The organism is Streptomyces kryoterrae (genome assembly GCF_054072135.1).
Genome location: NZ_CM133358.1, coordinates 8,790,493 through 8,905,835, shown reverse-complemented (window position 1 = coordinate 8,905,835; position 115,343 = coordinate 8,790,493). Strand labels below are relative to the sequence as shown.

Genomic DNA, 115,343 nt, shown 5'->3' with positions numbered 1-115,343 from the left:
TCACCGACGGCGCCGCCGAATGGCTCCCGGCGAGCGCACTGGCGGAGATTGAAGCACTTGTCGAAATCAGCTTCCCGAACTCCTACGCGAAGCCGGGGGTACCCGGAGTGGAGCGGTGGGCGGGAGTACGGGACCACGCCGGCCGACTGGCAGCTGTGGGCGCGTTCGCCTGGTGTGCACCGACCGTTGGCTTCTTGTCCGGCGTCGCCGTACATCCGAGGGCCCGCAAGCGCGGATTCGGGCGGCAGGTCTGCGACTTGCTCGTCACTGAGGCGCTGATGGTGCACGGGACAGTGGCACTGATGGTGAACGACTGGAACCGCGCCGCCATTCGCCTCTACGAAGGCATGGGCCTGCAATACAGCCCCCTGAGCGCCGCGGCGGTCCGCACGCGATAGAGATCACGTTTAGTCACAGTCTTTGTGTGCGCTGTGAGTGTCTTGTTGGCCGAAAAGAGCACTACAGCTGATCGCGCATCCCGCATAAGTTTCCAGCTCGATGCATGACGCAAGAGAGTCGGCCGGCGGCCGAGGGGCTGAGTCATCAGCTTGATGGTTCCGCCGTGTCAAGGAAGCGGGGGACATGCTTGAGATCTGGTGTGGGTTGCCACGGGAGCCTGACGGGTCGCGCGTAGCGGACCGTCCATGACCGAGGGGTTGAAACGACGCGTCCGGTCAGGACTGAATCTCACGGTGCAGTACGCGCCTGGCGAATCTGCGTCCGCTGCACTGACCGATCACTTGCGCATCGTCGAGGCGGTACGGGACGCCGGCTGGGATTCCGTCTTCGTCGCTCAGCACTATCTGGGTGAGGAGATGGCTCATCTACAGCCCCTTCCCCTCCTGGGGCTCCTGTCCTCTGTCGCAGGGGACATGAGGCTGGGCGCGGGCATCTGCCTGCTGGCGCTGCAGAATCCTGTGGATGTGGCCGAGACATACGCCACGGCGGACGTCATCAGCGGAGGACGGTTGGTCTTCGGCGCGGGACTTGGCTACCGAGAGGTGGAGTACGAGGCGTTCGGCGTGGCCGCCGGCAGTCGGGTCGAGCGGTTCGTCCGCAATCTGGATCTTGTCACGCGGCTGTGGGCAGGCGAGGTGGTCGACGCGGATCTGTCCTGGTGCCAGTTGGACAATGCCCGGTTGTCCACGTTGCCCATGCAGCGGCCCCGCCCGCCGATCTGGCTGGCGGCCAACAACGACAGCGCGGTCCGCAGGGCCGCACGCCTCGGTGACGCCTGGATGATCAACCCGCACGCGGCGATGACCACGGTGGAACGGCAGATGGAGCTCTTCCGGACCACTCGTGCCGAGGCGGGAATGTCTCCTCCGGTCGACGTGCCCCTCATGAGGGAGATCATCTGTGCGACCGACCGGCGTACCGCCACGGCTCGTGCGCATCGTCATCTCGCTGACAAGTACGCCGTTTACCGGAGTTGGGGACAGGACGCCGTGCTCCCCCCGGGCGACCGCTTCGACGCCGGGCTCACCGAGCTGTCCCGCGATCGTTTCGTCATCGGGGATCCGAATGACTGTCTCCTCACCTTGCGTGAGTGGATCAAACGCGTCGGTGCTTCGGAGATCATCCTCCGCGTGCACTGGGCGGGAGCACCAGTCGAGGAAGCCCTGGAATCGGTCGAACTGCTCAGCACCGAAGTGCTGCCGTACCTGTGAGCGGCAGCGGAGGAGATACGCACCATGTCACACACCCCTCGAGTCCTGGTGATACGTCCCGCGAAGGAGCGTGAGTCGGCGCTGCGCACGCTGGCCCGCACCGGGGCCGAGATCGTCGTAGCCGATCATCCCGACAACGATCTCTCCGGTTTCGCCGATGTCCAACTTCCGCTGCCGAGCCTGCCGGGCGCCTTCCGGTCAGGCCGGGTGACGGAGTTGGAGGCGCGCATCTGTGATTTCCACGCCAGATTCCCGCTGACAGCGGTGATGGCGGACTTCGACTACCTATTGCCTCTCGTCGGTCGGCTCAACGAGCGGCTGGAACTGCGTGGCCATACCGAGCGGTCCGGTCTGCTGTGCTCCAACAAGCGGCTTCAACGGGCCGCGCTGGAGGAGGCGGGCGTACCTCAGCCTCGGTGGGCACCTTGCCCGGACACGACGACGGCCCAGGACTTCGCCAAGTCGGTCGGCTGGCCGGTCGTCGTCAAACCCGCGGATCGCTCGGCCAGTTGCGCGGTGTTCGTGGTGCGGGGGAAGGACGAGCTGAACTCGGCGGTGGACGAGGCACTCGCCGAGTCCTGGGGCGCGGACGTGGTTATCGAGGAGTACCTCGACGGCCCCGAGTTCAGCGTGGAAGCCGTCGTCGCGGAGGGCGAAGTGACCACGGTGGCGGTCACCGGCAAGGGAATCGGCGGTCGTACCGGAGTCCTGAAACTGGACGCGGAGATTCCCGCGCGTCTGGAAAGCGGTGACCGGACGGCGGTGGAACGGGTCGCGGCCGAGGCGGTGCTCGCCTGCGGGCTGCTGAACGGCCCGGCGCACACGGAGATCCGCCTGACGACCGCGGGCCCGCGCGTCGTGGAGGTCAACGGGCGTATCGGGGGCGTCTTCATTAGCCATATGGTCCGGGCGGTCACCGGAGTGGACCTGTACCGAGCCTGGTACGACGTACTGCACGGCATATACCCGGAACTCTGCGTGGAGCAGCGGGGATTCGCGGTCCGCCGCTGCCTGTCCGAGGCGGAAGGTCTGGTTGAATCCGTGGACGTCGGCACGCCGTCGCCCGAGGTGATGGAGCGGCATCTCCTCACCCGCTGCTTCGTGCACCCGGGTGACCGGCTGACCGCGATCACCAACGGCAACGAGATGCGGGCTGCGGTCGTCGCCTTCGCCGAGGAGCGGGAGGACGCGGTGGCAGCCGCCGATGTCCTCGCCGCCCAACTGACCATCCACACCAGCCCGTTGACGGAGGCGACCGCGCGATGAGCCGAGTGCTGATCCTCAACCGCTACCGCCTGCAGTCCGCCGCATTCCACCACTGGATGGCCGCCGAGCACGAGCTGTTCCTGCTCAACTGCGCCACCCGTGCCGTCGACCGGCATCCCGAGGCCGACGCGATCCGCTCCCGCTACCGCGACATCGCGGAGTTCGACGACTACACCACCAACCCGGCGGTCGTGGAAACCGCCAGGGACTGGATCCGCTCGTACGGCATCGACACCGTCATCGCCTTCTCCGAGTACGACGTCTTGCGCGCGGCCCTGCTGCGTGACGAGTTCGGCATCGAAGGCCAAGGAGTCGCCAGCGCCGAGGCCTACCGCGACAAGCTGGTCATGAAGAGGCTGCTGGACAAGGCCGGGCTGCCGATCGTCCCGTATCGCCCGCTCGAACGTCCCGGCGATCTGGGGCGATTCGCCGCCGACGTGGGCTATCCCGTGCTGGTCAAGCCTCGCGCGGGGACCGGGTCCCGGGGCATCCGACGGATCGAGGACGAGCAGGAAGCCGCCGCCTTCGACGCGGAGCAGGGGACGAGCCTTGCCGACCACCTCGCCGAGACCTTCACTCCGCACGAACTCCTGCACTGCGACGGCGTGTTCGTCGAGGGACGGGTCGTGTTCAGTGAGGTCTGGTCCTGGTCCACGACGTTTCTCGACATAGTGGAGGGCCCGGTGCCCACCATGGCCATCACCCTGGACCGGGACGACCCGCGTCGGGAGACCGTGGTGCGCTTCGCCGAGGAGACGCTGCGCGGACTTCCCACTCCCGCGGTCACCGCCTTCCACATCGAGTTCTTCGACACCGGGAAGGGGATCGTCGTCAACGAGGCGGCCAGTCGCATCGGCGGAGGACGCATCCAGCCGACGCTGCGACGACTGCACGGCATCGATCTCGTGGAGCTGGCAGCCCGCCACCAGACCGGCTCTTCCCCCGAGTCCCTGGTGCCCCAGGCCGCCGCACCCACCGGCGGCTTCCTGATCGCCTACGACCACGGCGACATACGCGGCACGGCCCCCGAAGTCTGTCCGCTGCCCGGCATCAGTCACTACGAGACCGCTCTGCCCCGCTCCTCGGGCGGCACGGCCGACCTCGCCTCCTCCTCGTATCTGATCAGCGGGGTGGCCCTCGGCGACGACCGCAGGCGGACCGCGGAGCGGCTGCTGGCCATGCACCAGTGGTTCCTCGACAGCGTCACCAGCACCCACTGACCTCACCCCCACCCGCACAGCCTGTTGCCTGCGAAGGGATCTGTTGCCATGCCCGGATACGACCCGAACACCTACCGAATGGGCATCGAGTTCGAGTACCAGCTCGTCACCGCCGACGGCCGGCCCCAGCACTGGAAGGAACTCTCCTTCCCCCTGCTGAAGGACGTCATCGCCAAGTCCAACGCGCCCTCCAACGACTACATGGCGGTCAAGTACCCCGGCTCCGACCAGCGCAGCTTCTACCTCGAGGGCTATGACCTCGCCGACGACGCCGGCGAGGTCCTGGACCTGCACGTCAAGGGCATAGAGATCAGCACCCCGATCGCCGCCGACGTGTACGAGCAGCAGGAGTACCTCGTACAGCACTACGAGGAGATGCAGGGCCTGCTCGCCGAGGCTGGACTGCGCGGCAGCGCCTACGGGGCGCACCAGAGCCAGGAGGAGTACGAGGGCCCGCGCGGGGGCCGCGGGGTCGAGGGCTGGGCCGCCGCCGAGACGGCGATGATGACCTGGGGCATCCACATCAACGTGAGCTTTCCCGACGCCGTCGAAGCCCGGCTCGACCGGGACTACCTGCACGCGAAGTTCGACTGGTTCGGCCCGGCTCTCATCCTGCTGAGCGCCAATACTCCGGTGCGGGGCGAGGGCCCCTGGACGGTGGACGGAGTGGTCGGCAAGTCCGAGCGTTCCTACCGACGCAGCTTCACCCGGCGGCCGATGTACTTCCGCGACGACCAGCATCACCGCAAGGAGGTCACCTGCTTCGACATCACCAACCGGCTCGACCTGATCCGGGGCTACTCCGCTCTGGTCGCCGGCCTGATGCTGGAAGAAGGCGAGATCGAGTACGTGGCAAGTCCGTTCGCCGACCACAACATGCGGCTGACCAGTCTGCACGGCTACCAGGCGCCGCTGCTGAACCGGCACTTCCAACCGGTCGACACCGGCGCATTGGTCGACGACGCCCTGGACCGGGCCGCCAAGGGCCTTGCCAGTCAGGGGCTGGACGGCGTCGCGCTCGACGCCCTGAGGCACCTTGCCGCGAAGCGGCGCTGCCCCGCCGACGACACCCTCGACACCTGGTATGCCGAGCCGGATTGGGCCGCCTTCCTCGCCCGGTACAGCGAACTCACCGGCCACTGACCTTCGGACAGGACGGATCCCCCGCCCATGTGCCGTGTATTCGGCCTGCTCGACTCCCGTCTGAGCCACGAGGAACTGCACCATCACGGTCACGAACTGGCCGGGATGCTGCACCACGGCGGTCCGGACGGGCATGCACACCGAGTCTTCGACGGAGTCCTTGTCGGCGGCACCAGGCTGGCGATCTCCGATCCGGAGCAGGGGTGGCAGCCGTTCACCGCCGAAGGCCTCACGGTCTTCTACAACGGCGAGATCTACAACGCACCCGAACTGCGCCGCTCCCTCGCCGCGGACGGTGCGCGCTTTCGCACCCGCTGCGACGGAGAGGTCCTGGCACCGCTTCTGGCCCGGCACGGAGTCGCCGCCGGCCACCTGTTGGACGGCATGTTCACGATCGTCGCGTACGAGCATCGCACCCGACGGATTACCCTGCTCCGGGACCGGTCGGGGATCAAACCGCTCTATTTCTTCCATGAGGGCGGCCGGTTCGGTTTCGCCTCCGAGATTCCGGCGCTGCTGGCGCTGCGCGGCGGGCAGGTCCGGCCCGACCTGGACGGGCTGGACCGCTATCTGCGTCTCAAGGCGGTCTACGGCGCCGTGCCCGAGCCGGGAGCACTGGGCGACCCCACCCTCGTCGAAGGCGTGCGCTCTCTCCCACCGGGCCACGCGCTCGAGATCTCGCCCGAGACGCCACCCACGGTGACCGCTCTGGCCGAGGCGCCCGCACAACGCCGGGACACCGACCCGGCGGAGGACCTCGCCGAGCGATTCCCGCAGCTGATCGCGGAGATGCTTCCGGCGGACGTGCCGTACTGCGCCGTGCTCTCCGGAGGACTCGACTCCTCGGTGGTCACCACACTGGCCGCACGGGCGGGCGGGCCGCTGACAGCCTTTACCGTCGTCCCTCGCCACCCGTCGGCCTACGACGAACTGCCCTTCGCCCAGCAGGTTGCCAAGGCCACCGGGTCCCGGTTGGAGCAGGTCGTCGTGGGCGGATCCGATCTGCCGGAGCTGCTGCCCGACGTCGTGCGCGCCCTCGGCCAGCCCAACTCCGATCCGATCATCGTCAGTACCTACCGGCTGTTCCAGGCCGTGCGGGCGGCCGGCTACCCGGTGGCGCTCACCGGTGACGCCAGCGACGAGATCTTCGGCGGGTACGACCGGTTCCGATCACTGGCACGCACCGGCGATCTGAACGCCTACCGCCGAGCCCTGTCCGGCATTCCCGCCGAATGGCGCCGACGTCTCTACACGGAGGACGCCCTGCACACTCTGCGCGAGCGCCGACGGCCCGACGACGCGCCATGGGCCCTTCCGTCGTCCGATCCCGACGTCACCGAGTCGGTGACCGCCTTCGAGATCAGACATCGGCTGCCGGTCTACCACTTGCAGCGGGTGGACCACCTCAGCGCCGCTCACTCCGTCGAAGCACGCGTCCCCTTCTGCCGCGACGATGTCACAGCTCTGAGCCGTTCGCTGCGTACGGCCGACAAGTTGGGACCGGGCGGAGCCGTGAAGGTACCCCTGGCCACCGCAGCCATCCGCCACGGCTGGGCACCGGAGTCCGTCGTGAACCGGCCCAAGCAGCCCTTCACCTTCCGGCTGTCCGAACACCTGCTGGAGGACGGGGGCGCGGCCCTGGAGTGGGCACGCCAGGTGCTCACGGATCCCGGCGCCCAGCGCGGCCTGTTCGACCAGAAGCAGGTGGAGAAGGCGCTCGCGGAGCTCGAGGAACGACGCAGTGAGCCACTGGCACACACCGTATGGTCCCTGCTCGTCCTGGAGCTGTGGCTGCGGCAGACCACCGGAGGCCGTCGATGACGACGCTGACCCACGAGTCGGTCCGGGCGATCGGTGTCGACATCGGTCTGTGGAGCGTCGCCGGAGCCGCCGCGCCCACGCTGGTCGTCGCCAGCGCCCGCCGCCTGGGCGACCCGCTTCCCGTTCTGGAGACCGCTGTCGCGACGATCGGCCGGCAGGTGAGCAAGGTCGCCCTGGCTCACCCGGCAGCCGACGATCCTTCGGTGGATGCCGAGTACGTCTTCGCACAGGTCGTGGAACGGGCCAGCGGCCAGGTGCTCGATCTCACCCCGGAGTGCGGGCACTCCATGCTTGCCACCGCCACTCACCTGTGGGCCTGCAACCGTGTCCGGCCCGAGGGCGGACCGCTGAGGCTGCTCACCCACCGTTCGGGATCGCCGCGGGTCGTGGAGTGCCGGATCGCACCGCTCGACGGGCGCGGCGGCGTCTACACGGCGGGGCTCGCCTTCCCGCTCAACGCCACCGTGGCAGACGACGGAGCCGGTCCGGCCGACGAGGACTTTCCGCTGGGTCGGACGCCACTGTCGCTGCATGTCACGGGCCGGTGCGTGCCGGTGCCTGTCACGGTGGTGCAGAGCGGCAACCCATATGCCTTCGTGGAGGCGTCGGCCCTCGGAATCACCAGCCGGGACGCGCTCATGGCAGCAGGGGAGGGCGTCCGCCAGGTCCTGCGCGACGTCCGGGCCCAGTTGGCGCCCCGGCTCGGCGTCGGGGAGTCTGAGGTGCTGCCGAAGCCGGCTCTGCTGGTCCGTACCGAGCAGGGTGCGATGCATGCCCGCGCGCTGTCCACCGACCACTGGCATCCGGGACTCGCGCTCACCGGCCTGGTCGCACTGGCGACGTTGACGGCCGATACGACGATGGACGATACCGACCTCGTGATCGGGCATCCCGGAGGTACCTCGGCGATCGCTCTGCGCACCCGGCCGGACGGCCGCCGCGTGGTGGTGGTCGCAGACCGTCAGGTGACCCGGCTCACTCAACTGCCCCTGAAAGCATAACTATGCGTCTCATACCCGAGGATCGAACACAGCGTTGGCTGGCGCTCGGCAATCTCGTCAACATGGTGGGTACGGGAGCCACTCTTTCGGCCCTCGTGATCTTCCTCGCTCAGGTCAGACACCTGTCCCTGGCGCAAGCGGCCTCACTGCTCACCATCACCGGCCTGGTCGGCATCCTGGGAGCCGTACCGCTGGGTCAGCTCAGCGACCGGTGCGGGCCCCGGGCTGTGGCCATCGGAGCGGAACTGGTCTGCGCGGCCGCCACCTGCGCCCTGCTCTTGGCCGGGAACGTATGGATGTGTGCCCTGGCGCTTGCCGTCAAACAGCTGGCGACCAGTGGAAACACGGCCGCCCGCGCGACGTTGATGGGCAAGCTGGTGCCCCCCGAACGGCGCGCGGCTCTGCGTGCCTACCAGCGCAGCGTCACCAATGTCGGCTTCGCTGTCGGCGCGCTGGCATCCGGGCTGGCCCTGGCCTCGGACAGCACCGCGGCGATCTACGCACTGCTCGGCGTGGACGCGACGACCTTCTGCTTCAGCGCCTTCGCCACGGCCAGGCTGCCGAAAGTAGACCGCGGTGCACGAGGACGTGGAATCGCCGCCGACGCTCTGAGCGACCCCGGCTATCTGTCGGTGGCGGCGCTCAACGCGGTGCACACACTGAACCGGGCCGTGGTGTCCGTGGGCATCCCGCTGTGGGTGGTCTACGGCTCCTCGCTCCCGCGCTGGGCGGTGTCCGCCGCCATGATTCTCAATACGACCGCCATCGTCGTGCTCCAGGTCCCGCTCAGTAAACAGGCCAAGGACGTCCACCGGTCGCGCCGCGCTCTGCTCGCCGCGGGCCTCTGCACCGCGGTCGGCTGCGCCGTGCTTGCCATCGGCAGAGCCTCGCCGACAGCCGTCGTCTGGTTGCTGTTCGTCGTGGCATGCCTGGCACTCGCTCTCGGCGAGATCCTCGGTGCCGCCGCGGGCTGGACGCTCTCGTACGACCTGGCTCCCGATGAGCTGCTGGGGCAGTACCAAGGACTGTGGCAACTCGTCGCGGACGGCTCGTCGAAGGGGGCAGGCCCTGCCGTCATCGGCTGGGCGATCGCGGTCGGCTCTCTCGGCTGGATCGCGCTGGCAGGAGGATTTGCATTGCTGGCCGTATCCAGCCCCGCAATCGTTGGCTGGGCACCGACGCGGACACGCAGACATCGCGCAGCTCAACAGCTGGGTCCCGCTGCCATCACCAACAGTTCCACCACTGGAACGCCACCCCGCTAAACATGCTGGCAGGGCACCGCTCTGGCCTCAGAACCGTACCGCGATCACGTCCGCCGAGGTGGTGTGGTGACGGCCACTCGGCGACCTCCTTCTGAGGCCATGCGGTGAGTTCGGGGGTGTGCTTGCCGGAAACCTCATCCATGCAGGTGAGGGTCTGTCTGGGGGGCAGGGTACTCGCGCGGCTGGTGGTCGCCCCGGCATGATGGCCGGTCGTGCTGCTTCGACCTGCCTGTCTGGGTGTGGCGAACGTGTTCGCCCTGCTGGGCTGCTGCCGGTGAGCAACCAGGACAAGGACGCGGAGATCCTCGCGCTGCGTCATCAGATCACGATGCTGGAACGCCAACTCGGCCGGGATCGGGTGCGGTTCGCCCCGAGTGACCGGGTGTTCCTGGCCGCGCTGCTGCACCGGCTCCCGCGCGGTGTGCTGCGCCGGGCACGGCTGCTGGCGCGCCCGGACACTGTGCTGCGCCTTGCTGCGCCGGCACCGTGACCTGGTCTCGCGCCGCCACGCGGCCCGTTCCCGGCCGGGGCATGCGGGTCGGGCGCGTAACGTGCGCACGATCCGCGTTCTCGTGCTGCGTCTGGCGCGGGAGAATCCCGGCTGGGGCTACCGGCGCATCCACGGCGAGCTGCTGGTTGTGGGCGTGCAGGTGGCCGCCTCCACGGTCTGGGAGATCCTGAAGGAGGCGGGGATCGCACCGGCACCGGAGCGGGGTTCCAGCACCTGGACGGACTTCCTGCGCTCCCAGGGCGATGCCCTGCTGGCATGTGACTTCTTCGAAGCGGTCACCCTGTCCGGGGCGCGGCTGTACGTGTTCACGATGATCGGGCACGCCGGCCGGCGCATCCGCATCCCGGGCGCGACGGCGCCTGGGTGGCACAGGCCGCCAGGAACCTCGTCATGGATCTCCAGGATGCCGGCTGCCGGGCCCGGTTCATGATCCGCGACCGCGACGGGAAGTACCCCACCCTGTTCGACACCGTCCTTGAGGATGCGGGGATCGAGGTCGTACTCAGCGGGATCCGGATGCCGCGGATGAACGCGCTCATGGAACGCTGGATGCAGACCTGCCGACGCGAACTGCTGGACCGCACCCTGGTCCGGAACCAGCGCCACCTGCTCCACGCCCTGCGCGAGTTCGAACAGCACGACAACTCCCACCGGCCCCACCAAGGCATCACAGACGCCCGCCCGCTGCACCCCTGGCACCGCCGATCACCGACCCGGACGCCATCGCCCACCTCGACATACGACGACGCGACCGCCTCGGCGGCACCCTCCACGAGTACCGGCATGCGGCCTGACCTGCACGGACGAGCTTCTCGACAGAGACAGGGCCGGTCGGGCTCAGACCCTCCGGCGGCGTTCAGACACTCGCGCGCCGACTGACTCGCCCTCTGCGACCGGCTATGTTCCGCGCCGCGTCAGAACGGGTAACTTGGGTGCACTGGGGGGGCGCATGCGGTGGATCGTGATCGTGCGGGCGGGGCACTGCTGGTCGGCATCGCCGCGATTGTCTAAGCGGTCGTGGCGTCGGTGGCGCCGTACCGGGACACCATGGCGTTCCGCCCCGCGCACCTGTGCTCCGGAGGCGTACCGACCCCTGTCTCCGCCACCCATGGCTGCATCGCACGCGAGATCGGCAGCGTGACGGGCCGGGACACCCATGTGGAGACGACCACCGATGAGTCCGGGACCACCAAGCAGACCCACGACGACGTGACGTACCGGCGCGCGTCCGGCACGCAGGAGACCAAAGAGGTTGTCTCCTCCGTCTACGATGCCGCCAAGTCCGGGGAGCGGGCGGACCTGGAGACGTGGCGGGGCGAGGTGGTCTGGATCACCGTGGCGGGCCAGAGCGACGGATTCGACCCGTCCACCGAGGGCGCGCTGACAAGCACTGCGGTGCTGGCCTGGGTCGGGCTGGGCCTGCTTCTATGGTTCCTGCTGGGGGACGGCACGCTCCGCCACCTCCTCGGAAACTTCGGCTTCCGGCCCATCGGGTGGGTCCGTTTCGGGTTCTGGACCGTCAGCATGATCCATGACGCCCTGACCTACCAAATGGGCACATCGGACTATGTGTTCCTGGGGGTGCTCTGGTCCTTGTCCCTGGCGCTCTGTGGATACGGAGTGTTCGGCGGCCTTGGGGAGTACCACGGGGAGGACTCCCTGGTGCAGGTGCTGCGCAGGCGCGGGATCCGCGGCAAAGTGCTGCGGAGGGAGGACACGTGACGACCGGCATCGGGAGTATCGGCCTGGCGTCCTTGAACGTCTGCTGCGGGTTGTCCAATCCTCTGCCGCCGGTGAAGGAGCGAGCGGCCGAGTTCTGCCGCCGTCTTGAGCGGGCGGACGTGGACATCGTGAACTTTCAGGAGGTCTGGACATCGGGACTGCGCGGGTTCCTGCGCCGGCACCTGCCGTCCTTCCCGTTTGTCGCCCGCAGGACCGGAGCGCTCGGCCAGCCGGCCGGAGGCCTGGTCTCCTTTTCCAGGACGCCCCTGCGGGCGGTTGGATACGTCTCGTTCCGCGGCACGAAGCCGCAGGCCGGCGGCCCGTTGTTCCGCGCTTCACTGGCGCTGAGCAGCCGCTTGCAGGGGGTGCTGACCTTCGAGGTGTCCGGTCGCCGAACGGTGGTGGGCAATGTGCATCTGACCGCGAACAGGGATGGGGACTGGTCGGCGGGAAATCGGCATGAAGCCCTGCAGGCTGCGCAGTTGAGGAGGGTGCAGCAGGTGTTGCGGGAGGCGCGGGGCGGCGACACGGAACTGGTGATCGTCAGCGGCGACTTCAATCTCTCCAGCGGTTCTGCTCTGTACCAGGAGGTGCTGGACACGGGCACATGGCGGGACCCGTTCGCTGCGGCGGACCTGCCCACCTTCCACGCCGAGTTGCTGCCCGCCGGTGCATCGGCGTACCGGGTCGACTACCTGCTGGTCCAGGGCGACCCCGATCGCTACCCGGTCATCGGAACCGACCGGCTGTTCACGGAGCCGGTCGCGCTGCGGTCGGGCGGCACGACGTTCCTCTCGGACCACGTGGCGCAGGTCGCCAGGGTCGCAGTCCCCCGAGGCTGACAGTTCTGCTCGCTCAGGTCGGGGTTGCTGGGGCTGGGGTGACGAAGAGGGTTTGGGCGGCGCTGCCGATCATGGACTTCTCGTCCATCAGCAGGGTGCCGGTCAGGCCGATGCGGAGTGGTCGAGGTTGGTGCGGGGCCAGGGGGACTCTGCTGCGCAATTGCAGAGCGTCACCGGCGTGTGCCTGGCCTGGCTCGTCGGCTGGGTGGGCAGCACCGCGCGCAGCGGGCATATCGGCAGCGCCGGATGCCCGCTGCGACCGACCCGGGAATTGCGCAGCAGAGTCCAGGGGTGTTTCAAAGTCGGGTTGATCATGTGGGTGGGCTGGTCACGGCGGTGTGACGATGTGCTGGTGGGGCGCTACGAACGCAACGAAGCTCCCGTCGAGAGGGGTGACCTTGCCAAGTCGCCCTGTTCAACCGGAGATGCTCCTATCTCTTGTCAAGCGGCCTGCGCGAGGTCGATTGTTGTGACGTTCGCGCAGGTCAGTGCCCTGAAGACCTCGCGGGCTATGTACCGTTTGAGGCAGCGGACGATGTCCTTCTTCTGGAGCCCCCGCGCGGTGCGGCGGGCGACGTAATCGGGTGCGGCGGTCGTGCTGCATCCGGACCACAGCGATGCGGGAGAGAGCGGCTTTGGCGGATCGGGTTCCGCCGTGGTTGAGCCGGTGACGGTCGCGGCGCCCGGAGGAGGCGGGGATCGGAGCGGCGCCGCACAGGCGGGCGAAGGCGGCTTCGGAGCGCAGTCGTTCGGGGTTGTCACCAACAGCGGCGAGGATGCGGGCGGCGGTTTCGGGCCCAACGCCGTTCACGGCCAGGAGGTCCGGGGCCGCCTCGGGGGTCGGGCTGACGGTGTCCCGGACCGGGCCGCGACCGCCACGGGGCCGGGCGCGACGGCCGTCAGCGGCAGCATGACAGTGGTGCAGCAGCGCCGTGGACCGCAGGAGCCGGCGGCTGCCTGGCCGCACCAGATCGGCGTCATCCCGCCCTCGGCGGACCCCTTCCAGCACCGTGCCGAGGCGGAGAAGCTTCGGACGGCGATCGACGGTGGCGGGATCGCCGTGCTGCACCAAGTCCAGGCGGGCGGGGGCGTGCCGGGCCAGGTCCTGACCGGTATGGGCGGGGTGGGCAAGACCCAGCTTGCCGTCGACTACGCCCGCGCCGCCTGGGTGGACGGCACTCTGGACGTCCTGGTCTGGATTACTGCCAGTACCCGCTTGGCGGTCGTGACCGGATACGCGCAGGCCGGCATCGAGCTGTGCCGGGCTGACCCCGAAGGCCGCAGCGCAGCCGTGCCGGTGGCTGATCGTTTTGGACGACGTAGCCGACCCCGACGACCTGCGCGGCCTGTGGCCGCCCGCCAGCGAACACGGCCGGACCCTGGTCACCACACGACGCCGGGATGCCACCCTGACCGGAGATGGCCGCCGCGCCCTGGTCGAGGTCGGCCTGTTCACGAAGGATGAGACCCTCGCCTACCTCACCGCTTCCCTGGCCGCGCACGGCCGCACCGAGCCCGAAGCCCAGCTCGCCGCGCTCGCCGCCGACCTCGGTCACCTGCCCTTGGCCCTGGCCCAGGCCGCCGCCTACCTGGTTGACCCCGGCGACGACGTGGCCGCCTACCGCGCCCTGCTGACCGACCGCACCACCACCCTCGCCGATGCCGCCCCCGACGCGCTACCCGACGAACAGGCCCTGCCGCTGGCCGCCGCCTGGTCCCTGTCCATCGGCCGCGCCGACACCCTCCGCCCCGCCGGCCTGGCCCGTCCCCTGCTCCACCTGGCCGCCCTGCTCGATGCCAACGGCATCCCCCAGGATGTGCTGACCAGTACCCCCGCTCACCCACCTCACCGCACACCGCACCCGGACCACCCCCACACCCTGGCCGTTCGACACGTACTCGCTCGATGACGGGAGAAGTTCTGGCCAGGGACGACGGCCAGAGCGCCGAGTAGCGATCGTTCGTGAGACGCGGAGATCTACACGGCGTTCCCGCCTGCCTCGATTCTCCTCGTGCCCACACCCCGGGACACGGAATTCCCCGCAGACCCCCAGAGGGGCGACGCAGTAAGAGCTCCCTACGTTGTTCTGCGACAGCCCTGCCCGTCACCTTGCCGGTGGCCCACCGCATCTTCAGTGCGCATCTACACTCATCAGCCCACGCCGCGAGGGCTCAGCTGCGAAATTGCTGGCGGGCAAGTTCGCACAGTAGGGGGTCAGGTGCCGCGCCAGTTGAACGAGCGTCAACTGCAGGTGCTGCGGCGGGTCGGGCAAGGCTGCCCTGAGGGTATATGGCAGGGAGAGGCGCACAAGCTCAGCTGCCAGGCCCTACAGAGCCGAGGACTGGTCAAAGTCTCCAGAGGGAAAGGGTCATGGTCCGCGACGCTCACGACCGCCGGCCAGCATTTCCTCGACCACGGCAGCCGTCCCCACGACAAATCTCGTGCCACCGGTACCGCTCCCGTGCGGAAAACTGCAGCGCAGCCGACAGTCGCCTCCGGCAGGCAGAAAGCCGGCAACCCGAACAGCACGGCCGCCACGAGGCCGACGGCCATCATCACCCAGCCCGGGTCAGGCCCGCGTCGCCCTGAGCGTCGTAATCCTCCGCGCCTCGAAGGGCACGGTGTTTCATTGCCCGCTCGTCTCTCCGGTCGTCGTATGACGGAGCGCTCGGGGACACCTGTGTTCCGTAGGCGATCGGCCGATCGGACCGGGAGTGTGGCCGATCGGCCGATGCCGTGGTGGGCGGGGTGCGCCTAGCGTCGTATCGAGCAGGACACCGCACTTCGAGGGGAACGTTCGATGGACCAGCGAGGGATGATCGCAGCACACGCCGACGCCACGGCCGTGGTCGGAGCGACCACGGAGTTCGAGCCGGACGTCATGGACCTGCTCGTGGAGACACTGCGTCGTGCCGTCAGGTTCGCGTTGCCGGCCGCGGGGACGGACACTTTGCTCGGCGCGCTCGTGATGGGGGACACGGACGCCGGTGCGGCGATCGCCCCGGGGATGCGGAGAGCTGGTTCGCTCAGCGGCGTGATCTCCGGCCGGGCGGGCGGTGGTTGGGTGAGCGACGACGAGGCGTACGGTGCGCCGGTCGCGGCCGGTGCGGAAACCGATGGAGCCGAGGTCGACGCCGCGTGGGGTGAGGCACAGTGGCGCTTCGGCCTCGGTTCGCGTGGATCCGCTTCGGAGAGCGGCCAGGTGCTGCCCGGGATGACCGGGGCGATGCGCGCGTGCCTGCTGCTCGCGCTCAGGTCGGCCCGCGCCGAGGGGACGATCTCGGTGCGCTGCCGCCATGTGGCCCGAGCCCTGCTGGATCTGCCGGACAGCCGGGCACGGGAAGCCCTGCTGCTGCAGAGGTTGGATCCGGCCGCCGCGGCGACCACGCTCGACGGACTGGACGCGAGCGCCCCGGCGGAGACCGAGGGACCGGAATCCCGCGGCGTCACCCTTCTTCGGCGGGCCGGAACGCTGGGCAAGGACGGCAACCGCCTGACCCGCGCGCTGACTTCGTGGACCTCCGGGACCGCCGTGAACGGCTCACCGGTGCTGTTCGCGGTGTCCGTCGAGGCCGTCCGGCAAGCGGTACGGTGCGGGCGCTCGGCGGCGGAGCCGGTGGATCTTCTGCTGGGGGTACTGGCCCTGGACCGGGCGCTGTTCGTTGCCGGGCGCGCGCTTCCCGGGAGTCTGAGGACCGCCAACGCCGCCGCGGCCCTGATGCGTCGGCACGGCATACGGCAGGATTTCCTGGTCTTCTCGGCTTCGGCGGTCCCGTCCCCCGCTCCCGACAGCGACGGGAACGGGGACGGTGGCAGCGTGCGGCTGTCCGCCGCCGCGGACCGGATCATGGCGGTCGCACGACTGTCCGCCGCCGAGCATGGTTCGCCCACGGTCGGTACGGTCCACCTGTTGTCCGCGTTGCTCGACGCGTCGGCGACGGGTGTGGACGCCGGGGGCGGTGGTGCGGTCGTACGGTTGCTGACCGCCGGTCAGGTGGACGTGGCCGCGTTGCGGGCAGAGTTGAGCCTCCGGCTGGGCGCATGACACCCGAGGCCCGCCGTGCGTTGACCGCCGCCGCCACAGCTACCGTTCCTCCCGGGAGATACGAGGGCGGAACAGGGGTGATCATGAGTCAGGTGGCCGAAGACGCAGTGCCGCCGCGCCCGTTCGTACGGCTGGGGCGCACGCTTGCCGGTGTACCTCGGTGGGTGGGCCGCGAGACGTCCGAGGGCTGGGCCGGGGTACGTGCCGCCGAGCGCCGTACGGTCGTCGTCGAAGTGCTGGTCTGTGCCCTGGTGGCAGCCTTCTGTCTGTTGCCGCTGCTGTTTGCGCCCCCGGAACGGCCGGTGTCCGCGGTGCTGGAGGGGGTGTGGGCGGCGCTGGTCGTCCCCGCTCGGCGCGGTCGGCCGGTCGCCGCCGTGGTGTGCGCCTCCTTTCTGGTCGTGGGCGCCAACATATGGACGCTGGCGGTGGTGCCGCTGATCGTGCTGTCCGCCACCCGCCGCATCGCACCGCCACGGCGTGTGTGGCAGGTCGCCGGGGTGGCCTGCGCCGCCGTCGGTGTCCTGACCGTCGCCTCCGCCCTGGTCCACTCCGATGCCCTGCTGTGGGAACTGGCCGGCAACGCGGTCTCGGCGATGCTGCTCGTGCTGCTCCCCGCCCTGGCAGGGAGCCTGCTGGGACGGCGGCGCCCCCTGGTCAGCCTGCTGCGTGAACGCAACGCCTATCTGGAACAGACCCGTACGCTGACCGCCGAGGCCGCCCGAGCGGAGGAACGGACCAGGATCGCGGGAGAGATGCACGATCTCCTGGGCCACCGGCTGAGCCTGATCTCCGTACACGCCGGGGCACTTGAACTCGCCACCGCGCGACAGGCACCCACCTTGGTCGGACAGGCCGAGCTGCTGCGTACGACCGCGGGTACGGCCATGGGAGAACTGCGCGAGATCCTCGGTGTCCTGCGGCACGTGGACGTCTTGGACTCGACGGAGAGAACAGGGGACGAGCGGGGAACGCGGGGGGACATCACCGCTCTGGTGACGGAGTCCCGCCGGACAGGTAGCACCGTCGAACTGGACTGGTCCGTTCCGGACACGGCCGAAGTGGGCCTCGCCACGCGTCAGGCGATCCACCGCGTGGTGCGCGAAGGGCTCACGAACGTCCTGAAGCACGCGTCCGGCGCACCCACCAAAGTGGAGGTCAAAGGCACGGACAGGGGGATCGAGGTGTCCGTCACCAACGAGGCACCACGCGCGGCGGGCCGCTCCCAAGGAGGAAGCCACAGCGGACTGGCCGGGTGCCATGAACGGATCTCGTTGCTCGGCGGCACGTTCGCAGCGGGCGCCTTGGCGAACGGCGGTTTCCGCATGACGACCTGGCTGCCCACCCATGGGAACGGACCCCGTGAATTCGCCGCGCCCGAGAGGGCCTTGGCCGAAACCGCTCCGGACACGGCCCGCCTTCCCTCCGGCGGCATCGGGCAGGAAGGGTCCCGTGCCCCGTTGTCGGACGAGATCCTGACCTGGCCTCGGGTCCTGGGATCGGGCTGTGTGGCGCTGCTGGTGATCCTGCCGACCGTGGGCTTCCTCGTCGTACTGCTGACGACGGCGGTCCTAAGATGAGCTGATGATCCGAGTCCTGATCGCCGACGACGAGGCACTGATGCGTGCGGGAATCCGGATGATTCTGGAGAACGCCGAGGACATCGAGGTGGTCGCCGAGGCGGGCGACGGCCGGGAAGCCGCGGCGGCCTGCCGCGCCCAGGACGTCGACGTCGCCCTCCTGGACATCCAGATGCCTGACCGGGACGGAATCGCGGCCGCCGAGGACATCGCCAGGCTCTCGCCCCGCACCTGTGTCGTGATGCTGACGGCGTTCGGCGAGGAAGCGAGCGTGACACGCGCCCTGCGGGCCGGGGCGAGCGGATTCCTCCTCAAGGACACCGGTCCGGTCGAACTGATCCGCGCCGTGCAACTCGCCGCGAGAGGTGAACCGGTCCTGGCACCCAGGATCACCCGACAGCTACTGGAACGGCACGTACGGTCCGGCCGGGACACCGAGGCCGCTCTGCGCAGGACCGAAGAACTGACCCCGGCCGAACGGGATGTCCTGCGACTGCTCGGCACGGGCCTGTCCAACGCGGAGATCGCCGAACAGCTGTATCTGAGCGCCGGCACGGTCAAGGCGCACATCAGCCGGATCCTCATCCGCACGGGCTGCGCCAACCGCGTGCAGGCCGCCGTCCTCGCCCACGACGCCGGGCTGCTCACCGATCGTTGAGCCGGCCCTCCGTCTCCCCGCACGAGCGTGCGGGGCGGCAGTGCCGCGGGACATCGGCGGGCGCCGAGTCGTCACCGGACGGGCAGGCAGACAGCCCGGAGAGGGCCGGTCGGCGGGTGTCCGCACCACGCGTTGCCCGACCGTCGTCGAACCGGAACCTCACAGCCCGGCGGACACCGCGATCACGTGCTTGCCCACGCTGCCGCCGCGCTCGAAAGCCTGGTGCGCGGCGGTGATGTCCGCGAGCGGGTGGATCCCGTCGACCACCGCGCGCAGTGCACCCGACGTGACATGGTCGGCCAGATCGCGCAGCATGGCGGTATCGGGATTGGCGCTGAAGGTACGGATGCGGCGGGCGCCGTAGACGCTGGATGCCGCGATCGCGGCCAGGGCGGGGGCCGACAGGCCGACGGTGACCATCCGGCCTCCCTTCGCCAACCGTCCTCGGTAGCAATGCAGTTCCGAACCCACGGTGTCGACAATGACGTCGAACGGCCCGATCCGGTCCGAGGTGGTGGAGCCGTAGTCGAGGACCTCGTCGGCACCCAGACCGGTGAGGACCTGGGCGTGGCGGTCGCGGGCCAGCGCGGTCACATGGCAGCCCAACGCGTGGGCCAGTTGTACGGCGGCCGTGCCGACTCCGCCCGCCGCGCCGCGTATCAGGACCCGTTCCCCGCTCGCCAGGTGCACGCTGTCGCGCAGCGCCGTCAGCGCGGTCGTGCCCGCGACCACGAGTGAGGCCGCGTCGACCGATGAGAGGCCGTCCGGAACGGGCGCGACGCGGTCCACGGGAACCACGACGTACTCGGCCGCCCCACCGACGGTGTGCCGCTGCCTCGGGTGCACCGTGCCCCACACACGTTCACCGACCCGGACCCCCTCCGCACCGACGCCGGTCGCGGCGACGGTGCCCGCGAAGTCCAGACCCACCCCGATCGGGAAGCGGCGCCCCGACATGAACTTCAACTCCCCGGCGCGGACGATCACATCGTGCCCGTTCACACTGGACGCCTCGACCGACACCAGGACCTCACCCGCACCCGGAGTCGGGCGGTCCACATCGTTGACCCGCAGAACGTCCGGGGCACCGTAACTCGTGATCTGGGCGGCCTTCATGTCGCTGTTCCTCTCGTGGACGGCTGTCGTAGGTCCGATCATGGACCCCGTCGGCGGTTTCACGGTCGTTCGCCTTTTCCTGGGACTGCCAGACCCACCCTCGCAAGGCGCGCCCCGGGCATACTGCTGCCGTGACCGACGACCTCCTCGCACTGACCGAACACCCCGACCCCCGACGTGAACTCGCCGAGTTCCTACGGACCCGCCGTACCCGGCTGCGGCCGCAGGACGTCGGCCTGGAACCCGGCCCGAGACGGCGCGTCGCCGGGCTGCGGCGTGAGGAACTGGCCCTGCTGGCCGGGGTGAGCGCGGACTACTACCAGCGCATGGAGCAGGGACGCGACGTACGGCCTTCCGAGCAGGTCCTGGACGCCCTCGCGCGCGCCCTCAACTTCTCCGCGGAGGAGTCCCGGCACCTGCACAGCCTCGCCGCCGCCGCACGCACCCCCGCTCGCCGGCCTCGCCACCACGTGCCGGAAGAGGTACCGCCCACGACGTTGCGACTGTTGCGCACCATGACCTCGCCCGCCGTGGTCATCGGCCGTTTCCTGGATGTGCTGGCCTGGAACCCGCTGGCCGGTGCCCTGTTGGGCGAGTTCACCCAGCGGCCTCGAACCGAGCGGAACCTGCTGGCCCTGCTGCTGCACCCCGAGGCCGACCAGGCCTGCCCGGAACGGGCGGCCACCGTCGGCGAGTTGACCGCGATGCTGCGCGCGCAGGTCGCCGCCGACCCGGGGCACCCGCGCGCCGTGCAGCTGGTCGGTGAACTCGCGGTGCACAGCGCCGAGTTCGCCACGATATGGGCTCGCCACGACGTGGCGGACACCACGCGCGGCCGGATGCGCGTCAACCATCCGCTGGTCGGGGAACTGAATCTGGACTGGGACGCCTACCCGATGCCCGGCGCGCCCGGCCCCGTGGTGATCGTCTATACCGCCGAGGAGGGCGGACCCGACGACGAGCGCCTCCAGCTGCTCGCCGGCCTGCTCAACAGCACTGACCCGTCCTCGACCTCCGCCTCGCGGCGCACGGAATCCGGACCGATGTGATCAGCGCAGCACCCCGGCTTCCCCACACGAGCTTCCTACCGGGCGGGTTCAGGGCCGTGGAATGTTGCGCAGGTTGGCCCTGGCCAGGTCGAGCATCTTGCCGACACCTCCGTTGAGTACCGTCCTGCCTGCACCAGACACGGCCCGTCGTACGCCAGCGCCTCCCGCAGGCCTTCGCGGACCTGGTCGGGCTTCTCGATGCGGATCGAGTCGATTCCGACCCCCGCGGGCGATGGCGGCGTAGTCCACCGGCTCGTGGTCGGTCGCGTAGTCGGGCATGCCGTCGACCATCATCTGCAGCTTGACCATGCCGAGGGAGGAGTTGTTGAAGACAATCGTCTTCACCGGCCGGTTGTGCAGTTTGACGGTGAGCAGCTCACCCATGAGCATGCCGAGGCCGCCGTCGCCCGACATCGAGATCACCTGTCGGCCGGGGTGGGCGAACTGGGCGCCGATGGCGTGCGGGAGAGCGTTGGCCATGGTGCCGTGCCGGAACGAACCGATCACCCGGCGGCGGCCGTTGGGTGTGAGGTAGCGGGCCGCCCACACGTTGCACATACCCGTGTCGATGGTGAACACCGCGTCGTCGTCGCCGAGTTCGTCGAGGACCGACGCAGGGTACTCGGGGTGGATCGGCACCTGGTGCTCGACGTCACGGGTGTAGGCGGAGACCACGCTCTCCAGGGACTTGGCATGGTGGCGCGGGGTCCGGTCCAGGTATGAGAGGTCGCGCTTCACCTCGACCAGCGGCAGCACGGCGCGCAGCGTCTCCCCCACGTCGCCGCGCACGCCGGTTCCAGTGTGGTCCGGCGCCCGATCCGCCCCGCGTCGTGGTCGATCTGCACGGTGTTGGCCTGCGGCAGGAAGTCGTCGTACTCCAGTCGCCGCCGGCCAGTCGGAGCGCCTGGGGCGCGCTCTCGCGGAGCACCCCGAGGTCCACTTCGCCGCGGTCGCCACCGGCCACGCCAACCTCGTCGCGTCCGTCGGCGGCCCCAGCACGGGTCACCCGCACTCGCCTACGAACCGACGCCCTGACCAGCGGAGCCCCAGGGCACCGGAGTGCCGGAGCAGCGCGTCAAGTGTTGGCAATGGTTTTCATATGGATCGGGATCAGCGATGTTTTTGACATTCATTTCCATCTACTGTGACGCACGCACCCTTGCTGACCCCCTGTCGTGGAGGATCCATGTCCCCGTCCCCGTCCCGGCGCCTCGCCCTGATCACCGGCGCCTCGCTGGCCCTCCTGACGGGGTGCGGCAGTTCGTCGGACTCCGGCGGTGACGGGAGCGGTGCGCAGGATCCGGTCGCCTCGTCCCAGGTCGCCGTGGTCGCGTCCACCAACGTCTACGGTGACATCGTCGAGCAGATAGGTGGCGCGAAGGTCGACGTCACGTCGGTCATCAGCGACCCCGACCAGGACCCGCACTCCTACGAAGCCAACACCCAGAACCAGCTGGCGCTCTCGAAGGCGAAGGTCGTCGTCGAGAACGGCGGCGGCTACGACGACTTCGTCGACCGGATGCTGAAGAGCGGCGGCTCCTCGGCCGAGGTCATCAACGCCGTCAAGGTCTCCGGGAAGACCGCCCCGAAGGGCGGCGAGCTCAATGAGCACGTCTGGTACGACTTCCCGACCGTCGCGAAGATCGCCGACCGTATCGCCGCCGCCCTGGGCAAGGCCGACGCCGCCGACTCCGCCCTCTTCACCAAGAACGCCGAGGCCTTCAAGGCGAAGCTCACGGTGCTGGAGGCGAAGGAAGCGCAGATCAAGAAGGAGCACGCCGGCGAGGGCATCGCCATCACCGAACCCGTGCCGCTCTACCTGACCACCGCGAGCGGGCTGGTGAACAAGACGCCCGAGCAGTTCAGCGAGGCCATCGAGGAGGGCGACGACGTCTCCCCCCGGGTCCTGCAGGCCACACTGGCGGTGTTCGGCGACAAGCAGGTCGAGGCGCTGGTCTACAACGAGCAGACCTCCGGCCCGCAGACCGAGAAGTCCAAGGCCGCGGCCAAGGCGGCCGGTATCCCCGTCGTACCGGTGACGGAGACCCTGCCGGCCGGCAAGAACTACCTCGGCTGGATGACCTCCAACGTGGACGCGCTCGCGAGCGCGCTCGCCAAGTGAGGCAGCCGGCCCCGGCCGTCGTACCCCGCGCCCGCCGGGGTGAGGGGCGGGCCGGGGGCAGCGACTCGGGTGCGGTGGTCAGCCTGCGCGGCGCCGAACTGTCGTACGGCGCACGGGTGGTGTGGCAGGGCCTCGACCTGGATGTGCGGCCGGGCGAGTTCCTGGCCGTGCTCGGGCCGAACGGTTCGGGCAAGACCAGTTTCGTCCGGGCCCTGCTGGGCCGGCAGCCCCTGTCCGCCGGCACCCTGACCGTCCTCGGCGGGCCCCCGCGCGAGGCCGGCCGGCACCTCGGGTACGTCCCTCAGCAGGCGGAACTGTCCGCGCAGGCGATGCTGCGCGCCCGCGATCTCGTACGATTCGGCATCGACGGGCACCGCTTCGGACCCCGGCTGCGTACGGGCGCCGTCCGCCGCCGGGTCGACGAGGTCCTCGCCTCCGTCGGCGCCTCGGCGTACGCCGATGTCCCCCTCGGCATGCTGTCCGGCGGCGAACGGCAGCGCGTCCGTATCGGGCAGGCCCTGGCGACCGACCCGCGCATCCTGCTCTGCGACGAGCCCCTGCTCTCCCTCGACCTGAACCACCAGCGGGCCGTCACCGAACTCGTGGACGCCCGCCGCCGGTCCCACGGCACGTCCGTGGTCTTCGTGACCCATGAGATCAACCCGGTGCTCGGCCTGGTCGACCGCGTGCTGTACCTCGCGCCGGGCGGTCACCGGATCGGGACACCGGAGGAGGTGCTGACCTCTCGGTCCCTGTCGCAGCTGTACGGCACACAGGTCGACGTCCTCCGTGTCCAGGGGCGGGTCGTGGTCGTCGGCGCCCCCGACGGACCGGCCGCACCCCCGCATCACGCCCATGACACCTCCCACGACACATCCCACGAGGCCGCCCGTCAGGCTGTCCTTCAGACCGAGGAAGTACGCCGATGACGCTCGCCGAGGGGGTCTGGCACCAGATCTTCAGCTTCGAGAACTACGGCGAGCTCCTGGCGCTGGTCCGCAACTCCCTCATCGCGGGTGCGGCGCTCGGCCTCGTCGGCGGTCTGGCCGGGGTCTTCGTCACCATGCGCGACCTGCCCTTCGCGGTGCACGGCATCAGCGAGCTGTCCTTCGCGGGCGCGTCGGCGGCGCTGCTGCTGGGGGCGAACATCGTGGCGGGCTCGATCGTGGGGTCGCTCCTGGCGGCCGGCGCGATCGGCCTTCTGGGCGCGCGGGCCCGTGACCGCAACTCGGCCATCGGGATCCTCATGCCGTTCGGTCTCGGGCTCGGCGTGCTCTTCCTCGCCCTCTACAAGGGCCGGGCAGCCAACAAGTTCGGTCTGCTCACCGGGCAGATCGTCGCCGTCGACACCCCGCAGATGACCTGGCTCCTGGGCACCTCCGCGCTGGTCCTGGTCGCCCTGGCCGTCATCTGGCGGCCGTTGACCTTCGCCAGCGCCGACCCGGACGTCGCCGCCGCCCGTGGCGTGCCGGTACGCGCACTGTCCTTCGCCTTCATGATCGTGCTCGGCCTCACCGTCGCCCTGTCGGTCCAGGTCGTCGGGGCTCTGCTGGTCCTGACCCTCGTCGTCACGCCCGCCGCGGCTGCCGCCCGCGTCACCGCGTCCCCGGTGCTGCTGCCGCTGCTCAGCGTGGTCTTCGCCGTGCTCTCCATCGAGGGCGGCATCCTGCTGGCCCTGGGCAGCTCCATCCCCATCAGCCCGTACGTCACGACGATCTCGTTCACGATCTACGCGCTGTGCCGCCTGGCCGGCACCTACCGCACCCGGCGGTGGGGAGGCAGGAGGACAGCCCCGCAGCCCGCCTGACACAGGCCCCTCTCACATCGGGCGGTCCCGCACCACCCCTTGTCACCCACGGACGAACTCCGGTCCCGTGGGACTCACCTCGCGCACACAGAACGGTGATTGCCCCGGTCTCCTCCTTTGGCGCTGCCATATTCGAAAGCCACTTCGGAGGTGGCTGTGACGCTAGAGGCGACAACATCCTGGGCCACACGCCTGCCCGACCGCACCGCCGACCGCATCACCGTTCTGGAGAGCCGTCGGTCGCGGGCGCTGGCGGAGAGCGGGCCGAGAAGACGCGGGGAGTTCGGCGCCCGGGAGCGGATCGACCTGCTGCTGGACGAGGGCTCGTTCACCGAGACCGGGATGTTCGTCCGGGCGCGGCCCACCGGCGACGGCGCCCGCCGCCCGTACGGGGACGGGGTGGTGACCGGGCACGGCATGGTCGACGGTCGTCCCGTCTGTGTGTTCGCCCAGGATTCGACGGTCTTCGGCGGGAGCATGGGCGAGGCCTTCGGGGAGAAGACGATCGCCCTGATGGACCTGGCGATGAAGACCGGCTGTCCGGTGATCGGGCTCAACGACGGTGGCGGCGCCCGGATCCAGGAGGGTGTCGCCTCGCTCGCCCTCTACGCCGAGCTGGTGCGCCGCAACGTGCAGGCGTCCGGGGTGATCCCCCAGCTCTCGGTCGTGCTCGGGCCGTGTGCGGGCGGGGCCGCGTACTCGCCGGCCATCACCGACTTCACCGTGATGGTGGACGGTGCCTCGCACATGTTCGTCACCGGGCCCGACGTCATCGAGGCGGTCACCGGGGAGCGGACCAGCGCCGAGGATCTGGGCGGTGCCCGCACCAGCAACTCCGTCAACGGCAACGCCCATTTCCTCGCCGCCGACGAGGTGGAGGCCCTCGACACCGTACGGGACCTGCTGTCGTATCTGCCCGCCAACAACCTGGAGCGGCCCCCGCAGTACGCGCCCACGGCGCCCCCCGACGACGTGTGTCTCGACGAGGTCGTGCCGGACCGGCTCGGGCAGGCCTACGACATGCGGGACATCCTGCGCGCGGTCGTCGACGGCGGTGAACTGCTGGAGATCCAGGAGCTGTTCGCGCCGAACATCATCTGCGCGCTGGCCCTCGTCGAGGGCACCTCCGTCGGTGTCGTCGCCAACCAGCCGTTGCACAGTGCCGGAGTGCTCGACATCGACGCCTCCGAGAAGGCCGCGCGCTTCGTGCGGTTCTGCGACGCGTTCGGCATCCCGCTGCTGACCTTCACCGACGTCCCCGGCTATCTGTCCGGCGTCCGCCAGGAGCAGGCCGGGATCATCCGGCGCGGCGCCAAACTGCTGTACGCGTACGCCGAGGCGACCGTCCCGAAGGTCACGGTGGTGGTGCGCAAGGCGTACGGCGGCGGGTACGCGGTGATGGGCTCCAAGCATCTGGGCGCCGACATCAACCTCGCCTGGCCCACCGCGCGTATCGCCGTCATGGGCGCCGAGGGTGCCGTGGGCGTCCTGCACCGGCGTGAACTGGCCGCCGCCGCCGACCCGGAGGCGCTGCGGGCCGGTCTGATCGCCGCATACGAGAGCACGCACGGGACGCCCTACCTGGCCGCCGAACGCGGGTACGTCGACGCCGTCATCGCCCCGCGCGACACCCGCGGCCACATCTGCCGTGCCCTGCGCGCACTGCGCGGCAAGCGTGCCCCGATGCCGACGCGCAGGCACGGCAACATCCCCCTCTGAGCCCCGAGTCCCTGAGCCGCCCGAGCCGCCTGAGTTCCTGCGTTCCCGCCGTTCCCGCGCTGTGAGGAGCCATGCCCGATGGACAGCCGCCGCCCCCCGCTCGCCCCCGCCCACCGGAGTCTGCCGGAGTACGTACGGCACTGGGCCGAAACGATTCCCGACCGCCGGGCGTTCACCTTCGTCGACCATCCCGCCCCGCACTCGCGCGGCGTCCACCGCACTCTGACCTGGCGCCGACTGGACCTGCGGGTACGGGCGTTGGCGGGCCGCCTCGCCGAAGAGGCCGAGCCCGGCACCCGGGTCGCGCTGCTGTGCCCGCAGGGTACGGAGTACGTCACCGCCTTTCTGGCCGCGCTCACTGCCGGGCTGGTCGCCGTACCGCTGTATCCGCCCAGTCTGCCCGGGCACGGCGACCGCCTCGCGGCCGTGCTGGACGACGCGTGTCCGGGGGTCGTTCTGACGACCAGTCATATCTACGAACAGGTGCGGGACTTCTGCGCCCGTCTGCCGGTCCGGATCGTCGCCGTGGACCAAGTGCCCGACACGGTGGGGGACTTGCCGCCGGTCATGCCTGACCCCGATTCGGTCGCGTACCTCCAGTACACATCCGGTTCGACCCGTTCCCCGGCGGGCGTGGAGATCAGTCACGGCAATGTCGTCGCCAACGCCCGTCAGGCGCTGGCCGCCTACGGTGTGGACGAGCGGCCGGTGACCTGTGTGGGCTGGCTGCCGCTGTACCACGACATGGGGCTCGTCCTGAGTGTCGCGGCTCCGGTCGAACGGGGGCTGCTGTCGGTGCTCATGGATCCCGCCGCGTTCCTGCACGAACCGGTGCGCTGGCTGCGGCTGCTCGCCGCGCATCCGCGCGCGCTCAGTGCCGCGCCCAACTTCGCCTACGACTACTGTGCTTCGGCCGTCACCGATGCCCAGAAGAGGGACCTGCGGCTGGACCGCGTCGTCGCGCTGCTCAACGGCAGCGAACCGGTCCGCCCCGCCACCGCCGACCGCTTCCACGCCACCTTCGCCGCCCAGGGGCTGGCGCCGGACACCCACTGTCCGTCGTACGGGCTCGCCGAGGCCACCGTCTTCGTCAGCGCCACCCGGCCCGGGGAGCCGCTCAGCCGGTTCGCGCTCGACCGCGACGCCCTCGCCACCGGGAAGGCCCTGTCCGCGCGGGCCGACGATCCCACAGCCGTGACGCTGGCCGGCTGTGGGACTCCGGCGGGCCAGCGGGTGCGTATCGCCGATCCTGTGTCCCGCGCCCGGTTGTCCGAGGGGGAGGTCGGCGAGATCTGGGTGCAGGGTCCCAACGTGGGCCGCGGCTACCGGAATCGGGCCGAGCAGACGCGGCGGGTGTTCGGCGCCACGTTCTCCGACGACACGGCCGGTACCGGTCACTGGTTGCGCACCGGTGACCTGGGGACGTTCCTGGACGGGCAGTTGATCGTCACCGGGCGGCTGAAGGACCTCATCGTCGTCGACGGCCGCAACCACTACCCGCAGGACGTGGAGGCCTCGGTCCAGGACGCGGACCGCGCCGTCCGGCCCGACCGGCTCGCCGCGTTCGGTGTGCCGGGTGACGCCGGCGAGCACGTGGTCGTCGTGGCCGAGCACGTGCGGAGCACCAGCCTCGCGGAGGTCGACCTACCGGGACTGGTCCGTGCCGTGCGCGCGGCCGTCTCGGCACGGCACGGACTGCGGCTCGCCGATGTCGTCCTCGTGCCGCCGGGCACCGTGCCCCGTACCTCCAGCGGCAAGGTGGCCCGGGCGCTGACCCGGCAACGCTATCTGGCGGGTGCCTATACGCCGGAGTCGGCGACATCGGCGGAACCCGCGGAGGCGGGCGAATGAGGGGCGTCGGCGAGGGTCCGATACGGCGGCTGGTCGCCGAGCGGGTGGCTGCCTGGAGCGGTTCGCCTGCCGCGGACGTGCCCATGGACCGCCCGCTGGCGGACCTCGGTATGTCCTCGCGGGACGCGGTCGTGCTGGCCGGGGAGCTCTCGCGGGCTACGGGTCGTGAGCTGTCGGCGACCCTGCTGTGGGAAGCGCCCACCGGGGACGCCCTGGTGGCGTATCTGTGCCGCGCGGAAACGGCGACGGGGACCGGGAACGGTGCCGGGACCCGGGCCGATCCGGTGGACAGGCCGGCCCCTCCCCCGGCTGCCTCCGACGAGCCCGTCGCGGTCATCGGGGTCGGATGTCGGCTGCCCGGGGGCGTGCACGGGCCGGACGACTACTGGCGGCTGCTGACCGGCGGCGTCGACGCCGTCCGCCGGGTGCCCGAGGACCGGTGGCGCGACTTCGGCCCGTTCCCGCCCAACGACGCCCCCCTGTACGGCGGTTACCTGGACGACATCGCGGGGTTCGACGCGGACTTCTTCCGCGTCACACCGCGCGAGGCCGCGGTGATGGACCCGCAGCAGCGGATTCTGCTGGAGGTCGTCCACGAGGCCCTCGACCATGCCGCCGTCCCTGCCGCCTCCCTCGCCGGCAGCGCCACCGGTGTCTTCGTCGGTGTCTCCGCCGCGGAGTACGGCTCGCTCACCGGCGCCGACCCGGCGGCCGTCGATCCCTGGGCGCCTGCCGGCGGGGCGTTGAGCGTGACCGCCGGGCGGCTGGCGTACGTACTGGACACCCGGGGGCCGAGCATGGCCGTCGACACCGCCTGTTCGTCCTCGCTGGTCGCCGTGCATCACGCCTGTGTCAGTCTGCGCACCGGCGAGAGTGACACAGCGATCGCCGCCGGGGTGAACCTGCTGCTCTCGCCCACCGTCAGTGTGGCGTTCCGGCGGGCCGGGGCCCTCGCACCGGACGGGCGGTGCAAGCCGTTCTCGGCGGCGGCCGACGGCATCGGACGCGGCGAGGGATGCGTGGCCGTGCTGTTGAAGCGGCTGTCCGACGCCGAGCGGGACGGCGACCGCGTCCTCGCCGTCATCCGCGCCACGGCCGTCAACTCCGACGGCCGCTCCAACGGCCTTCTGGCGCCCAACCCCGTTGCCCAGAAAGCCCTGTTGGCCACTGCCTACGCTCGCGCCGGGCTCACCCCGGCACACATCGACCACGTCGAGGCGCACGGCACCGGTACCCCGCTCGGCGACCCGATCGAGGCGGGCGCGCTCGGGGCGGTACTCGGTGCGGGCCGCGATCCCGACCAGCCGCTGCTGCTCGGCTCGGTCAAGGGCAACCTCGCCCATCTGGAGTCCGCCGCGGGCATCGCCGGGCTGGTGAAGACGGTCCTCGCACTGCACCACGACGCCATTCCGCCGTCCCTGCACTGTACGGACGGAAGCGCCCTGGACGACGAACGGCTGCGGGTGGTCACCGAGTGCGAACCATGGCCGCGCTACGGCGGTACGGCCACCGCCGGGGTGTCCGGATTCGGCTTCGGCGGCACCAACGCCCATGCGGTACTGGAGGAATGGCGGCCCGACGCCCTCCCCACGCCCCGGGAGGAGGACCCGGCCACCCGCCTCCACCTTCTCTCCGACATCGACCCCGTCCGCCTCCGGGACACCGCGACCCGGCTCGCCGACTGGCTCGGTACACCCGAGGGCGGCGCCGCCCACCCCGCCGACGTGGCGCGCACGCTGGCCGGGCGCGTCGGACGGGGTACCGTGCGTGCCGCGGTCGTCGCCCACGACGGTGCCGAACTGGCTGACGGACTGCGGGCGTTGGGGCAGGGCGACCCTCACGCGCGGGTCGTGACCGGCGAGCGGGACCTCGTCGGGCGCGGGCCGGTGTGGGTGTTCTCCGGGTACGGCAGCCAGTGGGTCGGGATGGGGCGCCGGCTGCTGGCCGAGGAACCCGCCTTCGCCGCCGCCGTGGAGAAGCTCGACGCGCAGATCGCCCCGGAGTGCAGGCTGTCCCTGTACGAGCACCTGGCGGGCGGCGGTGACCTCGACCGACTGGAGGTCGCCCAACCCGTGCTGTTCGGGCTCCAGTTGGCTCTCGCCGAGCTGTGGCGCTCGTACGGTGTCGAGCCCGCCGCCGTCATCGGCCACTCCGTGGGCGAGGTGGCCGCGGCGGTGTGCGCGGGCGCGCTGGACGTGTCGGAGGCCGCCCGGGTGGTCGCCGTACGGGCCCGGCTGCTCAGCGGACTGCGCGGCGGCGCCATGGCTGTCGTCGACCTCGACGACGGTGAACTCGGCGCGCTGGAAAGGGACTTCCCCGGTGTCTGCGTCGCCGTGCACTCATCGCCCGGACAGAAGATCGTCGCCGGGGAGGAGTTGGCGGTGACCCGGCTCGTGCGGCGGCTGGAGCAGCAGGGTCGGACCGCTCGCGCCCTGCACGTCGTCGGAGCCGGGCACTCTCCCCAGGTCGAGCCCCTGCTACCGGAGTTGGCCGTCTCCCTGGCCGACATCAGCGGCGGGCAGCCCCTCGTCCCCGTCTACTCCACCGTCCTGGACGACCCGCGCGACGACTCCCTCTTCGACGCCGCCCACTGGGCGGCGAACCTGCGGCGGCCCGTGCGTCTGGACCGGGCCGTCGCGGCGGCCTTCGCCGACGGTCACACCGCCTTCGTCGAGATCTCGCCGCACCCGGTCCTGACCCGGGCCGTCCTCGACACCGCGCCCGGCGCCCTCGCCATCGGCACCCTGCGCCGCGACGCCGACAGCTCGGCCGGGTTCCTGACCCAGGTGGGCGCCCTGTACTGCGGGGGCGGGCGCCTGCCGTCGCCCCGGGGTCATGTGATCGACCTGCCCGCGCCGCGCTGGCGGCACGTCCGGCACTGGTGGACGGACGGGCGTGCGACGGCCACGACGGCAGCGGCACCCGAAGTGGCCGGCGTACCGGACATGTCGGTCTCCGGCCGGCTGTGTCAGCACATCGCCGCCGTCACCGGCCACCCGGTGACCCGCATCACGCCCTCCACCGCTCTGGCCGACCTCGGCCTGGACTCCCTGATGGCCGTCCGCATCCGCACCGCCCTGCAGGGCGAGTTCGGGGTCGAGCTGCCCCTGCGTGAGCTGCTCGGTGCCACCAGCGTCCAGTCGGTGGCCGACCACCTCCAACAGGCGCTTCCGGCCGGCAAGCCTGCCTACCCCCTGCGTACCCTGCACGCCACCGGTTCCCGGGCCCCGCTCTTCCTCGTCCACGCCGCCGGCGGCACGACGGACGTCTACCGGGCGCTCGTCGAACGGCTCGGAGACGAGCGGCCGGTGTACGGACTGGAACGGCTCCCGGACGCCCGTACGGTGACCGAGAAGGCGCGCCGCTACGCCGATGCCGTCGCATCCGCCCACCCCAACGGGCCCTGTCTGCTGGGTGGTTGGTCCTTCGGTGGCTTCGTCGCGCAGGAGACGGCGCGCCAACTCATCGCGGCCGGGCGGGACGTGGAGCTCGTGGTGCTCATCGACTCCGTACGGCCACTCCCCCGGCCCGGCGAGAGCCCGGCCGACCGGATCCGCGCCCACTTCGAGGGCTTCGCCGGTCACGTCGCCGACGCGTACGGGGGCCGGCTGGATCTTCCGTACGACGAGTTGCTCGCGATGGACGACGACGGCGAGCGCATCGACACCGTGCTGCGGGCCCTGCGCGAGGTCGCCGACGTACCGCCCACCGCCCTGGAGCACCAGCGCTCCTCCTACCTGGACCTGAGGATCGGCGAGGCCCACCAACCCGGGCCCTACGACGGGCGGGTGGTCCTGTACCGGGCCACCGAGCCCGCTCCGCACACCGTGCGCGACCCGGCGTACGAACGGGACGACGAGGCGCTCGGCTGGGACGAGGTGTGCCCCCGGCTGACGGTCGTACCGGTCGCGGGCCACCATCTGTCGCTGCTCGACCCGCCCTACGTCGACGAGATCGCCGCCCAGCTGCGGCGCGCACTCGACGAGCAGAGCCGCTGAACCGGACGACGAGGAGCAAGTCATGGCCCAGCACAGCACCGGAGTGTCCCGACGCACCGTCACCAAAGCCGCGACGGCCATCGGCCTGACCGCGCTGTTCGGCGGCAGAGCCGCCACCGCCGAAGCCGTGACCCGGCTCTCCGCCCGCACCCTGGACGTCTCCGTGTCGTCCCCCGCCCTGGGCCGCAGCGCACCGGTACGGCTGATCCTGCCGTCGAGTTTCGGCACGCAGACCGGGCGGACCTACCCCGTGCTGTATCTGCTGCACGGCGCCCACGACGACTACACGTCCTGGACCCGGGAGACGGACATCGAGGCCTTCACCGAGGGCCGGGACCTGATCGTGGCGATGCCGGACGCGGGGCCCACCGGCATTCCCACCGCCTGGCGCGGCGGCCCCGACTACGAGACCTTCCAGCTCACGGAGGTCCCCGCGCTGCTCGCCCGCGCGTACCGGGCCTCCGGTGTCCGGGCCGTCGCCGGGGTCTCCACCGGCGGCTACGGAGCGATGGCGCACGCGGCACGCCATCCGGGCGTGTTCGCGGCGGCGGCCTCGTACAGCGGCATCCTCGACACCATGGCACCCGGTGTGCCCCCACTCGTGGACGCCATCGTGGCCCGCGAGAACCTGGCGCCCCGCTCTCTGTGGGGCAGCCCTCTCCTGAACCTCCTCACCTGGCACGACTTCAACCCGCGGTCCCGCGCCGAGGGGCTGCGCGGCACCCCCCTGTACGTCTCCAGTGGCAGCGGGGTCGTCGGCGGCACCGGTGACTGGCTGCCCGAGGCGCTGGAGAGCGCCCTGTGGCTCTCCGCGCACGCTTTCACCGACACGCTCGCACTGCTCCGTGTCCCGGTCACGACCCACTACTACACGGGAGGAGGACACGGCTGGGCCTACTGGAAGGGGGAGTTCAGCGCGTCGTGGCCGATGCTCGCCAGGGGGCTGGGGGTGCCGGAGTGAGGCCGGTACCGTCGGGGCACGGAACGGAGCGCAGGGGACATCCGTCCAACCCAGGACTCGTCCCTCACCCCGCGGGCACCAGCCCCCGGGTGAGCCGCTTCCGGGTGAAAGGAGGGCCCTTCGTGGCGACCCCCGCCCCGCGCGACGCACCGGACGGCCCCGGAGCCGCCCCTGTACCACCCGAACTGGTCAAACTGCTGCGCGACCAGTTGGCGGCCGTCGCCGACGAGGTGGAGGAGGAGGTGTACAGACAGGTCCCGGAGTACGCCGCCCGGTCGGCCGACGGAACGAACCGCGCACACCTCAGATCGGGGGTGGTGCAGGCGCTCACCCTGTTCGTCGACCACATCGCCGACCCGCGCGCCCGGGGAGACTCGATCACCGCGATCTACCACCAGCTGGGGCGCGGCGAGGCACTGGAGGGCCACAGCCTCGAGACCCTGCAGTCAGCGCTGCGGGTCGGGGGGCTGCACGCCTGGCGGCTGCTGGGCCGTACGACGGAGGAACTCGGCCTGGACTCCTCGGTCATGGCGAGGCTGGGCGAGCTCGCGTTCCGGACCGTGCACGAGGTCGCCGAGGCCGCGGCGGCGGGCTACGCGGAGGGGCAGCTGCGCGACACGCACGAGCTGGAGCGCCGCCGGGGCCGGCTGCTCGCCCTGTTGCTGGGCGAGCAGCCGACCCCGGAGGCGGTGCGGGACCTGGCGCACGGTGCCCGGTGGTCCGTACCGCCGTACGTCGCGGTCGTCGTCCTGGCGGCCTCATCGGACCAGCGGGACGAGGAGCGGCCGTTGGCGGCTGCCGGGGCGCTCGTGGACATGGAGTCCCGGCCGCCGCGGATGCTGGTGCCCGACCCGGACGGCTCGGGTGGCTTCGGCGGCCGGGCGTTCACGCTCGCGCTGCGGGGGCGGCCGGCGGCGATCGGGCCGACGGTGCCGCTCACCGAGGCCGCCAGGTCGCTGCGCTGGGCCACCCGGGCCCTCGGGCTGATGGGGCGCGGGATACTCCCCCGGCAGGGGGTGGTGCGCTGCGCCGACCACCTGTCGACCCTGCTGCTGCACAGCGACGAACCCATGCTCGACCTGCTGCAAGGACGCGCTCTCGCTCCTCTCGACGCGGTCTCGGAGCAGCAGCGCGGGAGGCTCGCGGAGACACTGCTCGCCTGGCTGCTCAGTGGCAGCAACGTGCCCGATGTCGCCGCCCGGCTGCACATCCACCCGCAGACGGTCCGCTATCGCCTGCGTCAGCTGGAGAAAGTCTTCGGCGAGGCCCTGCACGACCCCGACAGCCGTCTTGATCTGATCCTGGCACTCACTTCGGCACAAAAAAACGAGGAATTCCTGAATTCCCGTCCATAACCCTCAGTGCGTCAACGCGAATACGTTCGGGATGTCCTTTCTCATAGGCGCTTGACCGCGCCACACCCGCAAAGGATCCCCCCATGCGTATTCGCTTCTGTCTCGCCGCGTTCGCACTCGTCGGCGGAGCCGGACTCACCACCCTCTCGGCGCCCGCCGCCACCGCCGCCGCACCCGCCGCCGCCTGCACCGACATCGACGTCGTCGCAGCTCGCGGCACGTTCGAGCCGGGCACCCTCGGCGCGATCGTCGGCGACCCGGTGTATTCCGCCCTCCAGCGGAAACTGACGGGCAAAAACCTGTCCAGCTACAAGGTGAACTACCCCGCGGACCTTTCCCTCACGTCGGCCGCACAGGGCAACTCGGATCTGGTGAACCACGTCAGGAGCCAGGCGTCCGCGTGCCCGAACCAGCGTTTCATTCTGGTCGGCTATTCGCAGGGCGCGAACGTCGTCGACAACTCCATCGGGATCAGCAGCGCCGGCGCGGTGGTCGGCAGTCCGATCGTGGCCACCATTCCCGCCTCGCTGGAAGGGAAGGTCGCCGCGGTGCTGCTGTTCGGCAATCCGATCCGGGCCCTCGGCAAGAGCGTCACCGGCACCTACCAGAGCCGCACCATCGACTTCTGCGCCAAGGGCGACCCCATCTGTGAGAACGGCGGGGGTGACGTGCTGGCTCACCTCGGCTACACGGCGAACGCCGGCGCGGCGGCCGACTTCGCGGCGGGCAAGGTCTGAGCAGTCTGAACCCGCAGCCGTACGGAAAGTCGTACGGGAGGCCGTACGGGAAAGGGCCCGGGAGGAATTTCCTCCCGGGCCCTTCTTCCATGGGAGCAAGCCGAGGGAGCTACTGGGGGTCGCGGGCGAACTCCGTGAGGCTCGTGGAGACGGGCTCGGGACGGCCGTTGTTCTGCGTGGGCGCGGCGGTCAGCACGTCGAGGTGCTGGTAGCCGTCGGCGACCACGGGATCGAGGTCGGCGGGGACCCGGCCCGCCAGCAGTCCGTCGCCCGCGAGGACGGTGAGCGTCGGGTTGGCCGTGAGCCCGTCGGGATGCACGATGAGCCGCTTCACCTGCGGGGAGGTGGCCAGTTCGAGGTCGGTGACCAGTTTGGTCGGGAAGTACTGCTCGGTGAAGTCGAGCGGCTGCCCGGCGAGGCTGCGGGCCAGTTCCTGGATGTCGGTGACCTCCTTGCCCGCGCCGGTGAACGGCGTCCCGTCCGCCGACCGGTACCCGGGGTCGTCCGGATCGCCGACGCGGTCGTAGTTCCGCCAGGTGTAGAGCGGCCCGTGCGGCCGGTCCGGGATGGCCTTGTACGCGGTGCCGAACAGCCCCGGCTGCTCGTCACCGCCGTTGGCGACGGGGAAGCTCTTGTCCACGATCGGGCCGCCGTCGAAGAACCCCACGCTGCTCTGCAGGAACGCCAGTGGTACGGAGTTGTCGTCCAGCAGTGCGCCGAGCACCGTCTCGTTGGTGAGCCGGAAGTCCTTCACCGCCGGTGAGCCCGTGAGGAAGGTGCCGGCGTCCTTGGAGAACAGGAAGCGGTTCGTCGCCTCGATGTTGACGTTGGCGGGCAGATAGGACGGCAGGTCGGCCTCACCTCCCGGGTTCCGTGTCGCGCCGAGTCCGGCGATGGCCAGCAGGGTCATCGTCTCGGCGTTGAGCAGGACCGGCGCGGACAGTGAGCGCGGCAGCAGTCCGCTGTCGAGCCCGGCCTGCACGACGCCGTATCCGAGGCCGATGTCGGGCAGGTTGGTGTCGTCCGGGATGCTGCCGCTCAGGTCGGCGAGCGAGGTGGAGACGGTGGTGTCGAGGGCGAAGTACCCCGCGCACTGGCGGTGTCCGGCGTCGGCGGTGGTGGCGGGGTTGCCGTCGAAGTCGGCGACCGAGAAGTACCCGGTGATCACACCGCCCAGGGAGTGCCCGCCGCACAGCACCTTCCGCTCGCGCACCCCCTGGTCGGGCAACTCGGCGGTGAGCAGCGTGTATTGGTCGCGGACGGTCTGCTCGATGCCGAGCTTCGCCATCCACCCGAGCTGGTCGTTGCCGACGAACCCGGCGAACGTACGGCCCGCGACCTGCTTGCCCCGGTAGTAGTAGTCGACGGCCGCGTGCTGGTCGCCGGAGTCGATACCGGTGTGGTCCTCCACGCAGTTGGAGCGCCGGTCCAGGGCCCAGAACTCGATGTGCAGGCCCCGTTCGGCAGCGCGCGCCACGGTGTTGCGGGCGACGCTGTCGAAGGCCCCGGCGCCCTCCAGGATGCCCGGCTGGGCGACGAGGATCCGGTCGGCGTCGGCCGATTCCGCGGGCCCGCCGGAGGAGCGGTAGCGCAGGTACGACAGCCAGTCGCACGCCGCCGGCCGGGTCCCGAAGGACGCCGGCAGGGGTGCCTTCACCCGGACCACCGTCTCGGTCACCCCGGCGACCGCCGTGCTCGACGACGCCACGGGCGCCTCGGTGCGCGTGCTTTCGCCGTGCGCCTCCGGGGCCACCGCGGTGAGCGTCCCGGTGGTGAGCAGCACCGCCAGCGCGGTGCCGCGCAGCCCCTTCAGGGGCGTCCCTCTGCTGCGACTCGTATGCATAGCCGGACCGTAGGACCGCGTGGACCACCCGATCAGGCGGTGCTCACAAGAACGCAGCTCCCGGTGGCGCCTTTGTCATCAGGCACCAACCCAACCGTTCTCGCCGACTGCCTGCAGTCCGTCGCTCACCATGGCGGCGACGATCGGGAGCCGAGGAGTGCATACGAGCCGCTTTGGCTCGACCCGTGGTCGGCCAGGTCGCGCAGGGCAGTGTCCGACAGCGACCTCCGGCCGCGGGGGCCTCCCGGGCTCGGACCACGCACGATGCGTGTCACCGCCCCGGGTCGAGAACGCCGGCGACCGGTACGCCCAAGACCGTGGACGAGTGTCCAGATGAAGGTGGCCGCCGCGCCAAAGGACATCGCACACCATCTTGACGTGTTCATTTTTGTCATCAAGCATGCCGTCAGCGCGATTCCTTCTGTTCGGTTCTGTTCGTCTCCTTGTCGTGGAAGGGAGTGCCGTGTCCCCTCGGCACAGCCATCGCACCGTCCGGGCTCTGGCCCCGGCGATCCCCCTGGTACTCGGCGCGGGTCTGCTGGTCCCACAGCCCGCGGCGAGCGCGGAAGCGGTGGCGCAGAACACGGTCACCGTGCGGATCGATCCGTCGTACCAGCAGCAGGAGTTCGAGGGCTGGGGAACGAGCCTCGTCTGGTTCGCCAACGCGACGGGCGGTTATCCAGAGCCCATCCGAAGACGTCTCGTGGACATGCTGTTCGGCGAGGACGGGCTCGATCTCAACATCGCGCGCTACAACATCGGCGGCGGAAACGCCCCGGACGTCCGCACGAACTACATGAAGGCCGGCGCCACCATGGAGGGCTTCTGGAAGGCCCCCGAGGGCACCACCCAGAAGGACATGGACTGGTGGGACCCGAACAACCCGGACGACTGGAACTGGGACGCCGACGCGAACCAGCGCTGGTGGGTGGACCAGATCAAGGACAAGGTGACCACCTGGGAGGCGTTCAGCAACTCGCCGCCCTGGTTCCAGACGGTCAGCGGGTACGTCTCCGGGGGCTTCGACTCGAACACGGACCAGATCCGCGCGGACCGTGTCGACGCGTTCGCCGCCTATCTGGTGCGGGTGACCGAGGAGATGGAGAAGCGGCACGGCATCAGGTTCGACACCATCGATCCGCTGAACGAACCCAACACCAACTACTGGGGTACCCAGTTGGGCGCAGACGGTCAGCCCTCCGGCGGCCGTCAGGAAGGCGCGCACGCCGGGCCGGCGCTCCAGCAGAAGGTCGTCCTGGCTCTCGACAAGGCACTCGCCGGGGCGAGGACCGACGCCACCGTCTCCGCGATGGACGAGACCAACCCGACCACCTTCACCCAGAACTGGAACGCCTACGGCACCGACGCCCGGGCCGCCGTCGACCAGCTCAACGTGCACACCTACGGCACCGGAATGCGCACCAGCGCCCGGGACATCGCCAAGGGCGCCGACAAGAAGCTGTGGATGAGCGAGGTCGAGGGCACCTGGGGTACCGGGTCCGACTTCACGAGCATGGAACCGGGGCTCGGCATCGCCACCCGGATGGTCGACGACATGCGTGAACTGGAGCCCTCCGCCTGGGTGTTCTGGCAGCCGATCGAGGACTCGATCCCACAGGCGGCGGCCGGCAAGAACTGGGGCAGCATCCACGTCCCGTTCGACTGCACGGCGACGGACACCCTGGAGACGTGCCCGATCAAGGCCAACTCCAAGTTCCACACCATCCGGAACTTCACCCACTTCATCCGCCCCGGCGACCACTTCGTGAAGACCGACGACGCGTCCACCGTCGCCGCCGTGAAGGCGTCCGGTCGTGCGGCGACGGCGGTGCACGTGAACAGCGGCACGACCGCGCGCTCCGTGACCCTCGATCTCTCGCGCTTCGGCAGGATCGCGCGGAAGGCCTCCGTCACGCCCGTGGTGACGAGCGCCGACGGCGCGCTGGTACGGGGTGCACCGGTCCGGGTGACCGACCGGTCGGCAACGCTCACCGTCCCCGCGAAGTCGGTGACGACCTTCCTGGTCGAGGGCGTCAGCGGAGTGGCGAAGGACGCCGCCCTCGTACAGCCCGGGCACGTCTACCGGCTCCAGGGCGCCCAGAGCGGCAAGTCGCTGGCCTCCTCGGACGACGGCACCGGTGTCGTCATCCGCACGACCGACGCCGCCAACCCCCAACAGCTCTGGTTCGTACGGCAGTTGACGACCGGCACCGAGAACCGCGAACGCTATGCCCTCATCAGCGCCACCACCGGGGGACAGCTCGCCGTGCGCGACAACGTGGCCGTCCTGGAAAACCCGGACCCGGCGGCCGGTGAACCCGACAGCGGCGCCCAGTGGATCCTGTCGACCACCGGCGACGGCACCTGGACGTTCGTCAACGCCGCCACCGGCCGTCTGCTCGACGTCACCGGGCAGTCCACGACGGACGGCGCCAAGGTGTCGACGTACACACCCACCTCGGCGGCGAACCAGCGCTGGGCCGTGCTCGACGAGACGGTGCTGCGCACCGAGCCCACGACGACGTTCACCGTCCCCGGTCTGCGGCCCGAGCTGCCGAAGACGGTGACGCCGGTGTTCCGGGACGGCGCCCGGGGCACGCTGCCCGTGGTGTGGGACCTGCCGTCGGACCGGGCCTGGCGCAAGGCCGGGACCGTGCGGGTCAGGGGTGAGGCGACCGACGCTCTCGGTCGCACGATCCCCGCGAAGGCGGTCGTCACCGTCGACACGATCGCCTCGACCCTGCCCGGCCGTGCCAAGACCTACGTCGGCGGGCAGCCGGAGTTGCCCGCCACGGTCGCCGGTGTCGGCGCGCACGGAGGCCGGACCGGCCTTCCGGTCACCTGGGACCCGGCGACCGAGGGGGCGTTCGGCACGACCGGGACCGTCACCCTGCACGGCGTCGCCCGGATCGTCGGCGGCGGTACGGCCGACGCGACCGTACGCGTCCAGGTCACCGAACCGGTGGCGACGAACATCGCGCCGGACTCGGACGTCTCCGTCGCCGCCACGTTCACCGAGAACGGGTACTCCGCCGAGAAGCTGCGCAACGGCGACCTGACAGAGAAGGCGTGGTCCAACTGGAAGTCGGGGAACACCAAGAACGCCTCCGACACCATCACGTACACACTGCCGAAGGCCCGTGACCTGAGCAGGGTCGTCGCGCACTTCTACCGGGACGGGTCCAACGCGTCCTTCCCGGAGAGCCTCAAGGTGCAGGTGCGGGCGGCCGGCGGCGACACATGGACCGACGCGAGCGGCACCGTCCCGGTCGGGACCGAGGGCGCGCAGGTGATCGACGTACCGCTGACGGCGGGGCCCGCTGCCGGGGTGCGGGTGGTCATGACGGCCCGTCAGGGCGGTTACCTCACCATGAGCGAGCTCGAGGTGTACGCCAAGTCGCCTGGTGTCGCCTCGGATTCGGCCGCCGCGTCGATCGAGGTGGCGGGCGTTCCGGTCGCGTCGTTCGACCCGGGGACGACCGACTACCGGGTCGCGACCGGCGATCCGGCACGGGCCGAGGTCACGGCGACGGCTCGCGACCCCTATGCGAACATCACGGTCGACAAGGTCCTCGAGCACGGCCGGACGCGGGCCGTCGTCACGGTGACCGGTGAGGACGGGACGCGGACGACGACGTACCGGATCACACTCGTACGACGCTGAGTGCACGCTCGGAGGGAGGGGAACCGCTCGGTTCCCCTCCCTCCGGCCGTCAGCGCGTCAGGTTCGCCCGGACGGCAGCGGCGACGACCGCGTCCCGCTCGGTCCGGCTGAACAGGCTCTGGGACAGCCAGGTGTCGGCGAGGGCCCGGACCGCGTCCAGGAAGGCCCCCTGGGAGGCGAAGGGAGCCCGCGCCCAGAGCACGTCGAGGAAGGTCAGACCGTCCGTGCGGGCGCGGTTCGGCACCCCGGAGGTGGCCGTGCCGAACACGACGACGGGCTCGGAGCGCCTGAAGTAGGCGTGGTAGCGGGCGGTGTCCGCGATGTGGAACGGGGCCAGGGTCAGGCCGTGCGTGGTGAAGTGCAGCGGGCGGCCCTCGGGTCTGACCGAGGCGGCGAGGTCGCCCTGCAGCGTGAAGTCCTTGTAGAAGGAGAAGGTGCGGAAGGTCGTGGCCTGGCTCCGGGCGACCAGCAGGACCGGGCCGTAGAACAGCGACTGGACCGTGGGGTCGTCCAGGGCCCGTTCGACGCGCAGCCGGTACGGGGCGGCGACGGTGATCCGGTCGCCGCGCTGCCAGTTCCGGCTCAGGTTGAGGTAGCTGCCGGGAACGGCCCCGGCCTGCTGCGGAACCCCGTTGACCGTGACGGTGAAGCCTCCGGTGGCCCAGGACGGCACCCGGAGCTTCAGATCGAGGTTGCCGCCGCCCTCGCGGAACGTCAGGGTGCGCACACCCTCGGCCGGGTAGTCACTCGTCTGGTCGATGACGAGGCCCCGCTCCGGCCAGCGCAGGGTGGAGGCGAGGTAGAGGTTGACGTACAGCGCGTTGCCGTCGGCGGAGCGGAAGTACACCGAGTCCTGGTACTTGGTGTGGTTCTCCATACCCGTACCGCCGCAGCAGGTACCGGTGTTGTCGTACTCGCGCACGACTCCCGGGCCCATGCCGACGAAATAGGTGACTTCCGGACTGGTGGTACTGCGGGCGTCCCGGCGGGAGGCGAGGATGTGGTTGGTCAGGCCCCGCTCGTAGTAGTCCATGTAGGCGGGGTCGGGCGTGTGGAAGAACAGCTGCCGGCTCAGCTTCAGCATGTTGTACGTCGCACACGTCTCGGCGTTGTTGTCGGCGAGGGTCGCGGCTATCGCGTTCCGCGCCCGGAAGATCTCCCCCTGGCCGGTGCCGCCCAGGCTGTACGTCCGGGGGCCCGCGACCATGCCCCAGAAGTTGCGCGCGGCACTGGCGTACTTCGTCGTCCCCGTGTGATCGAACAGCCTTGTGTAGCCGGTGAATTGAGGGATGTGCTGGTTGGCGTGCCTGCCGTCGAGGATGTCGCGGTTGTCGGCGCAGGCGTCCAGTAACGCGGTGTTGTCGAAGCAGCGGGCGGCTGCGAGGTGCTCCGCCCGGCCGGTGAGGGCGTACAGGTCGGCCAGCACCTCGTTCATACCGCCGTACTCGCCGGCGATGTAGATCGACCACATGCGGTCCAACTGCGCCTGGGGCAGGCGGCTGAGCCTGCTGTGCACCCAGTCGCCCATCGTCGAGACGATCGTCAGGGCCTGCTGGTTGCCCGTCAGGGTGTGGGCGTCGAGGAGGCCGCGCATGATCTTGTGGCAGGTGTAGTAGGGCGCCCAGATGGTGGGGTAGGTCGTATAGCTCTCCAGCAGGATGAACTGCGTCTCCGGGTACGCGGCCAGAAACCCGGGGTGGCTGGGGCGCGGCGATCCGTGGTCCGCCAGGGCCAGTTGACACTCGCCGAGCGCGGTGACCAGGTAGTCCAGCTTCGTCTTCAGTCCGGCCTCACGGGTGTCGGCGTACGCCTGCGCCACGAGGGTGAGGAAGTGACCGGCGAAGTGGCCGCGCAGGTTGCCGTCGGCGGTCTCCCAGCCGCCGGGCGGCTGCGCGCCGCGGGTGTCCAGGCCCGCGTTGGCACGGAAGACGGCCAGGATGCGGTCCGCCGGGTAGGACCTGGCGAACTCCAGCATCAGGTCGCGCTTGCGCCGGAACACTCCGTCGCCCAGGGTCACTTGGTCCAGGGGGAAGGGTTGCACGGACCAGGCGGCGGGCGGGGCGGCGACGGCGGCGCCTGACGCCGGCGCCGCGGGGAGGGCCGCAGCCGGCACCGCGTACGCGAGTGGCGTGGCGGCCACGCTTCCCGCGGCGAGTCTCAACAGGTTTCGACGGGTTGGAGGTTGGGTCATCTCGGGCTCCGATCGTGGGGTTCGGGGGGCCTGATCCGGAGTTCGTCCGGTCTACGTCTCTGTGGTCGGCAGCCACACGCGCATCGTCGAAGGGCCGCGGTTCGCCCAGGAGTTGTAGGGAACCAGGACGATTCCCGTGCGCTCGGCGGTGGAAACGGTGGCTCGGTCGAGTGGCCGGTACGGCCATACGGGGTCGCCGGGACCGTCCGGCTCGGCGAGTTCACCCGGCGCGACAACGGTGCCGGTGCCCTCCGGCCCGTCCTCCGGCTCGGCGGACGGATCCACTCGTACGCCGTCCACCTCACGACCGTCCGGCAGGTCCACGGACTCGGCGCAGTAGACGAGCGGGCCGCGCTGGACGGCGACCGTGCCGCGTACGGCGTCGATGCGCGGGTCCGGGGCGATCCACCGTGGCGCAACGGGCAGTTCGAGCCGGATCTCGTCGCCGGGAAGGAAGACCCGGGTGACCGATGCGGTGCCCGGGCCGACCGTACGGCAGGTCCCCTCCGGGTCGACCAGGTAGGCCGTGGCGCCCTCCGTCCAGGCGGGGACGCGCAGCGACAGGGTCCAGGGGCGGGCCGGGGACGAGCGGTCGATCCGTACCGTCACGATGCCGCCGGACGGGTAGTCGGTGCGGACGCTCAGGGCGATGTCGTGGCCGCCGGTGAGGGATGTGGCGATCTCCGCGTCGGCGTACTGGTGGAGTTGGATGCCCTGGTCGTCGGCCGTGGCCAGGTGGGCGGGCAGTTGGGCCAGGGTGCGTGCCACGTTCGTCGGGCAGCAGGACACCGCGAACCAGGGCGCGCGCAGGCTCGATTCGGCGCGCGGGCTCACCGCGTCGGCGGCGGGTACGGCGCCCTGGTGGCGCCGGTGCAGGGTGTTGGCGTAGAAGAAGGACCGGCCGTCCGAGGACGGGGAGGTGGCGACCACGTTGAAGAGGGTCCGCTCGGCGAGGTCGGCGTAGCGCGGGTCGCCGGTGGCCAGGAGCAGCCGCCAGCTGAGCTGTACGGAGGCGACGCCGGCGCAGGTCTCCGAGTAGGCGCGGTCGGGCGGAAGGACGAAGTCGTCGCCGAAGGCCTCGTCCCGGTGATGGGAGCCCATGCCGCCGGTCAGATAGGTGCGCCTGGCGACCGCCGCCTCCCACTGACGCCCGACCGCCGCGAGCAGTTCCTCGTCCCCGGTCTCCACGGCCACGTCGACCGCGCCGGACGCGAGGTAGAGGGCGCGGACGGCGTGGCCTCGGAGCACGGTGGCGTCCCGCACCAGCAGGTCGTCCTGGTGGTAGACGCGGCCGAACTCGCCGTCGGCGAGCGTGCCTTGGCCCCTGCGGTCGATGAACAGGGCCGCCTGGTCGAGGTAGCGCTCCTCGCCCGTCAGCCGGGCCAGTTCCACGAGGGCCGTCTCGATCTCCGGGTGGCCGCAGACCCGCTCGATGCCACCCCGGCCGAAGGTGGCGCAGATGTGGTCGGCGGCGCGTCGGGCGATCTTCGTCAGCTCACCCTCGCCCTGTGCGCGGGCCTGGGCGACGCCCGCCTGGATCAGGTGCCCGTAGCAGTACAGTTCGTGACCCCATTCGAGGTCGCTGTAGCGGGGCTGCTGTCCGGGGTGGCCGAAGGCGGTGTTCAGGTAGCCGTCCGGATCCTGGGCGGATGCGACGGCCTCGGTGAGCGCGGCGATGTCCTGGTCGAGCGCGGCGCCGGTGCCTGTGCCTGTGCCGGATTGCCAGGCCATCGCTTCGAGGAGCTTGTAGATCTCGGAGTCCGCGAACTCCCTTCCCCGTCGGTCCCGTTGGATACGGCCCTCGGCGACGGCCCGGAAGTTGCCGGTCCAGCCGACGCGTTCCATCCAGTCCCGGCAGTGGGCGAGGGTGGCGGTGGCGTTGGTCTCCCGGCGCCGGGCCCAGAACCCGCCGGTGATCCTCACCTCGTCCAGGCCCAGCGGGCGCAGCCGCCCCCGGGTCGGTGCCACGGGCAGCACGGTCGACAACTCTCGGTCATCGCTCACCAATTGATGCCTTTCATCCGGTTGGTCAGCCCTTCAGAGCGCCCGACATGAAGCCTCGTACGTAGTGCCGTTGCAGCAGCAGGAAGAGGAGGAGACAGGGCACGGCGAGGACCACCACACCGGCTTCGGTGGCGCCGTAGTCGACGGCGCCCATGCTCTGCTGCCGGAGGTTGGCCACAGCCAGCGGCAGAGGTGCCTTCTCGCTGTCGGAGATGAGGATCAGCGGGGCGATGAAGTCGTTCCAGGCCGCGAGGAACGCGAACAGGCCGACGGTGATCAACCCCGGTCGTACGGCGGGCAGCAGCACCCGGCGCAGTGCGCCCGCCGTACCGCAGCCGTCGACGAGCGCCGACTCCTCCAGTTCACGGGGCACCGCCTCGAAGGAGATCCGCATCATGAAGGTGGCGAAAGGCAGTTGGAACATGGCCAGGACGAGGCTCAGTCCGATGAGTGAGTTCTGGAGGTGAAGTCGGCCGAGCAGGACGTAGAGGGGGATGAGGAGGGTGGCGTACGGGACCATGAGGATGGCCAGGGTGAGCAGGAACAGCAGGTTCTTTCCGGGGAAGTCGAAGCGGGCGAAGGCGTAGCCGCCCAGCAGGGACACTCCGAGTGTCAGGGCGACGGTGAGCACGGAGACGATGGTGCTGTTGAGGAAGTACTGCCACAGGCCCGCGTCGTAGTCGAGGAGCGTCCGGTAGTTGCCGAGGCCGTAGCCGGACTCCTGTGCGGTGCCGGGTTGGCCGCTGACCGACGCCCAGGCGTTCCACACCAGGGGGAAGAGGAAGATGACGGCCAGTCCTCCGGCGACGACGTAGTAGGGCGTACGGCCGAGGGCGCGGGTCAGCACCGTGGTCTCCCTTCCGCTGGCGTACGGGCTGTCATGACTCGTCTGCGTGGCGCAGGCCGCGGAACTGGAGGGCGTTGAGCAGGAGGAGCACGCCCAGCACGATCACCGAAAGGGCCGCCGCCGTACCGAGGTTCATCCGCTGGAAGGCCTCCCGGTAGATCAACTGGACGACGGTGACCGTGCTGTTGTCCGGTCCGCCCTTGGTGAGCACGAAGAACTGGTCGAAGGCGAGCAGTGATCCGGTCACGCAGAGCAGGAGTGTCAGCGCGAGGGACGGGCGCAGCAGCGGCAGCGTGATCGAGCGGAAGATCTGGCCCCGGCTCGCGCCGTCCATGCGGGCCGCCTCGAACACCTCGTGGGGGATGCGCTGGAGGCCCACGAGAAGGATCAGCATGTAGAACCCGGCGAACTTCCAGACGATGAGGAAGACGGTCGAGAGAAGGGCGGAGGTCGGGGTGCCGAGGAAGGACACCGGGTCGTCGACGAGGCCCAGGTTCTCCAGGATGCGGCTGAGAGGTCCGGTGGTGGGGCTGTACAGGCCCCAGAAGAGCAGGGACGCGGAGGCGAGTCCGAGGGCGCTGGGCAGGAAGTAGACGGTGCGGAAGAAACCCGCCGCCGGGCGGGACTCCTGCACCAGCAGGGCGAGGAGAAGGGCGAGTCCGAGGAGGACGACCGTGACGATCACCGTGTAGAGGAGCGTGAAGCGGACCGCCGGCCAGAACAGGGTGGTGTCGGTGGCGTCGGTGTAGTTCTCGGGGGCGTTGATGCCTCGGTCGCCGGCCAGGAGCGGCCAGTCGCTGAGGGACATCCGCCCTACGAGCAGCAGCGGCAGCAAGAAGAACACGGTGACGAACACGGCTGTGGGGGCGGCGTAGGCGAGGCCCTGTATTTTGCGGGACGTCCACCATCGGCGCGCCGGGGCCCGCTGGGGGTGGGCTGGGCGCTCCGGCGGGCTCCGGTGCGCTGGAGCCGTTCGGTTGGGCGCCTTCACGTGCATGGCTCTCCTCTGCCGTGCGCTGCGGGTTGTGGGGGCTGGTCGCGCCCACGCGGCGGAGCCGCACAATGTCACAGGCCCGCGCCCCTGGAGGGACAGGGGCGCGTGCTCAGTCCGCCAGTGACGCGCTCACCGCGTCGTTGTCCTCGTCCACGTCCGACCCGTCGCCGAAGGCGGCATCGCGCATCATGCTCAGCCAGGGGCCGTTGGGGTCGTTGAAGGTCTGGCCGAACTTCAACGCGTACGGGGTCCGGCCGTCCGCCACCAGTTGGTTGATGGCCACCAGCCTCGGATCCGCCTTGGAGTACTTGTTGGACGCGAGGTCGGTGCGTGCCACCACGTCCTTGTGGGCGGCGACCACGTCGACCTGTGCCTCGTCGCCAAGGGACCAGGCGAGGAAGTTCCAGGCCTGGTCGGCCGACTTGCTGGTGGCGGCGATGCCGATGGCGTCGCCGCCGACGAAGGTGGACTTGCCGCCGTCGGGTCCGGGGATGGGCGCGACGCCGAGGTCCAGGTCCTTGGGCATCAGGCCCAGGGTGGTCGAGGGCATCGGCATGACGCCGACCTTTCCCTTCGGGAAGACGCCGGTCCAGGTGGCGCCGGTCTCGTCACGGGCGCCGGGGGCGACGATGTCGTCGTCGACCCAGCCCCGGTAGGTGTCGTAGACCTTCTTCGCGGTGGCGGAGTCCAGGGTCGCCTCGGTGCCGTCCTTGTTCAGCACGTCCTCCCCCGCGGCCCAGATGGACGGCCACCAGGTGAAGACACCGCAGCCGCCGCAGTTGCCGCCGAAGAAGGTGCCGTTGACGCCCCCGCCGAGCGCGTCCACGGCGCGTGCCTGCTGGTCCCACTCGGCGAGGGTGGCGGGCGGCTTCTCCGGGTCGAGTTTCGCCTGCCGGTAGAGGTCCTTGTTGTAGAAGAGCACCGACAGGTCGAGGGTGTGCGGGACGACGTACTTCCGGTCCTCGTACGTGCCCGCCTTGATGTGCGACTGGGCGAGACCGGCAGCGAAGGGCAGGGCGTCGATGCGGTCGGTGAGGTCGGCGAAGAGCCCGCTGGAGGTGTAGTTCGGGACGAACACCACGTCGGAGGCGAAGAGGTCGGGCAGGTCCTTGGACCCGGCCGCCGCGCCGACCTTCGCCTGGTAGTCGTCGGTGGGGATGACGGTCAGGTCGATCTGGTTCTTGTGGCCCGCGTTGTACGCCTTGACCAGGGCCTCGCTCTGCGGCCTGGTCGCCGCCCGGGTCCACATCGTCAGCGTGGCTCCGTCGTCCTTGCCCGTGACGCCGGCAGCTCCCCCGCCGTCGCCTCCGCCTCCGCCGTCCGAGCCCTCGTCCCCGGAGCCGCAGGCCGTGACCAGGCTCGCGGCGGCGAGGAAGGCGACGGCACCAGTGGCAAGTCTGCGGAGGCGTCCACGTCTGTTTCCACGTGGCCCGGTCGTGCTCCCCATGACGATCCCCCTCGTGTGGGTTCTGCTGGGTTCTGCTGGGTTCTGAGCCGGAAAGACACCGAAAAGCTTTTCTGAACGTAGGGACTTGGCTCACGACCCGTCAATCCCCTTGCACAGAAGGGAAGTCGGCGACCGAGACCTGATGGCTGACGAAACCTGTGAAACCGCGCATGCCACGCCCAGGCCGAAACAACTCGCGTACGGTTTACGCACGCAGGGCGAGAGAAGGAGTTCACCCATGGCACAGGCCACCGGCCCCTCTCGTGCGCAACCCTCGACACTCAGCGACGTGGCCCGTCTGGCGGGTGTGTCCATCGCCACCGCGTCCAAGGCCCTCAACGGCCGGAGCCAGGTGCGCGCCGAGACCCGGCAGCGGGTGGTCGACGCTGCCGAGCGGCTGTCGTTCCGCCCCAACCAGCTGGCCCGCGGCCTGCTCGCCGGGCGGACGGGCACGGTCGGTCTGCTGACCAGCGACCTGGAGGGCCGGTTCAGCATCCCGATCCTGATGGGCGCCGAGGACGCCTTCGGGGCGGGCGAGGTCGCGGTGTTCCTCTGCGACGCCCGGGGAGACGCGATCCGCGAACAACACCATGTCCGGGCCCTGTTGGGCCGTCGGGTCGACGGTCTGATCGTGGTGGGCAGTCGGACCGACCCGCGTCCGTCGCTGGGCCGCGAACTCCCCGTCCCGGTGGTCTACGCGTACGCGCCCTCGAACGATCCGGCGGATCTGTCCATCGTCCCGGACAGCGTGGACGCCGGCCGGATCGCCGTGGCACACCTGTTGGCGTGCGGCCGTTCCCGGATCGCGCACATCACCGGCGACCCCGGGTATCTCGCGGCGCGGGAGCGCTCCGAGGGGGCCATGGGCGCGCTCGCCGACGCCGGTCTGAGCCCGGTCGAGGATCCGAGGTTCGGCGCCTGGTCGGAGGGCTGGGGGCGGGCGGCCACCGCGCTGCTGCTCGACCGGCACCCGGAGGTCGACGGGGTGCTGTGCGGCAACGACCAGATCGCGCGCGGCGTCATGGACGTACTGCGTGAGCGCGGCCGGCGCGTGCCGGAGGACGTGTCCGTCATGGGCTTCGACGACTGGCACGTCCTGACCTCCGGCGCCCGGCCGCCGCTGACCAGCGTCGACCTGAACCTCGAAGAGGTCGGCCGGGCGGCGGCGCACGCCCTGTTCAGCGCGATCGGCGGGGTGCGGCGCTCGGGGACGGAGGCGCTGCCCTGCCGGGTGGTCATCAGGGGTTCGACGGCTCCGCAGTCCTGAAGCCGGCGATCCACCTACTCGCTGAACTCCGCCCTCAACCAACCCTCTTGACACCTCATCAGCTCGCTCCTACGTTGCGAAAACCTTTCAGGTCAGTTTTCTGTGCTCTTCGGATCATGAACGTCGGCGCCATCGCGACCACACGTCTGTCAGGCAACGGGACAGGGAGCCTCCGATGAGAAGACCGCACTCCTTACTGGTACGACGTCGGCGCACGGGATACCTCCTCGTCGCCCTGCTGCTCACCCTCGCCTCCGTCCTCACCGCACCCCCGGCCGCCGCCGCGCAGACCATCGGGTTCCCCAGTTTCAGCGGCCCCGCGGTCCCGGCCCCGCCCGTCGCCCAGACCACCGGCGACATGATGAAGGCCATCTACGACGCGGAGAGTTCCGGCACCGACTTCTGGATGGACCGGCTGCTGGCCCGCACCGGCGACGACCCGGCCGGCCCCTGGCTGATGAGCCGTGGCCGCGGGCTCTTCATGAAGACCCACGACCCGGCGATACTCGGTTTCGGCGGCCATGTCGCCTACTGGGAGAGCGTCAACGACCAGAACGCCTACAGCATCGCGATCAGTCCGGGCACCTTCACCGAGCAGGTCTCCCAGCGCCGCCAGATGCCCAGCCACTGGAACAGCGTGCACACCAGCGGCTCGGTCACGGTGAACCAGACCAAGTTCATCACCGAGAACAACGTGGCCGTGACCAACCTGTCGATCAAGAACAACGGCAGCGGATCAACCACCCTGCAACTGCGGGCGACTTCGCCGTACGCCACGACGGGCACCGGCAGCGAGCTGACCGGCCAGGCGAGCGCCTACAACAACCTGACCACCCTCCGCCCCCGCATCACGGGCGACGGTTTCACGGTCACCAGCGGCGGCCTCAACCGCTCGGTGACGATCGCGGCCGGGGCCACGGTGACCGCCAAGGTGGTGATGGGCTTCGTCACCGACGAGATCCCCCAGTCGCTCACCGAGTACAACGCCTACGCGGGCTACTCGAACGCGACCGCCTTCGCGACACACGTCAGGGCCTACAACCTGTGGTGGGCGCAGAACGTGCCCTACATCGACGTACCCGAACCGGCGATCAAGAAGAGCGTCTACTACCGCTGGTGGCTGATGCGCTTCAACAACCTGGACGCCGACATCCCCGGGCAGACCTTCCAGTTCCCGACGTCGACCGAGGGCGTCCTCGGCTACAACAACGCGATCGCGCTGACCCAGCCGATGCACATCGACGACCTGAAGTACCTGCGCAACCCGGCCTACGCGTACGGGGACTGGCTGAGCGTCGGCCAGACCTCGAAGGGCGGGCGCTTCCTCGACAACCCGGGTGACCCGGAGAACTGGTCCAACAGCTACACCCAGTACATCGCCGAGGCGGCCTGGAAGAGCTATCAGCTCCACGGCGGCCAGCCGGCCATCGCCGCCAACCTGGCGCGCTACGCCGAGGGCGACGTCAAGGGGCAGCTCGCCACCTACGACCACGACAACAACAAGCTCATCGAGTACGACTGGGGCGCACTGACCGGCAACGACGCCGACGCGGTCTCCTTCCACTGGAAGCCCGGCAACATGGACCGCGCCGAGTCCGCCTACCAGTACAGCGGCGCGCTGGCCGCGGCGCAGGCCTACGAGGCGATCGGCAACACGGCCAAGGCGACCGAGATGCGGACGCTGGCGACCCAGATCAAGGACGCCATCGTCAGCGTGCTGTGGAACCCGAACCGGCAGTTGTTCGAGCACCGGTTGAAGTCGACGAACGAGTGGGTGCCCTGGAAGGAGATCAACAACTACTACCCGTTCTCGGTCGGCGCCGTCCCCAACACGGCGACGTACAAGCAGGCCCTGCGGCTGTTCGACGACCCGGCCCAGTACCCGGTCTTCCCCTTCTACACGGCCAACCAGGTCGACAAGAAGGCGGCGGCCGACGCCGGGGAGCCGGGGTCCAACAACTTCTCCACCATCAACTCAACGGTGCAGTTCAGGCTCTACTCCTCGGTGCTGCGCAACTACCCCAACTCCTGGATGAACGCGACCGACTACAAGAAGCTCCTGTACTGGAACGCCTGGGCGCAGTACGTCGGCGGCAACACCCAGTGGCCGGACGCCAACGAGTTCTGGGCCGACTGGAACGGCAGCAGCATCGACTACCGTTCCTGGATCCACCACAACATCCTGGGCAGCAGCAACTGGACGGTGATCGAGGACGTCGCCGGGCTCCGGCCACGCAACGACGCCAAGGTGGAGCTCTCACCGATCGACATCGGCTGGAGCCACTTCACCGTCAACAACCTCCGCTACCGCAATGCCGACCTGTCGATCGTCTGGGACGACCCGTCCGACGGGGTGGTGCGCTACCCGGGCATCCCGGAGGGCTACTCGATCTACGTCAACGGCAACCGGGCCGCCACCGTCAACTCCCTGGTGCCGTTCACCTGGGACCCGGCCACCGGTGCCGTCACCACGAGCGGCACGGTCACCTACAACACGGCGGTCACCGGACTCCAGGCACCCAACCAGGTCGTCCAGAGCAGCCCGCGCATGGTCGACATGCTCGCCAAGGCGGGCGTCGACCTCACCGCCGACCTGACCAACCTGGCCTCCGGGGCGACGACTTCGGCCTCGTACACCGGGTCCGGCAGCACTGTCTCGGGCGCGGTCGACGGCTATCCCACCAACGAGCCGTTCTGGGGCGCCGGCGGTTCCCCGAACAGCCAGGACTGGTACGAGCTGAACCTCGGCACCGCGCGCACGCTGAACGAGGTGCGCCTGTACTTCAAGGACAGCCGCCCGGCGAGTACGACCTACCGGGCGCCGTCCGCGTACAACATCCAGTACTACGACGGCAGTTCGTGGGTGAACGCGCCGAGCCAGACCAGGACCCCGGCCGCGCCGCGCGCCAACTACAACCTCGTGCAGTTCCCGGCGATCACCGCCCAGCGCATCCGCGTCCTGGCCACCAACGCCTCCGGCGCCAAGACGGGCCTGACCGAGGTCAAGGTGTTCAACCGGGGTGGTGTCCAGCCACCGCAGCCACCGGCCAACCAGGCGTCCTCCGCGACGGCGTCCGCGTCGTACACCTCCTCCTGGGAGAGCGTCGCCGCGGTCAACGACGGCGTCGATCCGCCCTCGTCCAACGACACGGTGAACCCGCGCTGGGGGACCTGGCCGGAGACGGGCCAGCAGTGGGCCGAGCTGACCTGGCCTGCCGCGAAGACCCTCAACAAGGCCGACGTGTACTTCTTCGACGACGACCAGGGCATCGACATGCCCTCCGCGTGGAAGCTCCAGTACTGGAACGGCAGCACCTACGTGGACGTACCGGGCGCCGGCGCCTACGCGCTGGCCAAGAACCAGTACAACACCGTCTCCTTCACCGCCACCAGCACCACCCGGCTACGGGTGCTGCTCACCAGCACGGGCAGCAGCTCCGTCGGACTTCTCGAAGTCAAGGCGTACGGACCCTGAAGGGATGTGCCTCACGTGACCCGATCCACCCGCTCCAGATGTACGGCCGTACTCGTCGCCGTGCTCGCCATGGTGGTCGCCCTCCTGGTGGCATCGCCGCCCGCGTCCGCCGCCGTCACGTTCAGTTCGACGGGGGTGAACCAGAACGGCGGCAACTGCCTTGACCTGCCCGGCGGTTCGACGACCAACGCCACCCAGTTGCGCGCCTTCACCTGCAGCTCCGGCGCCAACCAGAACTTCGCCTGGACCCCGGTCGCCGGGACGTCCGACACGTACACGATCACCACGCAGTCCGGTCAGTGCGTCGACGTCTACGGGGCGTCGACGGCGGACAACGCCACGATCATCCAGTGGCCCTGCCACAGCGGAACGAACCAGCAGTGGCGGCTCGTTCCGGTGACGGTCTCCGGCACCGACAGGACGTTCAACGTGGTGTCCGTCAGCTCGGGCAAGTGCGTGACGCCGAGCGGCGGTTCGTCGGCCTCGAACACCAACCTGGTACAACTCCCGTGCGCCACCGCGAACGGGAGGGTGTGGCGGCTGCCCGGCTTCACGAGCGGGGGCGGTACGGGCACGCACACGTTCACCAACCCGCTGTCCCAGCACGGGCCCGACCCCTGGCTGACGTACTACGACGGCTACTACTACCTCGCCACGACCACCTGGAACTCGACGGTCACCATGCGCAGGGCGAGCACGCTCGCCGGGCTCGCCACGGCCACCGACCAGGTGATCTTCAACCTGACCCGGCCCAACGGGGCCGGCACGATGTGGGCCCCGGAGTTCCATCTGCTCGACGGCCCGAACGGGAAGCGGTGGTACTTCTACTACACGGCCGGGCGGGAGCCGTACGACCTGGGCACCCAGCGCATCCATGTGCTGGAGAGCGCCGGCCTGGACCCGATGGGGCCCTACAGCTTCAAGGCCGACCTGCTCGACCCGACGCAGGACAACACCTGGGAACTCGACCCGGGCATCCTCCAGTTGAACGGCTCGCTCTACCTCCTGGGCACGTTCTACAACGGCTCGCAGCCCATGTTCATCCGGCCGCTGTCCAACCCGTGGACGGCGAGCGGCACCCGCCGGGTGCTGTCCACCCCGACCCTCGGCTGGGAGACGGTCGGCGGCGCGGTCAACGAGGGCGCCGAGGTGCTCCAGCGGGGCGGCAGGACGTTCATCGTCTACTCGGCGAGCCACTGTTCCACGCCCGACTACAAGCTGGGGATGCTGACGTACAACGGAACCGGCGACCCGCTCAGCTCCTCCTCCTGGGTCAAGTCACCGAACCCGGTGTTCCAGCGGTCCAACGCCAACGGCGTGTACGGCCCCGGCCACAACGGGTTCTTCAAGTCGCCCGACGGGACCGAGGACTGGATCGTCTACCACGCCAACAACTCCACCTCCGGCGGCTGCGACATGAACCGCACCACCAGAGCGCAGAAGTTCACCTGGAACGCGGACGGCACACCGAACTTCGGTACGCCGGTCGCGCTCGGGGTCACGCTGACCGCGCCTTCTGGCGAGTAACGGCGGCGTCGGAAACCGTAGTCGCAGTGATTGCCGGTCCGCACACCGACGGTTCGGGAACCACCACCTCCCGGACCGTCGGTTTGCGGATGAGGAGCAGCGCCGCGTCGTCGTCGAGCCTGCCGCCCACGTGGTTCAGCAGTTCCTCGTGGAGCGCGTCCAGCGTGCGGGCCGGCTCCTCGCATGCGTGTCGGGCCAGTCCTTCGTGGAGCGGATAGAAGGCACGCCCCCGGTCGCGGGCCTCGGTGACCCCGTCCGTGTACAGCAGAAGCTGGTCGCCGTCGGTGAAGGGCAGCACCTGGAGGTCGGGAGTGTGGCCCGTGAGGGCGCGCAGTCCGAGGGGCGGGGCCGGGTGCGTGGGCTCCACGGTCACGAGGGCGCCCGAGGCGCGGACCAGCAGCGGGGGCGCGTGCCCGCAGTTCACCACCTCCAGGTGGCCCGACCTCGGGTATCCGGCGACGACGGCGGTGACGAAGTCGTCCACGCCGAGGTTGCGGGCGAGACTCCGCTCGATCCGGTCGACGACGGCGAGGAGATCGGGCTCGTCGTACGCGGCCTCCCGGAAGACGCCGAGCACCAGCGCGGCGGTCCCCACGGCGGGCAGCCCCTTGCCGCGCACATCGCCGACGATCAGTCGCACCCCGTACGGCGTGGGTATCAGCGCGTACAGATCACCGCCGATCCGGGCCTCGGCCGCCGCCGCGCTGTAGCGGACGGCGGCCTGGAAGGGGCCGACCGTCGCCGGTACGGGGCTGAGCAGGGCGTGCTGGGCGGTCTCCGCGACCGAGCGGACGGCGTCGAGCACCCGTTCCCGGCGCCCGCGCAGCGCGCTGGCCAGGCCGCTCGCCAGGGTCACGGCGGCCAGGGCGGACAGTACGGCGGCCAGCTCGCGGGCCGGTACGCCGTAGCAGGTGCCGAGCGTCGCGCCGAGCGCCCCTGCGAGGAGGCCGACGCCGAGGACACCGCGCGGTCCGTTGGTGGTGGCGGCCAGCGCGGGCCCGGCGGCGAGCAGCGGCAGCCAGTTGGTCCGGGCTCCGCCGAAGAGGTCGCCGAGGACGACGGCGGAGACGATCAGTACGGGCAGGATGCGCAGGGTGGGCAGTACAGCCATGCGGTTCTTGATCGCTCGCACGAGCCGGTGGTCGCCATCATGGTGTCGGGCCTGACTCATGTTCCGTCCGCAGTCCTCACCTGTGTACGGGGCGAATCCCCGAAATGCCTGTTTCGTCCAGGCATCCAGGAAACGCGATCGGCCGGGGCGGCAACAAGGAGAGGGATTTCAGATAGTGAGCGAGAGACTCCTGGTCACACGGTCGGCGACCGGGATCAGCCGCGCCCGGATCTCCGGCAGCCGGGAGAGCCGGTCCACCGGCAGGGAGACGCCGAGCGAGCCGAGCGTGTCGCCCCGGTAGACGGGGACGGCGACACAGACCGTGCCGAGGGCGTACTCCTCCAGGTCGGTGACGGCCGGAGCCACGGGTGAGGAATCGATACGCCGGAGCAGTTCCGGTCGGCTGGTGATCGTCCTCGGGGTGAGGTCGTTGAGGTGGTGGCGGGAGAGGTAGTCCTTGCGGGCGTCCTCGTCCAGTTCCCGCAGCACGGACTTGCCCAGCGCGGTGGCGTGTCCCGCGTCCTCGAATCCCACCCAGAGGTCGACGCGGGGCGCCCGGGGGCTGTCGACGATCTCGGCGACCCGGATCTCGCCCTCCTCGTAGAAGGTGAGGTAGGCGGCGCTCGCCAGCTCGTCACGCAGCGCGGCGAGGGTGGGCCGGACCCGGCTGAGCAGCGCCTGTCCGCCGCCCATGACCTGCAACGACCGCACCTTGTCCCCCAGGATGAACCCGCCGTCGGCCAGTTTCCGCAGGTAGCCGTCGTGGACCAGCGTGCGCAGCAGGTGGTAGGCGGTGGCCAGGGGCAGCCCCGTCTCACGTGCCAGTTGCTTGGCCGGCGCTCCGTTCGCATGCGCGCTCACCGCCTCCATGAGGCGGAAGGCCCGCTGGACGGAGGTGATGAGCGTGGGGCCGTCGTGCGCAGCCATACGACCAGCGTGCGCCCGGCACCCGGCACGGGCAAGGCGTGCGGGGCCTCACGGGGAACCGGCCGGCCGCCGATCACCGTCCCCTCGCGGACGAGGCCCCGCACGAACCGGCCCGGCCGTTGGTCCAGCGGGCGGGCCGTCACCGGCATCCGTTCCTTCGTCCCCGGGTCGGTCTCGCCCCTGCCGTTGATCGTCGTCCGGCGGCTGGGTGGTCAGGCTGCTCGGTACGCGGCTCCCGCTGCCGCTTGTCACGCACACACCCGGGCCGCGGCCCCCGCCCGCGCCGCGAGCCGGATCACAGATCAGGGCAGCCCGGTGATCCGGCCGGCCGGGCCGTGGACACCCCCGTCAAGAGGTGCCCACAGGCGGTGTGAGCGCGCGGACATGCCGTCAGGACGCCGTGCAACCCCCCAGCTTCGGCGCCGTGGTGTTCCCGTTCGTCATCACCGTGAACCCGAAACTCGTCGACCCGCCCGCCGCGAGACTGCCGTTGCCGTTCGGCTTCATCGTCATGACGTTGCCGCTGCTGTCCCAGGTGGGCGTGCCGTTCCAGGTCGTGGAGATCTTCTGCGGGGAGGTCACGGTGACCGTGGTCGTCCACGTACTGATCACCGAGCTGCCCGCGGTCACGGTCACCTTGCCGTTGAAGCGGTCGCTCCACTCCTCCGCCTTGGTGTACGTCACCGTGCAGCCCGCGGTGCCACCGCCGCCCGAACCGGTGCCGCCCAGTGCGGTGAGCACGGAGGTGTACGCGGCCTTCCTGCCGTAGTTGCCGTCGAACAGCAGCGGGGTGCCGCTCGCCCGCCAGGAGTACTTGTCGGTGATGCCCCAGACGGTGATACCGGCACAGCGCGAGACGGCGAGACAGGCCTTGACCACGTTGCCGTAGCTGGTCGCCTGGGCCGAGCCCGAGCCCTCGATGTCCAGCTCGGTGATCTGCACGTCGACGCCGAGGTCGGCGAAGCGCTGGAGGTTGGCCTGGTAGTCGCCGGGCACCGGGGAGGCGCTGTTGAAGTGGGACTGGAAGCCGACGCAGTCGATCGGTACGCCGCGCGCCTTGAAGTCCTTGACCAGGTTGTATACGGCGGTGCTCTTCGCGTTGACGCCGTCGGTGTTGTAGTCGTTGTAACAGAGCTTGGCGGCCGGATCGACGGAGCGGGCCGTGCGGAACGCCTCCTCGATGAAGCCGTTGCCCAGCTTGTCCTGGAAGGGCGAGCTGCGCCGGGCACCGCTGGCGCCGTCCTGGAACGCCTCGTTGACGACGTCCCAGGAGTGGATTTTGCCTTTGTAGTGCGTCATCACCTGCGTGATGTGGTTGTTCATCGCGGTTCTCAGGTCGGCGGCGGCGAGTCCCCCCACCCAGCCGGGCAGCTGGGAGTGCCAGACGAGCGTGTGGCCGCGGACCTTCATACCGTGGCTCTGCGCGTGGCTGACGATCTGGTCGGCGGCGGTGAAGGTGAAGGAGCCCCGGGCGCTCTCGGTGGCGTCCCACTTCATCTCGTTCTCCGGGGTGACCGAGGTGAACTCGTTGTCGAGTGTGGTCACGTACGCGGATTCGCCCAGATGGTTCGCGGCGACGGCGGTTCCGAAGTAGCGGCCCTTCTCCGTCGCGGCGGCGCCCAGTGTGCTCGCGGCCCGGGCGGTCCCCGAGAGGGCGGTGACGCCGGCGGTGGCCAGCAGGGCCGCCAGGCCGAGGGTGAGTGCCCCACGAGCGCGAGAGGCGATGGACATGCGGGTATCCATGGCATTCCCTTCTTCCGACAACCATTCCGGTCCCGAAAGTTTCGGAATGGTTTCCGAATGTCCCGCAGAACGTAAAGGCGAGGCATGGGGCCGTCAACAGGCCGGGCGGCAGGAAATCAGGGATGGCTCAAGAATGCCGAAACTTCGCGAACGTCGAATGTTTCGAAGCGCCGAAACGGCCCACTCACCGCGAACGCGGCGGCGCCGTACTCTTCCGCACGACCAGCCGCGTCGGCACGAGCGTCGTCCCGTGCTCGGTGGCGTCCTGCCGCATCTGCCGCAGCACCCCCTCCACGCACAGCCGCCCCACCTCGGCGAAGTCCTGGTGCACCGTGGTCAGCGGCGGCAGGAACGAGCTCGCCTCCGGGATGTCGTCGAAGCCGATCACACTGACGTCGTCGGGCACCCTGCGCCCGCTCTCGTGCAGGGCCCGCAGCAACCCCAGTGCCATCTGGTCGTTGGCCACGAACACCGCCGTGCAGTCCGCCAGCGCCGCGATCCGCAGACCGGCGTGGTAGCCGGACTCCGCCGACCAGTCGCCGCGCACCAGGGGCGGCGCGATCCGGTCGGCCGCGAGGAGTTCGGCGCGCCAGGCGTCGGTGCGGCGCTGCGCCGCGTACGAGCCCTCGGGGCCCGCCAGATGCCAGACCGTGCGGTGTCCGAGGTCCAGGAGATGCCGTACGGCGGTCCGGGTGCCGCCCGCCTGGTCGGTGTCGACCACGGTGTAGCGGTCGCCCGCGTCGGAATCGGCCACGACCACCTGGACGTGCGGCGGCATGGACAGGGTCGACGCGTCGAGGAGGTGCACTTCGAGGATGACGATGACCGCGTCGACGGCGAGCTCACCGAGCCGCGAGAAGGCTCCGCGCACCTCGTCCTGGGTCGGCACGGCGACCGGCAGCAGGGTGACCGAGTACCCCTCCTGCGCCGCCGAGGTGGCGATCGCCTCCAGCGTGCGTACGTTGCCGGTGGTGGACAGGCCGAAGGTGATGACACCGATGGTGCGGAACTCGCCGCGCTTGAGGGCCCGGGCGGCACTGTTGGGCCGGTAGCCCAGCTCCTTCATGGCCGCGAGGACCTGCCGCCGCGTCTCCTCGTTGACGCCGGGGAAGCCGTTCGACACCCGGGAGACGGTCTGCGAGGACACTCCGGCGACCCTGGCGACGTCCGCCATGGAGGCGCTCTGCGTGCGCCGGGCGGCCCGCTTCCTGGTGCGTGCGCGCGCCCGCGCCGGCTCGGCCGAGGTGCCGTCAGCTGTGTCCACCCGTCAATCCTCGCTCCTCGGTCCACAGTTGCGCCCGACGACCCTTGACCAGCGTCGGGGGAGCGGTGTAGACATGCCGCCATCAGATGTTTACGTAAACATAACAGCCGGTGGGCCTCTCGTGGAGGTCTCGCGGCGAGAGATGTTTACGTAAACATCGGGGCGGCGGCGGACCAGCGCCGGTTCCGAGACGGACGAGCGAGGCACGGACAATGACGACCCTAGAACCACCGGTGGCCGCGAAGCGCGCCCCGGCCCGGCCCGCGGCGAAGAGGGACCGCCGCTCATGGACGGGATGGGGGTTCATAGGCCCGTTCGTGGCGGTGTTCGCCCTCGTCTTCCTGGCACCCATCGGGTACTCGATCTACCTGAGCCTCTTCAGGGACCAGCTGATCGGCGGCACGAGTTTCGTCGGCCTGGACAACTACACCCAGGCCCTGAAGGACGACCAGTTCTGGCAGTCCCTCACCCGGGTGGCACTCTTCCTGGCCGTCCAGGTGCCGATCATGCTCGGCATCGCCCTGCTGATCGCCCTGGCCCTGGACAGCGGACGCCTCTTCGGCAAGGACTTCTTCCGCATCGCGATCTTCCTGCCGTACGCGGTGCCCGCCGTGGTCGCCACCCTGATGTGGGGCTTCATGTACGGCACCAAGTACGGCCTGGTGGGTGACATCAACAGCGCGTTCGACGTCACACTGCCCGATCCGCTCTCCAGCGACCTGGTCCTGGCGTCGATCGGCAACATCGTCACGTGGGAGTTCATCGGCTACAACATGCTGATCTTCTACTCCGCGCTACGGGTCATCCCGCTCTCGCTCTACGAGGCCGCGGAGATCGACGGCGCCGGCCAGTTCCGCATCATCACGGCCATCAAGCTCCCCGCGATCCGCGGTGCCCTCGTCATCGCGACGATCTTCTCGATCATCGGCAGCTTCCAGCTCTTCAACGAGCCGGCCATCCTGCGGCCACTGGCGCGCAACGCCATCACGACCGACTTCACCCCGAACTTCTACACGTACTCGCTGTCCTTCAACGGCCAGCAGCACAACTACTCCGCGGCGGTCGCCATCATCATGGGGCTGATCACCATGGTCATCGCCTATGTCGTGCAGCTCCGCGGCATGCGCAAGGGAGCGTGAACCATGAGCAGCTCCGTCACCACCACCTCCCCGGCTGCATCCGCACAGGCCACCGGCGGCTCCAAGGGCGCGCCCCGGCTGCGCACCCGCCGCAAGCACAACCCCGGCCGTCCCAAGCGCAGCATCCTGCTGACCGTGCTCACCGGCCTGATCCTGGTCTACACGGTCGTGCCCCTGATCTGGCTGGTCATCAGCGCCACCAAGACCCAGGACGGGCTGGCCAGTTCGTCCGGAATGTGGTTCAGCAGCGACTTCGCCCTCTGGCAGAACATCCACGACACGTTCACCTACCATGACGGCATCTTCGTCCGCTGGCTGCTGAACACCCTGCTGTACGTCGTGCTCGGCGCCGGCGGCGCCACCCTGCTGGCCATCCTCGGCGGCTACGCGCTGGCGAAGTTCACCTTCCCCGGGAAGCGCGCCGTGTTCGCCGTGGTCATCGGTGCCGTCGCCGTCCCGGGTACCGCCCTGGCGGTACCCACCTTCCTGATGTTCAGCAAGATGGGTCTGACCGACACCCCGTGGGCGGTGATCATCCCCTCGCTCGTGTCGCCCTTCGGTCTGTATCTGATGTGGGTCTTCGCGACCGAGGCCATCCCCACCGAACTGATGGAGGCGGCCCGCATCGACGGAGCGGGCGAGATACGCACCTTCTTCCAGGTCGCCCTGCCCCTGCTCGCCCCCGGCACCGTGACCGTCCTGCTGTTCACCACGGTCGCGACCTGGAACAACTACTTCCTGCCGCTGATCATGCTCAAGGACCCGAACTGGTACCCGCTGACCCTGGGTCTGGACGCCTGGAACAACCAGGCCCAGACGATCGGTGGCGACGTCGTCACCAACCTGGTGATCACCGGTTCACTGCTGACCATCATCCCGCTGATCGCCGCGTTCCTGCTGCTCCAGAAGTACTGGCAGTCCGGCCTCTCCGCCGGAAGTGTCAAGGAGTGATCCACCCTCAGGCCCCACACCCCCTCGGCTTCACCGCATTTCACCCTCACACAGCATTCACCCTCACCCCGTCCCACCCACGAAGAAGTGGAAGCACCTCGATGCGTAGAACCACCGGCCGCCTGATGCGCGGCATAACCCTGCTCTCCGTTCTCGCCCTCGGCGCGACCGCCTGCGGCGGCTCCGACGACGACAGCTCGGACCAGAAGGGCGTCTCCGCCGCGGACATCCAGGCGGCTCTCAAGAAGGGCGGCACGGTCAATGTCTGGGCCTGGGAGCCCACGCTGAAGTCGGTCGCCGCGAACTTCCAGAAGAAGTACCCCAAGGTCAAGATCAACCTGGTGGCCGAGCGGTCCGGCGACAAGCACTACACCGCCCTGTCGAACGCCATCGCGGCCAAGAAGGGCGTCCCGGACGTCGCGCAGGTCGAGTACTTCGCGCTGAGCCAGTACTCCCTCACCAAGGGTCTGACCGACCTGGCCCCCTACGGTGCCGACAAGCTCAAGGCCAAGTACACGCCCGGCCCGTGGAACGCCGTGAGCGACGGCGACAAGGTCTACGGCCTGCCGATGGACTCGGGCCCGATGGCGATGTTCTACAACAAGAAGGTCTTCGACAAGTACAAGATCGCTGTCCCGACCACGTGGGACGAGTACGTCGAGGCGGCCCGCAAGCTGCACAAGGCCGACCCCAAGGTCTACATCGCCAACGACGCCGGCGACGCGGGCTTCACCACCAGCCTTCTGTGGGAGGCCGGTTCGCGCCCCTACAAGGTCGACGGCACCAAGGTGTCGGTCAACTTCGACGACGCGGGTGCCAAGAAGTACACGGACACCTGGCAGAAGCTGATCGACGAGAAGCTCGTCTCGCCGATCAACGGCTGGACCGACGACTGGTACAAGGGCCTGGGCGACGGCACCATCGCCACCCTGACCACCGGCGCCTGGATGCCCGCCAACTTCGTCAGCGGTGTCCCGCAGGCGTCCGGCCAGTGGCGCGCGGCTCCGATGCCGGCCTGGACCAAGGGTGACAAGGCGAGCGCGGAGAACGGCGGCAGCTCGCTGGCCCTGCCCGAGCTGGGCAAGAACAAGGAGCTCGCCTACGCGTTCGTCGAGTACGCGAACGCCGGTGACGGTGTGCAGACCCGTGTCGACGAGGGCGCCTTCCCGGCGACCAACGCCCAGCTCCAGGACCCGGCGTTCCTGAGCAAGAAGTTCGACTACTTCGACGGCCAGGAGGCGAACAAGATCTTCGCCGACTCCGCCGCCAACGTCGCGAGCGACTGGTCGTACCTGCCCTTCCAGCAGTACGCCAACTCGATCTTCAACGACACCGTCGGCAAGGCCTACGTCTCCAGCACGAAGCTCGCCGACGCGCTGAAGACCTGGCAGGACGCCTCCATCAAGTACGGCACGGAGCAGGGCTTCACCGTCGAGAAGTAGCAGCTGGGCAGTAGCAGCCGAGGAGCGGCCGGACAGCGTCAACGCCGGCCGCTCCTCGTACCCCCCGTACCTTGGAAGGACCACCATGACCTCCGCCTCCCCGTCCCGTCTGCCGTACGGGCCGGACGGTGACTCCGTGCCCCGTCTCGCGTACGGCGCCGACTACAACCCCGAGCAGTGGCCTCGGGAGGTGTGGGAGGAGGACGTACGGCTGATGCAGGAGGCCGGTGTCAACATCGTCTCGGTGGGGATCTTCTCCTGGGCCCGGATCCAGCCGGACGCGGACACCTGGGACTTCGGGTGGCTCGACGAGATCATGGATCTGCTGCACGAGGGCGGGATCGGCGTCGATCTGGCCACCGCGACCGCGTCCCCGCCGCCGTGGCTCACCACCGCGCACCCCGAGATCCTCCCGGTGACGGCCACCGGCGAGACGGTCTGGCCGGGCGCGCGCCAGCACTGGCGCCCCACCTCCCCGGTCTTCCGCAGCCACGCGCTCGGCCTGGTCCGCAAGATGGCGGAACGATACGCCAACCACCCCGCCCTGGTGGCCTGGCACATCTCGAACGAGCTGGGCTGCCACAACATCTACGACTTCTCGGACGACGCGGCCCACGCCTTCCGCGACTGGCTGCGCGCCCGCTACACCACCCTCGACGCCCTCAACCACGCCTGGGGCACGGCGTTCTGGTCGCAGCGCTACAGCGAGTGGGCGCAGATCCTGCCGCCCCGGCTGGCCGGCTCGCACCCGAACCCCACCCAGCAGCTGGACTTCAAGCGGTTCTCCTCGGACGCGCTGAAGGACTATCTGGTCGCGGAGCGGGACATCCTGCGCGAGTACACGCCCGAGGTTCCCATCACCACCAACTTCATGGTGATGGGCGGCACGAAGGGCATGAACTACCCGGACTGGGCGGGCGAGATCGACTTCGTCTCCAACGACCACTACGTCCACCCCGGCCCCCAGGACCGCGACGAGCTGTCCTTCTCCGCCAACCTGACCAGCGGTATCGCGGGCGGCCGTCCGTGGTTCCTGATGGAGCACTCCACCAGCGCGGTCAACTGGCAGCACGTCAACGTGGCCAAGAGACCGGGCGAACTGGCCCGTGACTCACTCCTGCACGTCGCGCACGGCGCCGACGCCGTGTGCTTCTTCCAGTGGCGTCAGTCGGCGGCCGGTGCCGAGAAGTACCACTCCGCGATGGTGCCGCACGCCGGCGCCGACAGCGAGGTCTTCCGTGCGGTGGCCGCCCTCGGCCAGACCCTGAAGGACCTGGCGCCGATCGCGGGCTCCGAGCGCGAACCGGCCCGCGTCGGGATCGTGTTCGACTGGGACTCCTGGTGGGCGAGCGAGCAGGACTCGCACCCCACGGCCCTCCTCGACTACCGCCAGGAGGGCCTGAACTGGTACTCGGCGCTGCTCTCCCTCGGTGTCCGCGCCGACATCGTCACCACGCGCACCGAGTTCAGCCGCTACGACGTGCTGATCACCCCGGTCCTGCACATGGTGCCGGCGACGCTGGCCAAGGAGCTGACGCGGTACGCGGAGACGGGCGGCCATCTGGTCACCACGTACTTCTCCGGTGTCGTCGACGAGAACGACCACATCTGGCTCGGCGGCTACCCGGGCGCCCTGCGCGACGTACTCGGCATCCGCGTCGAGGAGTTCGGCCCGCTGCTCGACGGCGAGTCGGTCGAGGTGGACGGCGGCGGTACGGGCACGGTGTGGACCGACCGGATCGATGTGACCGACCCCGAGGTCGAGGTCCTGGCCCACTACCGCTCGGGCGCGTACGCGGGCCGTCCGGCCGTCACCCGCCGTACGACGGGCGCGGGTTCGGCGTCGTACGTCTCCACGCGCCTCGGTGCCGACGGCCTCGCGGCACTGCTGCCGGGGCTGCTCGCGCCGGCCGGTGTCGACAGCGAGCTGCCCGAACCCGCCCGTGGGCGCGTCGAGTTGACCGTACGGCAGGGCGGCGGAAGCCGTTTCCTGTTCCTGGTGAACCGCAGCGAGGAGGAGGTACCGCTGCCGGGCCTCGACGGAGAGCGCCTGTCCGGCGGTACGGATGCCGACGGTGTCCTCGTCCTCGCGCCGAGGGAAGTCGCCGTACTGCGGCTGCCCGCCCACTGAGCGACACCCCGCACCACACCCGCACCATCCCTGAACTCCCTTGATCCAAGGGGCACACCGTCGTGCCCCGTGTCCGTGCGCACCCGCGTACGGTGCGGGCTCGGCGGTCCACCGCAGCGACCACATCCGAGTTGGGAGCACACGTTGGCACGCCGTACCCGCACGCGACACCTTCTGGGAGTCGTCGGCATCACCGCTCTGGCCACTTCGGCCGCCCTGGTCAGCGCGCCGTCGCCGGACGCGCAGGCGGCGGCCGAGGCAGCGGCCTCGTCCGTCACGGTCACCCCCGATCCCTCGTACAAGCAGGAGAAGTTCGAGGGCTGGGGCACCAGTCTGGTCTGGTTCGCCAACGCGACCGGCGACTATCCCCCGGCGATCCGCGAGAAGCTCGCGAAGCTGCTGTTCGGTGACGACGGCTTGGCGCTGAACATCGCCCGGTACAACATCGGCGGCGGCAACGCCCCCGACGTCAAGGACTACCTGCGGGCCGGCGGGGCCGTCGAGGGCTGGTGGAAGGCGCCCGCGGGCACCACCCGCACGGACACCGACTGGTGGAGCGCCGACGACGCGGCCGACTGGAACCCGAAGGCGGACAAGACCCAGCGCTGGTGGGTGGACCGCATCAAGAAGGACATCACCCACTGGGAGACGTTCAGCAACTCGCCGCCCTGGTTCATGACGGAGAGCGGCTATGTCTCCGGCGGCTTCAACGCCAACACCGACCAGCTGAAGGCCGATTCGGTCGACGACTTCGCCGCCTACCTGGCGGGGGCGACGAAGCGGCTGGAGAAGGCCGAGGGCATCAAGGTCGACACCGTCGACCCGTTCAACGAGCCCAACACCGGCTACTGGGGCACTCGTCTGGGCGCGGACGGCCAGCCCGTCGGCGGCCGTCAGGAGGGCGCCCACATCGGCCCCGCGCTCCAGGAGAAGGTTCTCGCCGCGCTGGCCCCCGCCCTGAGGAAGGCGAAGGTCAAGTCCGAGATCTCGGCGATGGACGAGACCAACCCGTCCATCTTCGCGAACAACTGGAACTCCTACTCGCAAGGGTCCAAGGACCTCGTGGACCAGATGAACGTCCACACCTACGGCACCGGGCAGCGCACCACCGTGCGCGACCTCGCCAAGGCGGCCGACAAGCCGCTGTGGATGAGCGAGGTCGAGGGCGACTGGGGCGACGGCCAGAGCTTCACCGACATGCGTCCGGGTCTCGGCCTCGCCCAGCAGATCGTCAACGACCTGCGCGAACTGGAGCCCCAGGCCTGGGTGTTCTGGCAGCCGGTCGAGGACTACGACAACATGAAGCCCGGCGGCGAGTCCGCCAAGGGCGGCAACTGGGGCAGCATCCAGCTGTCGTTCAGCTGCAGGTCGACGGACACGCCGGCGTCCTGCCCGATCTACACGAACACGAAGTTCGACACCGCCCGCAACTTCACGCACTTCATCAAGCCGGGCGACAAGCTGATCAAGGTGGACGACACCTCCAGCGCCGCCGCCGTGACCAAGGACGGCAAGGGCGTCTCGCTCGTCCACGTCAACAGCACCACCGCGGCGCGTGACGTCACGATCGACCTGTCCAAGTTCCGCACCATCAAGGGCGACGCGACCGTCACACCGACCGTGACCAGCGCCGACGGCAAGCTGAAGCAGCAGGCCCCGGTCAAGGTCGTCGACGGCAGGGCCACGTACACCGTCCCGGCCCAGTCCGTGACCTCCTTCGCCGTCAAGGGCGTCTCGGGTGTCGCGAAGGACGCCGGCCTGTTCAGCAAGGGCCACTCCTACACGCTGACCGGCGTGCAGAGCGGCAAGGCCGTGACCGTCGGCGCCAACGGCACGAGCCTGGTCATCGGCTCGGCCAACGGCACCGTCGCACAGCAGTGGCAGCTCGACGCCCGGCACGGCGAGAAGGGCGCCCGCCAGCGGTACGTGTTCGCCAACCCGGCCGAGGGCAAGCGGCTGGCCGTCCGCGACAACGTCCCCGTGGTGGAGCCCGACACGGGCAAGCGGGATCCGGCCACCGAGTGGATCATGTCCACCACCGGTGACGGGACGTGGACGCTGATCAACGTGGCCACCGGCCGCCTGCTGGAGGTCGGCGGCCAGGCGACCAACGAGGGTGCCGCCGTCACCACGTGGATGGCCAACTCCGGCTCCAACCAGCGCTGGAGGGTCACGGACGTGACCGACCGGAGCTGACCCGGCAGTTCGTCCACGAAGGCCGCCTCCGCGTGAGGCGGCCTTCCGTGTGTCCGGGGCACCTGGCCGGGCCCGCAACCCTGTCGCAACGTCCCGCGCGGTCCACTGGGACGGTGGAGATGCCCGAGAAGGACCCGCGCGTCGAACTGACCCCGGCCGCCGCCGAGCTGCTGCGGCGACTGCACGCGGTGCACGGCCCGCTGATGTTCCACCAGTCCGGCGGGTGCTGCGACGGCAGCGCGCCCATGTGCTTCCCCGCGGGCGAGTTCCGGACCGGCGGCTCGGACATACTGCTCGCCGAACTGGTGGTCGAGGGTGTCCTCGAACCGGTGACGTTCTGGATGTCGCGCAGCCAGTACGAGGTGTGGGCCCACACCCGGCTGATCGTGGACGTCGTACCGGGCCGGGGCAGCGGCTTCTCCCTGGAGGCGCCCGAAGGAGTGCGCTTCCTGATCCGCTCCCGGGTCGTCAACACCTAGCCCCTCGCGCACCCCCGCGCGGCTCATCGTCACCTGGTGCGCTCCCCTTGCGCCCTGCCACAGTTGACGGGACTTCAGGGGGTTCGGATGCGTCGAGGCGGACGGTTCAGAACGGGCAGGGCGGCAGTCTCCTTACTCGCGGTACTCGGAACGCTGGCCGGCGCGGCCCTGACAGGGGCGGCACCGGCCAGCGGCGCGCCGAGAGCCACTCGGATCGCGCCGGGCGTGCGCTACGCGCAGTTCGACATCGTGGCGGCCAAGGGGGTGACCCACGCCCATCTGCTGAGCGTCGACCTCGGCAACGCGCGGGTACGGGTCAACCTGCTCTACGCGGGGGCGGTGGCGGCGCGGACCGCCGTCTCCAGGCTGGCCGACACCAAGGGCGCCGTCGCGGGCGTCAACGGCGACTTCTTCAACATCAGCGAGGTCCAGCATCCCGGGGTCGCGGCCACCGGCGCGTCCGTGGGCCCCGCGATCGCGAGCGGCGTGGTGCTCAAGGCGGCGGTGCCGGACGGTCAGCGCTTCGGCCCCTCGATGCCTCCCGGCGTCACCACCAGGGCCGTCCTCGGCGTGGGCATCGACAGAAGGGCCCGGCTGGACCACCTCGCACTGTCAGGGAGCATCGGCACACCTGCGGGACGGTTCACACTCGGCGGGCTCAACCAGTACGCGCTGCCGGTGGGTTCCATCGGCGCGTTCACCCCGGCCTGGGGCAGCGTCTCCCGGGCGCGGGCGGCGTGCGGCACGGACACCGACCGGGCCGCGCCGTGCAGTGCGGACACGTACGAGGTGACGGTGCGGCACGGCAAGGTCGTCCGGACGGCGAATTCCCCCGGCGGCGGTGCCATCGCCGCCGACACCACGGTCCTGGTGGGCCGGGAGGCCGGCGCGCGGCAACTGCGGAAACTGTCCGTCGGTGCGTCGGTCACGGTCAAGAGCCGTCTCGTGGCGGCCACGACCCGCGTCCCGTACCGCTTCGCCCTCGGCGGCTACCCGGTACTGAAGGACGGCCGGCCACTGACGGGCCTCGACAACAACACCGCCGCCGTGCGCACCGCGGCGGGCATCGCGAACGGCGGGCGCAAGCTGCTGCTGCTCGCGGTGGACGGTGCGCCCGACTATCGCAGCGGACTGACGGTCGCCGAAGTCGCCGCCACCATGCGGAAGTTGGGCTCGGTCGACGCCTTCAACCTGGACGGCGGCGGCTCAACGACCCTTGTCGCCAGAGCACCGGGAGCGAGCAGGGTCACCGTCCGCAACCATCCGACCGGCGGCGCCGAACGGCCCGTCCCGAACGCCATCGGAGTCTTCATGACGCCCTGACGCCCTGAAGTCAGGGCTTGAGGCTGCTCACGATGTCCGCCGTCGCCGTGACCCCTCTGTGGATCGTCGGCGCCACGTTCGTACTGGCCAGATAGAACCCGAGCAGGACACAGACCACGGCGTGGCTGGGCTTCAGCGCGCCGTTGCGCAGGAAGGCCACCGCCAGGATCAGGAGCAGCACCACCACAGAGATGGAAACAGCCATCGTCAACCTCCTCCACCACGTCCACTTCACGGCTTTCGGCCGTAAGTGTGGCGTAGTGGAGGGTTCGTCCGTGCGGCTGACGTATCGGCCGAACGTGTGGTCTCTCGTGACCTTTACGGAGCGCTCCGGGCGTCGAGGAACGCTTCGAGCCCGGCCAGGTCGTCCGTGTTGAGGTAGTCGACGCCGGCGGCGAGGAGCTCGCCCCACAGCGCGTCCCGCGCGGGGCCGGCCACATCGGGCGTCGCCCAGAAGCGCACCTGCTGTCCGCGGGCGTGGGCCGCCGACACGATGCCGTTCAGCCTGGCGCGCTCGGCGGCCGGGAACGGGCCGACACCCAGCCAGGTGAAGTTGAGCGTCCAGTTGTCGGAGATCAGCGGCACGAAGGAGGCCGGCGCCGAGGTACCGAGGTCGGCGAGGCGCCCGTCGTAGAAGGCCCGCCGTACGCTCTGCGCCTCCATGGGCACCCGGGCGGCCCGGTCGCCGGAGATCACGGCGGTGACCGGGCCGGGGTGGACACGGCCGTGGGCGTATGTGGTGAACAGGCCCCGGTAGCGGCGGAGATGGCGGTCGAGTTCGAGATACGTCGACGAGCCCTCGGTCTTGATGTCGATGAGGAGCTGGAGCGGCCGGCGGTAACCCCGGTACACAGAGCCGTGGTTGGCCCTCACGCGGGCGGCGAGGGTGTCGAGGTAGAGCGATTCGAGGGTACGGGCCGGATCGAGGTCCGCGGGGTCGTGGGCGACGAGAAGTTGGTCGCCGACGAGGTAGATGTCGGCCTCGACGCTGCCGAAGCGGTGGTCGAGGGCGTCGAGGAGGGGGCGGGGATGCTCGTAGTCGTTGTGGGCGTGGGCGCGCCACAACGGGCGTGGACCGTACGTCGGTTCGCCCGCGAGGGCGCGCGCGGCGGGCAGGAAGACGGTGCCCGTGAGGGCGGCACCGAAGGCGGTGAGGGCTCTGCGACGGGTGGTGAGGGCCATGCGCTGCCTCCCTGGCTGGAGTTCATGTGGGGCTGACTCTGGAGCTGACCGAGGAACGACGCTCCCGCGAGTATGCGGGCCGGGCGGGGCCCAGCAGCAGGGCTCGGCACGGGAGTTGGCCGACTTGCCGCTGTGTGTTCATTGGTGCCGCTGTGCGTTCATGTCGTCCGCGCCGCGCGCACGAAAAAGCCCGCCCCTCCGACAGAGGGGCGGGCTTTCGCAGCCGTACGGGTGCTACGTCAGGGGGTGCGCAGGTCGACCAGTTCGGCGAGGGCGGCGCGGTGGCCGCCGGACGTGCCGTACGCGATCGAGTCGGCCTTGGCACGCTTCAGGCACAGATGGGTCGGGTGCTCCCAGGTCATGCCGAGGCCGCCGTGCAGCTGGAGTGCCTCCTCGGCGGCCCGGACGGCCACGGGAGCCGCGTAGGACTGGGCGACCGCGACCGCGACCGCGACGTCGGAGACCGCGCTGCCGGTGGCGAGGGCGTCCGCCGCGCTGCGGGCAGCCGCGCGCAGGCCGACGACCTCCAGCCAGAGCTGGGCCAGCCGGTGCTTGACGGCCTGGAAGCCGCCGACGGGCCGGTTGAACTGCTTGCGGTCCTTCAGATAGCGCACGGTCTCGGTCAACGCCCAGTCGGCGAGGCCGAGTTGCTCGGAGGCGAGCAGTCCGGCCCCGGCCCGCAGCGCACGTCGTACGGCGGGTTCGGCGTCGCCCAGCAGCCGGGCCGACGCTCCGTCGAAGGTGACCGTGGCGACCGGCCTGGTGAGGTCCAGGGAGACCTGCGGGGTGACGGTGACGGCGTCCGCGTCGGTGGACACCGCGTACAGCCCGCCGTCGTCGGCCGGAACGAGCAGGATGTCGGCGACCGTAGCGTCCGCGATACCGGTCAACTCGCCGTGCAGCAGGCCGCCTTCGTGGGGGACGACCTTGTAGGCGCCGCCGGGAGCCACGTTCAGCGCGACGGCGAGGGCGCCGACCGTCCGGCCCGAGGCCAGCGCGGTGAGCAGCTCGGCCGCCGCGTCGCCCGTACCGGCCAGCAGGGCCTCGGTGGCGACGACGGCACTCGTGAGGTAGGGGACGGGTGCGACGGCGCGTCCCAACTCCTCCAGCACAACAGCGACTTCGCGGTGCGAGGCACCCTGGCCGCCCTGCTCCTCCGGTACCAGGAGACCGGCCAGACCCATGCCTTCGGCGAGGGACTTCCACAGGGAGAGGTCGTGCGGGGCGTCCGTCTCCATGCGGGTGATCACACCGGCCGGATCGCAGTGGTCGGTGAGCAGGTCCCGGACGGCGGCGCGCAGCGCCTCTTCCTCCTCCGAGTACAAAAGGTCGGGCTGGGTACTCATCGGGCCAGGTCCTTCCAGGCGACGTCCTTGTCGGTGCGCGGTTCGCTGGGCAGGCCCAGGACACGTTCGGCGACGATGTTCAGCAGGACCTCGCTGGTCCCGCCCTCGATGCTGTTGCCCTTGGAGCGGAGGTAGCGGTATCCGGCGTCACGCCCGACGAAGTCCACCAGCTCGGGCCGGCGCATGGTCCAGTCCTCGTACAACAGGCCTTCCTCGCCGAGGAGTTCGACCTCCAGGCCGCTGATCTCCTGGTTGAGGCGGGCGAAGGAGAGCTTCAGTCCGGCGCCCTCCGGGCCGGGCTGGCCGGCGACGAGCTGCTGGCGTGTCCGCTCCCCCGTCAGCCGGGCGACCTCGGCCTCCACCCACAGCTTCAGCAGCCGCTGGTGCAGATCGTGGGTGCGCAGTCCGGGGCGTTCGCGCCATGCCTTGGCGACGGGCCCGATCATGCCGCCCTCGCGCGGGATGCGCATTCCGCCGATGGCCACGCGCTCGTTGTTCAGTGTGGTCTGCGCGACCCGCCAGCCGTCGCCGACCTCGCCGAGGCGATGGGCGTCCGGGATACGGACGTCGGTCAGGAACACCTCGTTGAACTCGGCCTCGCCGGTGATCTGCCGCAGCGGCCTCACCTCGACACCGGGGTCGGTCATGTCACAGAGGAAGTACGTGATGCCCTTGTGCTTGGGCACGTCCGGATCGGTGCGCGCGATGAGGATGGCCCAGCGGGCGAGATGGGCGCTGGACGTCCACACCTTCTGCCCGTTGACGATCCATCCGTCCCCCGACCGCACCGCCCGCGTCCCCAGCGCGGCCAGGTCGGACCCGGCCCCCGGCTCGGAGAACAGCTGGCACCAGACCTCCTCCCCCACCCACAACGGCCTCAGGAACTTCCGCTTCTGCTCCTCCGTGCCGAAGCCGAGGATGGTCGGCGCGGCCATTCCCAGGCCGATGCCGATGCGCCGGGGATCGTTGTCGGGAGCCCCCGCGGCCTCCAACTCCGCGTCCACGACGGCCTGGAGGGTGCGCGGCGCGCCCAGCCCGCCCAGCCCTTCCGGGTAGTGCACCCAGGCGAGCCCGGCGTCGAAGCGGGCCTTGAGGAAGTCCAGCCGGTCGGTACTGGCAGGCGGCTTCGCGGCCAGCAACTCCCGGGTCAGTCGGGTGAGTTCAGCTGCGTCGGTCATGCGGCGGCTCCGTTCTCCAGCGAGGGCAGCACCGCGACCCGGCCGGTGGTGACCCCGTCGGCGACGCGCTGCACGGCTGCCGAGGCCCCGCCCAGCGGCACGCGCTCGCTCACCAGCGGCTTGATCGCGCCCCGGGCGGCCAGCTCGGTGAGCTGCTCGTGGCAGTGCTGGACCAACTTCGGGTTCTTGGTGTTGTACAGGCCCCAGTGCAGGCCCAGGATCGAGTAGTTCTTCACCAGGGCGTGGTTGAGCCCGGGGCTGGGAATGGTCCCGCTCGCGAACCCGACGACCACGATCCGCCCCTCGAAGGCGACGACCTTGGTGGACTGGGTGTAGGCCTCCCCGCCGACGGGGTCGTAGACCACATCGACACCGCGCCCACCGGTGGCTTCCTTCACCGCCCCGACGACGTTCTCCGTGCGCCGGTCGATGACGACGTCGCAGCCCAGCTCCCGCGCCACGGAGACCTTCTCGGCCCCGCCGACGACACCGATGACGGTTGCTCCGGCGGCCTTCCCGAGCTGTACGGCGGCGCTGCCGACCCCGCCCGCCGCCGCGTGCACGAGCAGCGTCTCGCCGGCCTCAAGGGCGGCCCGCCGGTGCAGTCCGAACCAGCCCGTCTGGTAGCCGATGAGGAGGGAGGCGGCCTCGGCGTCGTCCAGCGACTCGGGGGCCGTGAACAGCCCGCGGGGGTCCGCCAGCACGTACTCGGCGAAACCGCCGTACGGCAGCACGGGGTTCCCGATCACCCGGCGGCCGTCCTCGGTCTCGCCGCAGATCTCCACCCCGGGAGTGAACGGCAGCGGCGGCCTGACCTGGTACTCCCCACGGCACATCAGGACGTCCGGGAAGTTGACGGTCGCGGCACGCACCTTCAGCAGCACCTGGCCCTCGGCGGGCACCGGCCGCTCCACCTCACCGAGGACCATCACCTCGCCCGGCTCACCGTTCTGGTGCACTTGCCATGCCTGCATGGGGGGCCTCCACGGGACTGCGCTCGTCTTGTTCGGCTGACCGGGCTCGACCGCATACTAAGCGGTCGCTTGCAGATCAGGGAACCGTCGAGGACCGGTCCGCGCCAGTCGCGTACGTCACGGTCTACCTCACGATCACGCCCCTTTCGCACGGGCGGGACGCGCCCGTACGTGCATCCGCTCCCCCTGCGGCCCGAACAGGCTGAGGAACTCCGCGGGCCCCTCCCCCACCGCCCCGAACCAGTGCGGCACCCGCGTGTCGAACTCGGCGGCCTCCCCCGGCCCGAGCACCACGTCGTGCTCCCCGAGCACCACCCGGAGCCGCCCCGACAGCACGTACAGCCACTCGTACCCCTCGTGCGTCCGCGCCTCGGGCTCCTCGTCGATCACCGGCAGGATCACCTTGAACGCCTGGAGTCCGCCCTGCTGCCGGGTGAGCGGGAGATACGTCCGCCCGTGCCGCACGATCGGCTGGGCCCGTACCCGGGGATCGTCGACGGGCGGGGCGCCGACGAGCTCATCGAGGGCCACGCGGTGCGCACGCGCGATGGGCAGCAGCAGTTCCAGGCTCGGGCGCCGCAGCCCCGCTTCGAGCCGGGACAACGTACTGACGGAGATACCGGTCGTGGCCGACAGTCCCGCGAGGGTCGTGCCGCGCTCCTTGCGAATGCGGCGCAGCCGGGGTCCCACTTCGGCAAGCACGTGGCCGGTGTCGTCGTCGCTCGTGGCATCCATGGCGTCATTGCAGTTTCGGCAAGGCCATTTGTCAATACGGCACGTATCCAGCCCGTCCGGCGTTTGAGGACGAGGCCGTTCAGGCCGAAAGCGGGGGTCCGGGGACGCAGCCCCCAGGCAAGGGACGGGTAGGGGCGCCGGGGGCGAGAAACTCCACCCCCGCCCGGATGTGCAACCGCCGCCCCCGTTGCACCATGGCTGCATGCTGCTGACCCGGCTCGCCCACGTGTCCCAGGAGGTCGCCGCCACCTCCGCCCGGTCCCGCAAGATCGCACTGCTCGCCGAACTGTTCCGGGACGCCGACGCCGACGACGTGCCGATCGTCATCCCGTATCTCGCCGGACGCCTGCCACAGGGCCGGCTGGGGATCGGCTGGAAGGTGCTGGACCAGCAGATCCCCGGCGCCGCCGACCCCTCTCTCACCGTACGGGACGTCGACGCCCGCCTCACCGCCATCGGCGCGGTCGCCGGAGCCGGCTCGCAGGCCGAACGCAGGCGACTGGTGGGCGAGTTGCTGGCGGCGGCCACCACGGACGAGCAACGGTTCCTGTTCGCGCTGATCACGGGCGAGGTACGGCAGGGCGCCCTGGACGCCGTGGCCGTGGAAGGCCTGGCGACGGCCACCGACGCACCGCCCGCGGACGTACGGCGCGCGGTGATGCTCGCGGGCGCGATCCAGCCCGTCGCGCAGGCCCTGCTGGCCGACGGACCGGCGGCCCTCGCCCGCTTCCGGCTCACCGTCGGCCGCCCCGTCCTGCCGATGCTCGCGCACAGCGCCTCCTCGGTGGCGGAGGCCGTCGAGAAGCTCGGGGCCTGCGCCGTCGAGGAGAAACTGGACGGCATCCGGGTCCAGGTCCACCGCGACGGCGACGACGTACGGCTCTACACCCGCACCCTCGACGACATCACCGACAGGCTGCCCGAACTGACCACCGCCGCGCGGGCGTTGAGAGGCGAGCGGTTCATCCTCGACGGCGAGGTGATCGCCTTCGACACTGCCGGGCGCCCGCGTTCCTTCCAGGACACCGCCGGCCGCGTCGGCTCCCGCGTGGACGTGGAGACGGCGGCCCGGGAGACACCCGTCTCCCCCGTCTTCTTCGACGCGCTGTCGGTCGACGGCCACGACCTGCTCGACCTCCCCTTCGCCGAACGGCACACGGAGCTGGCCCGTCTGGTCCCCGGGCCGATGCGGGTGCGACGCCTGCTGGCCGGTGGCGCCGCAGACCTCCCCGCCGCCGAGAGGTTCCTCGCCGACACCCTCGCGCGCGGCCACGAGGGCGTCGTGGTCAAGGCCCTGGACGCCCCCTACAGCGCGGGCCGGCGCGGTGCGGCCTGGCTGAAGGTCAAGCCCGTACACACACTCGACCTGGTGGTGCTGGCCGCCGAGTGGGGCCATGGACGCCGTACCGGCAAGCTGTCGAACCTCCACCTCGCGGCCCGCAATCCCGACGGTTCCTTCGCCATGCTCGGCAAGACCTTCAAGGGCATGACCGACGCGATGCTGACCTGGCAGACCGAGCGGCTCCAGGCGCTGGCCGTGTCGGACGACGGCTGGGTGGTGACCGTACGGCCGGAACTGGTCGTCGAGATCGCCTACGACGGTCTCCAGCGCTCCACCCGTTATCCGGCCGGCGTCACCCTCCGCTTCGCCCGCGTCGTCCGCTACCGGGAGGACAAGTCCCCGGAGGAGGCCGACACCGTAGAGACCCTGTTGGCCGCGCACCCGGAGGCGACGCGGTGACGGAAGCCGCGAAGGGGAAGCAGAGCGCGGGACTGTTGCTGTTCCGCCGCCAGGCCGCGCCCGGCCACGGGCTGGAGGTGCTGCTCGGGCACATGGGCGGGCCCTTCTTCGCCCGGCGCGATGCCGGGGCCTGGACGATTCCCAAGGGCGAGTACGGGGACGGGGAGCCTGCCTGGGACGCGGCGCGCCGGGAGTTCCGGGAGGAGCTGGGGCTGGCGCCGCCCGACGGCGAGGCCGTGCCGCTGGGCGAGGTGCGGCAGGCCGGCGGGAAGGTCGTCACGGCGTGGGCGATCGAGGCGGACCTCGATCCGGGGGCCGTGGTGCCGGGCACGTTCCGGATGGAGTGGCCCAGGGGGTCGGGGCGGGAGCGGGAGTTTCCCGAGCTGGACCGGGTGCGGTGGTTCGGCCTGGAGGAGGCCCGGGCGGTGATCGTGACGGCGCAGGCAGGGTTTCTGGACCGGCTGACGGAGCACTCGGGGCATGGAGATCGTGTCGGTGGGCGGCGTACGCGTTGCGGGGGCCACCGGCGCACGGGAAGGTCGAAGGACGGCCCTCAACCTGGAGGACAGCAATGCCCATCGCGACGGTGAACCCGGCGAACGGCGAGACCCTCAAGACGTACGACGCCATGGACGACGAGGAGATCGAGCGCAGGCTCGGGGCCGCCGAGGCCGCCTTCCGCACCTACCGCACGACCGGCTTCGCCGAGCGGGCCCGGCTGCTGGGCCGGGCCGCCGGCCTGCTGGACGAGGACCGGGACGACATCGCCCGCACCATGACGGTCGAGATGGGCAAGCCGGTCACGCAGGCCCGCGCGGAGGCCGCGAAGTGCGCGAAGGCGATGCGCTGGTACGCCGACCACGCCGAGGAACTCCTCGCCGACGAGGTGCCCGCCGAGGCGGATGTCAAGGACTCCGGCGCCTCCCGTGCCGTGGTCCGTTACCGTCCGCTGGGGCCGGTGCTCGCGGTGATGCCGTGGAACTTCCCGCTCTGGCAGGTGATCCGCTTCGCGGCGCCGGCGCTGATGGCGGGCAACGTGGGCCTGCTCAAGCACGCCTCGAACGTGCCGCAGACGGCCCTCTATCTGGAGGACCTGTTCCTTCGGGCGGGTTACCCCGAGGGCTGCTTCCAGACGCTGCTGATCGGGTCGGGCGCGGTCGAGGAGATCCTGCGTGATCCCCGGGTGCGAGCGGCGACGCTCACCGGCAGCGAGCCGGCGGGGCGCGCGGTGGCGTCCGTCGCGGGGGACGAGATCAAGAGGACGGTGCTGGAGCTGGGCGGCAGCGACCCGTTCATCGTCCTGCCGTCCGCCGATGTCGCGCGGGCCGCACAGGTCGCGGTGACTGCGCGTGTGCAGAACAACGGGCAGTCGTGCATCGCCGCCAAGCGGTTCATCGTGCACACGGACGTCTTCGACGCGTTCGCGGAACGCTTCACGACCGCCATGGCGGCGCTGAAGGTCGGCGATCCGCTGGCCGAGGACACGGAGGTCGGGCCGCTCGCGAGTGAGCAGGGACGCGAGGACCTGGAGGCGCTGGTCGACGAGGCCGTGGAGAGCGGCGCGACGGTTCTGTGCGGTGGCGAACGCCCCGAGGGCCTCACGGACGACGGCTGGTACTACGCGCCGACCGTCCTCGCCGATGTCACACCCGAGATGCGCATTCACCAGGAGGAGACGTTCGGCCCGGTCGCAACGCTGTACCGAGCGGCCGATCTGGAGGAGGCGTTGGCGATCGCCAACGACACTCCTTTCGGCCTCAGTTCGAACGTGTGGACCCGCGACGAGGCCGAGGTGGACCGTCTCGTACGGGATCTGGACGCGGGCGGGGTCTTCGTCAACGGGATGACCGCGTCCCATCCGGCGTTGCCGTTCGGCGGGGTCAAGCGGTCCGGGTACGGGCGTGAGCTGTCGGGACACGGAATCCGCGAGTTCTGCAACATCACGACGGTATGGCACGGAGCGTGAGCCTTCCGCGGCTACGATCCCCCCTGTGAACCGCGAAGTGACTCTGCCTCTGATCGTCGACGACCGCGGCACGTTGCAGGTTGCCGCCTCCGACGTCAGCAAACTGCTGCGCACGGTCGGGGGACGCTGGCTGCATCTGGTGGAGGCGGGCCAGGACGGCCTCGACGAGGACACCGTGGCCGCCCTCACCATCGAACTGGCCAAACTGGCCGACCGAATCGACGTGGCGTGCATCGCCCACAGCAGCGGGAGCGCCTCCGGGTAGGGGTGAGGTGCCCCACCCAGGGGCGCGGGGCTGTGCCATCCACGGCTCCGCCCCGGGGGAGCGACCAGCCCCCACGACCCGCAGCCGACGCACTACCGAATCGGCATCCCGGACAAGGTCCGCGCGATCACCAGCCGCTGGATCTCACTCGTGCCCTCGAAGATCGTGTAGATCGCCGCATCCCGGTGCATGCGCTCGACCGGGTACTCCCGGGTGTACCCGTTCCCCCCGAGTATCTGGATCGCCTGCCCGGTGACCTTCTTCGCCGTCTCGCTCGCGAACAGCTTCGACATCGATCCCTCCGCCGCGGTGAACGGCTTCCCGCTGATCGCCATCCACGACGCCCGCCACGTCAGCAGCCGCGCCGCGTCGATGGACGTACGCATGTCGGCGAGCTGGAAGGCGACCCCCTGGTTGTCGATGATCGGACGGCCGAACTGCTCACGGGTCTTCGCGTAGTCGAGGGCGACCTCGTACGCGGCCCGGGCCGTGCCCACCGCCATCGCGGCCACCGCGGGACGGCTCGCCTCGAACGTGGCCATGGCCGCGTTCTTGACGCGCTCGCCGCCGGACTTCGCCCGCTCGCGGGCCCGGGCGAGGCGCTCGTCGAGCTTCTGCTTGCCGCCGAGGAGGCAGGAGCCGGGGACGCGGACGTTCTCCAGGACGACCTCGGCGGTGTGCGAGGCGCGGATGCCGTGCTTCTTGAACTTCTGGCCCTGGGACAGGCCGGGCGTGTTCGGCGGGACGATGAAGGACGCGTGGCCCTTGGAGCCCAGTTCGGCGTCGACCACGGCGACGACCACGTGGACGTTGGCGATGCCGCCGTTGGTCGCCCAGGTCTTCGTGCCGTTGAGGACCCACTCGTTCTTGGCCTCGTCGTACACGGCGCGGGTGCGCATGGAGGCGACGTCCGAGCCGGCGTCCGGCTCGGAGGAGCAGAAGGCGGCGACCTTGACATCGTTGGCGTCGCCGTACATCTGGGGGATCCAGGTGCCGATCTGCTCCTCGGTGCCGTTGGCGAGGACACCCACGGCGGCGAGGCCGGTGCCGACGATGGAGAGGGCGATGCCCGCGTCACCCCAGAAGAGTTCCTCCATGGCCATCGGGATGCCGAGACCGGTGGGGTCGAAGTACTGCTGGGCGTAGAAGTCCAGGGAGTAGATGCCGATTTTCGCGGCCTCCTGGATGACCGGCCAGGGCGTCTCCTCGCGCTCGTCCCACTCGGCGGCGGCGGGACGGATCACATCGGCGGAGAACCCGTGGAGCCAGTCACGGACCTCTTTCTGTTCGTCATTGAGCTCCATGGTGAATTCGGCCATGACCCCTCCATCGCTGCACTAGCATGTTACCTAAGGTAACTGGAGTCTGTTACCCGTCGGTAGGAAAAGTCAACTCCCGGACCACGGTCGGCAACCCGTTCGATGGGCATGGACCGATCAGTGCTAGTTTGCGCAAGCGTCACCGAAATCAGCACGGGTGGGGAGACACCATGGACACCACGCAGCAGACCGATCAGCAGCGGTCCGCCGACCGCCGCCGGCGCGAGCTGCTGGAAGCCGCGGACCGGGTGGTGCTGCGCGACGGTCCCGGCGCCTCGATGAACGCCATCGCCGCCGAGGCGGGCATCACCAAACCGATTCTGTACCGGCACTTCGGCGACAAGGGCGGACTCTACGCCGCTCTGGCCAAGCGGCACACCGACGCCCTGCTCAACTCGCTGCGGGCCGCGCTGGACGCTCCGGCGGAGCGGCGGGAGCGGGTGGAGGCCACGCTGGACGCCTACCTCGCGGCGATCGAGGCACGGCCCCAGGTGTACCGGTTCCTGATGCACCCCGGGGACAGCGTGTCACCCGGCGATCCCGGGTTCGATGTGAGGAAGCACTCGCTGCCGTTGCTGCGGCTGATGGGCGAGGAGTTGGCCCAGGTGATCGAGGACCGGCTGGACCTTGGTCCCGGCAGTCAGCAGTTGGCCCGGGTGTGGGGGCACGGGATAGTCGGGATGATGCACGCGGCGGGAGACTGGTGGCTGGGTGAACGGCCGTGTTCTCGGGCCGAGTTGGTGCGGAGTTTGGCTGATTTGCTGTGGGGGCGGCTGGCTGCCGCCGGCGATCGCGTGGGGGGTCCGGGGTTCTGAGGGGTTGTGCGTCGGCTGCGGGCCGGTGGGGGCTTGTCGCTCCCCCACACTCTCGGCTTCGCTCGAGCGGGGGACTCCCATCGCGGCGGTGCCGCGAATGTCACAGCCCCGCGCCCTCAAAGTTCCCGGTGCCAGGAAGCCCGGGTTGCCTGGCGCATGAGTTTCTTGTTGCGCCAGCCTGTTACGCGGTCCGCGTACGTTCGGCCCGCCAAGTGGTCCGTCTCGTGCTGGAGGCATCTCGCGAAGAAACCCGCGCCCGCGATCCGCACCGGGTCCCCCGTCACCGTGAAGCCCTCGACCACCGCCTCGTCGTATCGCTCCGTGCCCGCCTCCAGGCCCGGGAGGGACAGGCAGCCCTCGGGGCCTCGCATCAACAGCCCGCCGGTCTCCACCAGGCGGGGGTTGACCACGTGGCCGACGTGGCGCACGTCCTCGTCGTCGGGGCAGTCGTATACGAAGACCCGCAGGGGCCTGCCGATCTGGTTCGCGGCGAGGCCCACGCCCTGGGCGGCGTACATCGTCGCGAACATGTCCTCGACGAGCCCGGCGAGTTCGGCGTCGAAGTGTGTCGCTTCCGCGCAGGGGGTGTGCAGAACGGGGTCGCCGAGCAGTGTCAGGGGGCGGACGCGCCCCCGGGTGCCCGGGATGGAGCCTGGTCGCATGGCCGCAAGGGTACGGTCACCCATGTCGCGCGGGCGCCGTGGTGGTGCCGCGATGCGGATGCGAGGAACGGATCTCGATAGGCTGAGGTCCACACCACGTGGCCGGAGGCACAGGCGCGGCGCGTACGCAAGGAGGATCGAGATCTGATGGCAGGCAACTCGGACCCGCTCACTCCGCGGGCCAAGCTGGCCGTGACGGCCGGCAAGGCCGTAGCGGCGGCATCGCGTGCGGCAGGGCGCGGCAGCGGATCGGTGATCGGCGGCAAGGTAGCCCTCAAACTCGACCCCGACCTCCTCGCCCGGCTCGCCCAGCACCTGGACGTCATCCTGGTCTCGGCCACCAACGGCAAGACCACGACCACGCGGCTCATCGCGGAGGCCCTGCGCGCCGCCGGGCCGGTCGTGTCGAACGCGCTGGGCGCCAACATGCCCGCCGGCATCACCTCGGCGCTCGCGGGCGGCTCGGACGCCAAGTTCGGGGTCATCGAGGTCGACGAGAAGTACCTCGCCGGCGTCGCCCGCGACACGGACCCCAAGTGCATCGCGCTCCTCAACCTCTCCCGCGACCAGCTCGACCGCGCCGCCGAGACCCGCATGCTCGCCGAGAACTGGCGTGAGGGGCTCGCCGGTTCGAAGGCCGTGATCGTCGCCAACGCCGACGATCCACTGATCGTGTGGGCCGCCTCCTCCTCCCCCAACGTGATCTGGGTCGCCGCCGGCCAGATGTGGAAGGACGACGCCTGGTCCTGCCCGTCCTGCGGTGGTGTGATGCAGCGCCCCGGCGACGACTGGTTCTGCGGTCAGTGCGGCTTCCGCCGCCCGACGCCGAGTTGGGCGCTGTCCGGCGACCACGTGCTCGACCCGCACGGGTCGGCCTGGCCGATCCACCTCCAGCTGCCGGGGCGCGCCAACAAGTCCAACGCGGCGGCCTCCGCCGCTGTCGCCGCCGTGTTCGGCGTACCGCCGCAGGTCGGTCTGGAGCGCATGTACCAGGTGCAGGCGGTGGCCGGGCGGTACGACGTCGTGCAGTTCATGCAGCGCGATCTGCGGCTGCTGCTCGCCAAGAACCCGGCCGGCTGGCTGGAGACGTTCTCCCTGATCGATCCGCCGCCGACCCCGGTCATCCTCTCCGTGAACGCGCGGGGCGCCGACGGCACCGACACCTCGTGGCTGTGGGACGTCGACTACACGCAGCTCACCGGGCACCCGATCTTCGTCATCGGTGACCGCAAGCTGGACCTCGCGGTGCGCCTCGAGGTGGCCAACCAGCACTTCCAGGTCTGCGAGAACGCCGACCAGGCCGTGCAGCTCGCGCCGCCCGGCCGGATCGAGGTCATCGCGAACTACACCGCCTTCCAGGATCTGCGCCGCCGCGTCGGCAACTGACCACTGCCGCCAACCGACCACTGAGGACGATCACTTCATGAGCGACAACCAGCTGCGTCTGGTGTGGATCTACCCGGACCTGCTCAGCACGTACGGCGACCAGGGCAACGCGCTCGTCGTGGAGCGCCGGGCCCGGCAGCGCGGCCTCGACGTGGCCCGGCTCGACGTGCGCAGCGACCAGCCGATCCCCACCTCCGGCGACATCTATCTGATCGGCGGCGGCGAGGACCGGCCGCAGCGGCTCGCGGCGGAACGTCTGCGCCGCGACGGGGGCCTGCACCGGGCCGTCGGCAACGGCGCGATCGTGTTCTCCGTGTGCGCCGGCTACCAGATCCTGGGCCACGAGTTCATCAACGACCTCGGTCAGCGCGAGCCCGGCCTCGGGCTCCTCGACGTGGTCTCGGTGCGCGGCGAGGGCGAGCGGTGCGTGGGCGACGTACTCGGAGACATCGACGCGCGCCTGGGCCTGCCCCCGCTGACCGGCTTCGAGAACCACCAGGGTGTCACCCACCTCGGTCCCACCGCCCGCCCGTTCGCGAAGGTGCGGCTCGGCAAGGGCAACGGCACGGGGGACGGCACGGAGGGCGCGTACAACGACACCGTCTTCGGTACGTACATGCACGGGCCCGTGCTCGCCCGTAACCCGCTGATCGCGGACCTGCTGCTGAAGCTGGCCCTCGACGTCAACGCGCTGCCGCCGACCGACGACCGCTGGTACGACGCGCTGCGCAACGAGCGGATCACCGCGGCGCAGCAGCCCGCCTGACCTGCGCGCGCCCCCGCTCCCGCCCCGACCTGTACACCTGCCGTCCGCGTCGGCGACACCGGCCCGTCTGACGGGGCATCCGCACAGGTGAGCGCCGGTGTCCAGCACCCGGACGGGTGCTACGGCCCTGGTCCCCGCCGCCGGTATGGTGGCGGGGATCCAGCCGGACAGCGTGGTCCGGTCCCGGCCCACGTGGAGAAGGATTTCGGGCGATGCGCATTGGTGTCCTGACGTCCGGCGGCGACTGCCCCGGTCTGAACGCCGTCATCCGGTCCGTCGTGCACCGCGCCGTCGTGGACCACGGTGACGAGGTCATCGGCTTCCGGGACGGCTGGAAGGGCCTCCTGGAGTGCGACTACCTCAAGCTCGACCTCGACGCCGTGAGCGGCATCCTCGCTCGCGGCGGCACCATCCTCGGCTCCTCCCGGGTCCGCCCCGAACATCTGCGGGACGGCGTGGAGCGGGCCAAGGGCCATGTCGCCGAGCTCGGACTCGACGCGATCATCCCGATCGGCGGCGAGGGCACGCTCAAGGCGGCCCGGCTGCTGTCCGACAACGGCCTGCCGATAGTCGGCGTACCCAAGACCATCGACAACGACATCGCGGTCACCGACGTCACCTTCGGCTTCGACACGGCCGTCGGGGTCGCCACGGAGGCCCTGGACCGGCTGAAGACCACCGCCGAGTCCCACCAGCGCGTCCTGATCGTCGAGGTCATGGGCCGCCACACCGGCTGGATCGCCCTGCACTCCGGCATGGCCGCGGGCGCCCACGCCATCGTCGTACCGGAACGCCCCTTCGACATCGAGGAGTTGGCCGCACGCGTCGGCGAACGCTTCGCGGCGGGCAAGCGGTTCGCGATCGTCGTCGCCGCGGAGGGCGCGAAGCCGCGCGCGGGCTCGATGGAGTTCGACGAGGGCGCCAAGGACATGTACGGCCACGAGCGCTTCGCCGGGATCGCCCGGCAGCTCTCCCTGGAGCTGGAGGAACGGCTCGGCAAGGAGGCGCGGCCGGTGATTCTCGGGCATGTGCAGCGGGGTGGGACACCCACGGCCTATGACCGGGTGCTGGCCACGCGGTTCGGGTGGCATGCGGTGGAGGCTGTGCACCGGAGGGAGTTCGGGCGGATGACGGCGCTTCGGGGGACGGACATCGTGATGGTGTCGTTGGCCGAGGCGGTGGAGACGTTGAAGACGGTCCCTGACGCTCGGTACGCGGAAGCCGAGTGCGTGCTCTAGCCGCACATGTCACAGCGCCGCCCCCGGTCACCAGTGCCGCTGGGGGCGGTTCTAGTCTGGGTCGGGACAGACAGCACGCAATCAGCACGAAACCTGGAGCCGGCGGATGGAACACAGCGGGCACGGTACGACCATGGATCTTCTGCCCTTCACCTTGGGGCGGGGGCTCGGGTGGTCCGCCGACCCGTTCTTCCTGGTCGCCTGTCTGACGGGGCTCGGGCTCTACGGGTGGGGAGTCCTGCGGCTGGCCCGGCGCGGGGACAAGTGGTCCGTCGGACGGACCGTCTCCTTCGTGCTCGGTGTGCTGACCGTCATGCTCGTCATGTGCACCAGGCTCAACGACTACGGCATGGTCATGTTCAGCGTGCACATGGTGCAGCACATGGTGATCAGCATGGTGTCGCCGATCCTCATCCTGCTCGGCGCGCCGATCACGCTCGCGCTGCGCGCGCTGCCGGTCGCCGACCGGGGCCGGAAGGGGCCGCGTGAGCTGCTGATGGCGTTGCTGCACAGCCGGTACATGCGGATCGTCACGCACGCGGCGTTCACCATCCCGCTGTTCATCGCCAGTCTGTACGTCCTGTACTTCACGCCGCTGTTCGACTTCCTGATGAGTTCGAAGGCCGGGCACATCACGATGATGTGTCACTTTCTCGCCGTCGGGCTGATCTTCTTCTGGCCGATCATGGGCGTCGACCCCGGCCCGAACCGGCCCGGCTATCTGATGCGGATGCTGGAGCTGTTCGCGGGCATGCCGTTCCACGCGTTCTTCGGGATCGCGCTGATGATGGCGTCGGAGCCGATGGTCGACTCGTACAAGAACCCGCCCGCCTCGCTCGGCATCGACGCGCTGTCCGACCAGAACGCGGCCGGCGGGATCGCCTGGGCGTTCAGCGAGATCCCGACCGTTCTGGTGCTGCTGGCGCTGCTCTTCCAGTGGCACAGCTCCGAGCAGCGGCAGGCCAAGCGCCAGGACCGGGCCGCCGACCGCGACGGCGACAAGGAACTCGAGGCGTACAACGCCTATTTGGCCTCACTGAACGCACGTGGGAACTGAATCAAATTTTATTATCCTGCCTAAAACACTTTCGCATTCAGTAGCATGGACGTGACGTATCCGCCGGGGGGAGCGGTATGACACTTCATGCTTTCAGGAAACCTGGGCTGCAGCGGCTTGCCGTCGCACTGTTGTGCGTTCTATTAGCCAGCAGTTGCGACCGGGAGGCGCCGCCGACAGTGGTGAAGGCGGTTGCTTCGGGAGTGCCTTCCCTCGCGCCGTTCTTCGACGAGAACAGCGGCCTGGGCCATGACGCCCAGGTCCGATCTCAGCCCGCGTACGGCAGCAGCCTGCAGCAGGGGAGCACGCCCGGGCTGTACGGGGGCACGAGGAAACCGACGGTCTGTGACGTCGACCGGCTGGAACAATTCCTCACCGACCCCAAGAACAACAGGAAGACCCAGGAATGGGCACGTGTGGTCGATATTCCGCCGAGCGGGATTCCCGCCTATCTCGACCGGCTCACGCCGGTTCTCCTGCGTCACGACACCCTCGTGAAGAACCACGACTACAAGAAGGAAAAGGCGGTCCCCTACGACGCGCTGCTCCAGGCGGGAATCGCGGTTCTCGTCGACGAAGGGGGAGTTCCCGCCGTGAAGTGTTCATGCGGAAATCCGCTGAAGCCGTTCAAGGGGGCCACGGACCGTATTTCCGTCAAGTTCGAGGACGGCAACAAGAGGTGGCGCGACTACGACGTCGACGAGGTCGTGCTCGTACGACCCGCACCCAGCAAGGTCGACCGGTTCGCGCTCGTCGACGTGGACGAACCGGAGCGGGGCATCTACCGCCGGACCGGGACCAGGGGCGAGGCCGACAAGGTCTTCGACACACGCGAGCGGCACCCGGTCCCGCCCCTCGCCGGGAAGACCTTCGGCGCCGCGAGCAGCCGGCTGACGAAGCTGGGCCTGGCGACGGCGTACGACAGCGCCGGACTGCCACCGTCCGACGCCACCGTCACCGGGTCGGACCCGGGGCCCGGGACCGCGCTCCCGTTCGGCTCGTACGTGACGCTGAACGTGCGCATCAGGTCGGGGGCGCCCGACGACGGGAGCGGTGGGGGAAGCGGCGGGACCACTCCCCCGGCGTCGGGCACAGGCCCGGCGTCCGGGGCCGGGACGCCGTCGGGGCCGGGTCCCGGGTCGAGTTCGGGTCCGGGGTCCGACACGCCGGACCCCGGCGGGACCGATCCGTCGTCTCCCTCGACCGATCCCTCGACGCCTCCGCCATCCCCGTCGTCGCTGTCCCCGTCCCCGTCCCCGTCCGGTGACGAGCCCACGTCCGCGGTATCCGAGCCGTCCTCGTCCGATCCACCGTCTGCCGGCCCCGGCAGCGGCACCCCCGACACCGGAACCACGAGCGAACCGGCCTCCGCCGAGCCACCTCCACCCCCGCCTCTCCCGCCACCGAGCGACTCAGCCGGCGCACCACCGGAAACGACCAGCTCGCCTCCCGACCCACCACCCCCCGAGCCGAGCAGCCCACCTCCGACGACCGCCACAGCCTCGGACACGCCGGGCGCGCAACCGCGCCCCTCAGGGACGGGGGCCGCATCGATTCGCGGCTCCGCCACGTGGGCGCGACCGGCCCCCACCGGCCCGCAGCAAACGAACCGCACATCCAGCGGGTAGACGCGGGAGTTCACCTGATGCCACCAGGATCACCCACATCGGGAGTAGGCCGGGTCATCGCCGGCCGATACCTCCTGCTCAACCAACTCGGCAGCGGCGGCATGGGCCACGTCTGGCTCGCCCACGACCAGTCACTCGCCTGCGAGGTCGCCCTCAAGGAGATCGTGTTCCGCAACCCGGCCGAGGCCTCCGCGGAGCGCACCGCCCGGGTCGCCCGGGCCCGTGCCGAGGCCCGCCACGCGGCCGTGCTGCGCGGCAACCCGAACGTGGTGACCGTGCACGACGTACTGGAGCACGAGGGTCTGCCGTGGATCGTCATGGAGTACGTGGCGGGCGCCCTCGACCTGCGCGACCTGATCGGAATGCGCGGCCCCCTGGCACCCGCCGAGTGCGCCCGGATCGGCCTCGCCGTCCTGGACGCGCTGACCGCCGGTCACGAGCAGGGCATCATGCACCGGGACGTGAAACCGGCGAACATCCTGCTGGCGCCGGACCGCACCGGGACGCCGTACGCCCGGACCCTGCTCACCGACTACGGCATCGCGGTGCAGCCCGACGCCGGCGAGACGCGGTACACGATGACGTCCGCCCTGGTCGGCACGGCCGGCTATATGGCGCCCGAGCGTGCCACCGGCGGGCCGCCGACCGCCGCCGCCGACCTGTTCTCGCTGGGCTGCACGCTGTACTACGCCGTCGAGGGTGTCGGGCCGTTCGAACGGGACTCGCATCTCGCGGAGATCACCGCGGTGGTCATGGAGGAGCCCCGGAAGCCGGAGCGGGCGGGCGCGCTGGGGCCGGTGCTGGAGGCGATGCTCGCCAAGGACCCGGTCCAGCGGATCACGGCGGCCCACGCGGAGTCGGCCCTGGACCGGATCGTCACCCCCCAGGCCGACGCGTACGAGCACACTCGGACAGACCCGGGGTCGATGCCGCCGTGGGGCGCCCCGGAGCAGTTGAACGGGCACCGGTACGAATTTCCACCGGCCCTTCACTCGCCCACGGAGCCGGCCGCACACCCGCCTGTCCCCGTAGCGGAGCCTCCCTGGCGCCGCCGCGCGCTCCCGGCCGCCCTGAGCGCCCTGCTCGGGGTCGCGCTCGCCGGGGTCGGCCTCTGGTTCACCCTGGGCAACCCGCCGGGCGGTGGGGACGGGCAGACCGGGCGGAAGCCCTACGGCGACCCCGTCGGTCTCGCCGCGCCCCTGACGGAGGGCGACTGTGTGATCGCCGACTGGCCCGGGGGCACGCGCTTCCGGGGGACGCCACGGCTGACCGTGGACCCGACCTGCCGGGACGCGCCACCGGACGGGCAGGTGATGGCGGTCGTGGACGCCGCGTCGGCCGCCGAGGCGCGGGCGCAGGGGCCCGCCCGGTGCGAGGAGCTGACCCGGGATCTGCGGGAGAAGCTGGCGGACGTGGGCGGGTACGCCGTCGTGCCGGCCGAGGGCGGGTTCGATGCCGCCGAGGGCCGTACGGCCTGTCTGCTGCTCGGTGCGAACGGGCCGGTGTACGGGCCGCTCGGGCCGTACCGCTCGCCCGGGCAGGCGTTCCGGGACACGGCCAGCATGCAGAAGCGGGACTGTCTCCGGGCGCCCTCCAGGCGAGACACCCAGCTGATCGCCTGTACCGAGCCGCACGACGAGCAGGTCCTCGGGTTCACGCGGCTGGCCGCCGGTGTCCCCTTCGAGAAGGCGCGGGACATGTCGGACGCGGCCTGCGCGAAAGACGTACCGCCGACCGACTACGGCTTCGATCCGTCGGTCTACGAGGCCGGGTCCTGGACGAGCCGCGGAGCGTGGGACTCCGCAACGCATTTCGTCGTGTGCACCGTCCGGAAGCAGAACGGGGGCACCATGGAGGGAGAAGAGCCATGAGGAGGGTGTTGCGATGCCCGGTTCCACGAACGGTTCCACGAAGACCATGGGAGGGCTCACCGTTGGCGGGCTCGTCCTGGTGACGGCCTACACGGTGACGCTCGGCAGCAACGGCTGGCTGTGGTTCGGCTGGGTGGTGCTGGGCCTGATCACCCTCGGGATGGTGGTCAGCCGGCCCACCTGACCTCCGTACACCCGAATGGACCAATGGCGGTAGGGCTGCCACGGCGGGCCGGGTCAGTTCTCGAAGAGCCTGCCCGCCGAGTGGACGCCCGGCTGGTACTTCGGCAGCCGGGCGGTGATCTTCATGCCGGCGCCGAGCGCGGTCTCGATGACGAGGCCGTGGTCGTCGCCGTAGACCTGGCGGAGCCGGTCGTCCACGTTCGAGAGGCCGATGCCGCCCGACGGGCTGACCTCGCCGGCGAGGATGCGGCGGAGCAGCACCGGGTCCATTCCGGCGCCGTCGTCCTCGATGACGACCAGTGCCTCGGCGCCCGTGTCCTGTGCCGTGATGCTGATGTGGCTCTTGCCCGCGAACGCCGTCCTGCCCTCCAGACCGTGTTTGACGGCGTTCTCCACGAGGGGCTGGAGGCAGAGGAAGGGCAGGGCGACCGGGAGCACCTCGGGGGCGATCTGGAGGGTGACGGAGAGGCGGTCGCCGAAGCGAGCCCGGACGAGGGCCAAGTAGTGGTCGATGGCGTGCAGTTCGTCGGCGAGGGTGGTGAAGTCGCCGTGCCTGCGGAACGAGTAGCGGGTGAAGTCCGCGAACTCCAGAAGCAGTTCGCGGGCCCGCTCGGGGTCGGTGCGCACGAACGAGGCGATCACCGCGAGCGAGTTGAAGATGAAGTGCGGGGATATCTGGGCGCGAAGTGCCTTGATCTCGGCCTCGATGAGGCGGGTGCGGGACTGGTCGAGGTCCGCCAACTCCAGTTGGACCGAGACCCACCTCGCGACCTCTCCGGCGGCGCGGACGAGGACGGCGGACTCGCGGGGCGCGCACGCGACGAGGGCGCCGTGGACGCGGTCGTCGACGGTGAGGGGAGCCACGACGGCCCAGCGCAGGGGGCAGTCCGGGGCGTCACAGGTGAGGCGGAAGGCTTCGCCGCGGCCCGTTTCCAGGGGTCCGGCGAGGCGTTCCATGATCTCGGCGCGATGGTGCTCGCCGACGCCGTCCCAGACGAGGACCGACTTCTGGTCGGTGAGGCAGAGGGCGTCCGTGCCGAGCAGGGTGCGCAGCCGGTGGGCCGAGCGGCCGGCGGTCTCCTCGGTGAGGCCGGCGCGCAGCGGGGGCGCGGCGAGGGAGGCGGTGTGCAGGGTCTCGAAGGTGGCGTGCTCGACGGGGGTGCCGAGGCCGCCCAGGCGTTCGGGGCGGGCGGTGCGCCGGCCGAGCCAGAACCCGGCGGCCAGCAGCGGGAGGACGGCCACGCAGAGCCCGGCGAGGAATCCGCTCATGTCCGGGTCACCTCCGTCCGAGCCGGTCCCCCGAGGCCGTGACCGCCAGGGCCGCCGTGTGCCCCGGACAGCTCCTCCGGCAGGTGGAAGCGGGCCAGGATGGCCGCCGTGCCGGCCGGGACACGGCCCGGGGTGGTCAGGGAGACCACGACCATGGTGAGGAAGCCCAGGGGCACCGACCAGAGGGCGGGCCAGGCCAGCAGGGCGTGCAGGGCGCCCGTGCCCGGGAAGCCCGCCATGGTCGCGGCCACGGCGACGAGCGCGGAGCCCCCGCCGACCAGCATCCCGGCGGCGGCGCCCGGCGGGGTCAGGCGGCGCCACCAGATGCCGAGGACGAGCAGCGGGCAGAAGGAGGACGCGGACACGGCGAAGGCGAGCCCGACGGCGTCGGCGACCGGGAGTCCGCCCACGATGGCGCTGGCGGCGAGCGGTACCGCCATGGCGATGACCGTACCGAGCCGGAAGTGCCGTACGCCGCGCGAGGGCAGGACGTCCTGGGTGAGGACGCCGGCGACGGCCATGGTGAGCCCCGACGCGGTGGACAGGAACGCGGCGAAGGCGCCGCCGGCCACCAGCGCGCCCAGGAGGTCGCCGCCGAGGCCGCCGATCACGCGGTCGGGCAGCAGGAGGACCGCGGCGTCGGCGTCGGCGGTGAGGGCCAGTTCGGGGGCGTAGAGGCGGCCCAGGGCCCCGTAGACGGGCGGGAGGAGGTAGAAGGCGCCGATGAGGCCGAGGACGGCGACGGTGGTGCGGCGGGCGGCGACGCCGTGCGGGCTGGTGTAGAAGCGGACCACGACGTGCGGCAGGCCCATGGTCCCGAGGAAGGTGGCGAGGATCAGGCCGTACGTGGCGTACAGCGGACGTTCCTCGCGGCCCTCGGCGAGGGAGGTGGACATGCCGCCGTTGGTGCCGCGGTCGGCCTGGGGGACGGGGGCGCCCTTGGCGAAGGTGAGTCGGGTGCCGCGGTCGATGTGGTGGGTGCCGGCGGGAAGGTGGAGGACCTGCTCCTGGTGCGGGCGGCCGTCGACCGTGCCGGTCACGGTGACGGTGAGGGGTGCCTTCAGCTTCAGGTCGAGGTCGTCCTCGACGCGGACGACGCGCTGTTCGCGGAAGGTGGCGGGTTCGTCGAAGGCGTGGCGCGGGGAGCCGTCGCCCTGCCAGGCGAGGACGAGGAAGAGGGCGGGTACGAGCAGCGCGGTGAGCTTCAGCCAGTACTGGAAGGCCTGGACGAAGGTGATGCTGCGCATGCCGCCGGCGGCGACGGTGGCGACCACGACGACGGCGACGATGACCCCGCCGGCCCAGTCGGGCGCGTCGGTCAGGACCGCCAACGTCAGCCCGGCGCCCTGGAGTTGGGGCAGCAGGTAGAGCCACCCCACACCCACCACGAAGGCTCCGGCGAGCCGTCGTACGGCCTGGGAGGCGAGGCGGGCCTCGGCGAAGTCGGGGAGCGTGTAGGCGCCGGAGCGGCGCAGCGGGGCGGCGACGAAGAGGAGCAGCAGGAGGTAGCCGGCGGTGTAGCCGACGGGGTACCAGAGCATGTCGGGGCCCTGGACGAGGACGAGCCCCGCGATGCCGAGGAAGGAGGCGGCGGAGAGGTACTCGCCGCTGATCGCGGCGGCGTTGAGGCGGGGGCCGACGGTGCGGGAGGCGACGTAGAAGTCGGAGGTGGTGCGGGAGATGCGCAGGCCGAACGCGCCGACGAAGACCGTCGCCACGACGACGAGGGCGACGGCCGGGACGGCGTAGTTCTCGTTCACGCGGACGGACTCCCGTCCCGGTTCCCGTTCATGGCGTCAGCGGTCCTGGTCCTCGACCAGCCGGACGAAGTCCCGCTCGTTGCGTTCGGCGCGCCGTACGTACCAGCGGGCGAGCAGCACCAGCGGGGCGTAGAGGCCGAAGCCGAGGATCAGCCACTCCAACTGGTGGGCGTCGGGCATCGCCGCGAAGAGCAGCGGCAGCGGGGCGATGAGCAGGGCGAGTACCGCGAACACGGTGAGGGCGGCGCGGAGTTGGGAGCGCATCAGGGAGCGGACGTAGGTGTGGCCGAGGGTGGTCTGTTCGTCGATCTCGGTGCGTGGCCGGTAGTAGCCGGAGGTGCGGCGGGCACGCCGGGGTGGCCCGGTGACGACGACCCGGCGTTCGGAAGGATCCTGGGGCATGGGTGGGACTCCGCCCCTCAGCTCGCGGGCCGGCGCATCAGCAGGTCCCGCAGCTCGCGGGCGTGCCGTCGGCTGACCTGGAGTTCCTCGGCGCCGACCAGGACACTCACGGTGCCCGCGTCGAGGCGGAGTTCGCCGATGTGGCGCAGGGCGACGAGATGGCGGCGGTGGATGCGGACGAACCCGCGGGCGCGCCAGCGCTCCTCCAGGGTGGAGAGCGGGATGCGTACGAGGTGGCTGCCCCGGTCGGTGTGCAGACGGGCGTAGTCGCCCTGGGCCTCGGCGTGGGTGATGTCGTCGACGGCGACGAAGCGGGTCACGCCGCCGAGTTCGACGGGTATGTGGTCGGGGTCGGGTTCGTGCACGGGTATGGGCGCGGGGACGGGCGGGGCGCCGGTCCGCAGTTCGGCGGCTCGGCGGACGGCCTCGGCGAGGCGTTCCTTGCGTACGGGTTTCAGTACGTAGTCGACGGCCTTGAGGTCGAAGGCCTGGACGGCGAAGTCCTCGTGGGCGGTGACGAACACGACGAGCGGCGGCTTGGCGAACCCGGTGAGGAGTCGGGCCAGGTCGAGGCCGTCGAGGCCGGGCAGGTGGATGTCGAGGAACACCACGTCGATGGCCTCGGGGCCGCCGGGCCCCGACTCCAGGGCCCGGTTGATGCGGCGCAGCGCCTCCGTCGCGTCCCCGGCTCCCTCGGCGCTGTCGATCCGTGGATCCGCGTGCAGCAGATACAGCAACTCCTCCAGGGAGGGGCGTTCGTCGTCGACGGCGAGGGCGCGCAGCATGAAGGTGGAGTGTAGGTGGGATTCGTACGTGTGCCCATGCGCCGGACGTGCAAGCCGCCAACGCGCGCGGTGCCCGCCGGTCGCTGGATACAGTGCCCGGATGAACAGCAGGCCGGCGCCTTTCGACGAGCTGGACCGGAAGATCATCACCACCCTGATGGCGAACGCCCGTACGAGCTTCGCCGAGATCGGCGCGGCGGTCGGACTGTCGGCCACCGCGGTGAAGCGGCGGGTGGACAGGCTGCGCGAGACGGGCGTGATCACCGGGTTCACGGCGACGGTGGAGCCGTCGGCGCTCGGCTGGAGCACGGAGGCGTACGTGGAGGTGTACTGCGAGGGCGCGGCGCCGCCCCGGCGGCTGGCGGAGGTCGTGCGCAACCATCCGGAGATCACGGCGGCGATGACGGTGACGGGTGGCGCGGACGCGCTGCTGCATGTGCGGGCGACGGATGTGGAGCACTTCGAGAACGTGCTGGAGCGCATCCGTACCGAGCCGTTCATCCGGAAGACGATCAGCTACATGGTGCTGTCCCACCTCCTCCCGGAAAGCCCGGAGGCGGGTGCCACCCACCCCGCCCCGAACACCACTTCGGACAACGCATCAGACCTGCGCTGAGGAGGTCAAAGACGCAGCATTCCTGCGCGGACACGCAATCGTTGTCGCTTGTCGAGCGTCGGGCTCAGTTCCTACCGTGGTGTACATCCCACTGGAACAGTGCAGGAAGCGGAGGAACCCCTCTGTGCCCGAAAGCCGTGTGCCGCGCCCCCGGCGCTTTCTCGTCTGTGAACCCAGACATTTCGCCGTGCAGTACGCGATCAACCCCTGGATGAACCCCGACACCAGGGTGGACGTGGATCTGGCCCAGGAGCAGTGGCGCTCGCTGATCAGCGCCTACCGCGCCCACGGCCACACTGTGGACACCGTGGAGCCGGTCGCGGGCCTGCCCGACATGGTGTTCGCCGCGAACTCGGCGGTCGTCGTCGACGGCCGTGTCTTCGGCTCCTCCTTCCACGCCCCCGAGCGACGCCCCGAGTCGACCGCGTACGAGACGTGGTTCAAGTCGGCGGGCTTCGACGTGTACCGCCCCGAGTCGGTGTGCGAGGGCGAGGGCGACCTGGTCCCGGCCGGCCGCTGGATCCTGGCGGGCACGGGCTTCCGTACCACCCGTGAGGCCCACCACGAGGTGCAGGAGTACTTCGGCGTCCCGGTGATCGGCCTCAAGCTGACGGACCCGTACTTCTACCACCTGGACACGGCGCTGTTCGTCCTCGACGAGAGCAACATCGCGTACTACCCGGACGCGTTCTCGCCGGGCAGCCGTGAGGTGCTGGCGCGGCTCTACCCGGACGCGGTCGTCGCGACCCGCGAGGACGCGATGACGTTCGGTCTGAACTCGGTCTCGGACGGCCACCACGTCTTCATCGACCCGGGCGCCACGGCCCTCGCCGCCGAACTCACGCGCCACGGCTACCTTCCCGTCCCCGTCGACCTGTCGGAGTTCCGCAAGGCCGGCGGCGGCATCAAGTGCTGCACTCAGGAGATCCGCTCATGACCGCACTCGCGAGCACAGGCACGGGCACGCACACCTCCGCGGAACTGATCCGCGCCGAGGAACCGGTCCTCGCGCACAACTACCACCCGCTGCCCGTGGTCGTGGCGCGCGCGGAGGGCGCCTGGGTCGAGGACGTCGAGGGCCGCCGCTACCTGGACATGCTGGCCGGCTACTCGGCTCTCAACTTCGGCCACCGCCACCCGGCGCTGATCGAGGCGGCGCACCGCCAGCTGGACCGTCTCACCCTCACCTCCCGCGCCTTCCACAACGACCGCCTGGCCCAATTCGCCACCTCCCTGGCCGAGTTGACGGGCCTGGACATGGTCCTGCCGATGAACACCGGCGCGGAGGCCGTGGAGAGCGCCATCAAGGTGGCCCGCAAATGGGCGTACGACGTGAAGGGCGTCCCCGCCGACCGGGCGACGATCGTGGTGGCGGCGGACAACTTCCACGGCCGTACGACGACGATCGTCAGCTTCTCGACCGACGAGACGGCCAGGGCGGGCTTCGGTCCGTTCACGCCGGGCTTCCGGATCGTGCCCTACAACGACCTGGCGGCCCTGGAGGAGGCGATCGACGAGACGACGGCGGCGGTCCTCCTGGAACCCATCCAGGGCGAGGCGGGCGTGCTGATCCCCGACGACGGCTATCTGACCGGCGTACGCGAAGTGACCCGCCGCAAGGGCTGCCTGTTCATCGCCGACGAGATCCAGTCGGGCCTGGGCCGCACCGGCCGCACGCTGGCGGTGGACCACGAGAACGTCGTCCCGGACATGGTGCTCCTCGGCAAGGCCCTGGGCGGCGGCATCGTGCCGGTGTCGGCGGTCGTCGCGCGCCGGGACGTGCTCGGCGTGCTGCGGCCGGGCGAACACGGCTCGACGTTCGGCGGCAACCCGCTGGCGGCGGCGGTCGGCCAGGCGGTGGTCGAGCTGCTGGAGACCGGCGAATTCCAGCGCAGGGCCGAGGAGTTGGGCGTCGTCCTGCGCGACGGTCTGACCGGGCTGGTCGGCAAGGGCGTCGTCGGATTCCGGGCGCGGGGACTGTGGGCGGGGGTCGATGTCGACCCGGCCATCGGGACCGGACGGGAGATCAGTGAGCGGCTGATGCGGGAAGGGATCCTGGTCAAGGACACGCACGGCTCGACGATCCGGCTGGCGCCGCCGCTGACGGTCACCGGGGAGGAACTCAGGGCGGCTCTCGGGGTTCTGGAGAAGGTGCTGACACAGGGGACCTGATGCCGGCCGAGTGACGACAGAGCGTGACACCCGAAGGGTGACGCCCGACGACGGCCGCGCCTAGACTGATCTCCTTCAGGGGAACAGAGGAGCGCCGGAGTGTTCTATTACGTGCTCAAGTACGTGTTGCTCGGTCCGCTGCTGAGACTTGTCTTCCGGCCCCGGATCGAAGGGCTCGAACACGTACCGTCGTCGGGCGCCGCCATCGTCGCCGGCAATCACCTGTCGTTCTCGGACCACTTCCTGATGCCCGCGATCCTCAAGCGGCGCATCACCTTCCTCGCGAAGGCCGAGTACTTCACGGGCCCCGGGGTCAAGGGGCGGCTGACCGCGTACTTCTTCCGCAGTGCCGGGCAGATTCCGGTGGACCGGTCCGGCAAGGAGGCGGGGCAGGCCGCGATCCGTGAAGGGCTCGGGGTGCTGAGCAAGGACGAGCTGCTCGGCATCTATCCGGAGGGCACCAGGTCGCACGACGGGCGGCTGTACAAGGGCAAGGTCGGGGTCGCCGTCATGGCGCTCAGGGCCCAGGTGCCCGTCATTCCCTGCGCGATGATCGGCACCTTCGAGGCGCAGCCGCCGGGCAAGGTCATCCCGAACATCCATCCCGTGGGGATCCGCTTCGGCAAGCCCCTCGACTTCTCCCGCTATCTCGGGATGGAGGACGAGAAGGCGGTGCTGCGGGCCATCACCGACGAGATCATGTACGCCATCCTCAACCTCTCCGGGCAGGAGTACGTCGACCAGTACGCGGCCGTCGCCAAGAAGGAGGAGGCCGACCGGAAGGCCGCCGAGAAGAAGGCCGAGAAGACGCAGCGGGAGCGCAAGTTCCCGCGTATGCCGCTCAGTTGACCGTACGCCCTCGGCCGGCGCGGGCGATCTGCTGGTAGCAGAGCCGCGCCGGTTGTGTCGCCGGCGGCGGTTACCGTCGCTCCATGAGACGAGCTGTGGTGATCGGGGCGACCGGGCAGATCGGGCGGGTGGCCGTGGGGGCGCTTGCCCGGGACGGGTGGGAGGTGACCGCCGTCTCGCGGGGCGGCGGCCGGGACGGGAACTGGCCGGACGAGGTGCGGGTCACGGCCGCGGACCGGGCCGACGACGCGGCGCTCGCGGCTGCCGTGGGCGACGGGTGCGATGTCCTCGTGGACATGGTGGCCTACGGGCCCGAGCACGCACGGCAGTTGGCCGGTCTCGCCGGGCGGGTCGGGTCGGCGGTGGTGATCTCCAGTGTGTCCGTGTACGAGGACGACAAGGGCCGGAACTTCGACACGCAGGAGGAGCCGGACGGCTTCCCCGAGTACCCGGTGCCCATCCCCGAGGACCAGCGCACGATCCGGCCGGGCGAGAGTTCGTACAGCACCCGGAAGGCGGGCCTCGAACGCGAACTCCTCGCCGTCGGCGACCGGTTGCCGGCCACGCTGCTGCGAGCGGGCGTGATCCACGGGCCGTACTCCCGAAGCCCGCGCGAGCTGTACTTCGTCAAGCGCAACCTGGACGGGCGTCGTCGGCGCGTCCTCGCATACGGCGGCGGGAGCCGTTTCCATCCGGCGAGCGTCCACAACATCGCCGAGCTGATCCGGCTGGCCGCCGCACGGCCGGGTGCCCGGGTCCTGAACGCCGTCGATCCCGAGGCGCCCTCGGTGGTGGAGATCGCCGGGGCGATCGACGCCGTGATGGGGGTCGAGGCGGAGAACGTCCTGGTGGACGGTCCGCCCCCGGCGCCAACCGTGGGCGACACCCCATGGTCGATTCCGGTGCCCGTGGTGTGCGACATGTCCGCCGCCGAACGGGAGTTGGGCTACCGGCCCGTCGCCACCTACGCACAGAGCCTGCCGGAGACCGTGGCCTGGATCGAGGCCCGGCTGGCGGGGCGGGACTGGCGGGAGGCGTATCCCAGGATGTACGAGACGTACGGCGACCTCTTCGACTACGCGGCGGAGGATGCCTGGCCCGCGTGACGGGCAGGGGCGGCCGGAAGAGTCTCCGACCGCCCCTCACCTCGTACGACGACTGACCGCTACCGCTACCGCTACGACTACGGCTTCGGTGTGGCGTGCGGGGTGCAGGTCACGTCCGCCGCGTCCACCTTGCCGGTGAGCAGGTAGGTGTCGACCCGGGTGTTGATGCACGGGTTGACCAGTCCGGTCACGCCGTGGGAGCCCGCGTCCTTCTCGGTGATCAGGCGGGAACCCTTGAAGCGCTTGTGCAGTTCGACGCCACCGTCGTACGGGGTGGCCGCGTCACGCTCGGACTGCACGATCAGCACCGGCGGCAGGCCCTTGCCCGACTTCACGTTCACCGGGGTCTGCTGCTTGACCGGCCAGGTCGCGCACGGCAGGTTCATCCAGGCGTTGGCCCAGGTCAGGAACGGGTAGTCCTTGTTCAGCCGGGTGTTGTCGCGGTCCCACTTCTTCCAGCTGGTGGGCCACTTGGCGTCGGTGCACTCGACGGCCGTGTAGACGGCGTTGCCGTTCTCGGAGGCAGCGTTGCCCGCGGTGTCCGTGAGGTCGGGGGCCGCCGCGTCGACGAGCGCCTGGGTGTCACCCGCGAAGTACTTGCTGAACACGGTGGCGACCGGAATCCACGACGAGTCGTAGTACGGGGCGCCCTGGAAGAAGGAGATCAGTTCGGCCGGCCCGACGAGCCCGCCGATCGGGTTCTTCTTCGCGGTGGCCCGCAACTCCAGCCACTTCGCCTGCACCTGGGCGCGCGTGGTGCCGAGATGGAAGACGGCGTCGTTCTTGGCGACCCAGTCCTGCCAGTCGTTCCAGCGCGTCTCGAAGGCGACGTCCTGGTCGAGGTTGGCCTCGTACCAGATCTTCTCGCGCGACGGATTGACGACACTGTCGGCGATCATGCGGCGGACGTGCCCCGGGTAGAGCGTGCCGTAGACGGCCGCGATGTACGTCCCGTACGACACACCGAGGAAGTTGAGCTTCTCCTCCCCCAGCGCGGCACGGATGACGTCCAGGTCGCGCACGGTGTTCGGGGTGGTCATGTACGGCAACATCTCGCCGCTGCGCTCGTAGCAGCCCTCGGCGTACTCGCGGGCCGACTTGCGCTGGGCGCGCTTGTCCGCCTCCGTGTCGGGCACCGGGTCTGGCTTGGGCGCCTTCACGAACTCCTGCGGGTCGACACAGGATATGGGCGCCGAGTGGCCGACTCCGCGCGGGTCGAAGCCCACGAAGTCGTACGCCTTCGACACGTTGACCCACAGCGGGTTCTTCGTCACGACCCGGCGCGGGAAGCGCAGCCCGGAGCCGCCCGGTCCACCCGGGTTGTAGACGAGCGCGCCCTGCCGCTCCTCCTTGGTCCCCGTGTTGCCTATACGGTCGACGGCCAGCTTGATCTGCTTGCCGTACGGCTTCGCGTAGTCGAGCGGCACCGTGACATAGCCGCACTGGATCGGCTTCTCCAGACCCCAGTCGGCCGGGCAGTCCTGCCAGTCGATGCCCGCCTTCGCGGCGCGTGCGGCGGCGATGGTCGCGCCGCGCGTCTCACGGTCCTGGCCGTGGCGGGCGTCCGCGCCGGCCGAGGGCGCCGCGACGACGCCGGCTATCAGGGTCGCCGTGACGAGCGCTCCGGCGGAACCGAGCGCTGCGGCTCGCTTCGTCGGTGTGGTGCCGGTCAAGTGGGGCCTCCCCGTACGTAGTTGTGCTTGGTCGGTAAGGGGGATCCTTGCGGCTGTGTGGCATCTGTGAACAGGGGGTGGACGACCTTCTTTACCAATCCGATAAACGGTGAGAGGAGTCCCGCTCAGCGGATATCTGCTCTGGTGTACGGATTTGCCATGTTCGACGGACGGGCCCGGCGGCCCGGGTGATCAGCTGCGGTGGTCCGCCTCCAGGACCGTGAGGGCCTCGTCCAGCACCCGGCGCAGCAGCAGTGCGTCCGGCGCGACCGCGGTCACCAGCGCGGCGGGCCCGGCGAGCGGCATGAGCGCGGCACCCTCCGCGAGCAGCCGGGCTTTGACCGGCGCGTCCCCGAACTCCGGCCGTACGACGATGAGTTGCCCGAGTGCGCGATGTCCCGCCAGCACGGCGGGGCCGTCCCAGCCACCCGGCGCCCCGGGACCGCAGGCCAGCTCCTGGTCGAGGACGACGCGCCCGCCGACCCGCACCGTGAGCCGGCTGCCGAGCCGTCCGGGTTCCTCGCCGAAGCGCCCGAGCACCTGCTCCTCGCGGAACACGAGGCGGGCGCCCGGCGCGAGGTCGACGCGCGTGGACACGTACAGCTCACTGCCCTGGGCGCAGATCAACTGCTCGGGCAGCCACCGGAGTTCACCGCCGTCGGCAACGCCGATCCGTACCTCGTAGCGGGCCTCGCCCTTCGCCTGGCCCGGCAGCGCGATGGTGGCCGCGGCGGACGCCAGATGCAGTCGGGCACCCTCCGCCACCTCCGCCTCGACGGTGAAGTGGTCGCCGCCGAGGGGGCCGCTCATCGCGCCGACCAGCATGACGCGGGCCTCGTCGCCGTGCGCGCGGATGCGACGCAGTGCCAGCGGGCCGTCGCCGTCCAGCACCGGCAGAGCGGTACCGCCCCGGCCGTCCGCCCGGGCGACGATCCGCGCGGTGGCCCGTACGCCGGTGGTCATGCCGTCCACGCCGCGAGCTGCGCCCGCACCCACGCGGCGACGTCCCCGACCCCGGCCTCGCTGCGCAGCGACTGGAAGACGACGGGCATCTCCCCGCGCGCCGTCTTCGCGTCGGCGGCCATCCGGCCGAGATCGGAACCGACATACGGCGCGAGGTCGGTCTTGTTGACGACGAGCAGGTCGGCGGTGGTGACGCCGGGGCCGCCCTTGCGCGGGATGTCGTCGCCGCCCGCGACGTCGATGACGAAGATCTGCGCGTCGACGAGGCCCTTGGAGAAGGTGGCGGTGAGGTTGTCGCCGCCGGACTCGACGAACACGATGTCGAGCGGCCCGACCTCGTCCTCCAGGTCCTCGACGGCTTCGAGGTTGGCGGAGATGTCGTCGCGGATCGCGGTGTGCGGGCAGGCGCCTGTCTCGACGGCGGTGATGCGTTCGGGGGGCAGCACGGCCTCGCGCAGCAGGAACTCGGCGTCCTCGCGGGTGTAGATGTCGTTCGTGACGACCGCGAGGGACAGTTCTTCGCGCAGGGTGCGGCAGAGGGCGGCGACGGTGGCGGTCTTGCCGGATCCCACGGGCCCGCCGAGACCGATGCGAAGCGCACGACGGGTGCCGTCGGGACGGTGCGCGTCCGCGCTCACGGCTGCGCCGGCTTGGGGGTGGGTGTGGTCGAGGTGCATGAGATACGGCTCCAGTTCTGGGTCTGTGTGTCGTGGTGTGTTCCGGTGCGACTGTCCGAATGCCTTCTTCGCCGCCCCTACCCGTCCCGTCCCTGGGGGCTGCGCCCCCGGACCCCCGCTTTCGGCCCTGAAGGGGCCTCGTCCTCAAACTCCCCCAGAGGGGGACCCCCAACGGGCTGGTATGTCAGCCCCTCCGCGTTTGAGGAGCGGGGTCTGGGGCGGAGCCCCAGAAGGATGGGACGGGTAGGGGCGGCGGGGGCGAAACAACTACGAAGCGAACAACCGCACCGCCCACCCCGCATGCCCCTCCGCCCCCACCTCCAGCATCGGCGCGGAAGCCGCAGGCAACGCGTCCACCTCGCCCCCGGCCGCCGCCTGTGCAGCCTCCACCGCCCGGTCCACCACACGGTCCAACTCCGGCGCCAACCGAGCCAGCACCCCCGTCGCGTCGAACGGATCAAGGCTCAGCAACCGCACGACCGACATCGCGGGCCCGCTGACGCTCTCGTACACCGAGCAGTACGCCGCATCCTCCGGCCCCAGCCCCGCCGCCCGCGCCGTAAGCCCCAGCACCACAGGCTGATGTGCGCCCTTCGGGAACTCCCGTGCCAGTGCGTCAAGTTCGGCCGACGGCCAGGTCGCCCGCGCCGCCCGCATCAACTGCCGCCCCAGCTTGCGCGCGGCGACGCGCAACGCCGGCGACGGCGTCCGCGCGTCCGCCGCACCGTCGAGCGCCACCGGGTCGACGCCCAGCGCCGCAGCCGCGGCCAGCGAGGCCGACACCAGCCCCGTCGTGTGCAACCGCCCCCGGCAGAACTCCTCCAGGCTCGCGGCCCCGGTGACACGCCCCGCCCTGACGGCGGCCTCGGCCCCGCCGGAGTGTGCGTGCCCTCCGGCGGGAAAGCGGCCGTCGGCCAGGACGAGCAACGCTGCCCTGCTCATCGGAACCTCCCTCTCAGAACCTCCTCGTCAGAAGAGGAAGTACCGCTGAGCCATGGGCAGTTCGGCGGCCGGAGTGGCCTCGACCAGCTCCCCGTCGATGTGCACGGCGAAGCTGTCGGGGTTGATCTTCACGTCCGGACGCGCGTCGTTCTCCCGCATGTCTGCCTTGGTCACCGCACGGGTCGACTCGATCGCCACGAACCGCTTGCCGAGCTGAAGCCGCTCGGGCAGCCCATCGTCGATCGCCAACTGGGCGACGAAGTTGAACGAGTTGGAGGCCGGCGCCCGCCCGATCGCCCCGAACATCGGCCGGGGCAGGATCGGCTGCGGAGTCGGGATCGAGGCGTTCGCGTCGCCCATCTGCGCGTACGCGATCTGCCCGCCCTTGATGACGAGATGCGGCTTGACGCCGAAGAAGGCGGGCTCCCAGAGGACGAGGTCGGCGAGCTTGCCCGTCTCCACGGAGCCGATCTCCCTCGCGAGGCCCTGTGCGAGGGCCGGGTTGATCGTGTACTTGGCGACATAGCGACGTACTCGATGGTTGTCGGCGCTGCCGTCGCCGGGCAGAGCCCCCCGCCGCCGCTTCATCACATGGGCCGTCTGCCAGGTCCGCATGATGACCTCGCCGACCCGCCCCATGGCCTGCGCGTCGGACGAGATGATCGAGATCGCGCCCAGGTCGTGCAGGATGTCCTCCGCCCCGATCGTCGACGGCCGGATGCGTGACTCGGCGAACGCCAGGTCCTCCGGCACCGTCGGGTTCAGGTGGTGGCAGACCATCAGCATGTCGAGGTGTTCGTCGGCGGTGTTGACGGTGTACGGCCGCGTCGGATTGGTCGAACTCGGCAGGACGTGCGGCTCGGAGACCACGGACATGATGTCCGGCGCGTGCCCGCCGCCCGCACCCTCGGTGTGGTAGGCGTGGATACCCCGGCCCGCGATCGCCGCGAGCGTGTCGGCCACGAAACCGGCCTCGTTGAGGGTGTCCGTGTGGATGGCGACCTGGATGCCCGTGCGGTCGGCGACGGTCAGGGCCGCGTCGATGGCGGCCGGGGTCGAGCCCCAGTCCTCGTGGATCTTCAGGCCCAGGGCGCCGCCACGGATCTGGGAGAGCATCGCGTCGTGCGAGACGGTGTTGCCCTTGCCGAGCAGGCCGAAGTTGAGCGGGTACTGCTCCATCGCCTCCAGCATCCGGGCGAGGTGCCAGGGGCCGGGGGTCACCGTCGTCGCCTTCGAACCCTCGGCCGGGCCCGTACCGCCGCCGACGAGGGTCGTGATGCCCGACGCGAGCGCCTCGTCGGCGATCTGCGGGCAGATCAGGTGGACGTGCGCGTCGATGGCACCCGCCGTCACGATCCGGCCGTTGCCCGCGATGATCTCGGTCTCCGGACCGATGACGAGGTCGGGATGGATCCCGTCCATGGTGTCGGGGTTGCCCGCCTTGCCGATGCCGGTGATGCGGCCGTCGCGGATGCCGATGTCGGCCTTGACGATCCCCCAGTGGTCGACGATCACCGCGCCCGTGATGACCGTGTCCGGGGTGCCGTCCGCGCGCGTGGCGCGGGCCTGGCCCATGGATTCGCGGATGACCTTGCCGCCGCCGAACACGGCCTCGTCACCGGCGAGACCGGGACCGCCGCTGCGGTCCTCCTCGATCTCGATCAGCAGGTCGGTGTCGGCGAGCCGGATCCGGTCGCCGGTGGTGGGGCCGAACAGGTCGGCGTACGCGGCACGCGAGATCTCAGGCATCGAGGGCACCTCCGGTCTCCCCGCGCAGTCCGGGCACGATGCGCGCGCCGGCGAGCGGAACGAGTTCTACGTCGACGGGGATCCCCGGTTCGAAGCGCACGGCTGTGCCGGCGGCGATGTTGAGCCGCTTGCCGCGCGCTGCCGCGCGGTCGAACTCCAGGCCGGGGTTGGCCTCGGCGAAGTGGTAGTGGGAGCCGACCTGGACGGGCCGGTCGGCGGCGTTCAGCACGGTCATCGACGTGACCTCGCGGCCCTCGTTGTACACAACGGGTCCGTCGGCGAACAGGATCTCTCCGGGAATCACGGCAGCCCCTCCCCTCAGACGATCGGGTCGTGGACGGTGACGAGCTTGGTGCCGTCCGGGAAGGTCGCCTCGACCTGGACGTCGTGGATCATCTCGGGGATGCCCTCCATGACGTCCTCCCTGGCCAGCAGCGTCCGTCCGGAGGACATCAGCTCGGCGACCGTACGTCCGTCACGGGCTCCCTCGAGGATGTGCGAGGTGATCAGCGCGACCGCCTCGGGATGGTTCAGTCTGAGCCCACGGGCCCGGCGCTTCTCGGCCACGTCCGCCGCCACATGGATCAGCAGCCTCTCCTGCTCGTGCGGGGTCAGTTGCACGGCTTCCCACCTCACATCCTCGCTCCGGACCGTGCGGGGTCCGGTTGCCCGATGCCACCAAAACCGCTGGTGGCGAGATGGGCACGCTAGTTGGCCGGGGTTTCAAGGACGTTAACCGGCCTGTGATCCACCCGGGTCACGCGGAGCGGGCCCACCCAAGCTCATCAGACCGCGCAGACCCTCCTGAAGCACTTCCACCGGCGCGTTGCCGAAGAGGGCCATCTGCGCGATGAAGCCCTGGGCCGCAGCGATCACGGTCCGTGCGACGCTCCCGGCCGGTACGTCGGCACGCGTCATCCCGGCGTCCCGACAGCGCTCGACCAGCCGCACCCACCGCTCGCGGACCTTGGCGTAGCCCTCGTTGGGCACCTTCGACAGTTCGCCGTCGCGCAGCGTCTCGGCCCACACCTGGACGATCAGGCGGGGAAAGACGGCCGCCCCCTCGTGCGCCGGCCCGGCATCCTGCCCATCACCTCACCCACGATCACGTCCGGCGGCGGAGGCGGGTCCTGCTCACCCGCGGTCCCGAAGGCGTCCCCGGCCTCCTGCAGCATCTCGGTGACGACGGCGGCGATCAGCTCCTCCTTGCCGCTGAAGTAGCGGTAGACGGCCCCGGCGGAGAGGTCGACCTCCTTGAGCACGTCCTGCATCGAAGGATCCTTCTTTTTGGATTCGAGGGAAGCCATGTCCGCCACATCCGCCGCGAGCACCGGGGCCACTACGGTCACCGGCAGCGCCCAGAGGCACCGCCGCCACATGATCGCCGCCATCGTCCTGGTCCCCGTCCTGGTCGCGTCGGCGCTCTGGGCCTTCGCCTGGCCCGCCGCCCGCACGGCTCCCCGCCACCTGCCGCCCGGCGTGGCGGGCCCGGCCACCGCGGCCACGCAGGTGGAGCGGGGCCTCTCCGACCGCGAGGGCGCCTTCGAGATCCGCCGCTACGCCGACGAGGCCGCCGCCCGGGACGCCATCGAGAACCGGACCGTATACGGCGCCGTGGTCGTCACCGCCCAGGGCCCCGAGCTGCTCACCGCGTCGGCCGCGAGCCCCGCCGTCCCCCAACTGCTCCAGCCAGGCGGTGACCGAACAGGCGGCGCGGTCCGGTGGATCCGGCACCCGGGTCAGGACCGTCGACGTCGTCCCCGCCGCAGCGAGCTACCCGCACGGGGCCGCCTTCGGTGCGAGCGTGCTGCCGCTGCGCTCGCCGGTGCCGTGGACACCGTGCTCGGTCTACGCGGGGTGCGGGCGGCCGGAGCACTGCTCGCCGCCGCCGCGCTGGTCGGTGCCGTCGCCGCCGCGCTCTCGCACAGCCGGCTCGGCGTGCTCACCGGCGACTGGTGGGCCGACGCCGGCGCGCTGGGACCGACAACGCTCGCGGTGAGCGGCGCGGGTGCCGGACTCGCCGCGCTGCTGGGCACCGCGGGTATCGGCCTCGGCGGCCTGACCGTCGTCCTGCCGGCAACCCGTTCTCCGGCGCTCCCAGCGCCCCTCGGCTGCTGCCCGACCCGGTCGGCACGATCGGCCAGTGCTGCCGCCGGGTGCGGGCGCCTCCCTGCTCCGTTCGGTGTCGTTCTTCGACGGTGCGGCGGCCCTGGACCCCGCCCTGACCCTGACCCTGAGCTGGTGGGCGGTGCTCGGCCTCGGCGCGGTACTGCTGGGCAGTGCGCTCAAGCGCCGTACGGAGGGCGGGCACAGCGAGCCGGTGCCGGCCGCCGCCGAGCGGGAACCCGCCCTGCTGCCCTGACCGCCCGGGTGCCCCCGTCTCACCGGATGGGGGCACCCGGTCCTTCTCGCGCGGTCCCCCTCATCCCTCACCCGCAGGCCCGTCCGTCCATCCGATCAGCGCGCTCCGGACCCGCGATGCTCCGCCGCGATGCCGAACCTCTGCCGTTCGACAGGCGCGGGAGCGACCTCCCTGACGCTGGAGACCGCGCTGACGACGTGTTCCTCCGCCGCGTCCAGCTCGTCGAGGCGTTCCAGGTCGGCCGCGGAGACCAGGGCGACGAGAGGCTTGCCGTGCCGCGTCACGACGACGCGCTCACCGCCGTACACCACCTTGTTGATCAGGTCGGCGAGTTCAGCCCTGGCTTGCGTCACCGGAATCTCGTAGGCCATGTGTTCCAGCCTAGGGCCTGCCCGGCGGATCGGGCCGACCGCACTCGGCTTCGCCTCCCTGCGGCCTGCCGCGCCGGACAGACCCTGGACCGACTCGGACCTCCAGCTCACCTTCAGCCTGAAGATCCAGGCCGCCGCGCAGCACATGATCACCCCGGTCGAGATCGCGGACGCCCTCAACGAGATCGCCGTATCCCGCGGCTGGCCGGCGCTCACCTTCTACGGCAGACCGGACGAGGCCCCGCTCATCTGACCCCCACACCCGCGGACTGGACCGTAAACCCCGTGGCGCGGCGTGCTCCCCGGGGTTTTCGCTGTCAGCGAGCACCTCACGGAGTCCTCGCGCCAGACTCTGTACGTCCTGTACATTTTTTACGGAAGCCACCGAGGAGGCGCGCGCCATGAAGGACAGCGACGACCCGTCAGCCCGTTACGTGCTGCCCGAGTTCACCGAACGCACCAGCGCCGGGAGCCGGACACTGGACCCGTACTCGAAGCTCCTGGAGGAACGGATCGTCTTTCTCGGGACGCCGGTCGACGACACCTCGGCGAACGACGTGATGGCCCAGTTCATGCATCTCGAATATCTGGCGCCCGACCGGGACATCTCGCTCTACATCAACTCCCCTGGGGGCTCGTTCAGCGCGATGACGGCGATCTACGACACGATGCAGTTCGTCACCTGCGAGGTGGAGACGATCTGCCTGGGGCAGGCGGCCTCCGCTGCGGCCGTGCTGCTGGCCGCGGGCACGCCGGGCAAGCGCAGCGCGCTGCCGGGGGCTCGGGTGCTGATCCACCAGCCCTCGCTGTCCGAGCCGATCCATGGACAGGCCAGCGATCTCGCGATTCAGGCCCGGGAGTTGGGCCGGGTCCGTAACCTGCTGGAGGAACTGCTCGTACGGCACACCGGACAGAGCCCGGAACAGGTCGCCGCGGACATCGAGCGGGACAAGATTTTCGATGCCCAAGCCGCCCTGGAATACGGCCTGGTGGACCGGATCGTGCCCAGCCGCAAGTCCTCGCCCCCCGCCCCCGGCACGAGGTGAGCCGCCGATGCTTCCGCCCGAACTGCCTCCGCTGCCCGCACTGACGCGCGCGGAGGGCGAGTTGATCGACCGTTACCTCGAAGTGGCCGATCTGCTCGGCCGCATCAACCCGGCCTACCACGGCGACACGTACCGCGGCCTGCGGGCCGCGCAGGCGCTGGTCGTTAAGGCGGTGGCGTTGCGGGACGCGCTGGAGTTGATGCATCAGCGGGGCGAGGCCGAGGTGCACGCCCCTACGCTGGCGCGTGCGCTGCGTGTCCTCGACGGGGAGCGCCGCACGGCGCGTGTCACCGTTCCGCGTGAGCCCGCCAGTTGACCCACCCGGTCGACGGAGCCGCGCCGGGCGAGCCGAAGCGTCTCGGCGCCCGACCGTCCGGAACGGGGCGGGAAGTGACTGCACAGCATCCCCCGTTTGGAGTAGTCGCGGCTCCCTCGATCAACCCGTTCGGCTTGCGCGACGGGCGTAGTTCGTAACCGAAACGAGACCGCTCAAGCGCTGGTCCGAGGGTGCGCGCCCCCTTCGAAAGTCGTCCGGGGGTACGGGTGTCCACCCGAATGGGCCAGCGGTGAGTAACGCCACAAAGCCCCGATTCCATTGGGATTTTCCTACTTCCATGAGCCAAGATCCCTTCCTGACGACAAGCCCCCGCCACAAGAGGCGGGGCGATCCGGGCGGACGCCGAGTCCTGCCGCCGCCCGGATGACCGGTCGACAGATGTGCACCGGCAGGAGTGGAGGACCCAGGCACGACGGGTCGCCGGAACGGTCACGCCATGACCGGGCCGAGCAGCCCTTGGGGTGAAGCCGCGTCAGCGGCCGGGCAACTTCGCCAGCCCGAATCCGACAGGTCATCCTTCACAGGCGGCTGACGAAGGGTTACGCATGTCTGCGCTCAATCGTGTCCCGTCGCTGATGACCCGTGCCGGTACGGCCTCGGCTCTCACCCTCGCCGCCGTCGGCGGCACCCTGGTGATCCCCGGCATCGCAACCGAAGCCGCGGCGATCGCACCGTCGACGAAGGCACTTCAGATCGCGGCCTCCAAGAAGGGCTCGCCGTACAAGTACGGCGCCGCGGGACCGAAGAGGTTCGACTGCTCCGGTCTCACGCAGTATTCGTTCAAGAAGGCGGGCAAGTCCCTGCCTCGTACGGCGGCGGCTCAGTACAACAAGACCAAGCACATAGCCGCCAAGAGCCGTCGGGGCGGAGACCTGGTCTTCTTCCACTCGGGCTCGAACGTCTACCACGTGGGCATCTACGCCGGAAAGGGAAAGATCTGGCACTCCCCGAAGACCGGGGAAGTCGTGAAGCTCCAGAAGATCTGGACGAAGAGCGTCTGGTACGGCCGGGTCAGCTGACCTCCCCGGGGCGGGACGGCGGCCGTAGCCAAGCCGCCGTCCCGGCCCGGGACCCGTCTCACAGCGGCAGAAGCGACAGCAGTGGCTCCAGCAGGAGCAGCGCGCAAGGGTCTGTCCGGCGGATCAGGCGTCGAGACGGTCACCGGCACCACGATGACGGGCCAAGGGCCTGTCCGGCGGATCATGCCGCAGACACGGGGTGTCACACGCCGGTCTGCCGCGTCGTCGTCGGTTGCCGACGCTCCGCGTCGACGCCCGTCAGCCGCCTTGCAGCCCGGCGCCAGGAGCGCCACCGCCGGAAACCCCATCGGGGCCAGCGCCACGATGATCAGCGCGAGCACGAGCAACAGCGTCCGGGTCAGCGCGGGACCGTCCGCCGGCACGAACTGCGGCAGCAGACTCAGGAACGTGATGGGCGCCTCCGGATTGAGCGCGCTGGTGACGAAGCCCTGCCGCCACGAACGCATGGCGGTCCGCGCCTGGTCGGCCACCGCCGCCCCGGGCTCTCGGAGCGACCACAGCGTCCGCGCCCCGAGGCACAACACGTAAGCCCGGCCAAGGAGTTGCAGCGCGGAAGAGCGCGGGCACCGCCGTGAGTACGGCGGCCACACCGGCGACGGCCAGCGCGGTGCGCGGAAGCAGCCCGCCGGTGATCCCCAAGGCGTACGCGACCCCGGCCTGCCGGGAGAGGACCGGTCCTGCTTCCTGACCGGGGAGACTGGGCCGGCGGCGGCTCGCCGAACTGAACCGGGCCAGGAGCGTCTGGGAGCGGCACTCCGATGGGCGGAACTGAGAGTGCCCGCTTTCCGTGAGCGGATCGATCTCGGACTCTCTTGGCCGAACGACTTCAAGGAGTCGGCCTGGCCCAGTAACGCCCGTCTGGGCCTACTCCGGGCGGCGGCGACCACCGGCGGGTGCTGAGATCCCCGGAGGGAGACGGCTGAGCCCGGGCGCTGGTCGAAGGCCCGGCCGGCGCCGGGCGGCGAAAGGGTTGGTGTGCGGTGCCGACGGAACCGGGTAACGTCTTTGTCATGTTCTTCCAGGCGCCGATCTACGAGTGAGAGCGTGATGGGCCCCTGCTGACGTCCTTCGATGTCGCCGCCCGTCCCCCACCGATGAATCCGTAGATCTCTTCACATCAAAACCGGGAGAACCCGTGACCGTGAGCAAGAACATCAACAACCCCGTGGGCATGGGCGGTGGCAAGCGCAAGAAGCTGTCCCGCGCCGAACGGCAGAACAACGGTCCGCACCGCAACCTCGACCGCCAGGGTGCGGCCGACCAGAAGGCGGAGCTGGTGCGCAAGATGCGCGAGAAGACAGGCGCAGCCGAGGGCGCCGGGCAGACGGGCGACGACACCGCACAGAGCTGACGTACCGCCGCCGCAGGGCGGCACCGCACGAGGCAGGGCCCGGACCGCGACGCGCGGTCCGGGCCCTGCTGCCGTACCGGCTGCCGCCGGTCGCGCTCAGCTCTGGGCCGACCCACCCGCCTCTCGGCAGACCACCCGGGGTAGCCGCAGTTTCGGCGGCCCCGTCGCCGCCACCACCCCGAACCGCATGGACCTCGACGCCACCGCGACACCCCCCGCACCGACCGGGCCTTCCGCGACTTCCTCGCCGCACTCGGGCATCTGTCCAACGGCGACCGCTCAACCGCCTGCCGCACCCGGGAACGCGTCGGCAGCAGCACGACCAGCACCGACACGGCGTCGGGTACGTGGTGCCGCGAGCGGTCAGACCAGATCAGCCTTTTTTGGCCGGAGGCTCCCGGCAACCCCCTCACTCACACTTCGCCGGCAACGCTCAGGGTTCGATGACACGGGGCCACGGGGCCACGGGGCACGGGCACGGGTCAGCACATCCGCAGCTTGTCCCGCCTGCCGAGAAGCTCGAACTCACCAGCCCTGCTGCGGGGCGCGTTCGGCCGCGCGCACGGCAGCGGCAGCCTGGCACAGGGGCGAACCGTTACGGCTCCTGCTGGCCGAGCGCCGTCACCGGGGGCCTGGCCGGGACCGTCCACGGGAGTTCGATCGACACCGTCTTGCCGCCCTCGCGGGTGGGGTGGACGCGCAGTCTGCCGCCCGACTCCGCGGTCAGCCAGCGGATGATGACCATCCCTCGGCCGTTGTCCTGCTGCACGGCGGCGGGCAGGCGTTTGGGAAAGCGCGGGTGACTGTCGGTCACTCCGATGCGCAGGTGTTCGTCACGGTCGAGGGCGACGTCCACCGTGAAGGTGGGTGACAACCCGAAGGTGTGCTGTACGGCGTTGGTGGCGAGTTCCGAGACGATCAGACGGATGCTGTCGGCGGCTTCGGTGTCACCCGACAAGCCCCATTCCGCCAGCACGTTGGTCACATACGCGCGGGCGGCGGAGACCGAGGCGGGATCGCTCGGCAGAGTGACGGATGCTTCCAGGTGGTCTGCCATGGCGACGTCGTCCCTTTCCCACAGGACCGCGGCCCGACACGGAGCGGCTGGTTCGAGTACGGTCCCGGACTGGTGCTTCGCGCCAGACTGCCATTCCCGCGCCGGTCACGGGGTGCGATCCACCAAGATATGCATATATCTGTCGCTCGAAGCGGTGAACTCTGCGACCCCAGAGCGTATTTCGGCGGCTCATTAGGAGTAAGGAGTGGCCCATGCAGTACGGTCCCGCGGTGCGCCGCCGAAAACTGGGTGCCGAACTGCGCGCGTTGCGCGCCAGCGCCGGTCTCACGAGCGGTGAGGCGGCCCGTCTGGTGGGCTGGCACCAGTCGAAGGTGAGCCGGATCGAGACAGGCGCGAGCGGGGTGAAACCGGCGGACGTCCGGTTACTCCTGGACGCCTACGAGGTCCCGGACGGCGAGTCGCGCGAGCTGCTGCTCGTGCTGGCGGGCGGCGAGGACGGCGGTCAGCACGGCTGGTGGCACGCCTACCGTGGCGTACTGCCGCCCACCTACCGGGATTTCATCAGCCTGGAGTCGCAGGCCAGCACGATGCGCACGCTGGAGACCTCGGTGGTACCGGGGCTGCTGCAGACCCCGGAGTACGCCCGCGCGATGACCCGGGCCGCCGTGGACAGCCTGGAGGAGACACGGCTCGACGCCCTGGTCGAGGTGCGGCTGGCCCGGCAGGACGTGCTGCGTTCGGATCCGCCGCTGGCGCTGAGCGCGGTCCTCGACGAGGCGGTGCTGCGCCGTGAAGTGGGCGGACCAGAGGTGATGACGCGTCAGCTGGGGCGCCTCATGGAAGCGGCCCTGCTGCCCCAAGTGCAACTCCAGATCCTGCCGTTCGCCGCAGGGGCGTACATCGGCATCACCGGCCCTTTCGTTATCTTCTCCTTTCCGAGCACTTCTGACTTGGATGTGGTTGTTCTCGACCAGATGATGAGTAGCCTCTACCTCGAACGGAAAGAAGACCTCCAGGCCTACAGCGAGGCCTTCAACACCCTTCAGATCCACGCCCTTTCGCCCGGGGATTCGTTGGATTTCATCGCCGGTCTGAATCACGGCGTGTAAGGAGGCACCAATGTCCGCACTGCCTCGGAACGTACCGTCCGTCGTCGAACCGCCCGGTGTGCAATGGCTGCGCAGCAGCTACAGCACCGGCGCGAACAACTGTGTGGAGACGGCCCGTCCGGACACCGGAGTCCGGGCCGGACTGCTCGTACGCGACTCCAAGAACGCGGCGGGGCCCTCCCTGCTCTTCTCCCCCGAGAGCTGGGAGGGGTTCCTCACCGCGCTCCGGTGATCGCCCTACGACGCACGGCCGCGGTCCGCCGACTCATGGTCGCGTGTCACTGATCACCCGCACCACGGATCTACGGTCGGTTCTCGCCGATCACCCGTACCGCCCGCGCGATCTGTTCCTCGGTCAGGTCCGCGCGGGCGGTCAGCCGCAGCCGGGACACTCCGTCGGGCACGGACGGCGGGCGGAAGCAGCCCACGCCCACTCCCGCGGCCCGGCAGCCGGCCGCCCACCGCACGGCCCCCTCCGGTGACGGCGCGCGCACGGAGACGACGGCCGCGTCCGGCCGTACCGCCGAAAGCCCCTGAGCCGTCAGCCGGGTGTGCAGATCACGTGCCACCGCACGCGCCCGTGCGGCCCGTTCGGGCTCGCGGCGCAGCAGGGTGAGGGCCGCGAGGGCCGCGCCCGCCGCCGCGGGGGCGAGGCCGGTGTCGAAGATGAACGTGCGGGCCGCGTTGACGAGGTGCTCGATCACCGGGGCGGGTCCCAGCACCGCACCCCCCTGGCTGCCGAGCGACTTGGACAGCGTGACGGTCACGACGACGTCCGGCGCGCCCGCCAGCCCGGCCTCGTACGCCGACCCCTGCCCGCCCTCGCCCAGAACCCCCAGCCCGTGCGCGTCGTCGACCACCATCCCGGCATCGAACTCCCGGCAGACAGCGGCGAGTTCACCCAGCGGTGCCGCGTCCCCGTCGACCGAGAAGACCGCGTCGGACACAGCCACGGCGGGCCCGGTGTGCGTGCCGAGGGCCTTGCGGACGGCGTCCGGGTCTGCGTGCCCGACGACCTGGGTCGTGCCCCGGGCCAGGCGGCAGCCGTCGATCAGCGAGGCGTGGTTGCCCGCGTCCGAGACGACGAGGGAACCGTGCGGTGCGAGCGCGGTGACCGCGGCGAGGTTGGCCGCGTAGCCGGAGGAGAAGACGAGAGCCGCCTCGAACCCGCAGAAGCCGGCCAGTTCGCGTTCGAGTTCCGCGTGCAGTTCGGTACTGCCGGTGACGAGCCGCGAGCCGGTGGCCCCGCCACCCCAGCGCCGGGCGGCCCGGGCCGCGCCCTCGGTGACCTCGGGGTGGCGGGCCAGGCCCAGATAGTCGTTGCTGGCGAGGTCGAGGAGCGGGGAGTCGGCGGGGCGCGGGCGCAGGGTCCGTACGAGTCCGGCGCGCCGGCGCGCCTCGGCCTGCTCGTCGATCCAGCCGAACGCCATGAGTCCTCCGGGGCAGCGACACGTTTGTAGGCAGTGGACAGACCCTAGGGCCTGTCCGGCGGACCGTGCCGCAGACGCGGGGTCTGATGAGGCACCGGCGCTTCCCTGCGGCCTGCTCCGCCGGACAGACCCTAGCCGGACCCCCCGACACCCAGGATGTGGCAATACCCACACGTCGAAGCGCCTCTGTTGTACGAACCCTCCTTTCCCTCAGCCCGTCGGATACGTCAGGATCGGCTTCCATGGACCTGCTGACGACGCTGGTGGACAAGGGGCTGCGGCGCGAGCTGCCGACCCGCGAAGAGGCGCTGGCCGTGCTGGCCACCTCCGACGACGATCTCCTCGATGTGGTGGCCGCCGCCGGGAAGGTGCGCCGGCACTGGTTCGGGCGGCGGGTGAAGCTCAACTATCTGGTCAATCTGAAGTCGGGCCTGTGCCCCGAGGACTGCTCCTACTGTTCGCAGCGCCTCGGCTCCACCACCGGCATCCTGAAGTACACCTGGCTCAAGCCGGACGAGGCCTCGAAGGCCGCGGCGGCCGGTCTGGCCGGGGGCGCCAAGCGGGTCTGCCTGGTGGCGTCCG

98 protein-coding genes, 4 pseudogenes and 1 riboswitch (2 of these 103 only partly in view) are annotated in these 115,343 nt (G+C 70.4%); of the genes and pseudogenes, 64 read left to right on the top strand and 38 right to left on the bottom strand.

The features are described 5' to 3' along the window. The 13 genes from ACW4TU_RS39630 to ACW4TU_RS39570 form a co-directional block, all read left to right on the top strand. Positions 1-398, top strand: the 3' portion of a protein-coding gene (locus tag ACW4TU_RS39630; protein ID WP_457421453.1) for a GNAT family N-acetyltransferase. 352 nt of this gene lie to the left of the window's left edge; 398 of the gene's 750 nt are visible here — the last part of the coding sequence; its start codon lies off the left edge, out of view; the stop codon is at positions 396-398. 342 nt (positions 399-740) lie between these two features. Further along, positions 741-1,670 carry an LLM class flavin-dependent oxidoreductase gene (locus ACW4TU_RS39625; RefSeq protein WP_457421451.1) on the top strand — a complete coding sequence of 310 codons (930 nt, stop codon included), beginning with the start codon at positions 741-743 and terminating at the stop codon, positions 1,668-1,670. A gap of 24 nt (positions 1,671-1,694) precedes the next feature. Next, on the top strand, positions 1,695-2,936 hold the full coding sequence (locus tag ACW4TU_RS39620; protein ID WP_457421449.1) for an ATP-grasp domain-containing protein: 1,242 nt from the start codon (positions 1,695-1,697) through the stop codon (positions 2,934-2,936). Then, positions 2,933-4,156, top strand: coding sequence for an ATP-grasp domain-containing protein (locus ACW4TU_RS39615; RefSeq protein WP_457421447.1), 1,224 nt, complete (start codon positions 2,933-2,935; stop codon positions 4,154-4,156). The genes ACW4TU_RS39620 and ACW4TU_RS39615 overlap by 4 nt, the downstream gene beginning before the upstream one ends. Before the next feature lie 48 nt (positions 4,157-4,204). Then, positions 4,205-5,299 (top strand): glutamate-cysteine ligase family protein, encoded by a 1,095-nt coding sequence (locus ACW4TU_RS39610; RefSeq protein ID WP_457421445.1) that lies wholly within the window; start codon positions 4,205-4,207, stop codon positions 5,297-5,299. Between the two features lie 27 nt (positions 5,300-5,326). Beyond that, the gene (gene asnB / locus ACW4TU_RS39605; protein WP_457421443.1) at positions 5,327-7,120 is read left to right on the top strand and encodes an asparagine synthase (glutamine-hydrolyzing); all 1,794 of its coding nucleotides are present in this window, start codon (positions 5,327-5,329) and stop codon (positions 7,118-7,120) included. After that, complete coding sequence (locus ACW4TU_RS39600; RefSeq protein ID WP_457421441.1) at positions 7,117-8,121, top strand: PrpF domain-containing protein; 1,005 nt, start codon at positions 7,117-7,119, stop codon at positions 8,119-8,121. The genes asnB and ACW4TU_RS39600 overlap by 4 nt, the downstream gene beginning before the upstream one ends. A 2-nt stretch (positions 8,122-8,123) precedes the next feature. Further along, positions 8,124-9,386, top strand: a complete 1,263-nt coding sequence (locus ACW4TU_RS39595) for an MFS transporter (protein WP_457421439.1) — start codon at positions 8,124-8,126, stop codon at positions 9,384-9,386. Positions 9,387-9,660: 274 nt separating this feature from the next. Then, positions 9,661-9,876, top strand: coding sequence for a hypothetical protein (locus ACW4TU_RS39590; protein WP_457421437.1), 216 nt, complete (start codon positions 9,661-9,663; stop codon positions 9,874-9,876). 61 nt (positions 9,877-9,937) lie between these two features. Further along, a complete protein-coding gene (locus ACW4TU_RS39585) occupies positions 9,938-10,327 on the top strand; it encodes a hypothetical protein (protein ID WP_457421435.1) in 390 nt (129 codons plus the stop codon). Then, positions 10,288-10,776 (top strand): integrase core domain-containing protein, encoded by a 489-nt coding sequence (locus ACW4TU_RS39580; RefSeq protein ID WP_457421433.1) that lies wholly within the window; start codon positions 10,288-10,290, stop codon positions 10,774-10,776. Before ACW4TU_RS39585 ends, ACW4TU_RS39580 begins: the two co-directional genes overlap by 40 nt. Before the next feature lie 168 nt (positions 10,777-10,944). Beyond that, on the top strand, positions 10,945-11,619 hold the full coding sequence (locus tag ACW4TU_RS39575) for a hypothetical protein (RefSeq protein ID WP_457421431.1): 675 nt from the start codon (positions 10,945-10,947) through the stop codon (positions 11,617-11,619). Continuing rightward, positions 11,616-12,461, top strand: a complete 846-nt coding sequence (locus ACW4TU_RS39570; RefSeq protein ID WP_457421429.1) for an endonuclease/exonuclease/phosphatase family protein — start codon at positions 11,616-11,618, stop codon at positions 12,459-12,461. Before ACW4TU_RS39575 ends, ACW4TU_RS39570 begins: the two co-directional genes overlap by 4 nt. 13 nt (positions 12,462-12,474) lie before the next feature. Here ACW4TU_RS39570 and ACW4TU_RS39565 read toward each other — a convergent pair whose 3' ends face one another. Together ACW4TU_RS39565 and ACW4TU_RS39560 are read right to left on the bottom strand one after the other, a co-directional pair. Then, positions 12,475-12,621, bottom strand: coding sequence for a hypothetical protein (locus ACW4TU_RS39565; RefSeq protein ID WP_457421427.1), 147 nt, complete (start codon positions 12,619-12,621; stop codon positions 12,475-12,477). 281 nt (positions 12,622-12,902) lie between these two features. After that, a pseudogene (locus tag ACW4TU_RS39560) lies at positions 12,903-13,302 on the bottom strand (transposase); the annotation flags it as partial. Positions 13,303-13,771: 469 nt separating this feature from the next. Here ACW4TU_RS39560 and ACW4TU_RS39555 point away from each other — a divergent pair. The 4 genes from ACW4TU_RS39555 (at position 13,772) to ACW4TU_RS39540 (ending at position 18,742) form a co-directional block, all read left to right on the top strand. Next, on the top strand, positions 13,772-14,371 hold the full coding sequence (locus ACW4TU_RS39555) for a hypothetical protein (protein WP_457421425.1): 600 nt from the start codon (positions 13,772-13,774) through the stop codon (positions 14,369-14,371). A 906-nt stretch (positions 14,372-15,277) separates the two neighbouring features. Beyond that, on the top strand, positions 15,278-16,507 hold the full coding sequence (locus tag ACW4TU_RS39550; protein WP_457421423.1) for a hypothetical protein: 1,230 nt from the start codon (positions 15,278-15,280) through the stop codon (positions 16,505-16,507). Between the two features lie 83 nt (positions 16,508-16,590). Beyond that, the gene (locus ACW4TU_RS39545) at positions 16,591-18,084 is read left to right on the top strand and encodes a histidine kinase (RefSeq protein ID WP_457421421.1); all 1,494 of its coding nucleotides are present in this window, start codon (positions 16,591-16,593) and stop codon (positions 18,082-18,084) included. Between the two features lie 4 nt (positions 18,085-18,088). Further along, positions 18,089-18,742 carry a response regulator gene (locus ACW4TU_RS39540; protein ID WP_457421419.1) on the top strand — a complete coding sequence of 218 codons (654 nt, stop codon included), beginning with the start codon at positions 18,089-18,091 and terminating at the stop codon, positions 18,740-18,742. Between the two features lie 159 nt (positions 18,743-18,901). Here ACW4TU_RS39540 and ACW4TU_RS39535 read toward each other — a convergent pair whose 3' ends face one another. Beyond that, positions 18,902-19,858, bottom strand: coding sequence for an NAD(P)-dependent alcohol dehydrogenase (locus tag ACW4TU_RS39535; protein ID WP_457421417.1), 957 nt, complete (start codon positions 19,856-19,858; stop codon positions 18,902-18,904). A 131-nt stretch (positions 19,859-19,989) separates the two neighbouring features. Here ACW4TU_RS39535 and ACW4TU_RS39530 point away from each other — a divergent pair, with 131 nt between their 5' ends. After that, positions 19,990-20,907 carry a helix-turn-helix transcriptional regulator gene (locus tag ACW4TU_RS39530; protein WP_457421415.1) on the top strand — a complete coding sequence of 306 codons (918 nt, stop codon included), beginning with the start codon at positions 19,990-19,992 and terminating at the stop codon, positions 20,905-20,907. A 48-nt stretch (positions 20,908-20,955) separates the two neighbouring features. On the opposite strand, the pseudogene ACW4TU_RS39525 reads toward ACW4TU_RS39530, so the two are convergent. Further along, positions 20,956-21,782: pseudogene (locus ACW4TU_RS39525) on the bottom strand (thiamine pyrophosphate-dependent enzyme); the annotation flags it as partial. 311 nt (positions 21,783-22,093) lie between these two features. Between ACW4TU_RS39525 and ACW4TU_RS39520 the strand changes: the two are divergent. From ACW4TU_RS39520 to ACW4TU_RS39480, 9 genes are all read left to right on the top strand, one after another. After that, the gene (locus ACW4TU_RS39520) at positions 22,094-23,029 is read left to right on the top strand and encodes a metal ABC transporter solute-binding protein, Zn/Mn family (RefSeq protein ID WP_457421413.1); all 936 of its coding nucleotides are present in this window, start codon (positions 22,094-22,096) and stop codon (positions 23,027-23,029) included. Between the two features lie 74 nt (positions 23,030-23,103). Then, the gene (locus tag ACW4TU_RS39515) at positions 23,104-23,958 is read left to right on the top strand and encodes a metal ABC transporter ATP-binding protein (RefSeq protein ID WP_457430548.1); all 855 of its coding nucleotides are present in this window, start codon (positions 23,104-23,106) and stop codon (positions 23,956-23,958) included. After that, positions 23,955-24,836, top strand: coding sequence for a metal ABC transporter permease (locus ACW4TU_RS39510; protein WP_457421411.1), 882 nt, complete (start codon positions 23,955-23,957; stop codon positions 24,834-24,836). Before ACW4TU_RS39515 ends, ACW4TU_RS39510 begins: the two co-directional genes overlap by 4 nt. 156 nt (positions 24,837-24,992) lie before the next feature. Further along, on the top strand, positions 24,993-26,555 hold the full coding sequence (locus ACW4TU_RS39505; protein WP_457430546.1) for an acyl-CoA carboxylase subunit beta: 1,563 nt from the start codon (positions 24,993-24,995) through the stop codon (positions 26,553-26,555). A 78-nt stretch (positions 26,556-26,633) separates the two neighbouring features. Beyond that, positions 26,634-28,406, top strand: a complete 1,773-nt coding sequence (locus ACW4TU_RS39500) for a fatty acyl-AMP ligase (RefSeq protein ID WP_457421409.1) — start codon at positions 26,634-26,636, stop codon at positions 28,404-28,406. Then, positions 28,403-32,404: a beta-ketoacyl synthase N-terminal-like domain-containing protein gene (locus ACW4TU_RS39495; RefSeq protein ID WP_457421407.1), complete on the top strand. Its 4,002-nt coding sequence runs from the start codon at positions 28,403-28,405 to the stop codon at positions 32,402-32,404. Before ACW4TU_RS39500 ends, ACW4TU_RS39495 begins: the two co-directional genes overlap by 4 nt. A gap of 22 nt (positions 32,405-32,426) precedes the next feature. Continuing rightward, positions 32,427-33,365, top strand: coding sequence for an alpha/beta hydrolase (locus ACW4TU_RS39490; protein WP_457421405.1), 939 nt, complete (start codon positions 32,427-32,429; stop codon positions 33,363-33,365). A 122-nt stretch (positions 33,366-33,487) separates the two neighbouring features. Continuing rightward, positions 33,488-34,720: a PucR family transcriptional regulator gene (locus ACW4TU_RS39485; protein WP_457421403.1), complete on the top strand. Its 1,233-nt coding sequence runs from the start codon at positions 33,488-33,490 to the stop codon at positions 34,718-34,720. 83 nt (positions 34,721-34,803) lie between these two features. Next, entirely contained in the window at positions 34,804-35,457 is a 654-nt protein-coding gene (locus ACW4TU_RS39480; RefSeq protein ID WP_457421401.1) for a cutinase family protein, read from the top strand. A gap of 109 nt (positions 35,458-35,566) precedes the next feature. Here the strand turns inward: ACW4TU_RS39480 and ACW4TU_RS39475 are convergent, their stop codons facing one another. Beyond that, positions 35,567-37,300: a hypothetical protein gene (locus ACW4TU_RS39475; RefSeq protein ID WP_457421399.1), complete on the bottom strand. Its 1,734-nt coding sequence runs from the start codon at positions 37,298-37,300 to the stop codon at positions 35,567-35,569. 463 nt (positions 37,301-37,763) lie between these two features. Between ACW4TU_RS39475 and ACW4TU_RS39470 the strand changes: the two genes are divergently transcribed. Continuing rightward, the gene (locus ACW4TU_RS39470; RefSeq protein ID WP_457421397.1) at positions 37,764-40,964 is read left to right on the top strand and encodes a glycoside hydrolase; all 3,201 of its coding nucleotides are present in this window, start codon (positions 37,764-37,766) and stop codon (positions 40,962-40,964) included. A gap of 49 nt (positions 40,965-41,013) precedes the next feature. Here ACW4TU_RS39470 and ACW4TU_RS39465 read toward each other — a convergent pair whose 3' ends face one another. From ACW4TU_RS39465 to ACW4TU_RS39445, 5 genes are all read right to left on the bottom strand, one after another. Further along, positions 41,014-43,155: a beta-L-arabinofuranosidase domain-containing protein gene (locus ACW4TU_RS39465; RefSeq protein WP_457421395.1), complete on the bottom strand. Its 2,142-nt coding sequence runs from the start codon at positions 43,153-43,155 to the stop codon at positions 41,014-41,016. Positions 43,156-43,206: 51 nt separating this feature from the next. After that, positions 43,207-45,159 carry a glycoside hydrolase family 127 protein gene (locus ACW4TU_RS39460; RefSeq protein ID WP_457421393.1) on the bottom strand — a complete coding sequence of 651 codons (1,953 nt, stop codon included), beginning with the start codon at positions 45,157-45,159 and terminating at the stop codon, positions 43,207-43,209. Positions 45,160-45,184: 25 nt separating this feature from the next. Beyond that, complete coding sequence (locus ACW4TU_RS39455) at positions 45,185-46,006, bottom strand: carbohydrate ABC transporter permease (RefSeq protein WP_457421391.1); 822 nt, start codon at positions 46,004-46,006, stop codon at positions 45,185-45,187. Between the two features lie 31 nt (positions 46,007-46,037). Then, entirely contained in the window at positions 46,038-47,003 is a 966-nt protein-coding gene (locus ACW4TU_RS39450; RefSeq protein WP_457421389.1) for a carbohydrate ABC transporter permease, read from the bottom strand. A gap of 106 nt (positions 47,004-47,109) precedes the next feature. Then, on the bottom strand, positions 47,110-48,447 hold the full coding sequence (locus ACW4TU_RS39445; RefSeq protein ID WP_457421387.1) for an ABC transporter substrate-binding protein: 1,338 nt from the start codon (positions 48,445-48,447) through the stop codon (positions 47,110-47,112). A gap of 238 nt (positions 48,448-48,685) precedes the next feature. Here ACW4TU_RS39445 and ACW4TU_RS39440 point away from each other — a divergent pair, with 238 nt between their 5' ends. From ACW4TU_RS39440 to ACW4TU_RS39430, 3 genes are all read left to right on the top strand, one after another. Then, on the top strand, positions 48,686-49,714 hold the full coding sequence (locus ACW4TU_RS39440) for a LacI family DNA-binding transcriptional regulator (protein WP_457421385.1): 1,029 nt from the start codon (positions 48,686-48,688) through the stop codon (positions 49,712-49,714). A gap of 175 nt (positions 49,715-49,889) precedes the next feature. Further along, positions 49,890-53,189, top strand: coding sequence for a discoidin domain-containing protein (locus ACW4TU_RS39435; RefSeq protein ID WP_457421383.1), 3,300 nt, complete (start codon positions 49,890-49,892; stop codon positions 53,187-53,189). A 69-nt stretch (positions 53,190-53,258) separates the two neighbouring features. Further along, positions 53,259-54,716 (top strand): family 43 glycosylhydrolase, encoded by a 1,458-nt coding sequence (locus tag ACW4TU_RS39430; protein ID WP_457430544.1) that lies wholly within the window; start codon positions 53,259-53,261, stop codon positions 54,714-54,716. Here the strand turns inward: ACW4TU_RS39430 and ACW4TU_RS39425 are convergent. The 4 genes from ACW4TU_RS39425 to ACW4TU_RS39410 form a co-directional block, all read right to left on the bottom strand. Beyond that, complete coding sequence (locus ACW4TU_RS39425) at positions 54,688-55,827, bottom strand: PP2C family protein-serine/threonine phosphatase (protein WP_457421381.1); 1,140 nt, start codon at positions 55,825-55,827, stop codon at positions 54,688-54,690. The two genes, ACW4TU_RS39430 and ACW4TU_RS39425, sit on opposite strands and share 29 nt — an antisense overlap. 168 nt (positions 55,828-55,995) lie before the next feature. Next, complete coding sequence (locus tag ACW4TU_RS39420; RefSeq protein ID WP_457421379.1) at positions 55,996-56,754, bottom strand: IclR family transcriptional regulator; 759 nt, start codon at positions 56,752-56,754, stop codon at positions 55,996-55,998. Positions 56,755-57,144: 390 nt separating this feature from the next. Next, positions 57,145-58,485, bottom strand: coding sequence for a glycoside hydrolase family 10 protein (locus tag ACW4TU_RS39415; RefSeq protein WP_457421377.1), 1,341 nt, complete (start codon positions 58,483-58,485; stop codon positions 57,145-57,147). A 196-nt stretch (positions 58,486-58,681) separates the two neighbouring features. Continuing rightward, entirely contained in the window at positions 58,682-59,761 is a 1,080-nt protein-coding gene (locus ACW4TU_RS39410) for a LacI family DNA-binding transcriptional regulator (RefSeq protein ID WP_457421375.1), read from the bottom strand. A 212-nt stretch (positions 59,762-59,973) separates the two neighbouring features. Here ACW4TU_RS39410 and ACW4TU_RS39405 point away from each other — a divergent pair, with 212 nt between their 5' ends. From ACW4TU_RS39405 to ACW4TU_RS39375, 7 genes are all read left to right on the top strand, one after another. Then, on the top strand, positions 59,974-60,900 hold the full coding sequence (locus tag ACW4TU_RS39405; protein ID WP_457421373.1) for a carbohydrate ABC transporter permease: 927 nt from the start codon (positions 59,974-59,976) through the stop codon (positions 60,898-60,900). A 3-nt stretch (positions 60,901-60,903) separates the two neighbouring features. After that, positions 60,904-61,851, top strand: a complete 948-nt coding sequence (locus tag ACW4TU_RS39400; protein WP_457421371.1) for a carbohydrate ABC transporter permease — start codon at positions 60,904-60,906, stop codon at positions 61,849-61,851. A gap of 101 nt (positions 61,852-61,952) precedes the next feature. Continuing rightward, entirely contained in the window at positions 61,953-63,293 is a 1,341-nt protein-coding gene (locus tag ACW4TU_RS39395) for an ABC transporter substrate-binding protein (protein ID WP_457421369.1), read from the top strand. A gap of 85 nt (positions 63,294-63,378) precedes the next feature. Continuing rightward, positions 63,379-65,424: a beta-galactosidase gene (locus tag ACW4TU_RS39390; protein WP_457421367.1), complete on the top strand. Its 2,046-nt coding sequence runs from the start codon at positions 63,379-63,381 to the stop codon at positions 65,422-65,424. A 144-nt stretch (positions 65,425-65,568) separates the two neighbouring features. Next, the gene (locus ACW4TU_RS39385) at positions 65,569-67,620 is read left to right on the top strand and encodes an RICIN domain-containing protein (RefSeq protein WP_457421365.1); all 2,052 of its coding nucleotides are present in this window, start codon (positions 65,569-65,571) and stop codon (positions 67,618-67,620) included. A gap of 119 nt (positions 67,621-67,739) precedes the next feature. After that, the gene (locus ACW4TU_RS39380; RefSeq protein ID WP_457430543.1) at positions 67,740-68,099 is read left to right on the top strand and encodes a DUF779 domain-containing protein; all 360 of its coding nucleotides are present in this window, start codon (positions 67,740-67,742) and stop codon (positions 68,097-68,099) included. Between the two features lie 87 nt (positions 68,100-68,186). Next, the gene (locus ACW4TU_RS39375; RefSeq protein WP_457421363.1) at positions 68,187-69,422 is read left to right on the top strand and encodes a phosphodiester glycosidase family protein; all 1,236 of its coding nucleotides are present in this window, start codon (positions 68,187-68,189) and stop codon (positions 69,420-69,422) included. 10 nt (positions 69,423-69,432) lie between these two features. On the opposite strand, the gene ACW4TU_RS39370 is transcribed toward ACW4TU_RS39375, so the two are convergent. The 6 genes from ACW4TU_RS39370 to ACW4TU_RS39345 form a co-directional block, all read right to left on the bottom strand. Then, entirely contained in the window at positions 69,433-69,627 is a 195-nt protein-coding gene (locus ACW4TU_RS39370) for a hypothetical protein (RefSeq protein ID WP_457421361.1), read from the bottom strand. 113 nt (positions 69,628-69,740) lie between these two features. Beyond that, the gene (locus ACW4TU_RS39365) at positions 69,741-70,604 is read right to left on the bottom strand and encodes a phosphatidylinositol-specific phospholipase C/glycerophosphodiester phosphodiesterase family protein (RefSeq protein ID WP_457421359.1); all 864 of its coding nucleotides are present in this window, start codon (positions 70,602-70,604) and stop codon (positions 69,741-69,743) included. A 239-nt stretch (positions 70,605-70,843) separates the two neighbouring features. After that, on the bottom strand, positions 70,844-71,950 hold the full coding sequence (locus ACW4TU_RS39360; protein WP_457421357.1) for an acyl-CoA dehydrogenase family protein: 1,107 nt from the start codon (positions 71,948-71,950) through the stop codon (positions 70,844-70,846). Beyond that, the gene (locus tag ACW4TU_RS39355) at positions 71,947-73,128 is read right to left on the bottom strand and encodes an acyl-CoA dehydrogenase family protein (protein ID WP_457421355.1); all 1,182 of its coding nucleotides are present in this window, start codon (positions 73,126-73,128) and stop codon (positions 71,947-71,949) included. Before ACW4TU_RS39355 ends, ACW4TU_RS39360 begins: the two co-directional genes overlap by 4 nt. Then, a complete protein-coding gene (locus ACW4TU_RS39350; protein WP_457421353.1) occupies positions 73,125-74,102 on the bottom strand; it encodes an NADPH:quinone oxidoreductase family protein in 978 nt (325 codons plus the stop codon). Before ACW4TU_RS39350 ends, ACW4TU_RS39355 begins: the two co-directional genes overlap by 4 nt. Before the next feature lie 135 nt (positions 74,103-74,237). Continuing rightward, positions 74,238-74,837: a helix-turn-helix domain-containing protein gene (locus ACW4TU_RS39345; RefSeq protein ID WP_457421351.1), complete on the bottom strand. Its 600-nt coding sequence runs from the start codon at positions 74,835-74,837 to the stop codon at positions 74,238-74,240. Between the two features lie 202 nt (positions 74,838-75,039). Between ACW4TU_RS39345 and ACW4TU_RS39340 the strand changes: the two genes are divergently transcribed. The 4 genes and pseudogenes from ACW4TU_RS39340 (at position 75,040) to ACW4TU_RS39325 (ending at position 78,809) form a co-directional block, all read left to right on the top strand. Then, positions 75,040-76,578: an ATP-dependent DNA ligase gene (locus tag ACW4TU_RS39340; RefSeq protein ID WP_457421349.1), complete on the top strand. Its 1,539-nt coding sequence runs from the start codon at positions 75,040-75,042 to the stop codon at positions 76,576-76,578. Continuing rightward, positions 76,575-77,054 (top strand): annotated as a pseudogene (locus ACW4TU_RS39335) (NUDIX hydrolase); the annotation flags it as partial. The gene ACW4TU_RS39340 and the pseudogene ACW4TU_RS39335, both read left to right, overlap by 4 nt. Positions 77,055-77,149: 95 nt before the next feature. Next, positions 77,150-78,544 (top strand): NADP-dependent succinic semialdehyde dehydrogenase, encoded by a 1,395-nt coding sequence (locus tag ACW4TU_RS39330; protein WP_457421347.1) that lies wholly within the window; start codon positions 77,150-77,152, stop codon positions 78,542-78,544. Between the two features lie 25 nt (positions 78,545-78,569). Further along, positions 78,570-78,809, top strand: coding sequence for a DUF6213 family protein (locus ACW4TU_RS39325; protein WP_189149781.1), 240 nt, complete (start codon positions 78,570-78,572; stop codon positions 78,807-78,809). A gap of 92 nt (positions 78,810-78,901) precedes the next feature. On the opposite strand, the gene ACW4TU_RS39320 is transcribed toward ACW4TU_RS39325, so the two are convergent. Then, on the bottom strand, positions 78,902-80,128 hold the full coding sequence (locus tag ACW4TU_RS39320) for an acyl-CoA dehydrogenase family protein (protein ID WP_457421344.1): 1,227 nt from the start codon (positions 80,126-80,128) through the stop codon (positions 78,902-78,904). A gap of 170 nt (positions 80,129-80,298) precedes the next feature. Between ACW4TU_RS39320 and ACW4TU_RS39315 the strand changes: the two genes are divergently transcribed. Then, positions 80,299-80,943: a TetR/AcrR family transcriptional regulator gene (locus ACW4TU_RS39315; RefSeq protein ID WP_164412533.1), complete on the top strand. Its 645-nt coding sequence runs from the start codon at positions 80,299-80,301 to the stop codon at positions 80,941-80,943. 116 nt (positions 80,944-81,059) lie between these two features. Here the strand turns inward: ACW4TU_RS39315 and def are convergent, their stop codons facing one another. Beyond that, positions 81,060-81,605, bottom strand: a complete 546-nt coding sequence (gene def / locus ACW4TU_RS39310; protein WP_457421342.1) for a peptide deformylase — start codon at positions 81,603-81,605, stop codon at positions 81,060-81,062. A 147-nt stretch (positions 81,606-81,752) separates the two neighbouring features. Here def and ACW4TU_RS39305 point away from each other — a divergent pair, with 147 nt between their 5' ends. From ACW4TU_RS39305 to ACW4TU_RS39275, 7 genes are all read left to right on the top strand, one after another. Then, positions 81,753-82,991, top strand: a complete 1,239-nt coding sequence (locus ACW4TU_RS39305) for a MurT ligase domain-containing protein (protein ID WP_457421340.1) — start codon at positions 81,753-81,755, stop codon at positions 82,989-82,991. A 37-nt stretch (positions 82,992-83,028) separates the two neighbouring features. Next, a complete protein-coding gene (locus ACW4TU_RS39300) occupies positions 83,029-83,757 on the top strand; it encodes a type 1 glutamine amidotransferase (protein ID WP_327693275.1) in 729 nt (242 codons plus the stop codon). A 212-nt stretch (positions 83,758-83,969) separates the two neighbouring features. After that, positions 83,970-84,995 (top strand): 6-phosphofructokinase, encoded by a 1,026-nt coding sequence (locus tag ACW4TU_RS39295; protein ID WP_457421338.1) that lies wholly within the window; start codon positions 83,970-83,972, stop codon positions 84,993-84,995. 106 nt (positions 84,996-85,101) lie between these two features. Next, the gene (locus ACW4TU_RS39290; protein WP_457421336.1) at positions 85,102-86,052 is read left to right on the top strand and encodes a cytochrome c oxidase assembly protein; all 951 of its coding nucleotides are present in this window, start codon (positions 85,102-85,104) and stop codon (positions 86,050-86,052) included. Between the two features lie 203 nt (positions 86,053-86,255). After that, complete coding sequence (locus ACW4TU_RS39285; RefSeq protein ID WP_457421334.1) at positions 86,256-87,680, top strand: DUF6777 domain-containing protein; 1,425 nt, start codon at positions 86,256-86,258, stop codon at positions 87,678-87,680. Between the two features lie 17 nt (positions 87,681-87,697). Further along, entirely contained in the window at positions 87,698-89,551 is a 1,854-nt protein-coding gene (locus tag ACW4TU_RS39280) for a serine/threonine-protein kinase (RefSeq protein WP_457421332.1), read from the top strand. 13 nt (positions 89,552-89,564) lie between these two features. Next, positions 89,565-89,735 carry a hypothetical protein gene (locus ACW4TU_RS39275; RefSeq protein WP_457421330.1) on the top strand — a complete coding sequence of 57 codons (171 nt, stop codon included), beginning with the start codon at positions 89,565-89,567 and terminating at the stop codon, positions 89,733-89,735. A gap of 53 nt (positions 89,736-89,788) precedes the next feature. On the opposite strand, the gene ACW4TU_RS39270 is transcribed toward ACW4TU_RS39275, so the two are convergent. The 4 genes from ACW4TU_RS39270 to ACW4TU_RS39255 are packed head-to-tail and all read right to left on the bottom strand — an operon-like array spanning position 89,789 to position 93,950. After that, positions 89,789-91,003, bottom strand: a complete 1,215-nt coding sequence (locus ACW4TU_RS39270; protein WP_457421328.1) for a sensor histidine kinase — start codon at positions 91,001-91,003, stop codon at positions 89,789-89,791. Next, on the bottom strand, positions 91,000-92,763 hold the full coding sequence (locus ACW4TU_RS39265) for a sodium/solute symporter (protein WP_457421326.1): 1,764 nt from the start codon (positions 92,761-92,763) through the stop codon (positions 91,000-91,002). The genes ACW4TU_RS39270 and ACW4TU_RS39265 overlap by 4 nt, the downstream gene beginning before the upstream one ends. A 36-nt stretch (positions 92,764-92,799) precedes the next feature. Then, positions 92,800-93,165: a hypothetical protein gene (locus ACW4TU_RS39260; protein WP_457421324.1), complete on the bottom strand. Its 366-nt coding sequence runs from the start codon at positions 93,163-93,165 to the stop codon at positions 92,800-92,802. A gap of 17 nt (positions 93,166-93,182) precedes the next feature. Further along, complete coding sequence (locus ACW4TU_RS39255) at positions 93,183-93,950, bottom strand: LytR/AlgR family response regulator transcription factor (RefSeq protein ID WP_457421322.1); 768 nt, start codon at positions 93,948-93,950, stop codon at positions 93,183-93,185. Between the two features lie 100 nt (positions 93,951-94,050). Between ACW4TU_RS39255 and ACW4TU_RS39250 the strand changes: the two genes are divergently transcribed. From ACW4TU_RS39250 to ACW4TU_RS39230, 5 genes are all read left to right on the top strand, one after another. Next, positions 94,051-94,566 (top strand): Lrp/AsnC family transcriptional regulator, encoded by a 516-nt coding sequence (locus tag ACW4TU_RS39250; protein WP_457421320.1) that lies wholly within the window; start codon positions 94,051-94,053, stop codon positions 94,564-94,566. Between the two features lie 124 nt (positions 94,567-94,690). Next, complete coding sequence (gene ddaH, locus ACW4TU_RS39245; RefSeq protein ID WP_457421318.1) at positions 94,691-95,503, top strand: dimethylargininase; 813 nt, start codon at positions 94,691-94,693, stop codon at positions 95,501-95,503. After that, positions 95,500-96,738: an ornithine--oxo-acid transaminase gene (gene rocD, locus ACW4TU_RS39240; RefSeq protein WP_457421316.1), complete on the top strand. Its 1,239-nt coding sequence runs from the start codon at positions 95,500-95,502 to the stop codon at positions 96,736-96,738. The genes ddaH and rocD overlap by 4 nt, the downstream gene beginning before the upstream one ends. 99 nt (positions 96,739-96,837) lie before the next feature. Then, positions 96,838-97,587: a lysophospholipid acyltransferase family protein gene (locus tag ACW4TU_RS39235; protein WP_457421314.1), complete on the top strand. Its 750-nt coding sequence runs from the start codon at positions 96,838-96,840 to the stop codon at positions 97,585-97,587. Between the two features lie 83 nt (positions 97,588-97,670). Beyond that, positions 97,671-98,693 carry an NAD-dependent epimerase/dehydratase family protein gene (locus tag ACW4TU_RS39230; RefSeq protein ID WP_457421312.1) on the top strand — a complete coding sequence of 341 codons (1,023 nt, stop codon included), beginning with the start codon at positions 97,671-97,673 and terminating at the stop codon, positions 98,691-98,693. Positions 98,694-98,770: 77 nt separating this feature from the next. On the opposite strand, the gene ACW4TU_RS39225 is transcribed toward ACW4TU_RS39230, so the two are convergent. The 9 genes from ACW4TU_RS39225 to ACW4TU_RS39185 form a co-directional block, all read right to left on the bottom strand. Then, entirely contained in the window at positions 98,771-100,366 is a 1,596-nt protein-coding gene (locus ACW4TU_RS39225; RefSeq protein ID WP_457421310.1) for an alpha/beta hydrolase, read from the bottom strand. A gap of 192 nt (positions 100,367-100,558) precedes the next feature. Next, positions 100,559-101,329 carry an urease accessory protein UreD gene (locus ACW4TU_RS39220; protein ID WP_457430541.1) on the bottom strand — a complete coding sequence of 257 codons (771 nt, stop codon included), beginning with the start codon at positions 101,327-101,329 and terminating at the stop codon, positions 100,559-100,561. After that, the gene (gene ureG, locus ACW4TU_RS39215) at positions 101,326-102,006 is read right to left on the bottom strand and encodes an urease accessory protein UreG (protein WP_457421308.1); all 681 of its coding nucleotides are present in this window, start codon (positions 102,004-102,006) and stop codon (positions 101,326-101,328) included. Before ureG ends, ACW4TU_RS39220 begins: the two co-directional genes overlap by 4 nt. A 267-nt stretch (positions 102,007-102,273) precedes the next feature. Next, positions 102,274-102,948, bottom strand: a complete 675-nt coding sequence (locus tag ACW4TU_RS39210) for an urease accessory protein UreF (RefSeq protein WP_457421306.1) — start codon at positions 102,946-102,948, stop codon at positions 102,274-102,276. Positions 102,949-102,975: 27 nt separating this feature from the next. Then, entirely contained in the window at positions 102,976-104,697 is a 1,722-nt protein-coding gene (locus ACW4TU_RS39205; protein WP_457421304.1) for an urease subunit alpha, read from the bottom strand. Next, complete coding sequence (locus tag ACW4TU_RS39200) at positions 104,690-105,001, bottom strand: urease subunit beta (protein ID WP_164412501.1); 312 nt, start codon at positions 104,999-105,001, stop codon at positions 104,690-104,692. Before ACW4TU_RS39200 ends, ACW4TU_RS39205 begins: the two co-directional genes overlap by 8 nt. Before the next feature lie 14 nt (positions 105,002-105,015). After that, positions 105,016-105,318, bottom strand: a complete 303-nt coding sequence (locus ACW4TU_RS39195) for an urease subunit gamma (RefSeq protein WP_164316421.1) — start codon at positions 105,316-105,318, stop codon at positions 105,016-105,018. Positions 105,319-105,429: 111 nt separating this feature from the next. Further along, complete coding sequence (locus tag ACW4TU_RS39190) at positions 105,430-105,726, bottom strand: TetR family transcriptional regulator C-terminal domain-containing protein (RefSeq protein WP_457421301.1); 297 nt, start codon at positions 105,724-105,726, stop codon at positions 105,430-105,432. 8 nt (positions 105,727-105,734) lie between these two features. Continuing rightward, a complete protein-coding gene (locus ACW4TU_RS39185) occupies positions 105,735-106,193 on the bottom strand; it encodes a TetR/AcrR family transcriptional regulator (RefSeq protein ID WP_457421299.1) in 459 nt (152 codons plus the stop codon). Here ACW4TU_RS39185 and ACW4TU_RS39180 point away from each other — a divergent pair. Next, positions 106,075-107,059 (top strand): annotated as a pseudogene (locus tag ACW4TU_RS39180) (ABC transporter permease). The gene ACW4TU_RS39185 and the pseudogene ACW4TU_RS39180 overlap by 119 nt on opposite strands. A 95-nt stretch (positions 107,060-107,154) precedes the next feature. Here ACW4TU_RS39180 and ACW4TU_RS39175 read toward each other — a convergent pair. Next, positions 107,155-107,430, bottom strand: a complete 276-nt coding sequence (locus ACW4TU_RS39175) for a type II toxin-antitoxin system Phd/YefM family antitoxin (protein ID WP_457421297.1) — start codon at positions 107,428-107,430, stop codon at positions 107,155-107,157. Here ACW4TU_RS39175 and ACW4TU_RS39170 point away from each other — a divergent pair. The 5 genes from ACW4TU_RS39170 to ACW4TU_RS39150 all read left to right on the top strand — a co-directional run bounded on the left by ACW4TU_RS39170 (position 107,429) and on the right by ACW4TU_RS39150 (position 111,204). Next, entirely contained in the window at positions 107,429-107,683 is a 255-nt protein-coding gene (locus ACW4TU_RS39170; protein WP_457421295.1) for a hypothetical protein, read from the top strand. The two genes, ACW4TU_RS39175 and ACW4TU_RS39170, sit on opposite strands and share 2 nt — an antisense overlap. Positions 107,684-107,831: 148 nt before the next feature. Then, the gene (locus tag ACW4TU_RS39165) at positions 107,832-108,476 is read left to right on the top strand and encodes an ATP-dependent Clp protease proteolytic subunit (protein ID WP_457421293.1); all 645 of its coding nucleotides are present in this window, start codon (positions 107,832-107,834) and stop codon (positions 108,474-108,476) included. A gap of 7 nt (positions 108,477-108,483) precedes the next feature. Next, positions 108,484-108,792 (top strand): hypothetical protein, encoded by a 309-nt coding sequence (locus ACW4TU_RS39160; protein WP_457421291.1) that lies wholly within the window; start codon positions 108,484-108,486, stop codon positions 108,790-108,792. A gap of 383 nt (positions 108,793-109,175) precedes the next feature. Further along, a riboswitch (cyclic di-AMP (ydaO/yuaA leader) is annotated at positions 109,176-109,355 on the top strand. Positions 109,356-109,358: 3 nt separating this feature from the next. Continuing rightward, on the top strand, positions 109,359-109,832 hold the full coding sequence (locus ACW4TU_RS39155; protein ID WP_457421289.1) for a C40 family peptidase: 474 nt from the start codon (positions 109,359-109,361) through the stop codon (positions 109,830-109,832). Between the two features lie 1,156 nt (positions 109,833-110,988). Then, entirely contained in the window at positions 110,989-111,204 is a 216-nt protein-coding gene (locus ACW4TU_RS39150; protein WP_457421287.1) for a DUF6243 family protein, read from the top strand. Between the two features lie 595 nt (positions 111,205-111,799). Here ACW4TU_RS39150 and ACW4TU_RS39145 read toward each other — a convergent pair. Beyond that, positions 111,800-112,261 carry an ATP-binding protein gene (locus ACW4TU_RS39145; protein WP_457421285.1) on the bottom strand — a complete coding sequence of 154 codons (462 nt, stop codon included), beginning with the start codon at positions 112,259-112,261 and terminating at the stop codon, positions 111,800-111,802. Positions 112,262-112,473: 212 nt separating this feature from the next. On the opposite strand from ACW4TU_RS39145, the gene ACW4TU_RS39140 reads away from it, so the two are divergent. Both ACW4TU_RS39140 and ACW4TU_RS39135 read left to right on the top strand, forming a co-directional pair. Next, the gene (locus tag ACW4TU_RS39140) at positions 112,474-113,331 is read left to right on the top strand and encodes a helix-turn-helix domain-containing protein (RefSeq protein ID WP_457421283.1); all 858 of its coding nucleotides are present in this window, start codon (positions 112,474-112,476) and stop codon (positions 113,329-113,331) included. 10 nt (positions 113,332-113,341) lie between these two features. Beyond that, entirely contained in the window at positions 113,342-113,563 is a 222-nt protein-coding gene (locus ACW4TU_RS39135) for a DUF397 domain-containing protein (protein ID WP_457421281.1), read from the top strand. Positions 113,564-113,633: 70 nt separating this feature from the next. On the opposite strand, the gene ACW4TU_RS39130 is transcribed toward ACW4TU_RS39135, so the two are convergent. Next, positions 113,634-114,761, bottom strand: coding sequence for an 8-amino-7-oxononanoate synthase (locus tag ACW4TU_RS39130; protein WP_457421279.1), 1,128 nt, complete (start codon positions 114,759-114,761; stop codon positions 113,634-113,636). A 242-nt stretch (positions 114,762-115,003) separates the two neighbouring features. Here ACW4TU_RS39130 and bioB point away from each other — a divergent pair, with 242 nt between their 5' ends. Next, positions 115,004-115,343, top strand: partial view of a biotin synthase BioB gene (gene bioB, locus ACW4TU_RS39125; RefSeq protein ID WP_457421277.1) — the 5' end (the start) only. The gene runs 815 nt beyond the window's last position; only the first 340 of its 1,155 coding nucleotides appear in the window; it begins with the start codon at positions 115,004-115,006; its stop codon lies off the right edge, out of view.

Excerpts from the sequence above, each read along its gene's own strand:
- ACW4TU_RS39430 (WP_457430544.1), top strand. The coding sequence starts at position 53,259 with ATGGTGGTCGCCCTCCTGGTGGCATCGCCGCCCGCGTCCGCCGCCGTC.
- ACW4TU_RS39270 (WP_457421328.1), bottom strand. The coding sequence starts at position 91,003 with ATGAGCGGATTCCTCGCCGGGCTCTGCGTGGCCGTCCTCCCGCTGCTG.
- ACW4TU_RS39545 (WP_457421421.1), top strand. The coding sequence starts at position 16,591 with ATGAGTCAGGTGGCCGAAGACGCAGTGCCGCCGCGCCCGTTCGTACGG.
- ureG (WP_457421308.1), bottom strand. The coding sequence starts at position 102,006 with ATGCACCTCGACCACACCCACCCCCAAGCCGGCGCAGCCGTGAGCGCG.
- ACW4TU_RS39480 (WP_457421401.1), top strand. The coding sequence starts at position 34,804 with ATGCGTATTCGCTTCTGTCTCGCCGCGTTCGCACTCGTCGGCGGAGCC.
- ACW4TU_RS39575 (WP_457421431.1), top strand. The coding sequence starts at position 10,945 with ATGGCGTTCCGCCCCGCGCACCTGTGCTCCGGAGGCGTACCGACCCCT.
- ACW4TU_RS39230 (WP_457421312.1), top strand. The coding sequence starts at position 97,671 with ATGAGACGAGCTGTGGTGATCGGGGCGACCGGGCAGATCGGGCGGGTG.
- ACW4TU_RS39495 (WP_457421407.1), top strand. The coding sequence starts at position 28,403 with ATGAGGGGCGTCGGCGAGGGTCCGATACGGCGGCTGGTCGCCGAGCGG.
- ACW4TU_RS39260 (WP_457421324.1), bottom strand. The coding sequence starts at position 93,165 with ATGCCCCAGGATCCTTCCGAACGCCGGGTCGTCGTCACCGGGCCACCC.
- ACW4TU_RS39360 (WP_457421357.1), bottom strand. The coding sequence starts at position 71,950 with ATGAGTACCCAGCCCGACCTTTTGTACTCGGAGGAGGAAGAGGCGCTG.
- ACW4TU_RS39155 (WP_457421289.1), top strand. The coding sequence starts at position 109,359 with ATGTCTGCGCTCAATCGTGTCCCGTCGCTGATGACCCGTGCCGGTACG.
- ACW4TU_RS39615 (WP_457421447.1), top strand. The coding sequence starts at position 2,933 with ATGAGCCGAGTGCTGATCCTCAACCGCTACCGCCTGCAGTCCGCCGCA.
- ACW4TU_RS39475 (WP_457421399.1), bottom strand. The coding sequence starts at position 37,300 with ATGCATACGAGTCGCAGCAGAGGGACGCCCCTGAAGGGGCTGCGCGGC.
- rocD (WP_457421316.1), top strand. The coding sequence starts at position 95,500 with ATGACCGCACTCGCGAGCACAGGCACGGGCACGCACACCTCCGCGGAA.
- ACW4TU_RS39140 (WP_457421283.1), top strand. The coding sequence starts at position 112,474 with ATGCAGTACGGTCCCGCGGTGCGCCGCCGAAAACTGGGTGCCGAACTG.
- ACW4TU_RS39165 (WP_457421293.1), top strand. The coding sequence starts at position 107,832 with ATGAAGGACAGCGACGACCCGTCAGCCCGTTACGTGCTGCCCGAGTTC.
- ACW4TU_RS39275 (WP_457421330.1), top strand. The coding sequence starts at position 89,565 with ATGCCCGGTTCCACGAACGGTTCCACGAAGACCATGGGAGGGCTCACC.
- ACW4TU_RS39300 (WP_327693275.1), top strand. The coding sequence starts at position 83,029 with ATGAGCGACAACCAGCTGCGTCTGGTGTGGATCTACCCGGACCTGCTC.
- ACW4TU_RS39395 (WP_457421369.1), top strand. The coding sequence starts at position 61,953 with ATGCGTAGAACCACCGGCCGCCTGATGCGCGGCATAACCCTGCTCTCC.
- ACW4TU_RS39510 (WP_457421411.1), top strand. The coding sequence starts at position 23,955 with ATGACGCTCGCCGAGGGGGTCTGGCACCAGATCTTCAGCTTCGAGAAC.
- ACW4TU_RS39145 (WP_457421285.1), bottom strand. The coding sequence starts at position 112,261 with ATGGCAGACCACCTGGAAGCATCCGTCACTCTGCCGAGCGATCCCGCC.
- ACW4TU_RS39365 (WP_457421359.1), bottom strand. The coding sequence starts at position 70,604 with ATGGCCCTCACCACCCGTCGCAGAGCCCTCACCGCCTTCGGTGCCGCC.
- ACW4TU_RS39445 (WP_457421387.1), bottom strand. The coding sequence starts at position 48,447 with ATGGGGAGCACGACCGGGCCACGTGGAAACAGACGTGGACGCCTCCGC.
- ACW4TU_RS39595 (WP_457421439.1), top strand. The coding sequence starts at position 8,124 with ATGCGTCTCATACCCGAGGATCGAACACAGCGTTGGCTGGCGCTCGGC.
- ACW4TU_RS39210 (WP_457421306.1), bottom strand. The coding sequence starts at position 102,948 with ATGAGCAGGGCAGCGTTGCTCGTCCTGGCCGACGGCCGCTTTCCCGCC.
- ACW4TU_RS39290 (WP_457421336.1), top strand. The coding sequence starts at position 85,102 with ATGGAACACAGCGGGCACGGTACGACCATGGATCTTCTGCCCTTCACC.
- ACW4TU_RS39465 (WP_457421395.1), bottom strand. The coding sequence starts at position 43,155 with ATGACCCAACCTCCAACCCGTCGAAACCTGTTGAGACTCGCCGCGGGA.
- ACW4TU_RS39205 (WP_457421304.1), bottom strand. The coding sequence starts at position 104,697 with ATGCCTGAGATCTCGCGTGCCGCGTACGCCGACCTGTTCGGCCCCACC.
- ACW4TU_RS39330 (WP_457421347.1), top strand. The coding sequence starts at position 77,150 with ATGCCCATCGCGACGGTGAACCCGGCGAACGGCGAGACCCTCAAGACG.
- ACW4TU_RS39255 (WP_457421322.1), bottom strand. The coding sequence starts at position 93,950 with ATGCTGCGCGCCCTCGCCGTCGACGACGAACGCCCCTCCCTGGAGGAG.
- ACW4TU_RS39440 (WP_457421385.1), top strand. The coding sequence starts at position 48,686 with ATGGCACAGGCCACCGGCCCCTCTCGTGCGCAACCCTCGACACTCAGC.
- ACW4TU_RS39425 (WP_457421381.1), bottom strand. The coding sequence starts at position 55,827 with ATGGCTGTACTGCCCACCCTGCGCATCCTGCCCGTACTGATCGTCTCC.
- def (WP_457421342.1), bottom strand. The coding sequence starts at position 81,605 with ATGCGACCAGGCTCCATCCCGGGCACCCGGGGGCGCGTCCGCCCCCTG.
- ACW4TU_RS39295 (WP_457421338.1), top strand. The coding sequence starts at position 83,970 with ATGCGCATTGGTGTCCTGACGTCCGGCGGCGACTGCCCCGGTCTGAAC.
- ACW4TU_RS39135 (WP_457421281.1), top strand. The coding sequence starts at position 113,342 with ATGTCCGCACTGCCTCGGAACGTACCGTCCGTCGTCGAACCGCCCGGT.
- ACW4TU_RS39500 (WP_457421409.1), top strand. The coding sequence starts at position 26,634 with ATGGACAGCCGCCGCCCCCCGCTCGCCCCCGCCCACCGGAGTCTGCCG.
- ACW4TU_RS39130 (WP_457421279.1), bottom strand. The coding sequence starts at position 114,761 with ATGGCGTTCGGCTGGATCGACGAGCAGGCCGAGGCGCGCCGGCGCGCC.
- ACW4TU_RS39160 (WP_457421291.1), top strand. The coding sequence starts at position 108,484 with ATGCTTCCGCCCGAACTGCCTCCGCTGCCCGCACTGACGCGCGCGGAG.
- ACW4TU_RS39580 (WP_457421433.1), top strand. The coding sequence starts at position 10,288 with ATGGATCTCCAGGATGCCGGCTGCCGGGCCCGGTTCATGATCCGCGAC.
- ACW4TU_RS39415 (WP_457421377.1), bottom strand. The coding sequence starts at position 58,485 with ATGTCCATCGCCTCTCGCGCTCGTGGGGCACTCACCCTCGGCCTGGCG.
- ACW4TU_RS39405 (WP_457421373.1), top strand. The coding sequence starts at position 59,974 with ATGACGACCCTAGAACCACCGGTGGCCGCGAAGCGCGCCCCGGCCCGG.
- ACW4TU_RS39305 (WP_457421340.1), top strand. The coding sequence starts at position 81,753 with ATGGCAGGCAACTCGGACCCGCTCACTCCGCGGGCCAAGCTGGCCGTG.
- ACW4TU_RS39620 (WP_457421449.1), top strand. The coding sequence starts at position 1,695 with ATGTCACACACCCCTCGAGTCCTGGTGATACGTCCCGCGAAGGAGCGT.
- ACW4TU_RS39390 (WP_457421367.1), top strand. The coding sequence starts at position 63,379 with ATGACCTCCGCCTCCCCGTCCCGTCTGCCGTACGGGCCGGACGGTGAC.
- asnB (WP_457421443.1), top strand. The coding sequence starts at position 5,327 with ATGTGCCGTGTATTCGGCCTGCTCGACTCCCGTCTGAGCCACGAGGAA.
- ACW4TU_RS39420 (WP_457421379.1), bottom strand. The coding sequence starts at position 56,754 with ATGGCTGCGCACGACGGCCCCACGCTCATCACCTCCGTCCAGCGGGCC.
- ACW4TU_RS39520 (WP_457421413.1), top strand. The coding sequence starts at position 22,094 with ATGTCCCCGTCCCCGTCCCGGCGCCTCGCCCTGATCACCGGCGCCTCG.
- ACW4TU_RS39175 (WP_457421297.1), bottom strand. The coding sequence starts at position 107,430 with ATGGCCTACGAGATTCCGGTGACGCAAGCCAGGGCTGAACTCGCCGAC.
- ACW4TU_RS39600 (WP_457421441.1), top strand. The coding sequence starts at position 7,117 with ATGACGACGCTGACCCACGAGTCGGTCCGGGCGATCGGTGTCGACATC.
- ACW4TU_RS39450 (WP_457421389.1), bottom strand. The coding sequence starts at position 47,003 with ATGCACGTGAAGGCGCCCAACCGAACGGCTCCAGCGCACCGGAGCCCG.
- ACW4TU_RS39355 (WP_457421355.1), bottom strand. The coding sequence starts at position 73,128 with ATGACCGACGCAGCTGAACTCACCCGACTGACCCGGGAGTTGCTGGCC.
- ACW4TU_RS39380 (WP_457430543.1), top strand. The coding sequence starts at position 67,740 with ATGCCCGAGAAGGACCCGCGCGTCGAACTGACCCCGGCCGCCGCCGAG.
- ACW4TU_RS39550 (WP_457421423.1), top strand. The coding sequence starts at position 15,278 with ATGATCGCAGCACACGCCGACGCCACGGCCGTGGTCGGAGCGACCACG.
- ACW4TU_RS39435 (WP_457421383.1), top strand. The coding sequence starts at position 49,890 with ATGAGAAGACCGCACTCCTTACTGGTACGACGTCGGCGCACGGGATAC.
- ACW4TU_RS39350 (WP_457421353.1), bottom strand. The coding sequence starts at position 74,102 with ATGCAGGCATGGCAAGTGCACCAGAACGGTGAGCCGGGCGAGGTGATG.
- ACW4TU_RS39315 (WP_164412533.1), top strand. The coding sequence starts at position 80,299 with ATGGACACCACGCAGCAGACCGATCAGCAGCGGTCCGCCGACCGCCGC.
- ACW4TU_RS39400 (WP_457421371.1), top strand. The coding sequence starts at position 60,904 with ATGAGCAGCTCCGTCACCACCACCTCCCCGGCTGCATCCGCACAGGCC.
- ACW4TU_RS39610 (WP_457421445.1), top strand. The coding sequence starts at position 4,205 with ATGCCCGGATACGACCCGAACACCTACCGAATGGGCATCGAGTTCGAG.
- ACW4TU_RS39170 (WP_457421295.1), top strand. The coding sequence starts at position 107,429 with ATGTGTTCCAGCCTAGGGCCTGCCCGGCGGATCGGGCCGACCGCACTC.
- ACW4TU_RS39320 (WP_457421344.1), bottom strand. The coding sequence starts at position 80,128 with ATGGCCGAATTCACCATGGAGCTCAATGACGAACAGAAAGAGGTCCGT.
- ACW4TU_RS39340 (WP_457421349.1), top strand. The coding sequence starts at position 75,040 with ATGCTGCTGACCCGGCTCGCCCACGTGTCCCAGGAGGTCGCCGCCACC.
- ACW4TU_RS39345 (WP_457421351.1), bottom strand. The coding sequence starts at position 74,837 with ATGGATGCCACGAGCGACGACGACACCGGCCACGTGCTTGCCGAAGTG.
- ACW4TU_RS39490 (WP_457421405.1), top strand. The coding sequence starts at position 32,427 with ATGGCCCAGCACAGCACCGGAGTGTCCCGACGCACCGTCACCAAAGCC.
- ACW4TU_RS39375 (WP_457421363.1), top strand. The coding sequence starts at position 68,187 with ATGCGTCGAGGCGGACGGTTCAGAACGGGCAGGGCGGCAGTCTCCTTA.
- ACW4TU_RS39535 (WP_457421417.1), bottom strand. The coding sequence starts at position 19,858 with ATGAAGGCCGCCCAGATCACGAGTTACGGTGCCCCGGACGTTCTGCGG.
- ACW4TU_RS39540 (WP_457421419.1), top strand. The coding sequence starts at position 18,089 with ATGATCCGAGTCCTGATCGCCGACGACGAGGCACTGATGCGTGCGGGA.
- ACW4TU_RS39250 (WP_457421320.1), top strand. The coding sequence starts at position 94,051 with ATGAACAGCAGGCCGGCGCCTTTCGACGAGCTGGACCGGAAGATCATC.
- ACW4TU_RS39370 (WP_457421361.1), bottom strand. The coding sequence starts at position 69,627 with ATGGCTGTTTCCATCTCTGTGGTGGTGCTGCTCCTGATCCTGGCGGTG.
- ACW4TU_RS39220 (WP_457430541.1), bottom strand. The coding sequence starts at position 101,329 with ATGACCACCGGCGTACGGGCCACCGCGCGGATCGTCGCCCGGGCGGAC.
- ACW4TU_RS39280 (WP_457421332.1), top strand. The coding sequence starts at position 87,698 with ATGCCACCAGGATCACCCACATCGGGAGTAGGCCGGGTCATCGCCGGC.